We start from the raw sequence: 115343 nt of genomic DNA, 5'->3' as shown, positions 1-115343 counted from the left end.
TTATTCGGTAACTTTTAATCGTGCTTTGGCGGTAACCGAAATATCAGAAAAATCGTTGTTTAAATATTTTAAATAACCGGCAATGGCAATCATGGCAGCATTATCGGTAGTGTATTCAAATTTTGGAATGTAGGTTGTCCATCCCCAATGTTTTTCGGCAAGCTCTAAACGTTTTCTGATTTCTGAATTAGCAGAAACTCCACCAGCAATAGCAATGTGTTTAATATCGGTTTGTTTAACGGTGTTTTTTAATTTATCCATTAATATTTCAACAATTGTATGTTGAATTGACGCACAGATATCGTGTAAGTTTTCTGCAATAAAATTAGGATTCTCTTTTACATTTTTCTGAATAAAACGTAAAATCCCTGTTTTTAATCCGCTAAAACTAAATTGTAAATCGCCCACTTTAGGCTTTGTAAATTGATATACTTTCGGATTTCCTAATTGCGCATATTTGTCAATTAAAGGACCACCAGGATAAGGTAAGCCTAGTATTTTTGCTGATTTATCAAAAGCTTCCCCCACAGCATCATCAATAGTTTCACCTAAAATTTCCATCTCAAAATGATTGGTGATTTTTACAATCTGGGTATGTCCGCCACTTATGGTTAAGCACACAAAAGGAAAAGGCGGTATTTTACTACCCTCATCTTTAATAAAATGAGCCAAAATATGCGCCTGCATATGGTTTATATCTATTAGCGGAATATTTAAACCTAAGGCAAAGGATTTAGCAAATGAAGTACCTACCAATAACGATCCCATTAAGCCAGGACCACGTGTAAAAGCAATAGCATTTAAATCGTGTTTGGTAATATTAGCTTGTTCGATAGCTTGTTGTACTACCGGAACAATATTTTGCTGATGCGCTCTTGATGCAAGTTCGGGAACAACACCGCCATATTTAGCATGTATTTCCTGATTGGCAACCACATTACTTATTACTTTTCCGTTATAAATTACTGAAGCACTTGTGTCGTCACAAGAGCTTTCAATACCTAAGATATAGCTGTTTTTTGTACTCAATGTATGTTGTATTAAAATGCAAAAATATCGATATTGCGTTAGAATTTCGTTAAAATTAATATTTCTTTAAAATAAGGCAACATTTTTGCAGTTAGCTGAGTACATTTGTTAGTCATTTATAAATAACATTCTCATTAAAAAAGTAGGCGAAATATTGTGGAGATTTTTAAAGTACTTTGTGCTTTTATTAGTCTTGCTTATTATTTTATTATCACTACCAATTGTTCAAAGCGAACTAGCGAAACAAGCAACGAACTGGCTTAACAAAGAGTACAATACTAATATTGTTGTTAAGAAGGTAGATTTATCATGGTTGGGGAGTGTTCAGCTAAAAGGAATTGAAATTAGAGACCATCATAAAGACACCCTAATTTTTGTTGAAAATTTAAGCACTTCTCTACAAAATGTTAAACGAATAGTAGAGAATAATGTTGATTTAGGCGAAGCTTCTTTAAGTGGTGCTTATTTTAATATGAAAAAATACAAAGGAGAAGACGACGATAACATGTCTATCTTTATCGACAGTTTTGATGATGGTAAACCTAAAGATAGCTTATCTAATCCTTTTGTATTAAAAAGTAATAAAATTACTTTAGAGAACTTAACGTTTAAACTACTAGATGAAAACGAAAGAAATCCACTTAAATTTGCCGCTTATAACGCTTACGGAAACATATTAGATTTTTCTATTATTGGGCCTGACATTTCTTTGAATATGAGGGGAATGAGTTTTACAGAAAATAGAGGCATTAAGGTATCTAACTTAACAACTGATTTTATATACACAAGATCGTATATGAATTTAGATAAAACAGTATTAAAAACTAGCCATAATTCAAAAATACAAGGAGACATAAAATTTACCTACGACCGTAAAGATTTTGTTAACTTTAATGATAAAGTAAAAATTAAAGCAAATTTTGTTAAAAGTGCTCTTGCTGTTAAAGATTTAAATAAATTATATGACGAGTTAAACGGTAATGATATTTTATATTTTCAAGGAAATATTAATGGTGTATTAAATAACTTTAGTGCGAACAATATTAGACTTTATTCTAAAAACGGAATGAAAGTTATTGGAGACATGGGTTTTGTTAATGCAGTTAAAACAAGTAGAGGATTTGTTTTTGATGCAGATTTAGACAATGTTACAGCAAATTATTCTCAATTAAAAAATGTATTGCCTAACTTATTAGGTAAATCCTTACCGCCAGAATTTGAAAGATTAGGCGACTTTAAATTAAAGGGGCTTATTAGAATTACGCCCGAACAAATGGATGCGACACTTTCTGTAAATTCAGAAATAGGATCGATAACTTCTGACCTTCAGTTAACCAATATAGATAAAATTGAAGACGCTACTTATATTGGTGAAGTAGAATTTAAAAATTTAGATTTAGGAGTTTTTGCAAATGATGCTGTATTAGGAAAAGTATCATTAAAGGCAGATGTTAATGGAAGTGGTTTTAATGTAAATAATATAAATACTATTATTATAGGTAAAGTTAGTAGCCTAGAATTTAATGATTATAATTACAAAAACTTAAACGTTAACGGACAATTTCAGAACAAGAAATTTGATGGTTTGCTAAGTTCTAAAGATGATAATTTTAATTTGAGATTTGAAGGATTAGCGGATTTTTCATCAGAAATAAATAAGTTTGATTTTATTGCGAATATTGATAAGATAGATCTAAAAAGAACAAATTTATTTACTCGAGATAGTATTTCTGAGTTAAAGGGTATTATCAATTTAAATATATCAGGAAATACTTTTGATGATATTGTAGGAAAAGCAACTTTCGAAAACTTAATTTATACAAATCAAAAACAACAATATCCTTTTAAAATATTCGAAATAAACTCATCGGTAAAAGACAGTATCAAAACAATAGAGGTAAACTCTGAAGATATTGTAAGAGGAGCATTAAAAGGGAAATTTACGTTTGAAGAACTAATTCCGATAACTCAAAATGCTTTGGGAAGTGTTTATACAAATTACCAACCTAATAAAGTAGCACCAAATCAGTTTTTAGATTTCGATTTTACTATTTATAATCAAATTATAGATATCTTTTTACCAAACATATCTATAGGTAAAAACACAAGGTTAAAAGGAAAAATAAATTCAGATAAGAATGCATTAAAACTAATTTTTACTTCACCCGAAGTTGATGTTTATAAGAATGTTATAGAAAATATAGTGTTAAGAATGGATAATAAAAATCCATTATATAATACGCAGTTAACGGCAAGTAAAATTAACACAAAACATTATAATATAGAAAAACTGAATCTTTTAAACAGAACAGAAAATGATACTTTGTATTTTAAATCTGTTTTTAAAGGTGGCAAGGAGTATTCTGAAAGTTTCAATTTAGATTTTTATTATACCATTAATGAATTGCAAAAATCGGTTGTGGGAATTCAAAAATCTACTCTTAATTACAAAGGATTTGATTGGGTTATAAATGAAAAAGAAGATAGAAATCATAAAGTAGCGTTCGATTTAAAGAAGAATAACTTTAAGATTAGTCCATTTATATTTCAATCCGCAGCACAAAAAATTGAATTTAAGGGAGTTGTTAGAGACAGTACATATAAAGATTTAGAAGCTACTTTTGATAAGGTTAAATTAGGGAGTTTTTTGCCCTTGGTTGATAGTTTGCGTTTAGATGGTGATTTAAGCGGAGTTATAGATTTTAAGCAAGAAGGAGATAAAATAGCACCAAAAGGAAATTTAACCATAGATAATTTTAAAATAAATGAGTTTTCGCAAGGTGATTTAGCGCTAGATGTTACTGGAAACAATTCTTACGAAAAATACAACGTAAATCTTTCTTTAGTTAGTGAAAATGCTAAGAATATTTCGGCAAAAGGGGAGATTGATTTATCAAAAAAGAGATCAACAATTGATTTGGATGTGTCTTTAAAAGAATACGAATTAGCTGCTTTTAGTCCTTTAGGAAAAGAAGTTTTAAGTAAGTTACGAGGAAAAGTTACTGGAGATTTTACAGCCAAAGGGTTTTTAAATAACCCTGATTTTCAGGGAGTATTAAAATTTAAAGATGCTGGTTTAACTTTTCCGTATTTAAATATCGATTTCGACTTTAAAGGTAAAACAAGCATTACTTTAGATAAGCAGCAGTTTACACTAAATAATTTCTTATTAGAAGATACAAAACACAAGACGAAAGGAACTTTATCAGGATATATTGCGCATCAAAATTTTAAAGATTGGTATTTAAAACTAGATATAAAAACTCGAAATTTATTAATATTAGATACCTCAGAAACTGAGGAGTCTTCTTATTACGGTACAGGATTTTTAGATGGAAGTGCAGAAATTAGAGGACTTACTAGTAATTTAGATATTATTGTAGAAGGTAAAACAAACAAAGGAACTGTGTTTGTAATTCCTTTAAACAACGTAAAAACAATAGATAATTATAGGTTAATCCGTTTTAAAACAGGTAAGCCCGAAGATGAAAATATAAATAAGACAATAAAGGATATAAAAGGACTCGATTTAAAAATAAATCTAGCAGTAACCAAAGATGCTATTGCTCAGGTAGTGATAGATAAAGTTTCTGGAAGTGAGTTAAAAGGGAGTGGAGAAGGAAATTTAAGAATTGATATTAATACGCTTGGTAAATTTAAAATGTATGGAGACTTTGAAATAGATAAAGGATTATATAATTTTAAATATGCCGGAATAACAAAACCTTTTACGGTTCAAAAGGGAGGAACGATTGCTTGGAACGGAAGTCCGTATGATGCAGAGTTAGATTTAACTGCAATTTATAAGACCAAAGCAAATCCGTCACAATTGTTAGATAATATTAACTCGAATCGAAAAATACCTATTGATTTATATACTAAAATAACAGGAGGTTTATTTAGTTCAAAGCAAGAGTTTGATATTAAAATTCCGAACGCAAATTCAACAGTAGCATCAGAGTTAGAATTTATTTTAAACGGAAATGATTTAAATACAAAAATGCAACACTTTACATTTTTGTTAGCCTTTGGTACTTTTTATAATGAAGAAACGATAGGTAATAGCGCAGCATCAGGATTAACAGGTACGGCATCAGAAATAGCCTCAAGTATTTTAACAGATATGTTAAATAGTAAAGGAAATAAGTTTCAATTAGGATTAGGTTATACCCAAGGAGATAGAGGTGATGTTAATAGTTTGCGATCAGATGATCAGGTAGATGTATCTATCTCAACGCAATTAAGCGATCGTGTTCTTGTTAATGGTAAAGTAGGGGTTCCGGTGGGAGCAAATACACAAACAAGTGTTGTAGGTGAGGTAAAGGTGGAAGTTTTATTAAATGAAGAAGGTAATTTAAGAGGAACTGTTTTTAACCGACAAAACGAAGTGCAATATTCTACAGAAGAAGAAGGCTATACACAAGGTATTGGTCTTTCATATCAAGTAAACTTTAATAATTTATCAGATTTAGGTAAAAAATTAGGTTTAAAGAAAAAAACCGTAAAAAAAGACAGTTTACAACCCCAAAAGAAAAAATTAATACGCTTTAAGGCAAAAGAAGAGAAAGAATAACCATATTTATATGAACAGAACCAAAAAAGATTACTTGGTAATCATGTTAAAAGGAATTGCCATGGGAGCAGCAGATGTTGTTCCTGGAGTTTCAGGAGGAACCATTGCTTTTATTTCAGGAATTTACGAGGAATTGTTAAGATCGATAAGTAATATTAATTTAGGCCTATTTAAGACATTAAAAAATGATGGTTTAAAAGCTGCTTGGAAACAATTAAATGGTAATTTTTTAGCATCGCTATTTGTTGGGATGTTTATTAGCGTTATTTCTTTAGCAAAAGTAATTTCTTGGTTATTAACAAGCCATCCAATTTTATTGTGGTCTTTTTTCTTCGGATTGGTTTTAGCAAGTGTAATTTATATTGCAAAACAAATTACAAAGTGGAATATTATAGCCTTTTTTTTGGTTGCTGTAGGTGCCGTTGTAGCATATTATATAACAACTTTAAATCCGATGATATCCGAAAATTCATCAACTCTTTTTATGTTTTTTGCAGGTGCAATAGCTATTTGTGCTATGATTTTGCCAGGTATTTCAGGTTCGTTTATATTAGTGCTTTTAGGAGCTTATAAACCTGTGCTAGCCGCAGTAAATAATCGTGATTTTACAACGATAGCAGCTATTGGAGCAGGAGCAATTATAGGATTGTTATCTTTTTCTAGAGTTTTAAAATACTTATTTGCAAATTATAAAAATTATACACTAGCTGTTTTAACAGGGTTTATAATAGGTTCGTTAAATAAAATTTGGCCTTGGAAAAAAGCATTAACATTTAGAACAAATTCTCACGGAGAGCAAGTGCCTTTTAATGAGTTATCAGTTTCACCTTTTGCATATGATGGAAATCCGCAATTAATGTATGCATCAATATTAATCATCATCGGTTTTGCATTAATCTTACTACTAGAAAAACTTGCTGTAAAAGAGCAATAGAAAATAAGTATCTTAGAGCTCTAATAGCATAGAATGTATATACAACGTACACTATTACAAAAAATAAACCTTTTTTTTAAAGGGTTAATTATGGGAAGTGCCAATAAAGTACCGGGAGTTTCTGGTGGTATGGTAGCTTTTGTAATGGGGTTTTATAAAGAGCTTATTTTTTCTTTTCAAAGAATAAATGGCAAGGCCTTTATGTTGCTTTTTAAAGGGAGATTTAAAAGTTTTGCAGCGTATATCAATTTACAGTTTTTAGTTTCGGTAATGTTAGGTAGCATGTTTAGTTACTTTAGTATTTCCTTAGTTTTAGATTATTTTTTAAAAAATTACGAGTTATATGTCTGGGCGTGGTTTTTTGGAATGATTATAGGGTCTATTTATTATATTTCAAAAGATTTTAAAGATTGGCAGCCAAAAAATTTAGTAGCTTTAGTAGTAGGAGTGTCAATAGGCATATTTATTAGTTTTATGACACCTGCAAAAGAAAATGACAATCTTTTGTTTGTTTTTATATGCGGAATTATAGGTGTTTCTGGAATGACATTACCAGGTCTCTCGGGTTCATTTATTCTAATTTTATTAGGTAATTATGTATTACTATTGGTTGATAGTGTAAATGTTTTAGGAAGTGTTGTTACAAATATTTTGTCGGGAGATTTTGAAGTTTTAAAAGATCAAACAAAAATTAGATATTTAAAAATTATAAGTGTTTTTACAGCAGGTTCTGCATTTGGGTTAGTTTCTATGTCGCATATATTAGGCTATGTTTTAAAAAGGTGGAATCAAATAGTAACAGCAGTTATTATAGGTTTTATTACCGGATCTTTAGGTATTGTATGGCCATGGAAAAAAACAATATACAAAGTAAATAACGACGATTTTTTATTAGATCAACAAGGAAATAGAGTTGTTGAAAACTACGAGCGATTTATGCCAGATTTTTCGATAGTAGAAACGTGGATTTCAATAGGCTATATCATTTTTGGTATTGCCTTAATTTTAATTATAGATTTTTATGGAAGAAAAAGAAAATAGCAATGTTTATGCTTTAGTGGGTAAAAACATTTCATATTCATTTTCGAAAGGATATTTTACAAATAAATTTAAAGAGTTAGGGCTTGATAGTAATGAGTATGTAAATTTTGATATTCAAGAAATAAAAGAACTGCCTTTAAAAATAAAAGCACATAAAAAACAATTAAAAGGAATGAATGTAACGATTCCTTATAAGTTAGATGTTTTTAATTATTTAGATAAAATAGATAGAAAAGCACAAAAAGTAGGCGCAGTTAACACTATAAAAATATCTAAAAAAGGAAAGTTAAAAGGTTTTAATACGGATGTTTATGGATTTAAAAAGTCTTTAAAACCGTTATTAAAAAATCATCATAAAAAAGCTTTAATTTTAGGTACAGGTGGTGCGTCTATGGCGGTTGCTTATGTGCTTAAGAAATTAAATATTAAATATAAATTTGTTTCAAGAAATCCGCAAGGGAATAGGCAAATTGCATATCAAGATGTAACAAAGAAAATGATTAAATCTCATCACTTAATAATTAATTGTACACCTTTAGGAACACATCCTAATATTAGTGATTGCCCAGATATTCCTTATCAATTTATATCAAAAGAACATTTATTGTTTGATTTAATATATAATCCATCCGAAACAACTTTTTTAAGAAAAGGAAAAGAGAATGGTTCCGTAATAAAAAACGGATTGGAAATGTTAGAGCAGCAAGCAGAAAAAGCTTGGAAAATATGGAATGATAACTAACGATAACTACTTGAAAATAAAATTTGGTATTCTATTAGAATCCGTATATTTATAAAATTAATTATTAGGAACTTAAACATTGTAGATATGTTAGAAAATAACGAAGAAAAATTACAACAACCAATTACTGAAGAAAATACTGTAGTAAAAGCAGAAACTGAAAATGCAGTAAACGAAGTAGAGAATGAAGTGGCTAACGATGCTGAAAAAGCAGATGAAAAGCACGAAATACCAATGTTAGAATATACTTCTATGGAGTTAGATTCATTGGTTGAAGAATTAAAAAAGTTATTAGCTAACTATCAAGTACAGCAGTTAAAATCGAATATCGATTCGCTTAAAAATGCATTTAATGCTAAGTTTGGTGCATTATTAGCAGAGAAAAAAGAAGCTTTCTTGGCTGAGGGTGGAAATTCAATCGATTTTCAGTTCTCAAGTCCTGTAAAAGCAGAATACAATAAGTTACTAGGAGAGTATAAAACAAAACGAGATGCTTATTATTCTCAATTAGAAAATCAATTAAAAGAGAACCTTACTGAAAGGAATGTTTTAATAGATGAGTTAAAAACGTTGATTGTAACTGCCGATGCAAAAACGATGTACAACGATTTTCAAAAAATTCAAAAAAGCTGGAAAACGATTGGACCTGTACCCAAAACAAAATATAATGATACTTGGAAGGTTTACCATCATCATGTAGAGCGTTTTTATGATTTATTAAACTTAAATAAAGACTTTAGAGAGCTTGACTTTAAACATAATTTAGAAGAGAAATTAAAGTTAATTACGCGAGCAGAAGAATTAAACGAGGTAGCAGATGTAAATGTTGCATTTAAAGATTTACAAGACTTACACCGTTTGTGGAAAGAAGAAATAGGCCCTGTAGGAAAAGAACATAGAGAAGATGTTTGGGGTAAATTTAGTGAAGCTACCAAAAAAATACACGACAAACGACACTTATATTTTAAAGAATTAAAATCTAAGTATCAAGAAATGATTGATGCTAAATTAGTAGTTATAGCAGAGATAGATGCATTTGATACTTCTAAGAATAAATCACATAACGATTGGCAGAAAAGTATTGTGGAGTTAGAAAAATTAAGAAAAAAATATTTCGACATAGGTAAATTGCCTTATAATAAAAGTGAAGCTGTTTGGCAACAATTTAAAAACGCAACCAAAAAGTTTAACAGCTCTAAAAACGTTTTTTATAAAGCAGAGAAAAGTACTCAAAATGAGAATTTAAAAAGAAAAATAGCCTTAATAGAGCTTGCTGAAAGTATAAAAGATAGTGACGATTGGGAAGAAACGACCAATACAATGAAGCGTATTCAGTCTGATTGGAAAAAGGTTGGTCATGTGCCAAGAAAGTTTTCTGATGATATATGGAAACGTTTTAAAAATGCATGTAATTTCTACTTCGATAGATTACATGCTCAAAAAGACGAACAAAATAAAGAGCAGTTAGTTGTTGTAGAAACTAAAAAAGAATTTTTAGAGAACCTTAAAACATCCGAAGATTTAACGCTAGAAGCTATAAAAGAAAGCATTGTTAATTGGAGAAATTTAGGTTCTTTGCCAAGAAACGCTCGTCATTTAGATGAGAAATTTAACAAGGCTATAGACGCTCATTTAGGAAACCTAAATATGAGTAAAGCTGATATCGAAATGATGAAGTTTAAAAATGTTGTAGATACTTACTTGTTGCAAGAAGATTATAAGAAATTAGATAACGAGCAGTACTTTATTCGTAAAAAAATAGATGAATCTGTTCGCGATATGCAGCAGTTAGAGAATAACTTAAGTTTTATATCGAATGCTAAAGATGACAACCCTTTGGTTTTAAATGTTCGCAAAGGAATTCAGGAATTTAAAGACCAATTAGCTATTTGGAAATCTAAATTATCATATGTAAAAAAGTTAGATTATTAATTTAACTTTTTTAATAATTACTATAAAACTCGAATCTTATGATTCGAGTTTTTTTATATAATATAGCGATAATTTTTTACCAATAATTTAATTTCTTATATTAAGAAAATATAAATACTCAATGAATATTAGAATTTTGTAAATGAATTATTAAACCCTTATTTATTTAGGTTTTTTATAATGATTTAGCTTTAAAATTTATTTTTATTTTTTTTACTATATAAAATATAAAATGCTCTATGTTTGTTGTCTGAAAATTAAATAATTTAATGAAAATGCAAAAATTAAGAATTGCAGTATTATCAAGGAATCCAGAGTTATATTCAACAAAAAGATTAGTCGCTGCAGGAGAAGCACGCGGACATGAAATGTTGGTGATAGATCATGGAAAATGTGATTTGTTAATTGAGAAAAAAAAGCCGCAAATATATTATAAAGGTAAACTTTTAGAAAACATAGATGCAGTAATTCCAAGAATTGGAGCATCAATTACTTTTTATGGTACTGCAGTTGTTCGCCAATTCGAGATGATGAATGTTTTTTCTACATTAAACTCTCAAGCTTTGGTGTGTTCTAGAGATAAGTTGCAAAGCATGCAAGTACTATCTAAGGCTGGTTTAAATATGCCTAAAACTACCTTTACAAATAACTCTAAAAATGTTAGTGCCGTAATAAATAAAGTAGGGGGAGCTCCTTGTATTATTAAATTACTTGAAGGTACGCAAGGTGTAGGTGTTGTTTTGGCAGAAACAAAAAGTGCGGCAGAATCGGTATTAGAAGCCTTTAATGGTTTGCAAGCACGTGTTATTGTTCAGGAATTTATAGCAGAGGCTAAAGGAGCAGATTTACGTGTTTTTGTAGTTGATGGAAATGTAGTTGGAGCAATGAAAAGACAAGGTAAAGAAGGTGAGTTTAGATCTAATTTACATAGAGGAGGAACTGCCGAATTATTTGAATTAACAGAAGAAGAAGAAAACGCTGCGTTAAAAGCTGCAAAGAAATTAGGTTTAAGTGTTTGTGGGGTAGATATGCTACAATCTAATTCAGGACCAATGATCATGGAAGTAAACTCTTCGCCTGGTTTAGAAGGTATAGAGCAAGCAACTAAATTAGATATTGCTAAAAACATTATTCGTTATATAGAAAGAAATGTCTAAAGAAATTACAATACTAGGAGAGAAAATTTTACCTGGTAAGTCGTATCAAATAAAAATGGATATTGCTCGATTACATACAAGAACAAAAATAGAAGTTGCTGTTATTGTAAGTAGAGCCAAAAAAGATGGACCTTGCGTATTAGTAAGTGCAGGTATTCATGGTAATGAGGTGAATGGAATTGAGATTGTTAGACAAATAGTTGCTAATAAATACAATGTGCCAGATGCAGGAATGATTATCTGCGTTCCTGTGGTAAACGTATTTGGGTTTATCATTAAGACAAGAGAATTTCCTGACGGTAAAGATTTAAATAGAAGTTTCCCTGGTACTAAAAAAGGTTCTTTAGCAAGTAATTTTGCGTATTCTTTTATGAATGAGGTAGTTGAGTATGCAGATTATTGTATTGATTTTCATACAGGTGGTGATGATAGATTTAATTATCCGCAGGTAAGAATTTCTGAAGATGATACGGATACTTTTAATTTAGCTAAGATTTTCGGAGCTAAGTTTGTTAAATACTCTTCTGAGCGTGATAAGTCTTTTAGAGCATCGGCTGTTGCAATAGGAAAAAAAGTATTATTGTATGAAGGAGGAAAGTCTTTAGATATAAATAATAAAGTAACGCATGTTGGGGTTACAGGGATTTTAAATGTTTTAGATCATTTAGGTGTTAAAAAATTTCCAGCCACATATAAGCCTTTTGATAAAGATGAGGAGCAAGTTGTTTTTAGCGATTCAAAATGGATAAGAGCTAGTGCTTCTGGTATGTATAGGTCATTATTACGTAATGGAGATCCTGTAGAAAAAGGAGCCGTTATTGGTTTGATAACCGATCCATATGGTTTTTTTGAAAGAAAAATAAAAGCATCTGTATCGGGTTATATTATTTGCTTAAACCATTCTCCAATCGTAAATCAGGGAGATGCGATTGCGCATATAGCAATTCACGATAGTTAAAAGATTAAACTGTTATTATTACGCATAAAAAAAAGCCCTCGTTTTCGAGAGCTTTTTTTTATATTTAAAAGTAAAATATTAAACAAATAAGTTGTCAATTTTTTCTTTTTCTTCTTGCGCTAAAGCAGCATCTACTAAGATACGACCACTATGCTCATCGATTGTAATTTTCTTACGATTAGCAATTTCTAACTGTACCTGAGGTGGTATTGTAAAGAAAGAACCTCCTGCAGCACCACGTTCAATGGCAACTACGGCTAAACCATTTCTTACTTTTGTACGAATTCTGTTATAGGCAGTTAATAAATGGTCATCTATAGATTTTGCATATTCTATAGATTTATCTTTTAATAATTGCTCTTCTTTCTCTGTTTCTTTTAAAATAGCATCTAATTCATTTTTCTTGTGAGTTAAATGATTTTCTTGCTTTTTTAATTTCTCTTTAGTTTTTTCAATAACTTCGTTCTTCTGAGCTATTTTAACCTTGTATTCTTTAATTCTCTTTTCAGACAATTCAATTTCTAATTCTTGAAATTCAACTTCTTTTGTTAAAGAATCAAACTCACGATTGTTACGAACATTTTTTTGTTGTTCTGCATACTTTTCGATTAAAGCTTTAGATTCTGTAATAGCTAATTTTTTATTGCTAACATCAGTATCTATACTTGTAGCTTCTTCTTTTAACTTAGAAAGTCTTGTGTTTAATCCGGCAACTTCATCTTCTAAATCTTCAACTTCTAAAGGTAATTCACCACGAACATTTCTGATTTCGTCAATTCTAGAATCGATTAACTGTAAATCATATAACGCTCTTAACTTTTCTTCTACCGTTACTTCTTTTTTTGCCATCTGTTATATATAGTGTATTGGATTTGTACTTTTTTCACTTAAAATAATCGCAAAAGTACTAAATTTTTTACGAAGATAATCACTCAAAAGGTTTTTTGTAAACTGTTCACTTTCATAATGTCCAACATCAGCAAGTAATATTCTTTTTTCAGCTTTAAAAAACTCATGATATTTAAAATCAGCACTAATATAAGCATCTGCTTTCAATCTCATGGCCTTTTTTATGGCAAAGCTTCCTGATCCGCCTAAAACAGCAACTTTTTTAATTGGTTTATCTAACAATTCAGAATGTCTAACGCAATCAGTTTTAAAAGTTTTCTTAACAAAAGTTAGAAATTCCTTTTCATTCATAGGGTTTGCTAATTCACCAAGCATTCCCATACCTATATGTTGGTTACTGTTTTCTAAAGTAATAATTTCGTAAGCTACTTCTTCATACAAATGAAAATCGAACAAAGCTTTTAATATTTTACCTTCTAAATAACTATCAAAAGTTACCGAAATACAGGTTTCTTCTTCAAACATGAATGTACCTTTTTCGCCAACGGTTGGGTTTGAGTTTTCTCCGCCTTTATAACTTCCTTTGCCTTCTACATTAAAAGAGCAATTTTCATAATTACCAATACTTCCTGCTCCGGCATTAAAAAGTTTGGTGCGTAATTTTTCAGCTTCAGCAATCGGAACATAGGTAGTAAGTTTCTTTATAATTCCTTTTTTAGGAATTAATGTTTTACAATTTTGTAAGCCTAAAACTTCACACATTTTAGCTGAAACTCCATTATTAACGTTATCTAAAGCAGTATGTGTAGCATAAATGGCAATGTTGTTTTGAATTGCTTTTAAAACAACACGCTCTACATAATTATTTCCATTTATTTTTTTCAATCCACTAAAAACAATCGGGTGAAAGCTTACAATTAAGTTGCAGTTGTTGGCAATAGCCTCATCAACGGTTTCTTCTAAAGTGTCAAGCGTAACTATAACTCCAGTTACTTTTGTGTTATAACTTCCAATTAGTAAACCTACATTGTCAAAATCTTCAGCATACGAAAGTGGTGCTAGTTTTTCAATATGGTCAGTAACGTCTTTTATTTGCATTTTCTTGATTTAATGGATACCGCTAAGTTACTAAAACTTGTCATTACGAGGAAGAATGACGAAGTAATCTAATTTACCTTGAAAGATTACTTCACTTTGTTCGTAATAACGAAATAATTTTTACTTTTGATGTAATGAAATTACTTCGATTTTTATTATTTCCGTTTGCTGTTTTATACGACGTTGTTACAACGATTCGTAATTGGTTTTTTGAGTTAGGTGTATTAAAATCTACCTCTTTTGATATTCCTGTTATTGTAGTCGGAAACTTAAGTGTTGGTGGAACAGGAAAATCGCCACAAATAGAATATTTAATTCGTTTACTAAAAGATACACATAAGGTTGCAGTTTTAAGTAGAGGTTACAAGCGTAAAACAACAGGTTTTCAGATTGTAAATTCCAAACATGCTGCAGCTGATGTTGGTGATGAGCCTTTACAGTTTTATAAAAAGTTTAAAAATGAAGTAACCATAGCTGTTGATGCTGATAGAACAAACGGAATTCAACAATTATTAAAAAGTGATGTTTCGCCGCAAGTTGTTTTATTAGATGATGCTTATCAGCATAGAAAAGTAAAGGGTAGTAGTTATATTTTGTTAACGAAATATGACGATTTGTATGTGGATGATTTTATTTTACCTACCGGAAATTTAAGAGAGAGTAGAAGAGGGGCAAATCGTGCAGCTATAATAATTGTTACGAAATGTCCTGAGAATTTATCAGAAGCAGCTAAAGAAAAAATCAGAATAAAAATTAATCCTAGTAAAAATCAACAGTTATTTTTTACCAGTATTTCTTACGATGAAAACTTAAAAGGAGCAGAATCTGAACTTACCATTGCTGATTTAAAGCATAAAGATGTTTTGTTAGTTACAGGAATTGCAAAGCCTAGTTCGTTATTAAGTTTTTTATCAAAAGAAAATATCAATTATAAGCATTTAGAATATGCAGATCATTATGATTTTAATGCGCAAGATATTTTAAAAATCGAAAAATTATTTAATGATTTAGCGTCTGAAAACAAGATAATCTTAACAACGGAAAAAGATTATATGCGTTTACAAGGTAAACTTAAAAACATGTGTTATATAACTATAAAAAGTGCTTTTTTATCAGAAGAAGAAAAGTTTAAGCAGTTTATAATTGATCATGTAAAAGCTGAAGAAAATACTAAATAACACGTTCATCGGCCTTGTAAGCACCACGGCGATGTAAAATCCATTGCGCTTCATCTAACGGATTTACACCTTTAAACTTCTTTGTTTTTCCTTCTCCTTCAGGACAAACAGCATATTCATGAAAAACGGTTCTTAAACGAAGTCTACCGCTGCAAATACTATTTAGTTTTATGCTAAGATCTAAAGACGTAGCAACAGGAATCGTACCCGATAATATTACCAAATCTTGCTCAAAAGTAGGAGTATTTATCGTTGCTCTTCTATGAGTAAGTTCAGAAATTAATTTACCTAATAACTCTTCATTGGTTTTTATTTCAAAGCGTAATAAAGGTTCTAGCAAATGAGTTCCGCCATTTTCTAAACCTTTCATGATTCCCATTGGAGTGGCTAAATTAAAATCTCCAGGTCTAGAGTGCACATTATGATCTTCTCCTTTAATTAAAGTGATTTTTACATCGGTAACATTCCAGCCTAAAAGACCTTGTTCTAAGGCTTTTGGAATTGTTTTTGCTATTTCATTTTGATATTTATTATGAACATCATTTTTAGAAACAATTGATTGATACGTAATGCCAGAGTTTAACGCTGCTGGTTCAATTAAAAAAGTCATAATTGCCCAACAAGGTTTCGGCATCCAATAACGAATATAACCTTCGGCAGCTTTAGTTATTGTTTCTTTATAAACTATTTGTGGATCTGTAAAATTTACAGCAATATTAAAGCGTTCTTGTAATAAGTGGGTGAGTACTTCTATTTGCATGTCTCCCATTAATAAAAGAATCAATTCTTTTTCGGGTTTATGCCATTTAAATTGTAAACTCGGATCTTCTTTATCGATAAGCTGTAATGCTTGAGCAAGGGCATTATAATCTTTATCGTTAATGGCAATTACTTGTACGCTTAAAACGGGAATGTTTAATTCAGGTAAGGTTGGAATCTCTGAAGGATTTCCTAAAATATCACCTGCTTTTGTACCTAAAACTCCAGTAATTATACCGATGTCTCCTGCTGTAATATTAGTATCTAAATGTTTTGTATGATGAAATACTTTAGTCTGATTAATTTTAGTTTCTAATCCTTGTGTATGATTATTAATAACCGATTTGGTAGATAATTCACCCGAAAAAACTTTTACATGTGCCATTGCGCCATGAACTTTATTATGCTCTAATTTATATACGTAAGCGGCAACTTCTTCAGAAATATTTCTCTTTTTAGGTTTGATAAAATCTACCAATCCGTTTAATAAAATTTCAACACCAATGTTGTTTTTCGCAATTCCAGTAAAAACAGGAACTATCATATTGTTTGAAGTACTTTTTGCAATTGTGTTTAAATAGACTTCATCAGAAAAATGAATTCCGTTTAAATATTGAGTAAGCAGCTTTTCATCAGTTTCTATGAGTTCTTCAGTAATAGCTTCTTTTTGCTCCTTACTAATTTTATTATTGTTAAAAACCTCGGTTATATACGCAGAAGTTAAACCTTCATCATAACTCGTAGAAATAGCTACCGTTTTATATTGGAGCTCTTTTTTTATTTGTCGTAAAACGGCTTCTGTGTTTGCGCCTGGTCTGTCTATTTTATTGATGAAAATTAATGTAGGTATTTTTAAATTATGCAAAGCATCGACTATTGTTAAGGTATGTTCTTGCACGCCCTCAACAGCAGAAATTACTAAAATAACAGCATCAACAACACAAAGAGTTCTTGCAACCTCACTAGAAAAATCTACGTGGCCAGGAGTGTCAATTAAGTTAATTTTCGTGTTTTTCCAATTAAAAGAAGTCGTAGCAGCTTTAATCGAAATTCCGCGTTCTTTTTCTAAAGTTAAATTATCGGTAACTGCAGATCCTTTATCTACACTTCCTATTTTTCTAATAGCACCAACATGATATAACAAATGTTCTGTTAATGTGGTTTTTCCGGCATCTACATGTGCTAAAATACCAATATTAAGAATGTTAGAATGCTTCATTAATTAGTGTGATACTTGGTTTAGAATTAAAATTTCTTAGTAGCGGCTGCGCTTATTTGCTTGATGTCTTGTTCGTCTTTTCGCGGACAAATTAAAAGTACTCCATCTTTTTCAACCACAATAAAATCACTTAAACCTTGAATAATAACCTTTTTACCGCTTTCGGTACGAATCATATTTCCGCTTGCATCTCTAAAAATGGTTTCAGCACCTACAACAGCATTTTTTTGATCGTCTTTTTCTAATTTATTATACAAAGATCCCCAAGTACCAAGATCATTCCAACCAAAATCTACCGGTAAAATATGTACATTATTCGAGCGTTCCATAATTCCGTAATCAATAGAAATATCTTCACATTTTTCGTAATTGTTTTTAATAAAGTCAGCTTCTAAATCAGTATTATAAATAGTATTTGTGCCTTCTAAAACCGTTAACATATTTGGTAAGTGCTTTTTAAAAGCGGCTAAAATGCTTTTGGTAGACCAAATGAAAATTCCTGCATTCCATAAATAATCACCACTAGCTATAAATTCTTTTGCAGTTGCTAAGTTCGGTTTTTCAGTAAATTTTTTTACCTTTTTTATATTCGAAGAACTTTCTTCAAACTGAATATATCCATAACCAGTATTTGGTGTATTTGGTTGGATACCTAGCGTCATTAAAGAGCTGTTTTTTGCGGATGTTTCAAACGAAGTTTTGATGTTATTTAAAAATTCAGTTTCATCTTCAATCCAATGATCAGAAGGTGCAACTAACATAACAGCATCTTTATTTTGGCTATGAATTTTTAAAGCCGCATATAAAATACAAGGAGCTGTGTTGCGCATTGCCGGCTCTAATAAAAGTTGCTTTTTGGTAGTTTTTGGTAATTGCTCTAAAACCAAACTTTCATAACGTTCGTTTGTGGCAATTAAAATATTCTCAGCCGGAATTAAAGCATTAATTCGATTAAAAGTACGCTGAATTAACGATTCACCAGTTCCTAACATATCATGAAACTGTTTCGGGTATTCTTGCGTGCTTACTGGCCAAAAACGTGAACCAACACCGCCGGCCATAACTATTGCGTAATAATTTTTATTCATAATAATTAGTTATAATTCCTTAAAGATAGACGTTTTATTTATATGTTTGAATCTACTAACTTTACTTCTGCATTTTGATTAAAAAGATATACTCTTTTGTTCGTTAAATTTAAACATTCATAACGAGTTCTGCGTTTATTTCCTCTTTTGTATAAAGTATTTTTAAACTGAAAAACACTATTAACAGGAACTTGAAAGATAAAATTCTTTCCGTTTTCAGCTTCACCACCACGTAGCGCTAAAGATAAATTAACATCCGTATCGGTACTTGCTTTCGGGTTTTTAAGATAGTTAGCCAAATAAGGTAATATTTCCTTCGGATAAATATCTGGTTGTAAAAATGGCAACATTAAATGCTGAAAAACTGTTTTCCAATGTTTGCCATGAGGTTGTACTCGCCCAAACCTTTTATGCGTAACATGATGCGCAATTTCATGAATTAAAGTCAGTAAAAACTGAAATTCGTTCAGGTTATTATTAACAGTAATCTGTGTTTGTCCGTTCGGAAAAGTCCTAAAATCACCATGTTTGGATTGTCGCTGATTTACAATTTTAAGATTGATTTTATGCTCGTTAATTAAATACTCAACTAACGGAATTGCTTTTTCAGGGATATATTTTATAAGTGTTTTGTACAATGAAAGTTTTTTATGGCGTTGAACTAGATACTTCTAGTACTTTTCCGTTGTAAAACTTGTTTCCTGTTAAAGCGAAATCAAAAATATAACTTGCCATTTCTTTTGCTGATAATGGAGCAACATAACCAGGAAAAGCTTCTTCTAACATTTCGGTTTGTACAGCGCCTAAAGCCAATATATTAAAGGCTATTTGTTGTTTTTTGTATTCTTCAGCTAATAGTTCAGATAAAGTAATTACGGCTCCTTTAGCAGAGCTATAAGCAGCTAAACCTGGAAATTTCATGCTTCCTTGTACTCCGCCCATAGAACTAACGGTAACTACATGACTTCCTTTTTTGAAAAATGGAATCAATAGCTTTGTTAATTCGGCAACAGCAAATACATTTACTTTATAAACTTCCTGGAAATCAGCCGTAGTTAAATCTGTAAAAGGCTTATTTACTAGTTTTCCTGCGTTGTTAATTAAAACATCAACAGTTTTCCATTCTTTTTTAATGAATAAGGTTGCTTTGTTTAAATCGTCATTATTAGATAAATCGACAGCTATCGTAGTAATGTTTTTATGATTTATTTTTTCTAACGGACTTGTGTTTCTTGATAAAGCAAGTACTTTATGTCCTTCGTTTGCAAACTGTTGTGCTAGTTCAAAACCAATACCTCTACTGGTTCCTGTAATTACAATATTTTTCATTTAATAGGATAAGTTAAACAAGCAAGCTACTTAAAATTTTCATACATTTATAGTTCAAACTAAATTTTTATCATGAAAAAAAATAGCTTTTTACTTTTGTTTTTATTGATTGTAACTTATTCTTTTAGTCAGAACACTTATGTTTTATGCGGAAAGTTAATTGATACAGCTTCTGGAGAAATTCAAACAGAAAAAACAATTGTTGTTAATGACAATAAAATCACACATGTTAAAAATGGCTACATTATGCCAAGAGATAAAACATCTAAAATAATAGATTTAAGAGATAAAGTTGTAATGGCTGGCTTGATAGATATGCATGTACATATTGAAATGGAATTTGATGCTAAAACGCGCTTAAACAAATATACTTTAAACGAAGCAGATGTAGCTTATAATTCTGTTGGTTTTGCAAAATCAACCTTGTTAAACGGATTTACAACGATAAGAGATTTGGGTGGAACTGGAGTAAATATATCAATAAAAAAAGCAATCGAAGCTGGGAAAATACCTGGGCCAAGAGTTTTTACAGCAGGTAAATCATTGGCAACAACGGGTGGTCATGCAGACCCTACAAACGGAAGTAGTAGAGTTTTAACTGGTAATCCGGGGCCAAAAGAAGGTGTTGTAAATTCGGTTGAAGACGCTAAAAAAGCGGTACGTCAGCGTTATAAAAATGGAGCAGATTGTATTAAAATTACAGCAACAGGTGGCGTTTTAAGTGTGGCTAAATCTGGCGATAATCCACAATTTACAATTGAGGAGGTAAAAGCAATATGTGATATGGCTAAAGATTATGGAATGCATGTAGCTGCTCATGCTCACGGTGATGAGGGAATGCAGCGTGCAATAATTGGTGGTGTAAAAACTATTGAACACGGAACTTATATGAGTGATGAAACGATGGAATTGATGAAAAAGCACAACGCTTTTTTAGTTCCAACAATTACTGCAGGAAAAGAGGTAGAAGAGAAAGCTAAAATAAAAGGATTTTATCCAGATATTGTAGTTCCAAAGGCATTAGCTGTTGGTCCAAAAATTCAAGGAACATTTGCAAAAGCATATAAGAAAGGTGTAGGAATTGCATTTGGTACCGATGCAGGAGTTTTTAAACACGGTAACAATGGTAAAGAATTTGGTTATATGGTAGCAGCAGGTATGCCAGCGATAGAAACGATTCAGGCAGCAACTATTACCAATGCTAAAATATTAAAGATGGAGAATGAAATAGGGCAAATTAAAAAAGGTTTCTTCGCAGATATTATAGCTGTAGACGAAGATCCAACTAAAAATATTAAAACAATGGAAAACGTTATTTTTGTAATGAAAAACGGAATCGTTTATAAGAAATAAATAAAAAGAGCGGTTTTAAAACCGCTCTTTTTATTAAAATGTTATGTGTTGGTATGCACCAATATCAGGATTTGTTGTTCTATCAATTCCTAAAATATCTTCAGAAATAGCGGATGCTTTTGCTTTGTTAATAGCTTCAGAATTTTCACCAATTATAAAATGATTTAAAGAGGTGTTTTTAAAGTTAGGTTCTCCATTTAAAATAATATTTTTATAATGAGTAGCATCATCAAAATTCAACTCTGTATTACTAGCAAACGAATCATTAAAATCATTAAACTGAATCATAGAGTTTTCAATATTATAATTAAAATCGCTACCGTCATTTTTATCTAAAACAAATTCAATATTGTTGTTACCTTCAATAATACAGTTGGTGAAGGTAGCAGCAATTAAATCTCTTGTAGCTGTTACTTCATCATTATTACTATTAAGAAAATTAGTGTAATTATTTACTAAAACTGTAGGTAGCTGACGGAAACTATTGCTCCAATAATTAGCAAAAGTAGCATGAGTAAAATTATAAGTTCCCCCAAAAGTACAAGCTAAAGAAGATTGTCCGGCGTTACCAATAACGATGTTTTCTCCTTTAATATTAGTATCCCTTCCTAAGATTCCATAATTAGAATTGTTATAAATTTCTGTGTTTTTTATAGACAATGTAGGTGAAGCAACAGTGCTAATACTATCAACAAGTACACCGATGGTTCCGTTTTTAATTAAGGCATGGTTAATTTCATTTTCAGTACTACCTGCACGTAACCAAATAGTTCCCCATTGGCCCGGTATATTGTTAAATCGTTGTTCTAGTCGGTCGCTTTCAAAAATAACTTTACTGTCAAGAGTTCCGTTTACTTTTAAACTTCCTTTTTTATCTACTATTAAACCTGAGTTATTGTGAAAGTAAATTTTTGCACCAGCATTAATTGTTAATGTTTTTTCTGACGGTACAGCCGCATAACCGTAAATAACATATGGTTTTTCATCAGTAAAAGTTAATTCAGCATCTGTTAAAAAACGACCTTGAATTTCAGAGTCTGTACCATTTATAGTTAAGGTTTCAATTCCCATACTATTTTTTGATGGGAATATAAAAGTGGCATCTTGCACTAAAGTAATTAAATCAACATCTTGTTGATTATTTCCGTTATCAAATAATAATTTATCTGTGTATAAAGGATCTGTTGTTGTGCTAAAATCAATAGTAGTTTCTACAAAAACATAGATACTGTCATTTGCTAATATATCAATATCGTTAAAATTCTTACCAGATATTCCATCAACATTTAAACGATAATTAGAACTGTTTCCGTTCTCTAATTTAATTTCCGGAATTGTAATCGATTTATTACTCCTGTTGTATACTTTTAAATTGTATGTAGCTGATCCTATATTCGAAAAAACGGTGTCTAAAAATATGGTGTCTTTAGAGAATTCTAATTTACCAAAATTAGGAACAGTTTTAAAATCTTTTCTACACGAGCTTACAGCAATTAAAATAAAGAAAGCTAAAATTTGAAGGGAGTATCTCATATATAAAAGAAGGCAGGTTAATAACGGTTAAAAGGTAAAGATATTATTTTTTAATCAACTCAATTTCAAATAATTTCCCCCAATGCTTTCCTGTAACAAATAAACGGTTGTTTTCTTTGTCGTATGCAATTCCGTTTAAAACATCATCATTTGGGTCTAATTGTTGATTTTTAGCAACGATATCTCTTAGTCCGTTTAAATTAGCAACACCTTCAACAACACCCGTCTCTGGATTGATAATTACAATTGAGTTTTGCTGCCATTTATTGGCGTAAATTTTGCCATTAATTAATTCTATTTCATTTAAGTTATCTACAGAATATTTATTAGTATATACTTGAATACTTCTTTTTTCTGTTTGATTTTCGGTATTTAAAAACCATATTTTATTTGTTCCGTCAGATTTTATTAACTCAGTTTCGTTGTGTGTTAACCCCCAACCTTGGTTACTCTTGTTATAGTCAAACTCACCAATTTGCTTAAAAGTATCTAGGTTATAAATAAAACCTTTACGAGCTTGCCATGTTAACCAGTACACTTTATTATTATAAATAGTCATTCCTTCACCAAAGTACTCTTTATCTAAATCAATTTTTTGAAGAACATCACCTGTTTTTAAATCAACCTTTCTTAAAGTTGATTCGCCTTTACGACCTGTAGTTTCGTATAAAAACCCATCTTTATACTCCAATCCTTGCGTGTAAGCATCTTTGTCATGAGGAAAAGTGTTTATAATAGTATAAGAATAAACAGCAGGAGCGTTTTTAGCTAAAATTTCAATAGAATTATTAACTTTTTTAGATTTATTAGGATAAAAAGCCAATGCAGTAACCGCATGTTTACCAACACCAAAATCGGCTGTATTAATTGTTAAACTTGTTTCGTTTTTATTTACACGCTTATTATTAACGAATAAGTGAACAGAATCGATCTTTTCACCTTTAAGTTGTTCGAATTTAATAGCAGCCTTTTGCCCTAAAGTGGTTTTTTTAGAAGTATTTAACTTAAATTTGTATCCAGAATTACTACAAGAAGTAATAAATAATGTTGATAAAGCTAAAGTGAAGTATGTATAAATACGCATATTTTATAGTTTGATTTCTAATTTATTCGTTTACACTACAAATTAAAACAATTTATTTGTTTGAAAATTAAAAAATATGGTTAAATTTGCATCCTCAAACAGCTAAAACAATTTTAGTGTAAAACTTTACCATTTTTACAACGTTTGATAAAAAAACAAAACAATATTTAAAAGTCATTTAAGATGCGTAAAGGAATACATCCAGAAAATTATAGAATGGTAGCTTTTAAAGATATGTCTAACGGAGATGTATTTTTAACACGTTCAACTGCTAACACTAAAGAAACTTTAGAAGTAGAAGGAGCTGAATACCCATTAATCAAATTAGAAATTTCAAGAACTTCTCACCCTTTTTACACAGGTAAGTCTAAATTAATTGATACTGCAGGACGTATTGATAAGTTCAAAAATAAATACTCGAAATTTAAAAAATAATTTCAAGTATCTAAGATATTTAAAAGCTCTAACTACAGTTAGGGCTTTTTTTATGCTGAAAATCTTGTATTTTAGCCTAGAAAATTTTCAAAAATGAGAGATACTATTTTAGCAATTGTTATTGTAATTAATGTTTTATGCGGTGTGCTGGTTTATTTTGTACCAGATGTAGGTAATTTTATTTTGCTAACAATTGCCTCTGCATTAAGTATAGTTGCTTTGTATGATGCATTTTTTCAGAAAAAACACTCTTTATTACGTGCTTTTCCTGTTGTAGCTCGTTTACGTTGGTTTTTTGAAGATGAAAGAGAGAAAATCCAACAATATTTTATTGAAGATGACTTAAGTGGTGTGCCAATTAACCGTGAAAAAAGAAGTATTGTTTACCAACGTTCGAAAAAAGAGATAGAAACAGTGCCTTTTGGTACGCTGCATAACGTATATAAAAAAGGGTATGAATTTGTAAAGCATTCCTTGTTTCCAAAAAATCATCATCATATTAAAGGAGAAAGAGTATTAATTGGTTCTGATAAATGTATTCAAAAATACGATGCTTCTATTGTTAATATATCAGCAATGTCTTTTGGTTCGTTAAGTAAAAATGCCATTAAAGCTTTAAATCAAGGAGCAAAGATGGCTGGTTTTGCTCATAATACAGGAGAAGGCGGAATATCACCCTATCATTTACAAGGGGGAGATTTAATTTTTCAGGTAGGAACAGGTTATTTTGGAGCGGGGAAAAGCGTAGATGGCAAGCGTGTTTTTGATGCTGCCATTTTTAAGGAAAATGCAATTCGCCCGGAAGTTAAAATGATTGAAATTAAATTTTCACAAGGAGCAAAACCAGGTCATGGAGGTATTTTACCAGCTAAAAAAAACACTGAAGAAATTGCAAAAATACGTTCGGTAATACCTTTTACAGATGTGAATTCGCCTCCAGGTCATTCAGCTTTTTCTAATTATGGAGAAATGATTGTTTTTATTCAGGAAGTAAGAGATTTATCCGAAGGAAAACCTGTTGGGATAAAATTTTGTGTGGGTGATAATGAAGAGATAGAAGAAATGATAAAAGCATTTTCGTTGGCTAATAATTATCCAGATTTTATATCAGTCGATGGAGGAGAAGGAGGTACAGGGGCAGCACCATTAGAATTTTCTAATTATATAGGTACTCCGTTGTTAGAAGGTTTGGTTTTTGTAAATAAAACATTGCAAAAGTACCAGTTAAAAGAGCAGATAAAAATAATAGCAAGTGGTAAAGCAATTGATGCTTTTGATATTATTAAATACAAAGCTTTAGGTGCTGATGTTATTGGTATGGCACGTAGTTTTATGCTTAGTTTAGGTTGTATTCAGGCGCGTGAGTGTAATTTAGATACTTGTCCTGTTGGTGTAGCAACGCAAGATGAGGATTTAGTTGAAGCTTTGGTTGTTGAAGACAAAAATGTTCGTGTTAAAAATTATCATATCAAAACAATAACAGCAGTAAAAGAGGTGGTTGCGGCGATGGGTAAAGAATCAATTTCTGATATAAAAGCAAAACATATTTTTAGAAGAAATAAGGAAGAAGAAATTACACCTCTAAACGTTATTTACGATTTACAGGAGTAGAGAAGTAATTAGAAATATCAGGTCATAAATTGAGCTAATAAAATTAAAAGTATTGAAGATAACATTGGAGTTTAATTTGAAAGAATATCAATTAGAGCGTTACCCGGTAACAACAGATAAAGCCTTGCGTTCATGGAGTAATGCGGAGTTATTAATGCTTGATTATATTAAGGATGAAAAAACAGTAAACATTCATTTATATAATGATAGGTTTGGTGTTTTTAACACGCTATTAAATGATGTAAGGCTAACAACCGTTTGGACATACGCGAGTCAGCAAAAAGCAATTGCTAACAATTTAAAGCTAAACAAATTTTCGTTAGATGTAAATTACAAAGAACCTTTAGATGATTTAGATAAGGTGGAATTGGCGCTTTTAAAAGTTCCGAAATCTCTTGAATTGTTTGAGTTGTTTTTAAAGCAGATACATAAAGCTTCTGATAATAAAACAATAGTTGTTTGCGGATTTATGACTAAATATTTTTCTGTTTCTTTTCTTAAAATTGCAGAGTTGTATTTTGAAGAAGTTGAACAGAGTAAAGCATGGAAAAAAGCAAGGTTGTTGATTTTAAAAAATCCTAAGAAATTAACAGAAGAGAAAGAATTAATAAATAAAATTAATTGGAACGAAGAAATACTTCAGCAATATTACGGAGTATTTTCTGGAGGTAAGGTTGATGTTGGTACTCGTTTTTTATTAGATAATTTAAAAGTGCATCCTAGCGAATTAAAAGTGTTAGATGTGGCTTCTGGTAACGGAATTATAGCTTTTGAAATAGCGAATCAAAATACAGAATCTGAAATTACTTTAGTAGATGATTTTAATTTAGCGATTGCCTCTTCACAGCTTAATTTAAAGGGTAAAGAAGCTAGGTTTGTATGCGCGGATGATTTAAGTGATTTAGAAAAGGAAAGTTTTGATTTAATAGTATCTAATCCTCCTTTTCATTTTGAACATGAGAATAATATAGAAGTAACTTTATCGCTCTTTAAAGATGTAAAGAGTTGTTTAAAACCCGACGGACGTTTTGTTTTGGTGGCAAACAAGCATTTGAATTATAAAACACATTTAGAGAAACTTTTTAATACGGTTGAAATAATGGCAGATAATAAGAAGTTTGTAGTTTATGAATGTATGATGTAGAAAAAATAAAAGTATTTAAAAAGGGAGGTATAATGTATTAGCATTTTACCTCCCTTTTTAAATTTAAGTAAAATTAGTTAGGTTTATTAATTATTATAATCACAAGGTAAAAGTTATTAACAATTTATTTAAATAGTTATTAACACTTGTTGATAAAATTCATATCTTTGTATGTTATTAACAATGTATTGTGTATTACGATAATCCCCAAAATCCCCAATTAATATGTTTTTAGAAAAAACAGCACTTGCAGATAAAAAGAAAAATAAAATTTTGGAGTTTCCAAAGATTAACATTCTTGAACATCAAATAGAGCAAGTAAACGAGTTTATAAGGCAACGAAAAGTTTTCTTTTCAAGAAACTTAAACAGAGAGAAAATTGAAGTGTTTTTTACCGATGATACTGGTTTAAAGAAAGTTGAGACTTCAATTTGGACTGTTTGTGAAAAATCAATTATTCTTAAGAATACAAAAGAAGTTTCGTACAGTGATATTATTGCTGTAGCTTAAAAATAAAAACCCCACTCTTTTAAGGAGTGGGATTTTTTAGTTTTAGTATGGGGTATTAATTAATCCATATAATCTTCAATAGGATTACAAGAACAAATTAAATTTCTATCTCCAAAAGCATCATCAACTCTACGTACAGTAGGCCAAAATTTATTATCAGCAATATAATCTAAAGGAAAAGCAGCTTGCTTACGAGTATACGGTAAAATCCACTCATCAGTAGTTAACATATATTGTGTATGTGGTGCATTTTTTAGAGGATTGTTAGCGTTATCTTTAGTTGCGCTAGAAATTTCTTTTCTAATAGAAATCATTGCATCACAAAAACGATCTAATTCTGCAACGCTTTCAGATTCTGTAGGTTCAATCATCATAGTTCCTCCTACGGGAAAAGAAACAGTCGGTGCATGAAAACCGTAATCCATTAAGCGTTTCGCAATATCTACAACTTCAATTCCGTTTTGTTTAAAATCTCTACAATCAATAATCATTTCATGTGCAGCTCTGTTCATTTCTCCAGAGTACAATGTTTCGTAATGTCCGTGTAAACGTTCTTTAATGTAGTTTGCGTTTAAAATAGCTAATTTAGTAGAGTCCGTTAATCCATTAGCGCCAAGCATTGTTATGTATCCGTAAGAAATTAAACAAGCTAAAGCAGATCCCCAAGGGGCAGCAGAAATAGCTGTAATTGCTTTTTCGCCTCCTGTTGCAACTAAAGGATTTGTTGGTAAAAATGGCACTAATTGAGGAGCAACACAAATTGGACCAACTCCTGGTCCACCACCACCATGTGGAATAGCGAAGGTTTTGTGTAGGTTTAAGTGACAAACATCTGCACCAATAGTTGCAGGATTTGTTAATCCTACCTGAGCGTTCATATTCGCACCATCCATATAAACTTGTCCGCCGTTATCGTGAATAATTTTGGTAATTTCTTTAATAGCTTTTTCGTAAACCCCATGTGTTGATGGGTATGTAACCATTAAAGCGGCTAAATTATCTTTATGTTTTTCTGCTTTTTCGCGTAAATCTTCTACGTCGATATTACCTCTTTCATCAGTTTTGGTAACAACTACTTTCATGCCGGCCATTACTGCTGACGCAGGATTAGTACCGTGAGCAGAAGCAGGAATTAAACAAATGTTTCTATTAGAATCGTTATTAGACTCGTGATAAGCACGAATAACCATTAATCCAGCAAATTCTCCTTGTGCACCAGAGTTTGGTTGTAAAGAAGTACCTGCAAAACCTGTAATTACATTTAATTGATGTTCAAGGTTTTTTAAAACTGTTTGATATCCTTCTGCTTGATTTAATGGTACAAAAGGGTGAATATTTCCCCATTGAGGGTTGCTTAAAGGTAGCATTTCAGAAGCTGCATTTAGCTTCATTGTACATGATCCTAAAGAAATCATAGAATGATTTAAAGCTAAATCTTTACGTTCTAGTTTTTTAATATAACGCATCATTTCAGTTTCTGATTGATACGTATTAAATATTTCGTTGTCTAAAAATGAAGTATTTCTTTTTACATTTTCTGTGATTATATCCGAAGAAATAAATTCAGTTACTGTAATATCTTGAATATTGAAGGCTTGTTCAAAACAATCAACAATGGCATTGATTTCTTTTAAGCTAACAGTTTCGTTAACGGAAATTGAAATATGATTGTTGTCAATATAGTTAAAGTTAATTCCGTTTGCCTCGGCAACAGGGCGTAATTTATTAGCTTCAACTTCAATTAAAATAGTGTCGAAATATGATTTGTTTTTTTGTTTAAAGCCTAAACTTTCTAGGGCTGCAGTTAAAGTATTTGCTGTAGCGTGTACTTTATCAGCAATATATTGTATTCCTTCTTTCCCATGATATACAGCATACATACCAGCCATAACAGCTAGTAAAACTTGGGCGGTGCAAATGTTTGAAGTTGCTTTTTCGCGCTTTATATGTTGCTCACGAGTTTGTAGAGCCATACGTAAAGCACGACCACCGTCAACATCTTTGGTAATACCAATTACACGACCAGGAAGACTACGTTTGTAAGCTTCTTTCGTAGCAAAATAGCCAGCATGAGGTCCGCCGTAACCTAAAGGAATTCCGAAACGCTGTGTGGTTCCAACCACAACTGCAGCGCCAAATTCACCTGGAGCTTTTAATTTAGCTAAAGATAAAATGTCCGCAGCAACAGCTACTTTTATGTTTTTTTCGTTACAGTTGGCAACAAATGCAGTATAATCAAATACTTCACCATGTTTTCCTGGGTATTGAATAATAGCTCCGAAAAACGCTGAAGAAAAATCAAACTCTTCATGATTTCCAATTACTAACTCAATTCCGATAGGAATTGCACGTGTTTGTAGAACAGATAATGTTTGTGGTAAAATCTCTTCAGAAATAAAGAATTTGTTAACGCCAGCTTTTTTCTGTGCACGTTCACGTACATCAAATAATAAAGCCATTGCTTCGGCAGCAGCAGTTCCTTCGTCTAATAAAGAAGCATTTGCTAATTCCATTCCTGTTAAATCACAAACCATTGTTTGGTAATTTAATAAGGCTTCTAAACGTCCTTGAGCAATTTCTGCTTGGTATGGCGTGTAAGCTGTATACCAACCCGGGTTTTCTAATATATTACGTTGAATAACACTCGGTACAATTGCTTCGTGGTATCCTAAACCGATGTAGCTTTTAAAAACTTTATTTTTAGCACCAAGCTCATTAATATGATTTAAATACTCATATTCGCTCATTGCAGGCGCTAAATCTAATCCGCTTTCAAGACGAATATCATCAGGAATAGTTTCATAAATTAATTGATCTAAGCTATCTGCTTTGATTGTTTTTAACATTTGCTCTTGATCCGCTACACGTGGACCAATATGTCTTAGTTGAAATGAATTTGTGTTCATTCTGTGTTGTTTGTGTTTAGTGGTTCAAAAATAATGAAATTGTATAATTTTTATAGTATGTTTTTATTTTTAAACTGATATTTTATTAACTAAATTGAAGGGTTATAAACATAAAAACTATTTTTGTGTAATGAGGGTTTTAAAACAAGTGCTTGATTTTTATATAAACGCTAGTATTCATGTGGCTTTAGCCGTGTGCGCTTTTGTTAAGGTTACTGAATTATATTTTGGGTTAACTTATAATGAATCGTTAGATTTTTTTCTTTTCTTCGGAACAATTACTGGCTATAACTTTGTTAAATATGTAGGAGTTGCCAAATTGCACCACAGAAGTTTAACGACACATTTAAAAATAATTCAAATATTTTCTTTGATTTGTTTTTTGTTGATGTGTTTTTATGCCATTAAACTAAATGTAAAAACATTGCTTGTTTTTGTGCCTTTCGGACTTTTAACATTTTTGTATGCAGTTCCTTTTTTTAGTGGATTTCAAAAAAATTTAAGAAGTATTGGGTATTTAAAAATTATAATAGTTGCTTTTGTGTGGGCGGGAGCAACGGTGTTTTTACCAGTTTATGATGCAAATGTTGATTTATCAAATCAATTTTATATAACTATTATACAGCGTTTTTTATTAGTGATGGTTTTAATTTTACCTTTTGATATTAGAGATGTAAAATATGATGCTGTTTCACTGCAAACAATACCCAAAAAAATAGGAATAGAAAAAACAAAAAAACTCGGATATATATTATTAGTTTTTTGCCTGCTATTAGAGTTTATGATAGCACCAAACGCTAGTTTTAGAACAGTTTTTTTATTGATTTTTATGACCATTTTAATACTGTTGATGAGGTCATCAGAAAAAAAATCTAAATATTATAGTGCCTTTATAGTGGAATCAATTCCCATAGTTTGGTGGTTGCTTTTATCAATCGTTTAAATTAATGTTGATAAAAAATAAAAATCTTCTTTCATAATCAGCTTCTTTTTTAATATCATTTGTATTTTTGGTTACTTACTAGTAATTCAACATAATGGCACCAAAAAGAAGTTTTGTTTTCGATTTCGATAGTACACTTACGCGAGTAGAGGCGTTAGATGTTTTAGCTGAAATCACTTTAGTAGGTAATCCTAAAAAAACGGATATTATTAATGAAATAATAGAAATTACAAACCAAGGTATTGATGGAGAAATCTCCTTTCCTGAATCTTTAGAAAAACGTATTAAATTACTGAACGCTAAAAAAACAGATTTACCTATTTTAATAAAAGAATTAAAACAAAAGGTTTCGCGTTCTATTGAAAGTAATAAAGAGTTTTTTGAGAAATTTTCTGATGATATATATGTTATTTCTGCCGGATTTAAAGACTTTATAGATCCGATAGTTGCAGCATATAATATTCCTTCTGAAAGAGTTTTTGCAAATACTTTTAAATTTGATAAAAACGATTTGATTATTGGGTTTGATGCAGAGAATCCGCTTTCCAAACACGATGGAAAAATTGAGTGCCTACAAAACTTAAATTTACCAGGAGAAATACAAGTAATTGGCGATGGTTATAGTGATGCCGTAACAAAAAAAGCAGGTGTGGCTGATACTTTTTTTGCATACACCGAAAATGTATCTAGAGAAAAAACAGTTGCCAATGCCGATCATATTACACCTAATTTAGACGAATTTTTATACCTAAACGATTTGCCAAGAAATATATCATATCCAAAGAACAGAATTAAAATTTTATTATTAGAAAACGTACATCCAGATGCATTTACGAAGTTATCTGGAGATGGTTTTTCTGTAGAAACAGTTTCTAAAAGCTTATCAGAAGATGAGTTAATTGCAAAACTTAAAGACGTGCATGTTTTAGGAATTCGTTCTAAAACACAGGTCACAAAAAGAGTAATTGAAGCTGCCGAAAAATTAATGGTTGTTTCAGCTTTTTGTATCGGCACAAAACAAATCGATTTAGAAGTTTGCAAAGAAAACGGAGTCGTAGTTTTTAATGCACCTTATAGCAATACACGCTCTGTGGTTGAGTTAGCAATCGGAGAAATCATTATGCTAATGCGTAGTGTTTTTCAAAGAAGTACCGAGTTGCATAACGGACAATGGAACAAAACAGCGCAAGGTTCGCGTGAAGTTCGTGGTAAAAAATTAGGAATTGTTGGTTACGGAAACATCGGTAAACAATTATCTGTTTTAGCAGAAGCTCTGGGAATGTACGTTTATTATTACGACGTAGAAGATAAGCTGGCTTTAGGTAATGCAACTAAAGTAGCAACTTTAAAAGAGTTGCTAAATATTTCAGATGTAGTTACTTTACATGTTGATGATAATGCTGCTAATAAAAATTATATAGGTAAAGAAGAAATTTCTCAGATGAAAGACGGAGTTCACTTTGTAAATCTTTCTAGAGGTTTTGTAGTAGATATTGAAGCCTTGGTTGCTGGATTAAAATCAGGTAAAATAGCAGGTTGTGCAGTAGATGTATATCCGGAAGAACCAGCTAAAAATGGTGATTTTTTAACGGAATTAAAAGGATTAAACAATGTTATTCTAACGCCACATGTTGGAGGAAGTACAGAAGAAGCGCAAAGAGATATTGCAGATTTTGTGCCGAGTAAAATTATGGCATATATTAACTCTGGTGATACTGTAGATGCTGTTAATTTTCCGAATATTAGATTACCGCGCCAAACCAATGCACATCGTTTTTTACATATTCATAAAAATGTACCGGGTGTAATGGCAAAAATTAATAGACAGTTAGCAAAGTACGAGCTAAATATTACAGGACAATATCTGTCAACTGATTCTAAAGTTGGTTATGTAATTACTGATGTTGATAAAGAATATAATGAAGAAGTAATCGCAAAGCTTCGCGAGATAGAAGGGACCATAAAATTTAGAGTTTTATATTAATCTCTACAGTAAATATTATTATCTAAAAAATGATTGTTTTATATTTGAAAAACAATCATTTTTTTAGTTTTAATAATGACATATATAAATACCTTAGAATACGCACAGCAACAAGATAAAGAAGATAAGTTAGCGCATTTGCGTAGTCAATTTCATATACCGAAAGATAAAGAAGGAAAAGATTGGTTGTATTTTACAGGGAATTCATTAGGATTACAACCTAAGAGTACACAAAAATATATTCAACAAGAATTAGATGATTGGGCTAATTATGGTGTAGAAGGCCATTTTGAAGCCAAGAATCCTTGGTTGTCATATCACGAACTTTTAACAGCGAATATGGCAGAAATAGTGGGTGCAAAACCACTAGAAGTTGTTGTGATGAATACTTTAACAACAAATTTACATCTCTTAATGGTGTCTTTTTATCAGCCTACAAAAAAGAAATATAAAATTGTAATAGAGTCTGATGCTTTTCCTTCGGATAGATATGCAGTGCAATCGCAATTAAAATTTCACGGATTTGATGTAGAAGAGGGATTGATAGAGTGGAAACCTAGAGCAGGAGAGGAATTATTAAATATTGAAGATTTAGAAACGATTGTAGCCGAACAAGGGGATGAAATTGCGTTGTTATTAATCGGTGGCGTAAATTATTACACCGGTCAATATTTAGATTTAAAAAGAATAGCTGAAATAGGGCATTCAAAAGAGTGTTTTGTAGGGATTGATTTAGCACACGGAGCAGGGAATATTTCTCCAGAATTACATGATTCGGGAGTAGATTTTGCAGCTTGGTGTACTTATAAATATTTAAATTCTGGTCCAGGAAGTTTAGGGGGATTATTTGTACATGAAAAACATGCAGAGAATAAAGAGTTACCACGTTTTTCAGGATGGTGGAATCATAATAAAGATACACGATTTAACATGCGTCAACCTTTTGATGTAATGCCGGGTGCCGAAGGATGGCAATTATCTAACCCGCCAATATTATCAATGACGGCAATTAAAGCTTCGCTTGATATGTTTGCTGAGGTTGGTATGGAAGCATTGCGTGAGAAATCAGAAAAATTAACAGGATATTTTGAGTTTTTAATCAATCAAATAGCTTCTGATAGTATTAAGATTATTACACCTTCAAATCCAAAAGAAAGAGGTTGTCAGTTGTCTGTTCAGGTAAAAAATGCGGATAAAAATTTACATAAAAAACTAACAGAAAACAATATTATTACCGATTGGCGAGAGCCTGATGTTATACGTTGTGCACCTGTGCCAATGTATAATTCTTTTGAAGATGTCTATAAAATGGTTTCAATATTAAAAGGGTTGCTGTAAAACTAAAAAGATCTCCTCGATCGAAATCGAGAGGTGTTTATTAATTGTAAGCAGCGTTTTAGTGAGAAAAAAATGATGATTATTGAAGTCTCAGCGTTAATATTTTTTCAGGAAAAGTATTGCTATATAAAATGGTTAAATAATATTTTACAATATACATATAATGTCTCCTCGAGCGCAGTCGAGAGGTTTTAACTAGTTCTCGACTGCGCTCGAACTGACACGAATATAAAATGAATAAAAAAGATAACATATTAATTATAGGAGCTGGTTTATGCGGAAGTTTATTGGCTTTACGTTTAGCTCAAAGAGGTTTTAAAGTTACGGTTTATGAAAGTAGACCAGATTTAAGAACTACAGATATTTCTGCAGGAAGATCTATAAATTTAGCACTATCTGATCGCGGATTTAAAGCATTGCGCTTAGCGGGTGTTGAAGAAAAAGCTAAAGAAATTTGTATTCCCATGTATGGTCGATTAATGCATGATATTAAAGGAAATACTTTTGCATCTAATTACTCAGGAAGAGAAGGAGAGTATATCAATTCAATTTCACGAGGCGATTTAAATGGTATTTTGTTAACAGAAGCAGAAAAGCATGAAAATGTAACGATTCATTTTAATAAAAAATGTGCATCGGTTGATATTGAAAATACAATTGCACATTTTAAAGACTATATTACAAAAGAAGAGTTTTCTGTGAACTCGGATGTGATTTTTGGTGCCGACGGAGCTGGTTCTATTTTGAGAAAAAACTATTATTTAGAGCGTAAATTTTTATTTAGCTATTCTCAAAATTATTTATCCCACGGATATAAAGAATTGGAAATTCCTGCTGATAAAGTAGGTAAACATCAAATAAGTAAAGATCATTTACATATTTGGCCTCGTGGTGAGTATATGTTAATAGCCTTACCAAATATGGATGGAAGTTTTACAGTAACCTTGTTTTTAAGTTATGATGAAGGCGAATATAATTTTAACAATTTAACATCCGAAGAAAAAATAACAACCTTTTTTGAAGAGCAATTTCCAGATGCTTTAGCCTTAATACCAAGTATAAAAGACGAGTTTTTAAACAATCCAACAGGAGCGTTAGGAACCGTAAAATGTTCGCCGTGGTATTATAAAAATAAAACAATTTTAATAGGAGATGCTGCGCATGCAATTGTTCCGTTTTACGGACAAGGAATGAATGCTTCTTTTGAAGATGTTACTGTTTTTGATGAGATATTAAATAGTTTCGAAGATGATGAAGAAATAAGTGATTGGGAAACAGTTTTTAAAAGGTACGAAAAAGCAAGAAAACAAGATACAGATGCAATTGCCGATTTAGCAATTGATAATTTTCATGAAATGAAAGATCATGTGGCGAATCCGTTATTTAAAGAAAAACAAAAAATAGAAAAGGATTTAGAGAAAAATTTCCCGGATCAATATTTTTCTAAATATTCATTGGTAACTTTTAACGAAGAAATTAGTTATAATGAAGCTATGAAACGAGGAAGAGCGCAAGACAAAGCTTTATTAAATTTAATTGTAGATGATGAAGTTCACACACATTTAAAAATGACAAAAGAAGAGTTAAAGGTTATTTTAGAAAAAGTAAAAGAAGAAACAAACGATATTTTAGAAGAGGATAAAATAGCAGGATTGTAAATAAATTAAAATGTCTCCTCGGGCGCAATCGAGAGGAAGAAAAATGTAAAATCAAATAAAATGTGTCTCCTCGAGCGCAGTCGAGAGGTTAATTATGAAAACGTATTATGTTTATATTATTAAATGTGCGGATGGTTTATTATATACCGGAATGACTAATGATATAAATAGAAGATATGAAGAGCATCAAAAAGGTTTAAATAAAACTTGTTTTACTTTTAAAAGAAGACCTTTAGAATTGATATTTAAACAGGTTTTTAATGACGTTGAACAAGCCATTTATTTCGAGAAAAAGATAAAACAGTGGAGCAGTAAAAAGAAGTTAGCATTAGCAAATAAAGATTTTGACATGTTAGGGATTTTATCAGAATGTAGAAATGCAACTCATCATAAATACAATCCAGGTAATAAATAGTTCTCGACTGCGCTCGAATTGACATTGCGGAAAAGGATAAAAATGTCGCCTTAAGTGTAGTCGAGAGGTTAATAAAATAAATAGTTATTGACTGAGTTCGAACTGATATTACGAAAGAGGATAAAATTGTCTCCTCGAGCGCAGTTGAGAGGAAGAAAAAAGTAAAATCAAATAAAATGTGTCTCCTCGAGCGCAGTCGAGAGCTTAACAAAAATAAAAATGAAAAAGTACATTGTTTTACTACGCGGAATAAATGTGTCGGGAAAAAATAAACTCCCGATGGTAGATTTACGTGAGTTATTAAACGATTTACAGTTTCAAAATATACAAACGTATATTCAGAGTGGGAATATTATTTTAGAATCAGATGAAAATAAAAGAACAATCTGTAAAAAGATAAAAGACGGAATTTTTGATGAATTCGGTTACCATGTTCCTGTGATTATTAGAACAGTTTCTGAATGGAAAAAAGCGATTAATAACTATCCTTTTTCACTTGAAAATGAAAAAATAGTAGCCTTTACATTCTTAGATAGAAAAACAGAAATATCTGAAATTGTAGTTAAGAATATAGAAGAAGATAAGTGCAAAATAGATAATGATGTTGTGTACTTATATTGTCCGACAGGTTTTGGAAAAACAAAGTTGACAAATAATCTTATAGAGAAAAAGCTTAATGCAATTGCAACAACGCGGAATTTAAGAACAACACTTAAGTTGTTGGAGTTAGCAGAAAAATAACTAAAATTTCACCTCGAGCGCAGTCGAGAGGTTTTTAAAATAAAGAATATAAAAAGGTCTCGACTGCGCTCGACCAGACAAAAAGTAAGTATGGAAAAAAAAGTAACACCAAGAGGCGCATATCCACATGTAAAAGTTGTGGGAGATTTTATTTTTGTTTCAGGAACAAGTTCAAGGCGTTCGGACAATACGATAGCAGGTGTGGAGTTGATTGACGAAATGAATACTAAAAAGTTAGATGCAGAAATACAAACACGCGAAGTTTTAAAGAATATCGATAAGACATTACAAACCGTTGGGGCAAGTATTAAAGACGTGGTTGATGTGACCTCATTCTTGGTAAACATGAATGATTTTGCAGGTTATAATAAAGCCTACGGAGAGTTTTTTGAGAAAGAAACAGGCCCAACACGTACAACAGTTGCTGTACATCAATTACCACATCCAGATTTAGTAGTGGAGATTAAAGTAATGGCGTATAAAAAACAATAGATGGTTATATTAAAAAGAAGTATCCATATAAAAAAGATAGTTTTTTGTTTTTTAATTATTGGTTTATCATCATGTAAGCCTAAAACTACGCTTCCAGATCCTTTAGAAGCTGGTTGGAAAGGAGAAAAGGTTTGTGAAGTACTAAAGGATAATGCTGAATTAAGAGTGTTAAAATGTACTTTTCCACCGGGAGTTGGCCATGAGAAACATTATCATAACAAACATTTTGGTTATACGCTGGCTGGAAGTAGATTTAAAATTAAAGATGCTAAAGGGACTAGAGAAGTTAATGTGCCAACAGGTTCTAGTTTTTCAAAAGATGAGAGATCATCACACGAAGTTTTAAATATAGGTGATGAAACTGCCGTTTTTTTAATTATTGAATATAAATAGATTAATAAAAAAAATAAAGTGAATATACAAAACTACATAAACGGTAAACTCATTTCTCCTGTTGCTGACAGATGGATTGATAATTACAATCCATCAAATGGAGAAGTATATTCTCAAATTCCGAATTCAACAAAAGAAGATGTTGAGTTAGCTTATAAAGCAGCAGCAGATGCTTTTCCTAGTTGGTCAAATACATCTTTAGATGAGAGAAGTAACATCTTATCAAAGATTGCAACATTGATAAAAGAAAAGTTATCTTTTTTAGCAGCCGAAGAATCTAAAGATAACGGAAAACCAGTAAGCTTAGCTACTCAGATAGATATTCCGAGAGCGTCAAGTAATTTTCAGTTTTTTGCAAATGCAATTACGCAGTTTTCATCCGAAGCGCATGAAAGTGTTGGTTTAAATGCGATGAATTTTACAATGCGTCAGCCAATCGGAGTAGTAGGTTGTATTTCTCCGTGGAATTTACCGTTGTATTTATTTACTTGGAAAATAGCTCCGGCAATTGCTGCAGGAAATTGCGTTGTTGCAAAACCAAGCGAAGTAACGCCAATGACTGCTTATTTATTGGGTGAGATTTGTACGGAGGCAGGTCTCCCGAAAGGTGTTTTAAATATTGTTCACGGATTGGGAACCACCACAGGGCAAGCAATTGTAGAGCACCCGAATATTAAAGCAATTTCTTTTACAGGCGGCACGGCTACAGGGGCACACATTGCACGAGTGGCGGCACCAATGTTTAAGAAACTATCATTAGAATTAGGAGGTAAGAATCCGAATTTAATTTTTGCTGATTGCGATTACGAAAAGATGTTAAATACTACGGTTCGCTCTTCATTTGCCAATCAAGGTCAGATTTGTTTATGCGGAAGTAGAATTTTTGTAGAGGAGAAAATCTATGAGAAATTTAAAAAAGGTTTTATTCAAAAAGTATCCGAATTAAAGGTTGGTAATCCATCCGAAGTAGATACAAATATAGGCGCATTAGTTTCTAAACAACATTTAGAAAAAGTAAAATCATATATTGATATCGCCGAGCAAGAAGGCGGAAAAATCCTTTTTGGAGGGAAAACTGTTACTGTCATAGACAGTGAAAATGGATATTATTTACAACCAACAATTATTGAGGTTTCCGATAATAAATGCAGGCTGAATCAAGAAGAGATTTTCGGGCCTGTGGTTACCATAATGCCGTTTAAAACAGATGCAGAAGCTTTGCGTTTGGCAAATGATGTAAAATACGGATTGTCAGCTACACTTTGGACGAATAACTTAAACAGAACCATGCAAATATCAAAACAAGTTCATGCAGGAATTGTATGGGTAAATACATGGTTGTTACGAGATTTAAGAACGCCTTTTGGCGGCCAAAAAGAAAGCGGAGTAGGGCGTGAAGGTGGTTTTGAAGCCTTGCGTTTTTTTACAGAACCTAAAAATATTTGTATTAGTTATGAATAAAGAAATACAACAAAAAATTATTGATGTTTGTGATGAGAAGATTACAAAAAAAGGAACCAATGTAGGGGTATCTTTTTATGCGTTTTTTAAAAATAAAAATGACAATCCGAAATTATTGATGGAAGTCGCAAAATGGTGGATTGAAACTCATGAGTTAGATCACTTTGAAAAAGCGGTTAAAATTAAAACAATGATCCAGAATAACAATTAGAAAATAAAAAAATTGGCAATAGATTTGTCACCTCGAGCGCAGTCGAGAGGTTATTAAAAATCAACTATAAATGGTTCTCGACTGCGCTCGATCTGACAACTATAATATAATAGAAAAAAATGAATTTAAACATACAAAATAAAAACGCCTTGGTTTGCGGAAGCACACAAGGAATAGGAAAAGCATCGGCAATAGGGTTGGCATCAGAAGGTGTAAACGTAACGTTAATTGCTCGTAACGAAGAAAAGTTGAAAGCCGTTTTGGCAGAATTGCCAAATAACAACCAAAATCACAATTATATTGTTGCTGACTTTTCGAATCCATCAGAATTAAAAGAAAAGATTGAAGCAAGTGATTTAAATTTTCACATTTTGGTAAACAATACAGGTGGCCCAGCAGGAGGACCGGTATTTAATGCGCAATTAGATGAGTTTGAACTTGCATTTACTCAACATTTAAAATGCAATCATGTATTAGTGCAAGCGGTGGTTCCGTTTATGAAAGAAGCAGGTTTTGGTAGGGTAATTAATGTGATTTCTACTTCAGTAAAACAACCTTTAGACGGCTTGGGAGTGTCGAATACTATTCGTGGAGCCGTTGCGAGTTGGTCTAAAACATTGGCAAACGAACTGGGACAGTTTAATATTACTGTAAATAACGTGTTGCCAGGTGCAACAGGAACTGAGCGTTTAAAAGAAATTATAAATAATAAAGCAGCTAAAACAGGAATGTCTGTTGAGGTGGTTTCAGAAAACATGATGAATGCTTCACCAGCAAAACGTTTTGCAAAGCCAGAAGAAATTGCCAATGCAATTGTGTTTTTAGCAAGTGAAAAAGCAAGTTTTATTAACGGAATTAACGTTCCGGTTGATGGAGGTAGAACAAAGAGTTTGTAATTTTTTTAGAAGCTATTTCCTGCTTTCGTTACTCGCTTTTTTTGCTGCTGTTCTCGATACAAATTTGTTCATACTTTACAAATTTACTCGAACTAACAGCAAAAAACAGCTCAAACAAACCACTCAATCAGGGCTAAACTTGTTTGCTGAGGTTTGTTATATAAGCGAATTGAAGGATTATTTATAAAGAGATAACAAGTTTGTAATTTAGAAACCAAATTTAGCGTTAGGGATTGCAGCGGCATCCTTTTTATAAGTTAATAAAACGGCGTCATTACGAGTGAAACGAAGTAATCTCTTTGAAGATTAGATGATATCATAGAAAGATAAAAATTTTCTTTGCAATGACATAAAAAGATACAGCGAAAAGCCCGACCTTTAGGGAACGCCAAAAAAATAGAGATATGAGTTTAGTACAGCCTTTAAATTTTAAAAAGTGGATTGATGAAAACCGTCATTTATTAAAGCCGCCAGTTGGTAACAAACAGGTTTGGGATAACGGTGAATATATTGTTATGGTTGTTGGTGGCCCAAATAATAGAAAAGATTACCATTATAATGAAACACCTGAATTTTTCTATCAGGTTGAAGGGGATATGATTTTAAAAATCATAGATGATAAAGGTACATTGATAGATGTTGAAATTAATGAAGGTGATATTTATTTATTGCCAGGAAAAGTGCCACATTCACCGCAACGTAAAGAAAATACAGTTGGTTTGGTAATTGAATATCCGCGTTCGGAAGGAATGTTAGATGCGTTAGAATGGTATTGTGAAAACTGTGGAAATCAGTTATACAGGGAAGAATTTGCACTAGATAATATCGAAACAGATATGCCTATTATTTTCGATACATATTATTCTGATAAACAGAAATGTACTTGTTCTAATTGTGGAACAACAATGGAAGCTCCAAAGAAGATTAAATAAAATATTATCGTCATTACGAGGAACGAAGTAATCTTTTTATTGATAATTAGATTGCTACAGCAAGTGAAAAGCTTTCTTCGCAATGACATCATAACACTGAAATTAATTCAGAAAGATGACTAAAAGAAAACTACGCATAAACGGACATTCACATTTATTACCATACCCAGAGCAAATACCCGCTTTTATGAGGGAAAAAGAAATTTTTTGGGTAGATGATGAGCGCAAACACATGTTACAAAAAGGTTGGAAACGACCGGTAACAGATTCTAGTTTTTTCTTGGATGAGAAACTACGTTGGATGGAAAAAAACAAGTTAGATCATGCAGTAGTTTTAAATTTGTCTCAACTCTATGGAAATGGTTTGCGTTTGGAGGAAATGAAAAAAGCTTTGCGTTTTCAGAATGATTTTAATGCAAAAGTACAGCACGATCATCCGGGGAAATTTACTTGTGGTTTTGTGGTACATCCTGGTTTTATTCAGGGTGCTTTGTGGGAAATGAAGCGTTGCGTAGAAGAGTTAGGGTTAAGAGTATTGTGTTTGCCAACGCATTTTATGGATTCTATTGGGCAATGGCGTTGTGTTTTTGATAAAGAAAATGATGCTATTTTCGAATTGGCAGATAAATATAAATTGGCAATTGAAATTCATCCGTATGACGGGGATAAAATGATAAAATTAGAAAATACCAATTGGCGTTTTCATTTAATTTGGATGTTGGCACAATGTGGTGACGCGTATCATTTTTATACTTTAAACGGTATGCAAGAGCGTTTTCCTAATATCAGAACTTGTTTTGCGCACGGAGGTCAATTGGCACAAATGAATTTAGGACGTCGTATTCAAGGATTTGATGGTAGACCTGATTTATTTGAAGGAAAAACACATCCTAGAAAAGCAGTTGGACATCCAAATATTTTCTTTGATACTTTGGTTCATGACACTGATTCATTGAAGTTAATGATAGATCGTCAGGGATCAAATCAGGTAATTATGGGCTTAGATGATCCGTATCCGTTAGGAGAAATGGAAAGCGATGCACAATCTTCGTATCCAGGAAAATTGTTAGATTTAGCGATAGAGAGAGATATTATCAATGAAAAACAATACCATGAAATTTGGGAAGATAATACGTTACGTTGGTTGTTTGGTGATGATGAAAAAGCGAAACAAGATTTGATTTCGAAAATTTTGAAGTAAGATGTCTGAAGTTACTCAATTTCATAATGTATCACACATTTTTATTTCCTTTATTGGTGCAATATTACTGTTAGCAATTTATTATAATATTAGAAATAGATTTAAACAAGTATTAGAAGAAGGAAACACAATAAAGCGTGTAGATAAAGGCTTGTTGTATTTAAGTTTTGGAATGTTAGTTTGGGTAGTTTCTGGTATTTGGGCTTATGTTGCGGGCTATTTTAGTTATACAGAAACAACCAGCTATCAAATAGGAGTAAATATTTTATCTACCATTAATAATTTATTTTGGTTATTGGCTTTGTATTATGTGCACGATGCACCAAAATTTATTTATCAGAATGAAAAGAATGTAAAAATTATAGGCATTATAATCGTGGCGGTAGCTTCACTAACAATGTTATTATCCTTTTTTGTAGGTAATGAGGTTTATTACGGTGTAAAAATAGCTGCAATTCCGGATGTTTTGCTAACTACTTTTTTGTGTTATTTAATGGGAGTTTCTTTTTTTAGAACTTTTATGCATCGAGATTTAAAGTTGGTAGCGATTATTTCAGTGGTTGTAATTTCGCTATTATTCTTGTCACAATTATATGATGTTTTTGTTGGTTTAGATAATGATTTTGTAAATCTTATGATTCGTATTATCGCCAAAACCTCTTTGGTTTCTGTCTTTTTAGTATTGGCAACAAGTTGGGTAATTCAATTAGCACATACACCAAAGCCTAATGAGATTCGAATTAAATTTTTAGATTGGTCTTTAATTCAATTAAGTGTGCCATCTAAAGGTATTTATGAAGAAAAAATCGATTTTGGTTCTAAAACAACACAGTACAAAAACTTATTAAATTTTGCCTATCGCCGAAAGTTTTCGGAAGCTACAAACCAATCGATTGTGGTAAATTCGGGAGGAGAGATTAAGAGTCAAACCTATTTAACGAGAATCGTTGATAATATAAACTCGATACTTCAGTTAGAAGAAAATGATCGATTAGAGCGCAAAGATTTAATCACATTTATAGGTGAAAGTAAATATCGTTTGCGAGTTTTACCTGAACATATTTTTATTGACGAAGCTTTGTTAAAGGAATATAAAGAATAATTATAACGTATTTAGCTGCCCTAGTAACTGAATAAGAGCACTTTTTGTTTTGGCGTATTCATAGTTGTTTTTTGCTTCTTTTAAATTGCTTTCGATTAATTTTACTTCGCGGTAATTAATTAGAAAAAGCGAACTTTCTCCTAATGAAAATTTTCTTTCTTCGCTTTTTACAATTTTTTGATAACCGTTAACTAAGTCCTCTAATATATTCTTTTGCTTTTCGTACGAAACTATTTGTTGCCTTGTAGCATTAATTTTATTCTGTAAACTTGTTTTTGTAGATGATATTTCAAAATTTAAATCTTGTAATTTAAGTTTCGCTAATTTTAATTCTCCTCGAGATTTTCTTAAAAATAAAGGAACACTCACTTGCAGTGAGTTTTTATAGTTAGACACATTAAAAGCATCTAAATTATCCACTTTAGAGCTTAGTAAATTGTATTGAAAATCAATTTTAGGAAGTAAGTTATTTGCCTTTAATTGTTTGTTGATTTCAAGGTTTCTTCTCTTTAATTCTAATAATTTTACTTTAGGATGATCATTTAAATTATTCTGAACAATGGCATTTGCTGTCGATTTTAAAAGTACATCCATCTTGCTAAAAGTTGTAACATCAGGTATCATCTCATCTTTTAACTCCATCGGAATATTAGTATCAATCCATAAATAATTAGAAAACTCTAATTTCGATTTTATGTATTTGATATTGGCTTTTTCTAAATCTAACTTTCTGCTTTTTAAATTAATACTAGCTTCTAAAGTATCTACAGCAGCTTTATCACCAGCTTTAAAACTGGTAATTACGTTTTTTAACCGCACCTGTGCGTTGGTATAATAATCCTTATAAATAGTATGTTGTTGGTAATACAAAGTCCAGTTTAAATAAGAATCAATAGCATTAAATAAAATGGTATTTATAAGAAGTTGTTGTTCTAGTTTACCTTGTTTGGTATACAGTTTAGCTTGTTTTAAAGTAGCCATTCTTTTATTAATAAATAAGTTTTTGGCTAATGGAATGGCGACACCAACATTGTATAACCCATTTTTAGGGGTTTTAGATTGTGGGTTTAAAAATTGACCTGAATTGTTTTCATAACTAGCTTTTAATTCAATTCCGTACCAAGTTGGTATTTTAAATGTTGAGGTTAAATTTTTGTAGTAATCGGTATCCTTAAATTCTTTTCTATCATAGTCAATTGCTATTTTAGGATCAAAAGCACCACGCGCTTTCATTAATTTAGCTTCGTTTGTATTTGTAATAAGTTTAGCCTGTTTTAAAACAGGATGGTGTTTTTTTACATAACCCAAACTTTCCTCTAAAGAAAGTGTGTTGATCGGTTTATTTTGAGAAAAAGAAATAAAGCTTATAAATAGATATAAAAAGGGTAATTTTTTCATTATTTCTTTTTGTTTGAACTGTTTTTAGTATTTTCTGGTTGATAAAAATTAGGAGGAAAGCTGTTAACTTGTCTCCATAATTCATACCAAATCGGTACATTTTCTAATAAAGCTATTGTTTTTGCACCCGAACCAATTCTAATCGCTTTTGGCCAAGGTTCTAGTTCGTTGTTTGGAGCAATTAAAACTCGGTATTTACCATTATTACTAATAAAATTTTCGATAGCAATTATTTTTGCTTCATACGTTCCGGTAGACATGTTTGGCCAGCCACTAAAAACTAAAGCAGGCCAACCATCGAACTGAACACGAACTTTTTCGTTAATATGTATCAGTGGTAAATCGATTGGTTTTATGTACATTTCTACAGCCAAGTCGTATACGGCAGGCATAATATTTACCAATTGCTCGCCTTCTTTAAAGGTTTCTCCTATACCAGATTTTATAGCTTTGTTTATGTAGCCATCTTGTGGTGCCGTAACGTATAACAAAGAGTTTCTTTTGTTGTAATTCGCTAAACTTGTCTCTAATTTAGAAACTTGTATTGCTGTTTCATAAGCTCCTGATTCGGCTGAATATAAACTACTTTCAGCCTTAGAAAGCTTATCCATATAAGAAGCTCCAATGCTTGAAATGGTAAGTTTTACGTTAATAATATTATTTTTAGATGTTAAAAATTTGTTTTTTTGAGAGATAACTTTTGCGGTATATTCTTGAAGTTTAGCTCTCTTTTCTTCTACCTCTTTAACAGCTTTTAAGCCCTCTTCTTGTAAAGTAAGTGTTCTGTCGTATTGAATTTTAGCAATGCCTTGTTTTATAACAATAGTTTCTAAATCGATGCTATCACTTTTAACCTTTAAATAAGCTTGTTGTAGTTTGTTTTTGGCTTGTTGTAATTTTAATCCTCGTTCATCTTTTAAAGCATTAATTTGTCTTTTTAATGCTGCTATTTTATTAGTATAAGATTCACCTGAAAGATTTTTAGAGTTTAATTGACTTCCTGTTCTTTCTGCAAGTTTAAGATCGAAATAGTCACTTTTTATTTCCGATATTCTTAATATTGTATCGCCTTTTTTAACAAAGTCACCTTCTTGAATAAACCATTCTTCTATACGACCTGGTATTTGAGACTGCAATGTTTGTGGTCTTTGGTTAGGTTTTAAAGTAGTTACGTTACCAGAACTAGTTACGTTTTGTGTCCACGGTAAAAACATCGTAACAAGTAGTATAAGTAAAAATAAAAGAAGGAGTTTTCGAAATAATTTATGATGTTCTTTTCTAAATACTTTTTTACCTGATTTAAAATTAGATAAATTTAGTTGGTTAGAAACCGAATTATTAGATATATTTAACATTGTATCTTATTTAATTATTAACAATAATACCTTTTTTAAGGGTAATTAGCTTGTTGCATTTTTCTTTCCAATTATCATTACTACTAACAATAATTAAGCTCCATGTTTGTGATGGTTTTGTTATAAAATCGATAATTTTTTTGGCTTCTTGTTTTTCTAGTTGATCTAAAGGATCTTCTAATATTAAAAGTTGAGGTTTTTTAATAATAGCTCTTGCTAAAATTATTTTTTTAGAAATAGTATAGCCAATAAGTTTTCCTTCTGGTTTTAAATGGGTGTCTAAACCATTAGGCTGATGTTTTAAAAAATCTGTTAAACCAACGATATTAAATATCGAGTAAATTTCATCATCCGTAATTGAAAGATCACCGAAAGTTACATTTTCTCTTACCGTTCCTTTAAAAGGTGTTTCTTCAGACAATGATAAACCTAAATTAGCTCTATAGTCGTTAATTTTAATGCTCTCTAATGATAAGTCATTCACAAATATATTTCCCGATGTAGGTTTTATAAGTCCGCAAATTAAGTGAATTAAACTCGATTTTCCAGAGCCACTTTCACCTTGAATTAATATTCGGTCTTTTGGATTAACATTAAAAGATATACCATTTAAAATAGCGAAATCTTTTTTATCAACATTATATGAAAGGTTCTGAATCTCAAGCTTAAAAGGTGTTGCTTTACTAATCTTACTTCCTGTTTGATTTTCAATAGGTTTATCTATTACTTGGCCTAATTTTTCAATAGCCGTAAGAACATCGTAAAAGGATTCTAAACCAATAATAAGTTTTTCTACAGAAGCAATTACTAATAATATTATTATTTCTGCAGCAACAAACTGACCAATGTTCATTTGTTGATTTAATACTAAAAAACCACCCATAAGTAATAAACCAGCTGTAATAATAACTTTAAAACTAATCATTTGAATATATTGGATAATTAATATTTTAAAATGACTTTCTCTCGAGTTTAAATAATCATTAACCAATACATCACTTCTTTCTAAGGCATGTTTTGTTTTTCCAGATAACTTAAAACTAATAATTGTTCTTGCTATTTCTTGTAACCAATGTGCTACTTTATACTTGTCTTTAGATTCATTTAAACTTGTTTCTAAACCTATTTTTGCGGTATATTTAAAGACAATATAGATTAATAACAATAATAGAAAACCAAATAATATAAAAAAAGCGTGATAAAAAGATAGCAAAAGTAGGGCAAAAACAATCTGTAAAAATGCTGAAGGAACATCAATTAAGATCTTTGAAATTCCTTTTTGAATTGTAAGTGTATCAAAAAAACGATTAGCCAATTCAGGTGGATAATAATTTCTTAACTCGCTCATTTTAATTTTAGGAAATCGATAACTAAGCTCTATAGATGCTCTGGTGAAAATACGTTGCTGTATGGTTTCTATAATTCTTATTTGCATTAGTTTTAAAACGCCACTGAAAGCAACTCCTATTGTAACCAATATTACCAAAACAATCCATGAAGCAGAAACCTGAGCACCTTGTAATAAATTTATAATGGCTTGTATTCCTAATGGAAGTGACAAAGCAACGATACCTTCAAAAACGGCATAGTATGATATTTGTAAAACATCTTTTCTCTCTAGTTTTAAAAGGCCTAAAAAACGTTGCCAAGGAGTTAATGGGTTATTATCTGTCATTTGAAAGAGTATTTAATGTTAGATTAAGAAAAAATGAAGTAATAGAAATAGTATCATTACAATTAGTTAATGACTTAAAATGTTGCTTAATAAATTGCTGATGTAGAGCGCCTTCAATAACAGTGCTAGCCAATGTTAAAGGATGTTGATAAGAGTTCTTATAATTGGTAACAATATCGGCGAAACGCTTTACTACTTCTTTATATAGTTTAAAGAAACCTTCTTTATTTTCTGAGTCTACTTCTTTTGTAGAATATGATTTAGAGTTTTCATTAATTACAATTAAATTTAGTAAAATTTCATTTATATGTGAAAAGTTACTGTCTTGTTCTGTTGTTTTAGTAACTATACTTATGGCTTTAACTAATTTTTCTTTCGGATCATTTATGCTATAAGTTTCTATTACTAATTGATATTGTACCCAACCCCAATACCATGAAGTTAAGTAAACTAAAAGCTTATGTTTACTTTCAAAATACCTGTATATAGAGCTTTCATTAGAACCAATTAATTTTCCCAACTTTTTAAAAGTAAAGTTTTCAAAACCAACCTCTTCTATTAACTTAATACTGTTTTCTACAATTCTTTTCCCTAAATCAGATGTTTCAGGGTCTTTGATATAAATTCCACAAGGAATTTCAATTTTAATATTAGCTAATAAACTTTTCATAAAATAATATTTACACATGCAAATATAATAGTAATACTATTATAAAAGAAAGTATATATGTTATTTTATTTTAAAATTGATATTATTGTCAATAACAAAAACTCACAAACACTTATTTTTTAGTACAATTAACTACAAAGCTTTTTAAACGGTTGGTGTAAAAATACATTTGTAAAAACATATTTATTTTATGAAAACACACACATCTACATCCGATTTTATAGGACATCCTAAGGGATTGTTATATTTATTTTTTGCTGAACTATGGGAACGATTTTCGTTTTACGGAATGCGAGCACTACTTGTTCTTTATATGACAAAGCATTTATTGTATTCTGATGAAATGTCATTCGGAGTATACGCGGCATACATGTCACTCGTATATGTAACACCAATGATTGGTGGTATTCTTGCTGATAAAATACTAGGTTTTAGAAAAGCTATTTTATTAGGAGGTGTATTAATGGCATTAGGTCATTTCCTACTAACCTTCGAGCAACCATTTTTTTTCTATGGATCATTGGCTTTAATTATTGTAGGAAACGGATTCTTTAAGCCAAACATTTCTTCGTTTGTAGGTAATTTATACGAACAAGGAGATGTGCGTAGAGATGCGGGATTTACAATTTTTTATATGGGAATAAATATTGGTGGCGCAATTGCTCCTTTAGCTTGTGCATGGTTTGCCGAGACTTATGGTTGGCATTATGGTTTTGTATTAGCCGGAATTGGTATGTTGTTAGGGTTGCTTGTGTTTCAAAGAGGTCTTAAAAATAATACTTTTGAAGATAAAGGTTTGGTTACAAATAAGGAGTTGTATAATGAACCAATTTTCGGATTAAAAAAAGGAACTGCCATTATTATTGCCGCATTTTTATCGTTGCCAATTTTTGCTTTGATTATACGATTTCATCAGTTTGAGCATTATTTAGTTTGGGTAGTTTCAGTATTTTTAATTTTCTACATCGCTTATATTTTAAAACAAGTAAGTAAAACAGAAAAACAGCGTTTATTGGTTGCTGTGTATTTTACAGTTTTATATACATTATTCGCAGCCATTTTTGAGCAAGCAGGTAGTTCGTTAACGCTTTTTGCAGATAGAAATGTAAATTTAGTAGGTATGAGCGCAGCAGGAACCAATAGTATTAACTCGTGTTTTATAATTTTGTTAGCAATTCCGTTTTCTATTTTATGGACATTTTTGAGTAAAATAAATAAGAATCCTAATTCGGTAATTAAATTCGGACTTGGGTTATTATTTCTTGGACTTGGTTTTATTATTTTTGGTATGTCGGCAAATCAAGTAGATGAATTTGCAAAAACACCAATGCTTTATTTGGTTGTTGGTTATTTAGTGCTAACAATAGGTGAGTTATTTTTATCACCAATAGGTTTATCTAAAATGACAGAATTATCGCCGATTAAATATGTTTCTTTTATTATGGGGGTATGGTTTTCGGCAAATTTTTATGGCCACTTCTTCGCAGGGAAAATTGCAAAACTAACAACTGTTTCAGAAGGTGATTTAGGGCTGTTTTCGACCGGTATGTTTGGTGAAATTACTCAGTTTATAACAGGTTTATCAAATTGTGTAGTTTTAGAAAAAGGTGTTATTTTTCAGCAATTATACTCTTATGTTTCGGTGTATGCAAGTTTCGGAGTAATGGCATCTTTTGTAGGGGTTTTAGTCATCATGTTTTCATCACCAATAAAAAGAAGAATGCATAATATTCATTAAAATAATTAATACATGAAAAAGAGAATAGTACTAATCGTTTGTTTACTGTTATTAATAAGCTGTAAAAAAGAGGTTGCCAATGTGGCGTTTAAAAACATAAAAACCGATGAATTCGAATTACTTGTTTCCAAGCAACAAAAGGGATTATTAATCTTATTTCCCGGAGGAGGAGGTAGTGCAGGAAAAATTAAAAAAGAGTTTGATATTGTACAGAAAGCAAACGAAAAAGGAGTTTCATTACTGCTAATAAACTTTGCGAGAAAATTATGGATAGAGAAAGAAGACAGCGCAAAATTAACTGCCTTAATTCTTGAAACCATCAAAAAGAATAACTTAAAAACTGACAATATTTATATTGGAGGGATGTCTATAGGTGGTAATTTGGCATTAACATTGTCTGATTATTTACTAAAAAATAAAATAGTAGCTGTTAAAGGAACTTTTATAGTAGATTCTCCTATCGACTTATTTGGGTTGTATGAAAGTTCTGTAAAAGATATTCAGCGAAAGGATTTTTCTGAAGAACGTTTGGCGGAACCAAAATGGATTGTCAGTTTTTTTGAAGAACGATTTACTAAAGATTCGTTGCTAAGTAATATTCAGCAGGTTTCTCCTTTTACTTATAAAACAGAAAACTTTAATAATATTTATAGTTTGAAAAAAGCGAAACTCCGTTTATATACAGAACCAGATGAACGTTGGTGGAAAGAAGTTCGTAAAACCGATTATGAATCGACCAATGCATACCGAATCAGAAAATTAAATGATTTATTAGTCGCCAATAGTTGGAAAAAAGTAACATTAATAGAAACAAATAATAAAGGGTATAGAGCGAACGGAAAGCGGAACCCTCATAGTTGGTCTATTGTAAATGTTGATGATTTATTAGAATGGATATTAACCTAAAAAAAGAAAGCCTTAGATAAAATCTAAGGCTTTCTTTTATAAGTATAAAAATAATTTTTATTTAAAAGTAGATGTAATGTTAATAGCAACATCGTCCCAAGTTTTAGAAACACCGTCAGCTCCTTTATGTAAATCTTTACAAACTTCGTTTAAAGAGTTTAAAGCTTTATCAGCATTCCAGTGTGTAATTTTAAGATTACCTTTTAAAGTAAAAACCTTACCATCAATACTGTATTTAAAATCCATTTTTTTGGTAACACCGTTCATTGTTAAATCAGAATAACCAATAGAATCGTTTTCTAAAACTAATTTCCCAGAAAGTAACTCTGTTTTGTCCATAATTCCAAAAAAGAACTTTTTTATTTTAAAGTCTCTACTAGAATCTTTAGTAAAAAGACTGCTTACCGGAATAGAAAATTCAGCATTATTAATTGCTTCTTTAGCTGTTGTTCCATCACCATTAGCGGTTATTGTTACTTTTTTAAAAGAACCACCTACAGGTATTTTTTCACTTGTTTTATAGGCTGTAAAGTTTATTTCATTGTTTGCTTCTTGCAAAGAGAAAGGTGCGTTGTTTTCTAGTTTAATTTCTTCTTTTTCAGATGTTTCTTTTTTTGCTTCTGATTTACAAGAAGTAAAGTTTGCTAAAGCAGCAAATACGAATAAAGAATAAATGATTTTTTTCATGATATTTATTTTATAATTGAATTAACTAAGTTGATGTATTCTTGTTTAGCTTCATCTTCTGTCATGCCTTGTAATTGAATCCATGCATTAAATTTAAACGCATTTCGTAAGTCATGATTGCTATTAAAAGTAAATTTATCTCCTTTTACAGCTTGTTTGTAATATGCATAGAATTTAAGCATAATATCAGGTGGCAGCTTTTTTTTATAACTAGAAGCTTTTTTATAAGCTTTATTAAACTGTATATCTAAATCACTCATCATATAAAGAAGAATCAGGTAAGAAAGTAATTATATTATATAGTGTATATACAAATATACGAAAGGAGCAAGGAAAAACAAACTATCAAGCCTGTCTAATAAACCGCCATGCCCAGGCATAATTGTACCACTGTCTTTTACGTTTGATTGTCTCTTAAACTTAGATTCTACCAAGTCGCCTAAAGAACCAAGAACGGCAACAATAATCGCAATAATAATCCAATTTAATATTGAAAATATACCAGAGTAATAACCAATTAAAAATCCGGCTAAAACAGCAAATAATAATCCGCCAATAAAACCTTCAATCGTTTTTTTGGGAGATACCGATTCAAATAATTTATGTTTACCAAAGTTTTTACCAACGATAAAAGCAAAACTATCATTCGTCCAAATCATTAAAATAATATAGATAATTACATTTGGATGGTAATTGTTATCTATAAGAGGTAGTTTTATTAAGAAGTAAAAAGGCAGTATTAAGTATATTACTTGTAAAAATATTTTTTGCGCTAAACTATCTGTCTTTATAGGTTTTGTGCTTATTAATAAATAGATCAGTATTAATAAACCTGAGAAAGAAAATCCTGTTAAATAATTTGTGTAATTATTAGGGATTTCAATCGTAGATAAATATATAAACCCTGCTAAAAGAACATAGGGTATAATATTTTTCGATTTTAGCATTCTCGAAAACTCAAAAACACATATTACTGAAAATATCGCCATTAATCCTATATATGATTCTTTAGAGAAAAGGATAGCGGAAATAAAAAGTACAGCATAAACAAGTCCAGAAATACTTCTTGTTATAAGGTTGCGCATAGTTTATAAATCTTCAAATAGCAGCAAATATAAGTTTTTTGAGTTACTATTACCATAACTTAAAAAACTATCATCGTCAACATCTATTTTGTAGTTGGTGGTTGAACTAATATTGGTAGGTATATTACCACTAAAGTGCGTTTTTATACCCGTTAAACCTTCACCCATATTATTTACTAATTGGCTAGTAGTAGCATACACGATAAAGTGTTCTGAATGGGATGTTAGTTTATTGCTTCCGAGTTGGTGAGAAGAAAACAATATGTTTCCGTTATTAGCTATTAGGTGTTCACAAGAAGTGAAAAAAGGAACAGATTCAGAAGGGTATTTCTGAATATTAACATCTATATTTTTAGTTATTTTTAATAAGTCAAAATCAGAACATGTAATTGTATCCCAATTATTTTCTTGTAAAATATGTTTTAAATTATTTGACACTTCATCAATAGAGGTAGAGTATAAAAATTTACCTCCTTTATTAATAAAATTGTGAACAAAAGAATCATCTAAAGATAAGTTAACTTCCTGTTCGTTAATTAACTTCTCTTCAGATGATTTTTTATATGATTTGTATATTTTTTTAAAAAAATTCATTCAAATAAAAACTATTCTTCTATTACTGGATTAGTTTTATTTTCTTTCTTTTCAAAAGGTCTTTCACCAAATATCTTTTCTAAATCAGCTTTAAACATAACTTCTTTTTCTAACAATAAATCAGCAAGTAAGTTAAGTTTATCTTTGTGTTCACTTAAAAGATCAATAGCTCTTTGATATTGAAATTCAATCATTTTAGAAATTTCTTCGTCAATGGTCTTAGCAGTATCATCACTATATGGCTTTACAAAAGAATCATTTCCTGATGAGTCGTAATAGGTAATATTACCTACTTTTTCGTTTAATCCATATACAGTAACCATAGCGCGAGCTTGTTTGGTAACTTTTTCTAAATCACTTAATGCACCAGTAGAAATTTTATTGAACATTAACTTTTCAGCAGCTCTACCACCCATTGTAGCACACATTTCGTCAAGCATTTGCTCTGTTTGAATAATCTTTCTTTCTTCAGGAAGATACCAGGCAGCACCTAATGACTGGCCACGAGGAACAATAGTTACTTTTACTAACGGAGCTGCGTGTTCTAACATCCAACTTACGGTAGCATGACCAGCTTCATGAAAAGCAATAACTTTCTTTTCTTTTGGCGTGATTACCTTGTTTTTCTTTTCTAAACCACCAACTATTCTATCAACAGCATCTAAGAAATCTTGATGCTCAATAGCCTCCTTATTGTTTCTTGCAGCGATTAAAGCAGCTTCGTTACATAAGTTAGCAATGTCTGCACCAGAAAACCCTGGAGTTTGCTGTGCTAGCAATTCTAAATCAGCATTTTCGGCTAATTTTAATGGTTTAATATGTACTTCAAAGATTTCTCTACGTTCATGTAAATCAGGTAAGTCAACATATATCTGACGGTCAAAACGTCCCGCTCGCATTAAAGCCTTATCTAATACATCAGCACGGTTAGTAGCTGCTAATACAATAACATTTGTATCAGTACCAAAACCATCCATTTCTGTTAAAAGTTGATTTAATGTGTTTTCGCGTTCATCATTACCACCTGTCATGCTGTTTTTACCTCTTGCACGACCAATAGCATCAATCTCATCAATAAAAATTATAGAAGGAGATTTTTGTTGCGCTTGTTTAAATAAATCTCTTACACGAGACGCACCAACGCCTACAAACATTTCTACGAAATCAGATCCTGATAAAGAGAAAAAAGGAACTCCAGCTTCACCTGCAACAGCTTTTGCTAAGAGGGTTTTACCTGTTCCAGGAGGTCCTACTAATAAGGCTCCTTTAGGTATCTTACCACCAAGTTTTGTGTATTTTTCAGGTGTTTTTAAGAAATCTACAATTTCTTGAATTTCTTCTTTTGCTCCTTCTAAACCAGCAACATTTTTAAAGGTTGTTTTTACCTTGGTGTTTTCATCAAATAATTTAGCTTTTGATTTACCAATATTAAATATTTGACCACCGCCACCGGCTCCAGATCCACCACCAGACATTCTTTTCATAAAGAAAAGCCAGATACCGATTAATAAAATAAAAGGAAGAAAGTCGAACAATGTTTTTACCAAACTTGTAGGCTCTACATTAGTTCTATCAAAATCAAGATTGTTTTCGGCTTTCTCTTTTTTAATTTCATTTTCGAAATTTTGTAAATCTCCAAAATTATAAGTGTACAAAGGAGATCCTTTTCTGTAAAAAGGAGAATCTGTTATTTTTTTGTGCTGTTCTTTCTTCTCAGCTTCGCTTTTTAAGAATATCTGAGCAACATTATTATTTTCAATAACGATTTTTTGAATATCGTTTTCTTGTAAAATTTCATGAAACTCGTTCTTAGAAATGCTTCTAGAACCTAAGTCGTTTGAGTTAAAGAAACTCAATCCTAACAGGACAACTAATATCGGAATGTATATCCAAAATGAATTAAAACTAAATTTTGGAGGATTTTTTTTCTTATCACTCATAAATAATATGTGTAAATTATTAGCAATTAAGCTGGGTTAATTTCAGTGATTTTAGCATCACCCCAAAGACTTTCAATATCGTAATAGTCACGTACTTGTTTTTGAAAAATATGAACAACAACATTCACATAATCCATTAAAACCCATTCAGAGTTTCCTTGCCCTTCAATATGCCAAGGTTTATCTTTAAGTTCTTTGCTTACCATTTTTTGTACAGAACCTGAAATGGCGTTTACTTGAGTGTTTGAATTTCCTGAACAGATTATAAAATAATCACATACAGTATTTTCTATTCCTCTTAAATCTAGTAATTGGATGTTTTCTCCTTTTACCTCATCAATACCTTTTATAATCACAGCGATTAAATCGTCTGTGCTTGCTTGTTTTTTAGTCATCAAAAAAAATTAAGTTTTTAGCAAAGTTATTATTTTTTTGTGAGTTATTTGCTTAATATTGATACTTGTTTTACTCACAAAACTTCTATGAAAATAATCAAACTTAATGCCATTGATTCAACTAATTCTTTTTTAAAGGATATGGCAGCAAAAGTAAAGGTCGGTGATTTTACTGTAGTAATTGCAAAAACTCAAACAGCTGGCAGAGGACAAATGAATGCTAACTGGATTGTAGATGCAGGTAAGAGCTTGACTTTTAGTGTTTTTTGTGAGTTATCTAACCTTAGTATTGCTGATTTTAAGTATTTGAATTATTGTGTTTCTTTGAGTGTTTATGAAGCAGTTAAAGATTTGAAACTACCTCGATTAGCTATAAAATGGCCCAACGACATTATGTCAGAAAACAAAAAAATAGCAGGTATTTTAATTGAAAACACTTTTAATTTATCCGAAATTAGTTCATCTGTCATAGGGATTGGTATTAATGTAAATCAAAATAGTTTTTCAATTGATTTGCCAAATGCTTCTTCCATAAAAATGATTATTGGTAGAGAAGTAGATTTAGAATTGTTATTTGACAAAGCTTTACAGTGCTTAAAACAAAAAATAGCATTGCTGAATAAAAAGGAGTATACTTTTTTAGAAGAGGAATATTTAAAGGTATTGTATAAAAAAAATGTTCCGAGCATGTTTAAAACAGCTCAAAACATTTTGTTTATGGGTAAAATTGTTGGAGTTTCCGATACTGGTAATCTCCAAATCGAATTAGAAAACGAAACGATTAAAGAATTTGGAATTAAAGAAGTTTCGTTTGCCTAATTTATATTTTTGCTATATTCTCAGTTAAAGTTTCAATAAACTTAGTTAATGGTTTTTTTACCATCATTGCCATCATCGCATTAAATTCACCGTCAAACTTTAAAGTAACCTCACTTTTATTGTCAGAAATTTCACTAATATCTGCTGATAAAGTGAAAGGTAATTTACTACTAGCAGCACCTAATGTAATATTAGAATACTCTGTTTTATCTTTCATTACCAATCTTATTTCAGGCATTCCTTTTAAACCAAAAATAAAACTATCGCCATCTACTTCAAATTTCTGAGTGTTTTCTGGCATTAATTGTTCGAAGTTCTCTAATTTGATTAAAAAATCAAATACTTCTTTAGGTGATTTCTTTACAATTACTTTGTTTCCTTCAATATTCATTATATCTTATTTTTCGTTTTGTTTCCATTTACTAGGTGCTACTCTCCAATCTTCTAACAATCTTAATTCTTCACTAGTAATATATTTACTATCTAAAGCCTGCTCAAGTAGGTATTCGTAATTGCTTAAGGTAGTTAGTTCTACACGATCGTTTTTAAAGTTTTCGGTAGCAATGTCAAATCCGTATGAAAAAATTGCAATCATACCTTTAACTGTTGCGTTTGCTTCTTTTAAAGCTTTAACCGCATTTAAGCTACTTTTACCTGTGCTAATAAGATCTTCAATAACAACCACATTCTGACCGCTATCTAAATGTCCTTCTATTTGGTTTTTACGGCCATGTTTTTTAGGTTCTGGTCGTACGTATATAAAAGGAACTCCTAGTTCTTGAGCAACTAACATACCAATTGCAATTGCACCGGTAGCAACACCAGCAATTACATCGGGTTTACCATGTTTCTCTTCAACCAATTTAGCAATCTTTTCTTTTAAGAAATTTCTAACTGGTGGGTAAGATAGGGTTACTCTATTGTCGCAGTAAATTGGTGATTTCCAACCAGAAGCCCATGTAAAAGGCTCTTGAGGGCTTAATTTAATAGCTTTTATTTGCAGAAGAAGTTCGGCAGTTTTTTTTGCTGTATCTTTGTTAAAATCCATAACGCAAATGTATAAAGTTTTTGTTAATGATAAACCAATAATCTTTACAACTTCAGTAAAAAATGAAGAAGATTATGTTGTTTATATTTACAAAAATACAATTATAGAAGAACTTATTTATAAGTTAAAACTAGGCAAATTAAAAGGTGTTTATCTTTGTACTAGTAATTTGGAAGAAGATTGGGAGATCTTTAAAATGAAATTTAAGGTTCTTGTTGCCGCAGGCGGACTCGTTTTAAACGATAAAAAAGAAATTTTATTTATTTACAGAGGTAGTAAATGGGATTTGCCAAAGGGAAGACAAGAAAAAGGAGAGAATATAAAGGAAACAGCAATAAGAGAAGTTGAAGAAGAATGCGGTATTACAAACCTTAAAATAGATAAAAAACTAATTAAAACATATCACTTTTTTATTCAGAAAGGAAAACATCGATTAAAAGAAACACATTGGTACTTAATGTCTTCATCTTACAAAGGTATACTAACTCCGCAGTTAGAAGAAGGTATAACCAAAGTAATGTTTAAGGATGCTGAGGCTACAAATAAAGCGTTAAAAAGTACATTTTCTAACATTGTTATGGTTTATAAATTTTATGTAAAATCATTAAAAAAATGACACTCTGTCATTGTTGCTAAATAACTTCATTAGTTTTTCTGCCAAAACAAAAGTAAAAACTAGTTGGCACACAGTTTGACTATTACTAATCGTAAAATTGAATTAAAAATTTAAGATAAATAGTTATTAGTTATGAGTAAAATTATAGGAATTGATTTAGGAACCACAAATTCATGTGTTTCTGTAATGGAAGGGAATGAACCAGTTGTTATTCCTAACGCAGAAGGAAAAAGAACTACACCATCTATCGTAGCATTCGTAGAAGGAGGAGAACGTAAAGTTGGTGATCCAGCAAAGCGTCAAGCAGTTACTAACCCAACAAAAACAGTTTATTCTATTAAACGTTTTATGGGTAATAAATTTTCTGATTCTTCAAAAGAAGCAGGAAGAGTACCTTATAAAGTAGTAAAAGGAGATAACGATACGCCTCGTGTAGATATCGATGGTCGTTTATATACGCCACAAGAAATTTCTGCAATGGTATTACAGAAAATGAAGAAAACAGCTGAAGACTATTTAGGTCAAGATGTTTCTGAAGCTGTAATTACTGTACCTGCATATTTTAACGATGCACAACGTCAGGCTACAAAAGAAGCTGGTGAAATTGCAGGTTTAAAAGTTAGAAGAATTATTAACGAACCAACTGCAGCTGCTTTAGCTTATGGTTTAGATAAATCTCACGATGATAAAAAAATCGTTGTTTTTGATTTTGGTGGTGGAACACATGATGTTTCTATCTTAGAATTAGGAGACGGTGTATTTGAAGTATTAGCTACTGATGGTGATACACATTTAGGTGGAGATGACGTTGATGAAAGAATTATTAACTGGTTAGCAGAAGAATTTATTGCTGACGAAGCAATGGATTTACGTAAAGATCCAATGTCTTTACAACGTTTAAAAGAAGCTGCTGAAAAAGCGAAGATTGAATTATCTAGCACAACTTCATCAGAAATTAACTTACCATATATTACTGCTACTGCTTCAGGACCAAAGCACTTAGTTAGAACATTAACAAGATCTAAGTTTGAAGCTTTAATCGATGATTTAATTAAAAGAACTATTGAACCTTGTGCAACTGCTTTAAAAAATGCGGATTTAACAATCGATGAAATCGATGAAATCGTATTAGTAGGTGGATCAACTCGTATTCCTGCAATTCAGGAAGCTGTTGAAAAATTCTTTAAAAAATCACCAAGTAAAGGAGTAAATCCTGACGAAGTAGTATCTTTAGGAGCTGCAATTCAAGGTGGAGTTTTATCTGGAGATGTAAAAGACGTATTATTATTAGATGTTACGCCTTTATCATTAGGAATTGAAACAATGGGTAACGTATTCACAAAGTTAATCGATGCGAATACTACGATTCCAACAAAAAAATCTCAAGTATTCTCTACAGCTGTAGATAATCAACCATCTGTAGATATTCACGTTTTACAAGGTGAAAGAGCAATGGCAGCAGATAACAATACAATTGGTCGTTTCCAATTAACAGATATTCCACCAGCACAAAGAGGAGTTCCTCAAATTGAAGTAACTTTCGATATCGATGCAAACGGAATCATCAAAGTATCTGCATCTGATAAAGCTACAGGGAAAACTCAAGATATTAAGATTGAGGCTTCTTCAGGATTATCAGAAGAAGAAATCGAAAAAATGAAAGCTGATGCAGAAGCAAATGCTGATGCAGATGCAAAAGCAAAAGAAACTGCTGAAAAAATCAATGAAGCAGATTCTATGATTTTTCAAACAGAAAAGCAATTAAAAGAATTTGGTGAAAAATTATCTGACGATAAGAAAGCGCCAATTGAAGCTGCTTTAGTAGAATTAAAAGCTGCTCATGAATCTGGAGATACTTCTAGAATTGATAGTGCTTTAACTACTATTAATGATGCATGGAAAGCTGCTTCTGAAGAGATGTATGCTGATAAAGGTGCCGCAGGAGCTCAACAAGCGCAACCAGAAGCAAATACTGCTCAGGAAGACAATGTTGAGGATGTAGATTTCGAAGAAGTAAAGTAATTTACTGAATAGAAGTTAAAACATAACGTTTTATAAATATAAAATCCATTACAAGAAATTGTAATGGATTTTTTTATTTTCATTATTTTAATAATAACTACATTTGAAAATGTATGTTTAAAAATATATTGTAAAAAAAATAAGTATATACCTGTTTTTAACCTTTTTTTTGCTTGCTAATAAAATTATAGCACAGCATCCGGTTTATACTCATTTAACCGAAAAAGACGGCTTACCAGATATCGAATTTTATGATATAATTGAGGATAATGAAGGGGGAATTTGGCTAGCAGCAGATAAAGGTCTTTTTAGTTATGATGGTAAAAAGTTTAAGAACTTTTCACACCCGCAAAAAAGAGGTTTATCTGTTTTTGGTTTAAAATTAGATGCCAAAGGTAGAGTTTGGTGTAACAATATTTCAGGACAAATCTTTTATTTAGATAATGGTAAATTACTGTTGTTTTATGATTTTCAGGATAAAGTAAATGGACAACTGGCTGTTTTTACATTTGTAGACAATAATGTTGTTGTGAGTACAGAAACAGGTGTTTATGAAGTAGACTCTAAAGGTTTGTTTGAGTATAAAACTCTCGATGAAAATATTCGATTGTTATCATCTTTACCAAAAAAAGATTCCTTATTGAGTTTTGACGAGGATAAAATACTCGTAAGAGCAAAAAATAAAAAGTTAAAAGTAAAGTATGATTTAAAAAAGTACGGAGAATTTAATTTTAATATTTGGGATGTAACTACAATAAGTAATATCGATTTAATATTTGCTTATAACACTAAAAACTTATCGGCTACACCAAAATTATACTATGGAGTTGATAAAAAGTTAAAGGAGGTATTGTTGCCAAAAGAACTAGTACTTAATAATGGCGTAATAAAGTTTTATAGTTTAGATGATAAACTATGGGTTTGCACAAAGAAAGGGGTTTTTATTTATCAGTTTTTAGATAATAAATTACATTATGAAAAAACTTATTTTAAAGGTGTGCCGATAAGTAGGTTTTTAAAAGATAGAAACAATAATTATTGGTTTACAACATTAACAGACGGCGTTTTCATTATACCTAATTTGTATATAGAGAAATATAGTATTGAAAAAGATAAGGAAAATTTAATGGCAATAAGTGCTTTAGGAACTGATGCTTTAATGATGGGGTCTATTAAAGGAGATTTAATGATTCTTGATAAGAATACAAATGAAATATCACATTTAATAAAAAAAATAAATAATAAACTATACGCTATTGTTGAAGGTAAAAACAATATGTATTTAAGTTTTGCAAACGGATCTTTAATTTATAATAAGGATAGTAAACAGCTAACTAGAGATAATTTTTTATACAATGCGAAAGATGTAACCTTTTTAGATGAAAATAATTTACTGTATGCAACGCACTCTACAGCAAGTGCTGTTAATATAAGATCAAGGAAGAAAACAGAACTTAGGGCTACTAGAACAAAAGTTGTTTATTATAGCAGCAAAAAAGAAAAATATATAGGCTATACAGATGGTACAGAAATGTACAATCAAAAAAATGAAGCGATACAACTTAAATTTAATGAACAACCAGTATTTGCAAATAATATAACAGAAACAACTAATAATGTTGTTTGGGTATCAACTTTAAAAGATGGAATTATTGGATTTAAAAGAGGTGAAGTAGTAAAACATTTTTCAGAAAAAAACGGGTTATTATCTAATCAGGTAGGTGAAATTAAAGGAGAAAAAGAATTTTTATGGATATCTACAAATAAAGGTTTACAGTTATTAAATACAAATAATAACAAAATTAAAAGCTTAACTAGAAAAGATGGGGTAGCTTCATTTAATATATCAGGCTTTATGCCTGATGAAAAAGTATTATTCTTTACTTCAAACAAAGGGTTGTTTAAAATTGATAAAGAAAAAGCTTTTAAAAATAATAAAATTTTAGATTTTTATTTCACTTCCATAGAGGTTGATGGAGAGAAAATAGTTAAAAAAGAAACTTATTCTTTTGAATCAAATGTAAAAAAAATAAAATTTAATTTTCATGCTAATGGGTTTCTATCACATGAAGACGTAGTTTATAAGTATGTTTTAAAAGAGTATTCTAATCCAGATAATTGGAATGTATTAGATAAAGGAATAAATCAAATTACTTTTAATAACCTGGCACCCGGGAATTATATTTTTAAGCTAAAGGAGGTAAGTCTATCTGGAGAGCAAGAAACTAAAGCGAAGGTTATTAAGATAACAATAAATAAACCTTTTTATAAACAGCAATGGTTTTACGTAATTACAACTGTTTTTATTATCTTTTTATATTGGTTAATTTTTTACTTGAGGTTAAAACGAGTAAAAAAGAAACAAGAAGAAGCTATAGCGAATGAACGCATGCAGAAAGAGTTAATAGCATCAAAATTAAAAACATTACAAAGTCAAATGAATCCGCATTTTACATTTAATGCGCTGAATTCTATTCAAAATTTAGTGTTAAAAGGTGATAAAAATAATGCCTATAATTTTTTGACTAAATTTTCTTCATTATTAAGAGAAAGTCTTGCTTTAAGTAATAAAAGTTTTGTTTTCTTTGAAGAAGAGATTTCTGTTTTAAAAAAATACTTAGAACTAGAAAAATTAAGGTTTAGAGATAATTTTACATATGAAATAATAGGAGAAGAACTTATAGAGAACATTAAAATACCAACTATGATAATTCAACCATTTATAGAAAACGCTATAAAGCATGGGTTGTTTCATAAAGTAGATGGTGTAGGTAAAATAAAGATTGAGTTCTTTCAGGAGAATTTTATTAAATGCATCATAACCGATAACGGAGTTGGACTTGACGAATCTCATAAAATAAATAAAAAGATAAAAGAAGAAAGGGAGTCTTTTTCAACCAAAATGATAAAAGATAAATTAAAAATTTTAAAAAAACATTACGGAACCGATATTGGTTTTGAATATCAAGCGATAAGTATGGGAACAAAAGTGGTTATTAAAATACCTTTTACTTTTTAAATACTGTTTGTTAAAAAGTATTTATGAAAATCAGAAATTTTTATTAATTGCTTTAAAATGAAAGTTAATACTTACATATCTAAAAGGTTTTTTTTATGATGAAATTTAGATGTTTTTAAGAAGAATAATAGTGTGAAACAAGAGTAGGTTTTAATTAATAATTGTAATAATATAAATAATTCACATTTTAATTGATGAATAAAATTAGCTCAATAATAGTCGATGATGAAGTTAATGCGCGAGAAAATTTAAGGTTTTTATTAAGCGAATTTTGTAATGATGTTGATGTTTTAGCAGAAGCAAAAAATGTAGATGAAGCTATAGAGGCTATAAAAAAATACAAACCACAAATAGTTTTCTTAGATGTTGAAATGCCTCAGAAAAATGACTTTCAATTATTGAAAGAATTTGATGAAATTAACTTTCACATAATCTTTGTAACTGCATATGATAATTATGCCGTAAAAGCCTTTCAAGTCGCGGCAATAGACTATTTATTAAAACCAATAGACGTGTCATATTTAGAGTCGGCAATAAAAAAAGCTAAAGAACAAATAGCAAATAAAACAGCATCTTTAAGAGTTAATCTATTAGAGGATAACAGAAAGATAATTACTAAAATAGCAATACCATATAAAAAAGATTATGCAATTGTAAGTACAAAAGATATAGTTAGTATAGAGGCCGATCGGATGTATTCTATCTTACATATAGAAAAAGATAAAAAATATATGGTAGCTAAAAAATTAAGTTATTATGAAAGTTTACTATGTGATAATACTCAGTTTATAAGAGTACATAGGTCTTGGATAATTAATGTAAATAAAATAGCAACATATTCTAAAAAAGAAAAAGAAATAACCTTGAAATCTGAATTTAAAGTTCCAGTAAGTAAGAGTTATAAAGAAAATTTTGAAATTCTTTTTTATGCTTAATACATAAAATTAATTATAAGTACCCCTTATTTAGTTAGGAAAGATAAAATGCGTTTTCGGAAAGTAAATAACCTGTTTTTATGAATTTTTATTAATATTTGAATTATAATAAGAATAGAATGAGAGACTTGAGAATATTGTTGAGATTAAACCTTGCGTTAATAAAAGTAAAAATATTGATAAGATGGCATAAATTATTACGATCAATATAGTTTTGATAGACTTATCAAAATTAATTAAAGTAAGATATATTGGTTGTTTTCTTCATTCGGAAATAAAAACACTTCATTAGGAAGGCTTTGTGTTCTTTACAAGAAAATAAAATGTTATTTGTATGTAGATTTTAAAAAAAATAAGATGATATTCTATTTGAAAAGAATATCGTTTTCCACTAAAACACCTGTAAATAGAATGTTATAGTTAGTTATAATTATTGGTGTCAAATTTTAGAGAATTATTTTAAAGTATAAGTTTTTAATTTTAAAGAAGGTTCTGGGGGGAACCATTAATTTTAAGAATGTTTTTTTAAAAAAAACTTCTTTGATTTTTATTAATCTTAACCGGATTACTGTAAAGTAATTCGGTTTTTTGATTAGAATAATTTATAAAACTTGCTTCTCTTTAATTACTTTTGGAAAATGAAGTTTCATAAATATAATTTTTTTAGATATACCTATTGCGAGTTCGAATCGCGATCTATAGATTTTTTTAAAGATAAATCAGCACATTATCAAAGCAAATCTGGGAGCTTATATTTCTATGCAGATGAAGGTGTTTACCGTTACTCAAATCATTGGGGGCGTGTAGCTAATTGTCGATGGAAAATAAAAGAAATAGAAGAATATAAAAGTCAAAATTATTATGTTGGTTTTGCAAATTGGTCAGATTTTTATCTGTTAAATAATACTGATAAAGTATTTTATTTAGAGGTGAATTTTAAAACAAAACAAGTTAAAATTAAACGATTAAAAGAAGAAGAAAATAAAATTGTTTTTTTAATGACATCAGAATTTGCACACCAACGTTTAAAACAAATTCAAACCTTGTTTAAAGAGTATAAATGGGCTGCCTATTATGAGGATGATATAGATCATTTAAGAGAAATATTAATAAATGATTTAATATCAACCACTAAAACGATTCAGCAGTTAAAAAGAGAGCTTTAGGTTTAAATATTTGTGTATATTTTATTAATACCTAAACTAAAACCAAAACGGATTTCATTTTCGCTTCCAAGCCTATGAATGGCAACTTTACCTAAAGCAATTTTACTGAATTCGTTATTTGTAATCTCTTCGTCATTTAACAGAAGTTTACCCTTAAATTGTTTTTTACTATTATACTCACTTCTATCTTGCTTACTTTGGTATACATTAATAGATAAAATTTCATTTTTATCTGTGTAGCCACAAAATATACCAAACTGGTCCCAAATCATATAATGATTAGTTTTGGTAAGTTCCCTTTCTGGCTTGCCTAAAACAGCTATTAATGTATCGTAATTGGTAGGGAAAATAATAGGTTTTTCATTAATAAGAACGGTATCAGTATCACATTTAATAACTAATTCTTTTACTTTTTTCTTTTTTAAAAATTTAAACATGGTATTGTGTTTTTAGTAAGGGAATAGTTATATGAGATAATATACAAATTTAAAGAATAAAATTCAACTTTTAAGTAAATTTGCTATTCTGAAATAAAATCATTTGAAAATGAATATCCCTCAAACAAGTTTTCCTAGAGTCATAATTATTGGAGGAGGTTTTGCTGGCTTAGCTGCAGCAAGAGGATTAGAAGAACAAGAACTTCAAGTTGTTTTAATCGACAAACATAACTATCACACTTTTCAACCATTACTTTATCAAGTTGCAACTGGCGGCTTAGAGCCAGATAGTATTGCTTTTCCGTTGCGAAAACGATTTAACGATGTAGAAAATTTCTTTTTTCGTTTAACAGAAGTTTTAAATATCAATACTGATAAAAATACAATAGAAACAACTATTGGTAATTTAGAGTATGATGAGTTGATTATAGCCACAGGATCTAAAACTAATTTCTTCGGAAATACGAATATCGAAAAATATGCGATGGAAATGAAGTCTGTTCCACAAGCATTAAATATACGTAGCTTGGTCTTAGAAAATTTTGAAGAAGCACTCTTAGAAACTAATTTAGAGAAACGAAGAGCTTTAATGAATTTCGTAATTGTTGGTGGTGGACCAACAGGTGTTGAGTTAGCCGGTGCTTTAGCTGAAATGAAAAAAGGAATCTTACCTAAAGATTATCCTGATTTAGATATCCGTCAAATGAAAATTAATTTAATTCAGAGTTCAGGCGAGTTGTTAAAAGGAATGAGTAATAAGGCTTCAGAAAAAGCCGAAGATTTCTTAATAAAATTAGGCGTTGATGTTTGGAAAGATCTTCGGGTTTTAAATTATGACGGTACTACGGTAACAACCAACAGCGATGACCATTTTAAGGCAGAAACTGTGATTTGGGCTGCCGGAGTAAAAGGCGAATCTATTAACGGTTTACAACAAGAGTGTTTGGTAGAAAGAGCTAACCGATTTAAGGTTGATGAATACAATAAAGTTGTAGGTTATAGCAATGTATATGCTATTGGAGATGTTGCGTACATGCAAACCGAAAAATATAAATATGGGCACCCGATGATGGCGCAACCTGCTATTCAGCAAGGAACATTATTGGCTAAAAATATCTTAACCAAGTTTAAAGGGAAAAAATTAAAGCCTTTTAAATATAATGATAAAGGAGCCATGGCAACTATTGGGCGAAATAAAGCAGTGGTAGATTTACCAAAATTAAAATTTCAAGGAGTTTTTGCTTGGTTTGTTTGGATGTTTGTGCATTTATTCTCTTTAATAGGTTTTAGAAATAAAGTAATTGTATTTATGAATTGGATGTATAACTATATTCGATTTGATAGGGAAACAAGACTTATAATAAGACCTTATAAGAATAAAAATAAATACAGTTTTAAAGAATAAGAAAATGAGTATTACAAGAAATATAAAATGCCCTAAATGCGGATTGTTTAATGCAAACAAAGAGTATTGTGAAAATTGTAATACTTTAATTTCTCATGAAAAAAAAAGAGCTTTAAAAGAAGAGGCATATAAGCAAGTAGAAATAGAAAAGGTGAAGCATAAAATTGCCAACCCTAATTTAGCAGAGCGTTTAAAAAAACACCCTTTCTTCTTGTATAAAGTTGTAGGATGGATTCTGTACTCCGCTTTTTTGTTGGTAAGTTTAATAGGAGGTGCTTTAGCTTGGTTTATAGCAATGGTAGCTGCAGGATAAAATGAAAAGAGCAATATATATTTACTTTGTATTTTCGCTATTTATAGGAACAGGTGTTTATTTTATGCAAAAAAACGATTATAAATTACCAGAATTAGTACAGTTTTATGTAAATGATTTTTTAATCATTCCGATAGTGTTATCAGTTTGCTTATTTATTTTAAGGTGGAGTAAAAGCAATAAAAACTATCAAATTTCTATTTGGATTGTTTTATACATTTGTAGTTTTTACGCATTATTATATGAGTATTTTTTACCTAAGTACAATCCGAGATACACGGCAGATATAATAGATGTGTTTTTATATTTCATCAGCGGATTTATCTTTTTTATCCTCCAGAAAAAAACCTAAAAGAAATAATGAATCCAGAAAAAACAACTTCAAAAACAATTATAAGAATAACTAAAGCAATTACTTATATTGAAGATAATTTAAATGAGAAGTTAATTTTAGAAGAGGTTGCAAGCAAAGCTTCTTCTTCTAGATTTCATTTTCATCGACTTTTTTTAACAGTAACAGGAGAAACATTAAATAATTTTATAACTAGAAAACGAATAGAAAAAGCAGCATCATTTTTATTGCATAAAAAAGAAACACCAATAACCTTAGTTGCCGAAAAAGTAGGGTTTACAAGTTTATCTTCATTTTCAAGAGCATTTAAAAAATTCTAAGGGATGAGTCCTGCAGAGTTCAAAAAAGAAAGTCAAAATAATTTTAGCAAGATTTGTAAAACAGAAAGCAAGAATGGGCAAGTGGTAACGTTATTTGAAAAGTATATTTGTAATATACATAATTCTTTAAATTGGTTAAAAATGAATGCAACTACTGAAGTTAAAATTGTACCTGAATTGCAGCTAGCATATATAAGTCATCAAGGAAAGATGGATTTAATCGAAGGTGTTTATAAGAGGTTAATGAAATGGGCTTTTCCGAAAGGTTTAATGCAACAAAAAGATTTGCGAATGGTAACAATTTATCATGATAGCCCAAAAATTACTGACGAAGATAAAATACGTATTAGTGCTTGTATGACATTAAATAGGTTAGTGAAAACGGATGGTGAAATAAATTTAAGAACGTTGCCTAAAACGAAGTGTATTGTTTCTCATTTAGAGATTCATCCTTCAGAGTTTCAAAAAGCATGGGAAAATAACTTTGTATGGATGAGTGAACATGGTTTTAAAAAAGCGGATCAAGATCCGTTTGGAATTTACTATAACAACCCAGAAGAGCATCCCGAAGGAAAATGTATTGTAGATATTTGTATTCCGATTCAATAAATAAAAAAAGGTTGTCTGTTTTACCAGCAACCTTTTTCTTTAGAACAAACCTCTAAAAGTATCAATATTTTTTAAAGCATTTGAATCAATTTCAGAACCATCTTTGGTAAACCAAGTATGCGTATCGCCAAGGTAATTCATGCCTAAATAATTGGCACTCTCTATAAAAGGCATTGTAAATCCGTTCTTTAAATCATTTTCTCCTGAGTTGCTAATCATAGCCATTTTTTTGCCTCTCATTTGTCTTCCTAGTTCTTTTTTGTAGTGTAAAAGGTCGGATAATCTATCGAGAAATATTTTTAAAGTTCCGCTCATGCTATACCAATAAACGGGTGTAGCAAATATAATGGTGTCGTATTTTTGTATAATAGTTTCCATTAAAGGAATAAAATCGTCATTCGCATTGCTAAAATCATATTCGAAAGAACCAATACTTTTAGTCTTTAAATCGATAACATCAAAATCATTATTTTTATTTAAATAACGAACAATCCTATTTGTGTTTCCGTTGCTTTTAGAGCTTGCTTGTATAATTACCTTTGTATTCATGTGTATTCTTATTTAGAAGTTAAATTTCTGAAATTTAATTAGAACAGCATTTAAACTTCAATTGTAAAAATTGATAATTCTCAAGGAAAAATCAATACTAAAAGAGTATATTTTTTGTATTTTTATGCTATCAATTCACCTTTGTAAATGAATACAGACACCTACAAGTTTTCGAAAGAAGTAACATTAAGCCATTTTGCTACCAAAGAAGTAGATGAAAAGGCAAAAAAGAAACTTAAAAAAGTAAGAAAGGAAATAAGTGAGCTGCAAGATACCATGTATGCCGAAGGTAAATACAGTATGTTAATTTGCCTACAAGGAATGGATACTTCTGGTAAGGATAGTTTAATTCGTGAGGTGTTTAAAGATGTGAATGCACGTGGAGTAGTGGTGCATAGTTTTAAAGTACCTACCGAATTAGAGTTGAAACACGATTTCTTATGGAGGCATTATATTGCTTTACCAGCAAAAGGAAAAATAGGTGTTTTTAATAGAACACATTATGAAAATGTGTTGGTAACAAGAGTGCATCCTGAGTATGTTTTTGGAGAGAACATTCCTACAGTTAAAAGTTTAGAAGATTTAAATGATGCTTTTTATCATGATAGAATGGAAAGAATCAATCAGTTTGAAAAACATATTTCAGCTAACGGAACCATTATTTTAAAATTCTTTTTAAATGTATCTAAAGAAGAACAAAAAAACAGATTGCTACGTCGTTTAGATATTCCTGAGAAAAACTGGAAGTTCTCTTCTGGCGATTTAAAAGAGCGCAAGTTGTGGAGTAAATATCAAGAATGTTATGAGGATTTATTAAACAAAACGAATACAGATTATGCGCCTTGGTATGTAGTGCCTGCAGATGATAAACCAACGGCAAGATATATTGTAGGTAAAACAATTAGTGAAGAGCTTAAAAAATATGGTTTTAAAGAACCTGCATTAGCTCAAAAAGATTTAGATAAATTAGACGAGTTTAAAGCTCAGTTAAATAACGAATAATTGCCAAAAAAAAGATGGAATTAAACTTAACAAAACCAATTATATTTTTCGATTTAGAAACAACAGGAATCAATATTGCGAAAGATAGAGTGGTAGAAATATCAATATTAAAAGTGTTTCCGAACGGAAATAAAGAAAGTAAAACATGGTTGGTAAATCCAGAGGTAGCAATACCAAAAGAATCATCAGAAATTCACGGAATTACAGACGAAAAAGTTGCCAACGAGCCAACTTTTAAAGATTTAGCTGTTAGTATAAACGAAATGATTGCTGGTTGCGATTTGGCTGGTTTTAATTCAAACAGATTCGATATTCCTGTTTTAGCAGAAGAGTTAATGCGCGCAGGAATCGATTTTGATATGAAAGAACGTAAAGCGGTAGATGTTCAAGTAATTTTTCATAAAAAAGAACAGCGTACTTTAAGTGCAGGGTATCAATTTTACTGTGGCAAAGAATTAATTGGCGCGCATGGTGCAGAAGCCGATACCAATGCTACTTACGAAATTTTATTAGCGCAGTTAGATAAATATGAAGATATTGAGAACACTGTTGATGCTTTAAGCGAATATTCAACACATGGTAAAAGAGCAGATTTTGCTGGTTTTATTTTGATGAATGATAAAGACGAAGAAATTTTCTCTTTCGGGAAATATAAAGGAAGAACAGTAGAAGAAGTGTTTAAAGAAAACCCAGGATACAATTCATGGATTCAGAATGCAGATTTTCCGTTGTACACCAAAAAAGTATTACGCGAAATTAAAGAGCGAATGGCAGTACCTAAAAAGAAAATGACCGACGGAGAAAAGTTAGAAGCTTTACAGCAAAAGTTTAATTTAAGGTAATCTTTAACATAGGTTTAAGCGAAGTAATCATATTAATTTTTACTTTAGAGATTATAAAAAAAAGAATAAAAAATGTTTACAGAATATAACAATTTACCAAAAAACTCAAGAGTTTGGGTGTATCAAGCAGATAGAGAATTTAGCATAGAAGAAGTAGAATATATTTGTGCAAAAGCAATACTTTTTATTGATAGTTGGACGCGTCATGGAGACGACTTAAAAGGCTCTTTTACTATAAAGTACAATCAGTTTTTAGTATTGGGTGTAGATGAAGGTTTTAACAATGTATCTGGCTGCTCTATAGATTCTTCAGTTCACTTTATTCAAGAGTTGGAAAAGGAATTGAGAATCGATTTAATGAACAAAATGAACGTTTCATTTAAAGACGGTGATAATATTAATGTTGTTAAATTAGCTGATTTTCAGCAATTAGCAAAAAATAAAAAGATAACCTCAAAAACAATTGTATTTAACAATATGATAGATACAAAAGCAGACTTTGAAACTAATTGGGAAGTTACTGCCGATAAAAGTTGGCACAAACGATTTTTGGTATAGCAATTGATTTCCATTAAAGTATAGATGATTAAGATATTATGAAAAAGATACTAGTTTTTTTAGGGTTTGTTTTTATTCAATTTGTAAATGCGCAGCAACAAGATCCGCTTTTAGCGAAAGATGTAGATGCACAAAATGTTTGGGTAGATAGTATTATGAATTCAATGTCGATTGATGAAAAAATCGGACAATTGTTTATGGTACAAGCCTATTCGAATAAAGATAAAAAGCATGAACAATCAATAACCGAAATGATTACCAAATATCATGTAGGTAACTTAATATTTATGCAAGGAACGCCAGAAAAACAAGTTATTTTAAATAACAAGTATCAAGGAGAATCTAAAGTGCCGTTGCTAATTGGTTTTGATGGCGAATGGGGATTAGATATGCGTCTTAAAAATACCTATCGCTTTCCTTGGAATATGACTTTAGGCGCAATTGAAGATGAAGCGCTTTTAAGAGAAACAGGTAAAAGAATAGGCGAGCATTGTAAAAGAGTGGGAATTCACATAAATTTTGCACCTGTAGTAGATGTAAATACAAATCCGAACAATCCAATTATAGGAAATCGTTCTTTCGGAGAAAGTAAAGAGAATGTTACTAAAAAAGCAATCGCTTTTAGCCAAGGAATGCAAAGTGTTAATGTTTTAGCAAACGCAAAGCATTTTCCAGGTCATGGAGATACTGCAACAGATTCTCACCACACATTGCCAACTATTAATTTTAGTGAGCAGCGAATAGACTCTGTTGAGTTGTATCCGTTTAAAAAAATATTTAAAGCAGGTGTTGCAAGTGTTATGACAGCACATTTAAGTATTCCAGCTTTAGAAAAAAATGAAAAACTACCAACTTCATTATCAAAAAGTGTTGTTACCGATTTGTTGCAAGAAAAGCTAGGTTTTAAAGGTTTGGTGATTACTGACGGATTAAATATGAAGGGGGCAGCCAATTATTCTTCACCAGCAGCAATAGATTTAGCAGCAATTCTTGCAGGAAACGATATGTTGTTAATTCCGCAAGATGTTCCTGGTTCTGTAAAGCTTCTAAAAGAAGCTATTGAAAAAGGACCCTTAACAGAAGCGCGATTAAATTACTCTGTAAAAAAAATACTAAAAGCAAAATATTTAGTTGGTTTAAATAAGTATAATTCGTTGCTTTTAGATAATCTTCAAGAAGATTTAAATAACCCTTATGATGAGGTTTTACACAGAAAATTGATTAAAAACTCCATAACTGTAGTAAAAAATGAAGCAACTATTTTGCCTATTAAAAACTTAAAAGATAAGAAAGTAGCTTATGTTTCTTTGGGAGACTCTAAAGGAGATGATTTTTTAGGAATGCTAAAGAATTATACAAAGATAGAAGCTGTTTCTGATAAACACTTGAGTGTTTTAATGCAAAAGTTAACAAAATACGATGTGGTTATTGTTGGTTTTCATAAGTCGAATGATCATCCATGGAAGAGTTATAAGTTTTCAAATAAAGAATTGGTTTGGTTACAAGAAATAGCGAGAACGAAAAAAGTTATTTTAGATGTATTTGCAAGTCCTTATAGTTTATTAAAACTAAAATCATTTACAAATATAGAAGCGCTCGTTGTTTCTTATCAAAATAGCAAATTAGCACAAGAACTTTCTGCACAAGCGTTGTTTGGAGCTTTTGATGTAAAAGGAAAATTACCTGTGTCAATTAATAGCGAATTTAATGCAGGAGACGGTGTTTTATTAAAAAATAATAATGTTTTAGAGTATACGATTCCGGAAGAAGCAGGAATGTCTTCGGAGAAATTATCGATTATAAATAAAAGAATCGATACTATTTTAAATGAAAAAATGACACCAGGAGGGCAAATTTTAGTAGCTCGAAACGGAAAAGTTTTTATCAATAAAAGTTTCGGGTATCATACCGCATTAAAAAATCAACCTGTTAAGAATTCCGACATATATGATTTAGCTTCCTTAACCAAAATCTTAGCCTCTTTACCTATGATTATGAAGGCAGAAGAAACTCAAAGAATAAGCTTGTTTTCTAGCTTAGGTGATGTTTTACCAAGGTTCAGAAAATCTAATAAAGACACTTTATTATTAAAAGAAATATTATCTCACTATGGCCGTCTTCCTTCTTGGATTCCTTTTTACAAGAACACAATAGATGAAGCTACTGGAAGAAATTCATTTAAATATTATCGAAAAAAAAGAACAAGAAAGTATAACATAAAAGTAGCTCCAAAATTATATTTAAGTAAGTCTTATAGAGATACTATATATAAACATATTGTGGATGCCGATCAAAGAGATAGAGAGGGATATAAGTATAGTGACTTGGGGTATTATATTTTTAAGGAAATTTTAGAAAAAAAATATCAAAAACCTTTAAATGAGTTAGTGGATGAAGAGTTTTATAAGTCATTAGGAGCTGATAGAATGACGTATTTACCGCTTCAGAAATATTATAAAACAGAAATTGTTCCTACAGAGAAAGATGATTACTATAGAAATCAATTAGTACATGGTTATGTACATGATATGGGTGCTGCTATGTTAGGAGGTGTTGGTGGTCATGCAGGCTTGTTTTCTAACGCCAATGATGTGGCTAAAATTATGCAGATGTATTTGCAAAAAGGAACTTACGGTGGTACGGAATATTTAAAAGCGGAGACGCTTGATAAATTTAATAAAAGATATTATGCTGATAAAAAAGTGCGTAGAGGTTTAGGTTTCGATAAGCCTCAGTTAAATCCTAAAGTTAAGGCAACTTGTGGTTGTGTTTCAGAAGAGAGTTTCGGGCATAGCGGTTTTACAGGAACCTATACTTGGGTAGATCCTAAGTCAGGTTTGTTATATGTTTTTTTATCAAACAGAGTATATCCTAATATGAATAATAGAGGGTTGGTTAGAAGTAACATGCGTACTAAAATTCAACAAGATATTCAAGATGCTATCCTGCATTAGTCGCAGTTGTTTTGGTATATAATAATACTAATAAAAGTGAACCAGCAAAATATGTTAGCGCTATTTCTGTGCTAAAAAACAAACTGATGACAAAGCTTTGTAAAGCGTAGAAAAAAGGAAACAATGTGATACCTAATGCGAAACGAAAAGTGTCGGTAAATTCAATTTCTGGAATCTTTTTACTTAATGATTTCCATATTAAATAAGGAATGAAACTATTTAGAATAACGAAGTAGTATAACAACTTATTTTCTTTTTCAATCTTCTTTTTGCTAGGGTAGGTATCTTTTTTTATAAGATAATTGCTGTTATTTACATCAGTATAATCTATAGTTGTTTTATTTAATGCCGTTATTATGGTGTTGTAGTTTTCATCATCGTTAATATGAACCGTTAAATTTTTTAATTGATCACTAATTTTATTTTTCAATTCTTTTATCAACGTATTTTTGTTATCAATAGCATAAAAATTATTAGCTAGAATAGGTTCGCCAAAAATAAGCGCAACTTTTGATGGGTATTTAGAAGAGTTTTGATAAGTTATTCCAACCGGAACAATATGAATTTTTAAGTCAGGATATTTTTCTATAGCGCCGTATAATATTCGGGTGAAACCTTTACTTAAAGGTCTAATTGTTCGTTTTCTATTGTGACTTCCTTCAGGGAAAATTAGTAAAGTTTTATTGTTTTTTAGTAGTTCTTGGCAATTATTAAAAATAGCATCATTTTTAGATAATTGCTTAATACCGTCTCTAATACGATAGACAGGCATTAAACCAATTATGTTTAGAATTTTTGCAATTGTTGGTTTTTTAAATACAGCTGCGCGTACTAAAAAATGAATTTTTCTTTTTGTATTTGTAGCGATTAATAAAGGATCTATTAAGGCATTCGGATGATTGGCAACAAACAAAATAGCTCCTTTTTTAGGGATATTTTTCCTACCCAATACTGTTGTCTTTTTAGCATAAAAGAATAAGCCTATTTTAATATAAATTTTTAAAAAATGGTATAATAAAAACTTCATTTGTTATTGTTTTTTTCTTCCCCAATAGGTGGCTAATAGCATTCCTGAAAAAACATCCCAAATACCCCAAAAAGCAGCTAGCAAAGCCATTCCTCCCAAGCCTTCGAAAAAGCCAAATATCAGCAATAACCCTAATCCGCCATTCTGAATTCCGGTTTCTATGGCTATTGTTTTAGAATCAGATTTGTTTAAGCCAAAAATTTTGGCAGTTGAGTATCCAAGTACATAAGCAAAGATATTATGAAAAACCACTAAGAATAATACATGATGAATATAATTCGTAAAAATGGATAAATTCTGAGAGAAAGCAATTACAATTAATAAGATAAATACGGTCATAGAGAGTGGCTTTAAAACCTTCTCTATCTTATTGGCCATCTCAGAATGATAATGCTTTATAAGCATTCCTAATAGTAATGGAATACCTAAAATTAAAGAAACAAGCTTAAACAACTCAAACGGATTCAACTCTACCGTCTTTAAAATAGCGTTTGTAGGTTCATATAAACTTCCCCAAAAATGTAAGTTAAGAGGAGTCATTACAATACATAAAAGTGTTGCAAAAGCAGTTAAACTGACAGATAAAGCAGCATTACCACCAGCCATCTTACTAAAAAAGTTAGATACATTTCCGCCAGGACAGGCTGCAATCATCATCATTCCTAGGGCAAAACTAGGGTGTGGTTGTATTAAAATAATAGCTAAAAAAGTAGCAGCAGGCAACAATATAAACTGAGAAAGTACACCTACAAAAACAATTTTTGGTTTTTTTAAAAGCCGTTTAAAATCTTCTAATTTTATACCTAACGCAACACCAAACATAATTATAGCAATGGCAATATTTAAAAGCCATAAACCTTCAGTGTCAAAATTTATTTTGATACTATCTATTTGTAAATCATTAATTTTTAAAAGCATATTCTATAATGTTTGATCCCATTTTAAAAGCTTTTATTCTAGTTTCTTCAGGATTGTTATGAATTGCAGCATCTTCCCAACCATCATTTAAATCGCTTTCATAATCATAAAAAACAACTAAACGACCTTTATGAAAAAGACCAAATCCTTGAGCCGGTTTTTTATCGTGTTCATGAATTTTTGGCAATCCTTTAGTAAAGTTAAATTTTTGATTATAGATTGGGTGGTTATTCGGAATTTCTTGAAATTCACTTTTTGGGAAAACTTTTTTTAATTCTCTTCGTATATAGGTATCCAATCCATAATTGTCTGATATATGCAAAAAACCACCGGAGATTAAATAGTTTTTAAGGTTGGTGGCTTCTTCATTCGTGAAAAATACGTTGCCATGACCGGTCATGAAAATAATAGGATAATTATTAATGGTATCATCCTCTAGAGTTACGGTATTAATATCAGTATCAATAAATGTATTTGTGTTAGTGTTACTGAATTTTATTAAATTAGGTAATGCCGTTGGATTTGCATACCAATCTCCACCTCCTTTGTATTTTAAAACAGCAATTTGTTGTGAGAAAATAACAGAACAATATAGAATAAGGATAAAAGCTATGATGTTTTTCATTTAAGAATTTAGCATTTAAACAGCAATATAATAAAAAACACCAATATTTCTATTGGTGCTTAATTTTTTCCTGATAAGGAATTATATATAGTTGAAAATTCCCCTTAAATACTTCAAGCTATTATATAATGTTATAGGTCAAATATATGTTTATTTTATATATAAGGTAGTTTATTCGTGTTAAATTTATGTTATATGTATTAAAGTAGTGGTGAAATTAAATATAATAAAAAAACACCAATAATGATATTGGTGTTTTTCCTTTTCCTTTTTCACTATTGAGAATCACCTCAATGCATTTTTAATACGATTATTGTGAAAATAAAACCCCTTCAAAAATTTTAAGTTCTATAAATCATATTTAACAGTTCAAATATAATTTTAAAATCATTGAATTGAGTTCGAAATCATCCAAATTGGATGATTTCGAACTTGTTTATTTTAAAAAAAAAGTTTAATTTAAACTAGTTTGAACCTCCTTGTACTGAACAGGAGTATAGCTTGTATGTTTTTTAAATACAGTGTAAAATGTTGATTTAGAATTGAATCCAGATTCTAGACCAATAGAAGTTATAGTATACTTGGCATAATCGGTATCTAATAAAAGTAATTTAGCCTGATTAATTCTCTTTTCATTTAGATAGTCAGTAAAAGATTTACCAGCAATGTTGTTGATAATTAAAGAAAGTGTGCTTGAGCTTAATTTGGTGTCTTTAGACAAGTTTTGTAAGGTATATTTTGATACCAAATATTTCTTTTTCTTGTCAATAAAAGTATCTATTTCTATAAATTGCTCCTTGTGTTTCTCTGAAGATACTTCTTCTGATTTTAATTTAAAATCTTCAGTAACATCATTATTTAAATTAATTAATAATGATTTTCTTATGTGTTTACGTTCTTTTAATATTCTTATTTGCTTAAATCCTTGGTAACCTAACCAGTAAATAAGTACTGTAGTGTAAGCTCTAAGCGGATAATATGAAAATATAAAACCGGTAAAATTCATATTTACTTTAATAATTAAAGCAAGTATCCATAACATATAACCTATGGCGGTTAGTTGAAAAAATGTATGTATCCATTTTAAATTATCAAAAGATAGTATTTTGGTAAAAAGTTTTTCTTTTTTATAAAGAATAAAAAAGGAGTATATAAAAATACCTAAAGAGGTAAATAAGCTAAACATTTCTTCGAAAGATGTATAGCGTTCATATATGTAGTTTAACTTTTCTTGAGAAGGAGAATTACTGTAGTTGAAAACAAAAGTAATTTGTGCCGCTATTATCACAAAAAATAAAGGAATCATTACCTTTAAGATATTGTATGATTTTTTAGATAAGCTTAAATAGTTTATTAAAAACATATATAAAAAAGGCATTGCTAAAAAATGCCAAGGTATCTGTAGGTAATCTAATGAGAATTTATGTTGAAATAATTTTAATTCTAAAGCCCAAGACTGAATGTTATTTAAGGATATGGTAAGTATCAATAAATTTAAGTAAAGCATACTTTTTTCTCTTCCGTTTTTTGAACAGAAAAGTATAATACTAAAAGCAAAACCATGCAAAGCACTAATAAGTAAAAAGAAATTAAATAGGGTGGAGGTATCCAAAAGCAATGTTTTAAATCAAATATACAAAAAAGAATTATTGATTTATAAAAGCAATGTTCTGAACCACATTTAAACCAGCAGTTTCTGTACGAAGACGGTTTTTTCCTAGTGAAATAGGAGTGAACTTAGCCGTTAAAGCTTGCGCTATTTCTTTTGTAGAAAAATCACCTTCCGGTCCAATTAAAATAGTGTATTCAGCATTTTTAGTAGCAGCATCTTTTAAGAAGTTCTCATCTTTTTTTTCTTCGCAATGTGCTATGAATAATTGTGTTGTAAAATCTTGTTTGATAAACGTTGATAATTTTACAGGGTCGTTAAGTTTTGGTAAGGTAAATTGTAAAGATTGTTTCATGGCAGATTGTACAATTTTAGATAATCGCTCAATCTTAATTACTTTTCTCTCCGAATTATCACAAATAATTGGGGTAATTTCATCAATACCAATTTCGGTAGCTTTTTCTAAAAACCATTCTAACCGGTCAATGTTCTTAGTTGGTGCAATAGCTACGTGTAAATAATAATCCCTGTTATTAGGTTTTTCTTCTTTTTTTATTACCGTTGCAAGGCATTTTTTATCACTTGCAATTGCTATTTCTACTGAAAACAAAAAACCATTACCGTTTGTAATGTGTAATATATCACCTTCTTTTTTTCTTAAAACACGCACAATATGCCTGCTCTCTTCTTTGTCAAACCTAATCTGTTTAGTGTCTGGAGTGATATTGGGATTAAAAAATAACTGCATTATAAATTTAATTTATAAGTTCTTCGTCGTTTGTGTGTAGTCGGATTAAAGTCTTTCCATATTTGATGGATAGCGGTATTGTCTTCTAATTCCGGAGTTCTAATACAATTTACGATTCCTTTTTTAGAAAAAGTATCACAATATTGTTTAAAAATAATAGCAAAAACACCTTTGTTTTGGTATTCAGGCGCTACACCTATTAAATAAAAGGTAACGTCTTTTGAGTTTTTTCTAGCGTTTAATAAATGAAAAAGTCCGAAAGGAAAAAGGCTACCGTTTGCTTTTTGTAAAGCTACAGAGAAAGAAGGCATTACAATAGCAAAAGCAACGAGTTTATGATCTTTATCTACCACAAACTTTATGTATTCAGGGTTGATAAAACTGATGTATTTTTCTTTAAAGTGTGTTACTTGAGCATCAGAAATAGGTACATAAGTGGATAATTTTGAGTAGGCTTTGCTAAACAATTCAAACATTTCATCAACATAAGGCATAATAGCCTTGGTCGATGTAAAATCTAACGGTTTTAAACCGTACCTTCTCTGAATGATGTTACTTGCTTTTCCGTACTTTACGCCATCTACATTTTTAAAAAGAAATTTATTTTCTAAATATTCTTTTTCTTTCTTTAGTCCTAGCTGCTCAAAATGTTTCGAATAATAAGGGTGGTTGTACCAAGTAATCATGGTGCCAATATGATCAAAACCTTCAACAAGTACTCCGGTTTTATCTAAGTTGTTAAAGCCAACAGGCCCTTCCATATATTCGAGGTTGTGCGCTCTTCCTATTTCTTTAACTTTATCGAGTAAAGCTTCTGTAACTTTTACATCATCAATAACATCAAACCAACCGAATCGTATTTTTTTAATGTGTTGTTTTTCTACTTCGTACGTGTTTATAATAGCAACAACTCTTCCTACAATTTTATCATCTCTTAAAGCTATTAAAAAATTAGCTTTTGCGTTTTCAAAAACAGGATTTTTGTTTGGGTTGAAATTGTCAATTTCATCACTTATAATAGGAGGAACCCAGTTTTTATTATTCTTATAAAGAGAAAAAGGAAATTTAACAAATTGTTTCATTTCCTTTTTTGATGTTATTTCTTTAATTTTAATCATACAGCAAATGTAAGATTTTTAATTGTCCTTATTCTGCTCTTTTTCTTCTTCCTTCTTTATGTCTTCTTCTAATTTTTTTATTTCCTTCTCAAGCTTTAAACGTTCTTCTTCTTTACGTTTGGCTTCTTTTATAGCATCTTTTTCGAGTTTAAGTCGCTCTTTTTCTTTGTTTTTAGCTTCTTTCTCTTCTAGTTTTTTTATTTCTTTCTCAAGCTTTAAGCGTTCTTTTTCTTTCTTTTTAACAGCTTTTTCAGCATCTTTTTTAGCTTTTTTAGCTGCTTTCTTTTCTGCTTTTGTTGTTTCTTTTTTCTGCTTAATATCATCTTTAACAATAACATCAACTAACGATTTAGAGCGTTCTCTTCTTGGTTTATCAATAGTTATTTTCTCTTCTTTTTCGCCTTCTTTTATAGTTATAGTCTGTTTGTCTTTCTTTTTAAACAATCCTTTTATGTTATCGAACAAGCGACCGAAGAAACCTTTATTTTGAGTGTATTTGGTAGTTTTTTGCTCCTCAATTTTATTACCAAACTCATCTACTTCAAGGAATTTGTCTTTGTGTCTGTTTAATCTGTACGAAACTCCAATATTTGTTGTAATACCTATTTCATCTTGATTAAAGTTACTTCTAACAGCTGCATTAAATTGCATGTTTTCACTAAAAAGATAGGCAGCACCAACACCAATATTATTTTTACGTTCGTAGGTTTCAAAAATATCTTGCCATTCCGCAAATCCAGACCAATAATCATTAAAATTATAAGTACCCGTAACAATATATGACAGTTCGCTAAAATCGGTTCCTATATTATCATAGTAAATATTTGTTACCACATTTAATTTACTAGAAAATTCATTTTGAAGTAATAATCCAACCTTCGGACTAATACCTCCTTCTTTATGTGGTTCATTTAAGAGACTTCCAAAATTTAATCCAGCATAAATACCGATATGCGGAATCCATCTTTTGTAATCAAAAGAATGTCTTGCTCTCCAACTTCTAATTTCTTTTTTCTTGTCGTTGTATTTTGGTGCGTATATTAAATATTTAGCACCTAATGTTAAGTTTCCTAATCCTACCTTGTTGTAAGAGGATTCGAATAGGTTTTTAAAAGCTATTTTATCTCTTTGAATACTCGTGTTTAAGTTGAATTCTAATTTTTCAGAAAAAAAACTAGTTCTAAATAATAAATTCAAACCAAAAGCTTCTGGATTGCTAAAAGTAGGTGTTGCGTTTATTTTTCTAAAAAACAAATTGGTTTCAAACTGATATACACCAGAACCTACACTGTACGGACTTTCAGAAAACCCCGGACGGTTAGAGTTTATAACCGTTGTGTATTGGGCATTTACAACCAAGGTTGACAAAAAAGCAATAAACAAAAGAAGTTTCTTAATCATGTTGTAAATTCAATTAATACAATTAGTACAAACATACATAAAATACAAATTACTATATAATATAAGTTTTGTAAAGTCTTAACGCTTCGTTTTGCTTCAAATTGTTATTTTTGATTAATTTTTTATTAAAAGTTAAGATGACACATATAAATGAAGCTGGACCTATGAATTTTTTAAGAACTATATTAATAATTATACTTGTTTATTACGTGCTAAAATTTTTGGTGAAGTTATTTGCTCCTTATTTATTAAAAAAAGCGGTAGATAAAGTTCAGAAAAAAGCAGCGCAACAATATAGTAATCAACAAGAAAGCACTGTTGATGAAGGAAAAACTGTTGTAGATAAAAAACCACAAGATTCAAAACAAAGCAATAATTCTGTAGGAGAATATGTTGATTTTGAAGAAATAGATTAAGCATGAATTTTAAAAAAATGATTCCGTATGCGATAACAATTGTTGTTTTTGCAATTATATCGCTGCTATATTTTAATCCGGTTTTAAGCGGAAAACAAATAAAACAGAGTGACATTACCCAATTTATAGGAATGTCGAAAGAGGTAAAAGACTATAGAATTGCCAATGGCGAAGAACCTTATTGGCTAGGAAATGCTTTTAGCGGTATGCCTGCATATCAGGTTAGTGCGTATTATCCGAATGATTTCGTGCGTTATATTGATAAAGCAATTCGTTTTTTACCACGTCCTGCAGATTATCTATTTTTATATTTCTTAGGATTTTTCTTGTTATTAACAGCTTTAAAAGTAGATTGGAAACTTGCCATTTTAGGGAGTTTGTCTTTCGGATTTTCAACATATTTAATAATTATTTTCGGGGCAGGACACAATGCAAAAGCACATGCGATTGGTTATATGCCAATGGTAATTGCCGGAGTTTTATATATTTTTAGAAAACGTTATTTAGTCGGTTTTGTAATTACTGCTTTGGCAATGGCTTTAGAAGTATACACAAACCACCCACAAATGACTTATTATTTAGGTTTTTGTTTGTTGATATTGGCAATTGTAGAATTTATAGAAGCTTTTAAAACCAAAACATTACCAGTATTCGCAAAACAAGCAGCGGTATTATTGGTGGCAATGTTTATCGGTTTGGGCGTAAATTCTACCCGATTATTATCCATGAAAGAATACGGTGATTTTAGTACGCGAGGAAAATCGGAATTAACAATTACTTCTGACGGATCACCAAAAGAAAAATCTACAGGATTAGATAAATCGTACATTACCGAATATAGTTACGGAATTGCTGAAACTTTTAATTTGATAATTCCTCGTTTTATGGGTGGAGGAACGGTTGAAAAATTAGGAGAAGATTCTAATTTTTATCAAGTTTTAGAACAAAACGCAGGTAAAAGTGTCGCCAAAGATTATTCAAGTCAGGTGTTAACCTATTGGGGAACACAACCTATTGTTGAAGCGCCCGCATATATTGGTGCTATTTTATTTTTCTTATTCTTTTTAGGAGTTTTCTTAGTAAAAGGACGTTTAAGGAATTGGTTAGTAGCCGCTACTATTTTTTCAATCATGTTAAGTTGGGGAAAGAATTTCTCAGTAATCACAAACTTTTTTATTGATTATGTGCCGTTATATAATAAGTTTAGAGCGGTTTCATCTATTCAGGTAATTGCTGAGTTATGTGTGCCGTTATTAGGAATGATTGCTTTAAGAGATTTCTTTTCATCAAAACCTACATCCGAAGAAAAAGAAGAAGCGCTAAAAAAGGCATTTTATGTTTTAGGCGGAATTACTTTAGGTTTTGCGGTATTCGGATCTAGTTTATTTGCTTTTGAAGGATTAAGAGATGGCCAATATCAAGAATTACCAACTTTAATAGATGCCTTAATTTCTGATAGAAAAACAATGCTATTTAACGATAGTGTTCGCTCATTTTTATTGATTTTAGCAGCAGCAGCTTTGTTGTGGTTTTATCTAAAAGGAAAACTAAAGCAGGTTTCGGTTTTAATTGTTTTAGGGAGTTTAATTCTTTTCGATTTAGTATCGGTGGATATTAAATACGTAAATAAAGAAGATTTTACATCAGCAAGAAAGGTGTTAAAACCATTTACACCAACCCAAGCTGATAAAGATATTTTAAAAGATAAAAGTTATTACCGTGTTGCTAATTTTAGTGGAAACCCAATGCAAGATGGTAGAACATCGTATTTTCATAATTCGATTGGTGGTTATCATGCTGCTAAAATGAAACGTTATCAAGAGTTGTTTGATTATCAAATAGCAAAAAATAACATCAACGTACTAAATATGCTAAATGCAAAATACGTTATTGTTGGTGAAGATAAGTTTCAAGAAAATACCGATGCAAACGGGAATGCTTGGTTCGTTAATTCTCTAAAAATAGTAAATTCAGCAAATGAAGAGATACTTGCTTTAGATAGTTTAAACACGAAATCAACAGCTGTAATTAATGGACGAGAATTAAAAAGAAGCCCACAAGGATATATGGATTATAATAATCTATTCAAAAAAGATTCAACAGCTACAATTACATTAATTAAAAATGATGTAACAACCTTAGTTTATAAAACAGCTACGCAAGAAAATCAGTTTGCCGTATTTTCAGAAATCTATTATAAAGATGGTTGGAAAGCTTATTTAGATGGCATTAAAACTGAACATTATCAAGTTAATTATGTACTTAGAGGTATGAATATACCAAAAGGAAAACACGAAATTGTATTTAAATACGAACCAACCGTAATACGAACCGGAAATATAATTACATTATGTTGTTATGCGTTATTATTGCTAATTCCGATTGGCTGGTTTGTAATTCGTAAGAAAAAGCAAAAATAAATTTAGAATTCAATTTTTTTAAATAAAAATTAATGAAAACATATTATCCTCAAAAGAGATATAACCACACGATAAAATTTTTAGAGAAGGTGTTACCTGCACCAGCAACTATTTTAGATTTAGGAACTAGAAATAGGTTTACAGAAATTATGGAAAATCATGGGTATACCGTGATTAATACCAAAGGAGAGGATTTAGATTTTATTACTGATATTGTAAAAGAGCACGAAGTAGATGCAGTAACATCGTTTGAAATTTTCGAACATATGTTAGCGCCCTTAAATATTTTAAAGGAAATAAAAGCTACAAAATTAATTACCACTGTTCCGTTGAAATTATGGTTCGCAAATGCCTACAGAAGTAAAACGGATGTTTGGGATAGACATTATCACGAGTTTGAAGATTGGCAATTTGATTGGTTATTAGACAAATCGGACTGGAATATTGTTGAGTCAGAAAAATGGACAAGCCCTGTTAATAAAATAGGTTTCAGACCTATATTAAGGAAATTTATTCCGAGATATTATGCGGTTTACGCAGAAAGAAAGAAAGTAGTTGTAGATGAGAATAGGAATGATATTGGATAAGGTTTTTCCGCCAGATCCTCGTGTAGAGAATGAAGCAATTGGGTTGATAAAAAACGGACATGAAGTGTTCTTGTTTTGTTTGACTTATGGAGGGGAAGCACGTGAAGAAACCATTAATCAAATTCAAGTAAAGCGATATCAATCTAACAAATTAGAGTATAAATTATCCGCTTTAGCGTACACCGTTCCTTTTTATTCATTATTGATGAAAAAGAAGATTGCTGATTTTTTATTTAAAAATAAGATTGAAGCGATACATATTCATGATATCCGAATCGCTGATTCAGTTTTTTTAACTAATAAAAAACAGCAATTACCTGTCATTTTAGATTTGCATGATAATATGCCTGAGGTGATGAAGTTTTATCCGCACTTGCAAAAGTTCCCTGGGAAATATATCATTTCTCCAAAAAAATGGCAGCAAAAAGAAGAAGCATTTATTAAAAAGGCTGATAAAGTAATTACCGTTTCTCAAGAGTTTGTTGATGAAGTAGTTGAGAGAACTGAAATTGCTAAAAATAAAGTGGTTTTAGTACCAAATACCATTCGTAAATCTTTTTACAATGCCTTTGAGCTGAATACCGTCATCATCAAAAAGTATAAAGAAAATTTTGTAATTCTTTATCTGGGAGATACGCATGTTCGTAGAGGTTTACTAACGGCAATAAAAGCTGTTGTAAAATTAAAAGAACAAATACCGACTGTTAAATTGGTAATTGTAGGTAAGAATACCACCGATTATATTTTAAAAGCAGAAGTTGAAAAGTTGAAAGTATCCGGTTTTGTTGATTTTGAAGGTTGGCAAAACGTATCGTTATTTCCGTCTTATATAAAAGCAAGCGATATTTGTATTTCACCTTTACGACGTAATATTCAGCACGATGTGGCCTATGCGAATAAGTTATTTCAATATATGAGTTTGGCAAAACCATTATTGGTAAGTAACGCCATTGCTCAGAAAAACTTAATTGAAAAAATAAACGGAGGTTTGGTGCATGAAGCACAAAATGTAGCAGATTTCGAGGATAAAGTTTTAACATTATATAACAATCCTACTTTAAGAGAAGAATTGGGTAAAAACGGAGAAAATTTTGTTAAAAATGAATTTACTTGGGATAAAACTTCAGAAGGTTTAATCGATTTATACAATAATTTATAATTTGAAAGTACTAATTATTACATATTATTGGATTCCGGCAGGTGGTTCTGGTGTGCAGCGTTGGTTAAAATTTGTAAAATATTTACGCGATTTTAATATAGAACCTGTAGTATATACGGTTGATGAAGCTAAGTATCCTATTATAGACGAATCTTTAGCAAATGACGTTCCTAAAGATATTGAAGTAATAAAAAAAGGTATTTGGGAACCAAATGATCTTTTATCAATCTTTAAAAAGAAAGAAACCAAAACAAGTGCTGGTTTTTTAAATCCGAATCCGACTTTTTTCGGAAAAATACTACAATATGTTCGAGCTAATTATTTTATTCCGGATGCACGAAAATATTGGGTAAAACCATCGGTAAAATACCTCGAAAAATACTTGACAGAAAATAAGATTGATGCAATTATTACCACAGGTCCGCCACATAGTTTGCATTTAATCGGATTGCATTTAAAGAAAAAAACAAATGCAAAGTGGATCTCAGATTTTCGGGATCCTTGGACGGATATTGATTATTTTCATCAATTGCCATTAACTAAAAAAGCGATAAAAAAACACCATCAACTAGAAAAAGAAGTCCTTAAAAATGCCGATGCAAGTTTGGTGGTTGGTAAAACAATGAAGGCTAATTATGAGGTATTTTCAGATAACATACACGTGGTAACAAATGGATATGATGTTGATGAAAACACCAATAATCAAACTGTTTTAGATTCGAAATTTTCCATTACACATATCGGGTTGATGAATGCAGATAGAAATCCGAAAACGTTATGGAAAGCATTGGCCGAATTATCCGAAGAAAATACCGACTTTAAAAACGATTTAGAAATAAAACTGATTGGAAAGTTATCTGATGATGTTGTAGCGGATTTAAAAAAATACGACTTTAAAAATGTAACACGCATAAATTATGTGCCTCATAAAGAAGTACAACAGTATCAGCGAGCTTCACAGGTTTTATTATTAGCGGTAAATAAAGTGCCAAGCGCTAAAGGAATTATAACAGGAAAGATTTTTGAATATTTACAAGCAAAACGTCCTATCTTAGCAATTGGTCCGGAAGATGGTGATTTAGCGGAAATTTTAGCAAAAACAAACGCAGGTAGTATAGTTGATTTTAATGAGAAAGAGCAATTAAAAAAGACAGTTAGTGATTTGTATAAAAAATACCAACAAAACTCGTTAGAAGTTTCATCTGTAAATATCGAGCAATACCATCGCAAAGAACTAACCAAACAATTGTCAGTAATACTTAAACAAGTAGTAAATTCTTGAAGAAAATAGTTACCATATTAGGCGCTCGTCCTCAGTTTGTAAAAGGAGCTGTGTTAAGCCGAGTGATACATAAACATAATGAGGTTGAAGAGATAATTGTACATACTGGTCAGCATTTTGATGCCAATATGAGTGCAGTTTTTTTTGATGAAATGAAAATACCAAAGCCAAAGTATAATTTAAATATTAACGGTTTAAGTCACGGTGCCATGACAGGGCAGATGCTAGAAAAAATTGAGAAAATTTTAATAGCAGAAAAACCGGATGTAGTTGTGGTGTATGGTGATACTAATTCTACACTTGCAGGAGCTTTAGCTGCTAAGAAATTACATGTAAAAGTGGTGCATATTGAGGCTGGTTTACGTTCTTTTAATATGCAAATGCCTGAAGAAGTGAATCGTATCGTAACAGATAGGATTGCTGATTTATTAAGTTGTCCAACACAAGTTGCGATTGATAATTTGCAAAAAGAAGGTTTTAATAATTTAGATATTAAGATAGAACAGCATGGGGACATTATGAAAGATGCTGTTGAATTTTACGGACAGTTTTCTGAAGAGAAATCGACTATTATAAGCGATTTAGGTCTATTAGAAAATGAATTTGTTTTGGCGACAATTCACCGTCAGGAAAATACCGATTTTAAAGAGAAATTAACTGAAGTTTTTTCTGCTTTAGAAACAATAAACACAACAAAAAAAGTAGTATTGCCATTACACCCTCGCACTAAAAAAATGTTAGCTGAGTATAATTTACAGCCTAATATTACTTTTATAGATCCTGTTGGTTATTTTGATATGTTAGAATTGTTAAAAAAATGTAGTTTGGTGGTTACCGATAGTGGAGGACTTCAAAAAGAAGCGTTTTTTAATAAAAAGCACTGCATTATAGCGAGAGAGGAAACCGAATGGACAGAACTGGTAACATATAAGTATGCTACAATTACAGGAACACATCCGAAGAAAATAACCAATGCTTTCAACGAGTTTTTAAATTCAGAAAAAACATTTAAAGAAGCGTTATATGGTAAGAATGTAGGGGAGAAAATATATAAAGCTATAGTAGCATTAATTCAAGAATAAATTGGGAATCGTATTAAGACAGTCGCTAAAAAACACCATTATAATTTACTTAGGTTTTCTAATAGGAGGTATTAACACCATATATCTATATGCTCGTTTTTTAAAAGATGAATATTATGGTTTAGCAATGTATGTATTTGCTGCTTCAAATTTATTAATGCCTGTAATTGCTTTAGGTATTCAGTTTACAATTATCAAATTCTTTGTAGCCTACAAAACTAAAAAAGAAAAAGATAGTTTTTTAAGCTCGGTTTTATTTTTACCCCTTTTAATAGCTTTACCTGTAGGTTTTTGTTGGGACTTTTTTCATGATTTAATTATGGGATATGTTGCAAAAAGTAATGTTGAAGGGAACTTAATTATTGAGAATTATACTGTTTATATTTATATTATTGCAGTAGCTTGTGCTTATTTTGAAGTTTTTTATTCTTGGGCAAAAGTGCAAATGCAGTCGGTTTTTGGTAATGTTTTAAAAGAACTTTACAATAGAGCTGCGATTATGATATTGCTATTTGCAGTAAGTTTTGAGCTGATTACCAAGCAAGAGTTTTTGTATTATATGACAGTTGCCTACGTGGCGAGAACTATATTTATGATGTTGTATGCACTTAAACTATATACACCTAAGTTAACACTATCGTTACCGTTTAATTTTAAAGAGGTTCTTAGGTATACTTTTTATATTGTTTTAGCGGGTAGTGCAGGTGCGTTTGTATTGGATATAGACAAAGTAATGATTCCTGGTAAAGACGGCTTGGCAACAGCTGCTTATTATGGTGTTGCATTATTTATTGGTACTTTTATTGAAGCACCGAGTAGGGCAATGGGGCAAATATTACAACCGCTTACTTCTAAATCTATTAATGAAAACAATGATAAAGAAACAAAGAGTTTGTATGAAAAAAGCTCTATAAATTTATTATTAGTTGGTGGGCTGTTCTTTATATTGGTAAACTGCAATGTAGATGAATTGTTTAAAATAATGCCAAATAAAAATTATGCAGGTGGCGGATTGGTGGTTTTACTAATATCTACGGCTAAATTATTTTTAATGTCTTTAGGTAATAACGGAGCGATAATTCAAAACTCAAAATTTTATAAAATTACCATGCCTGTAGGAGTAGGAATGGCATTTATGGTGTATTATTTAAATATTTTCTTTTATAACGATATAGGTATGGGTACCGAAGGTTTGGCTTTAGCTACATTGTTAACTGTATTATTTTTTAATACGTTTAAGCTTTGGTTTGTTAATCGCAAATTAAAAATGTTTCCGTACACAAAGAAAACTCTTAAAATGCTATTAATAATAGCCGTATTGTTTTTCGGATTTTATTATTGGAATTTCTCGATACCTCAATTCTCTATTAAAAACACACCGATTGATCCGATAATAAATATTATCTTAAAAAGTATTTTAATAGTAGTAGTCTATGTGTTTGTGGTAATTAAACTAGCAGTCTCAGAGCAAATGAATAATTTAGCTAATCGGTTTATTAAATAATTAGGTTTTCTGTAAATAATATTTTTTAAGAAGAGATAACAGCGATGTGGACGTTATTTAAGTAAACTTTTTTTAATTCGACTTAACTGTACAGGCGATACATTAAGATAAGAGGCAATATAGCGTTGTGCGATTAAATTATCGATGGTAGGTATTCTTTCCTTTAAAATTAAATATCTTTCAGTAGCAGAATGCGTAGAGATATCTATAATTACGTTCTCAGCTTTTAAATAAGACTTTTCCATTGCCTTTATATAAAACAGGCTAAAATCATGATTTTTTAAGGTAAGTTCTTTTAATTTCAGAAAACAACCTTTATAACCAGTAACTTTAGTTAAAGCTTGGTAGTTTAAATCATAAGGAATGTTTTTTATTAAAGAGGCTAAGCTTCCTGTAAAATTAGGAGGTGTAAAAAAGAACTTTGTTACCTGTTTTCCGTCTTCAGTTTCTAAAAAAGATCTAATTAAGCCAGATTTTAAGATGAAAAAACTAGTAGTGTGTTCGTTTGTTTTAGCAAAGTATTCAAAAGGTTCGAGCTCACAATACGTAAGTCCTTCCGAAAAATCTGAAATAACATTTTTAGGTAGGTCGATGTACTGAGAAAGAGTTTTTTCAATATCGTTATTCATAAAAAGCGTAATTAACAAGTTGTATCTCAAATAGAGATACTTAAATTTAAGGAAAAATAACGACAAAAAAAAATAAACGCATAAAATCAAACTTACACAAGGGGGAGTAAGTTTGATTATTTTTTAAAGTTCATATTGGGGGGAACTTTTATTAATGTAACTTGTTAATTACATTACAAATGTATAATGTTTTCTCTTTGTGTGCATTAACATATGTTTATAATGTTATAAATGATGGTTTTTTCTTATTCTACTTAACTGTACTGGTGTAATATTTAAAAAAGAAGCAATATGATATTGGTTAATTAAGTTGTCAATGCCAGGGTGGCTTTTTCTTAACTTTTCATAGCGTTCTGTAGCACTTAGCATCGATAATTCTAATACTTTAGCTTCTTCTCTTAGATAAACACTTTCTAAAACCTTATAATGAAATATAGCTACATCATGATGTTTTTTTGATAAATCATAAAAAGATTCATAATGGCACTCTATAACTTCACAATCTGTAAGACATTCGTAAATTAAACCTGAAGGCTTTTTCTGTATCAATGCACCTAAATTCCCCGAAGTTACAATAGGTGTAAAAATTGTCTTTGTATGTTCCTTGCCTTTTTCATCGACTATGTAAGACCTCATGATGCCTTTTTTTAGAATATAAAAATTAACAGGCACCTGACCAAGTTTTACTATCTTATGGTTTTTTAAGAGTGTTTTGTTTTCAATTATGTTATAAAACTCTAAAAAAGAGCTTTCAGAAACATTATGGACGCTGTAAACAAAATTTCTTAAAAATTCCATGATAAAAGTACTGTATTTGGGTTCTATCCAAAGCTACATTTTTTATCAAAGCAAAAGAAATTTATTTTTAATTTCTTTATGAGGTACAAGTAATAAAGTTAGGTTATAAAGCAATATCGACTTAGTATTCTATACTCGTTTTTTCTAAAAGGCTAATAGCATTAGGGCCTTCCATAAAAAGTAAGTCTAATATAGATAAGTTGGGAATAAAACCATGTTTATCATCAAACATCTGAATGTAAGACTCCATCTTTACTTCAATCCCTTTTTTAGCAACTGCTAAAGCTCTATAATCTGTAATAGTAGGACTTACCTCGTAGTTTTCGGATGTAGCAAAAGAAGAGTCTATTTGCAAAGCATCCGCAATAAACAAATGGGTATCTATATTCACATCGTGCAGGTATTTGTAATCTCTAGTAAATATTTTAACAATATCATCTTCATAAAACTCAAAGAAAGGTGAAGAACGATAAGCCGATTGCAGCGATTTTAAATGCTGCTGTTGCCATGGTGAATCGTTTTCGACTAAAGTGTCTTTTGTTTTTTTTCGGCTTGTTTTAAGCAGGTGTTTTACTGGAACGTTTAAGCTTAGCTTGCCGTTAGCACCAAAAATATAGCACCTGTTTCGGTAGGTTTGTTTTTGATAATTATCATCAAGCTCAAAAACAACCGAATCAGATGTACTGATTGCTGCGTATTGTGAAATAGGCGCAAAATATGTGGGAATAAAAAGTGACATTATGCTTTCTTTTTACCTTTTCTGTAACTATAAAAGCTATAACCTGCAATTAAAACAAGTACGAGCCATAAATAAGAAGTAGGTTTTCCGCTACCGCCAACAGTGGTAAACATTCTGTCCCAACGAATAGATTTTACTTTTGCTCCAAAATCTAAGATTGAAATACTTGGGTCCCAACTTAACCAAATCATAACAGGTCTTCCAACCACATGGTCAAACGGTACATATCCCCAGTTTCTAGCATCTAAAGAACGCTGACGGTTGTCACCCATCATCCAGTAATAATCTTGCTTAAACGTATAGTTTTTAGCTTTTTTACCGTTGATGTATATGTCGTTACCAAAAATAGTTAAATCGTTATTTTCATATCTTCGGATGATTTGCTGGTAAAACGGAATCGTACTTTCATTTAAAGCAACTGTAGCTCCCTTTTTAGGAATATAAAGCGGTCCGAAATTGTCTGAAGACCAAGCGTATTTTGGATTGTGAGGAAAAACAGTAGGATCGTATGTGCCTTTCGGACTTAAATTTTTCTCGATACTTTTTACCAGTGGGTTTTTCTTTAAAGAGGCAGCTTCATCATCAGTAAGGTTTAAATAGTAAACGCCATCGTTAGACATTTTACCTTCTCTGTTCTTGTTGTATTCTCTTATAACAGTTTGTGATAATTCTTTTCCGTCTGTATCAATTTTAAAGTACCATTGTGGTTTTGCTCTGTCTGGTAATACCGTTTTCTTTCCGTTTATAAATACATAGCCATCACGAACCTCTAAGGTGTCACCAGCAATACCAGTGGCTCTTTTTACGTAATTGGTTCTTTTATCAATAGGCTTGTAAGTTGCTTTTCCTGATCTATCTCCCCACATTAGAGCTAATGTATCTGCCGGCCAGCTAAAAACAACTATATCGTTGCGTTTGATGTTCTGAAAACCTGGCAAACGCATGTAGGGTAGAGACAATTTGTTTAAAATTCCTTCTTTGTTTTTATCATCAGAAATAAAAGATTTACTTCCTAAAATAGGCAATGTATCGTGTGCCATAGGTGCAGCTATAGTTGTGCTAGGTATGCGGGCACCATAATGGAACTTACTCACAAATAAATAATCACCTACTAATAAGGTTTTTTCTAAAGATGAAGTAGGAATTGTATAGGGTTGCATAACGTAGGTGTGCACTAAAGTAGCTGCTATAATAGCAAAAGCAATAGAACTAACCCATTCACCTAAAGCAGAGCGTGGTTGTAAACTTCTATTCGCTATATAAGGTGTTTCGGTAGCGTAGTTGATATAAAAAATATAAAAACCTAAAGTGAAAATAGATAAAAGAGTGTCTTTTTTTTCATTAAAACCAAAACTTCTACACGTTTCTACCCAAATAATAGGAAACATTAATAGGTTTACGATGGGAATAAATAATAATAGTACCCACCATTTTGGGCGATTTATAATTTGCATTAAAACCACAGCATTGTAAACAGGTATTGCAGCTTCCCAAGCTTTTCTTCCTGCTTTAACGTATAATTTCCAAGTTCCTAAAAAATGGATAACCTGAATTATTAAGAAGCATAAAAACCATTCGGTAAATGTCATAATATGTATATTTTGTGTTCCTAAAAGGAATGAAATTTAATGTTATTAGTGAGCTTTTTTTATTTTTTGTTACGCAATTAACCTAAGTTTAACACATCTCGCATGGTGTAAACACCTGTTTTATGAACAAGCCATTCGGCAGCTATAACCGCACCTAAAGCAAACCCGTGTCTGTTATGCGCAGTATGTTTAATAGCAATAGTGTCAATGTCTGATTGGTAGCTTACGGTATGCGTTCCTGGTACATCTGGAGTTCTAACAGCGGTAATAGGGATGTTTTTTTCGGATGTTTTAGTAGCTAATTCCCAGTTTTCTTTAGATGAGTTTGCTACGATTCCGTCAGCCAAGGTAATAGCGGTTCCGCTAGGTGCATCTAATTTTTTTGTATGATGAATTTCTTCAATAGATACATTGTAGGTATTTAAAGTATCCATCATTTTAGCCAATTGTTTGTTTAGTTCAAAAAAAATAGTAACCCCTAAACTAAAATTAGATGCATAAATAAAAGCACCTTTTTTCTCGTTACATAAAGCGGTAATCGATTCGTATTTATCAAGCCAACCTGTGGTTCCTGAAATTACGGGGATATTATTTTCTATACAATTACTGATATTATTGTAAGCCGAATCAGGTACGCTAAAATCAATAGCGATATCAGCTTTTGTAATATCATACGTGTCTTTTCCTGAGCTTTTAATAACTATTTCATGGCCTCTTTGTAAAGCAATTTTTTCAATTTCTTTACCCATTCTACCATAACCAAGTAAGGCTATTTTCATTTAAAAAGAGTATTTTAATGTTAATCCTACTTTAGGAGCTTCTATAAAAAGCGGATCTGGATATACCATCGGTTTTAAAGATAAACTGTCGTCAGTGTCAAACTGTAATAAATGTGCATTTACACTAGCCTCTACAATTTGCAAAACATATATTAATACACCTGTTAAAAGTGATAAATCTCTATTTTTTCTAAGTACTTTCTGAGCATTTTCAAGTCCGTCATTAGAAATTATAGTGTTTCCGTTCTCGTCGGTAAATTCATCTTTTACCCCTTGTTTTCGAAGTTTAAAAGCAGTTCTATAGCGATCGTATTCGTTACTATTATCTAAATAATAATAAGCACTTGTTCCTATTGCCGCCCAAACGATTGGTGCTTTCCAATATTTTTTATTATAAATTTGTCCTGCTCCAGGAAAAATAGCTGAATAAAAAGCTGCTTTAGAAGGAGATAGTGGATTGTATTTATCACTACCTAATTGTAGTTGTTTAGCGCGTATAGCGGTAGAATCTTTTTGAGCAAATAAGAGTTGACTCAAAAAAAAACTAAAAAGAACAAATATGAGTGTGCGAATATTCAAGTTACTTTAATAGTTTTTTAATACGATTAAAGTCTTCTTCTGAGGTAAAAGGAATCGAAATTTTCCCTTTTCCCTTATTATTTACACTAACAGCTACCTTGTTGCCAAAATAATTACTCATGTCTTTTACACTTTCAGTAATAAAAGTAGGTACTGTTTTCTTTTTTGCGATTTTAGCTACAATACCCGATTTTAAACTTTTTACCAATTCTTCGGTTTGACGAACAGAAAGTTTATCTCTAACGATTTTTTCATAAACCGTTAATTGATTTTCGGTATTAAAAATACTAATCAATGCACGGCCATGTCCCATAGATATAAAACCGTCTCGCATACCTGTTTGAATAATTGGGTCTAGTTTTAATAAGCGTAAGTAATTGGTAACGGTAGATCTTTTTTTACCTACCCGAACACTTAATTCTTCTTGGGTTAACTGAATTTCATCAATTAAACGCTGGTAAGAAAGTGCTACTTCAATAGGATCTAAGTTTTTACGCTGAATATTTTCAACCAATGCCATTTCTAGCATTTCTTGATCGTTCGCTAAACGAATATAAGCGGGTACTGTTTTATTACCTATTAATTTAGAGGCTCTAAAACGACGTTCACCAGAAACTAATTGAAACTTGTTATTGGCTAACTTTCGTACGGTAATAGGTTGTATAACACCTAATTGTTCTATAGAATTCGCCAACTCACGTAAAGCTTCTTCATCAAAATAGGTTCTAGGCTGAAAAGGATTCATTTCTATTGAATCTAATCCAATTTCAATGATATTTCCTACTAATTTATCCGCGTTTTTATCCTCAGCAGAATTTACTTCAGCAGTTTCAGTTAATAAAGCTGATAAACCTCTTCCTAAAGCTCTTTTTTTAGTTGCTTTTGCCATGCTACAGTACTTATGCGTTTTTAGTTAAAATTTCGTTCGCCAAATTTAAGTAATTTACAGCACCTTTACTGGTTGCATCGTATGAAATTATACTTTCACCATAACTAGGCGCTTCACTTAAACGAATATTTCGGTGAACAATTGTATCAAAAACCATTGAGCTAAAGTGTTTTTTAACTTCTTCTACAACTTGGTTAGAAAGTCGTAAACGAGAATCAAACATGGTTAATAATAATCCTTCAATATCTAAATCTGGATTGTGAATTTTTTGAACACTTTTAATCGTATTTAATAATTTACCCAAGCCTTCTAAGGCAAAATATTCACATTGAATAGGTATGATAACAGCGTCGGCAGCTACTAAAGAGTTTAATGTAATTAACCCTAAAGAAGGAGCGCAGTCTATTAAAATATAATCATAATCATCTTTTATATCTGCGAGTGCCTTTTTAAGCATGTATTCTCTTGCTTGCTTGTCTACCAATTCTATTTCAATAGCAACAAGATCTATATGGGCAGGAATTAAATCAACATTAGGAGAACTCGTTTTTACAATAGTTTCTTTAGCTGATATGGTGTGTTCTAAAACTTGGTAGGTTCCAAACTCAATACTTTCAACATCTAAACCTAAGCCAGAAGTGGCGTTAGCTTGTGGGTCGGCATCTATTAATAATACCTTTTTTTCTAAAACACCTAATGATGAGGCTAAATTGATAGAGGTAGTAGTTTTACCTACACCACCTTTTTGATTTGCAATTGCGATTATTTTACCCATTGTGATTTATAAAAAGTTTGAAAGAGGTAAATTTACAATTATTTATCATTTTTAAAAGCGAAAGATGTTAACAAAAAGAAATACCAAACTTTAGGAGTATAAAAAAGCCACATAATTGAATATGTGGCTTTTATGATTTTATGTTAACTGTTTTATGCGTTTAACATCACAGGCATTACTAACATCGTAACTTGTTCACCTTCGTCAGTTCCGTCGATTGGCGTTAAAATTCCAGCACGATTTGGTAAAGACATTTCTATTAATACATCGTTTGCATTTAAGTTGTTTAACATCTCGCTTAAAAAACGTGAGTTAAAACCTATTTGCATGTCATCTCCTTGATAATCACAGTGTAATCGTTCATCTGCTTTGTTTGAGTAGTCTAAATCTTCGGCAGAGATATTTAATTCCGTTCCAGCCATTTTTAAACGAATCTGATGTGTTGTTTTGCTAGAGAAAATAGAAACACGACGAACAGAGTTTAAGAAAGAAGCTCTATCTACTGTTAATTTATTCGGATTCTCTTTAGGGATTACTGCTTCGTAATTAGGGTATTTCCCGTCGATTAAACGACAAACTAACACCACATTGTCAAAAGTGAATTTAGCGTTTGTATCGTTGTATTCTATTGTAACATTATTATCCGACCCGCTTAAAATCCCTTTTAATAAATTTAAAGGTTTTTTAGGCATAATGAATTCTGCAGATTTATCAGCAGTAACATCGGTACGCGTATATTTAACTAGTTTGTGAGCATCGGTAGCAACGAAAGTTAATTCTTTCGAGTTGAACTGAAAAAATACACCACTCATTACTGGTCGTAAATCATCATTTCCTGCAGCAAATATTGTTTTTGAAATTGCCGTAGCTAAAATGTTAGACGGAATATCAGTACTGCTAGGAGAAGGTAATTCAACAGCTTTAGGAAATTCTTCACCGCTAAAATAAGCCATGTCGTATTTACCTTGCTCAGAAATAATTTCGATAGTGCTATCACTTTCTGCTTTAAAAGTAAGTGGTTGCTCTGGGAAGGTTTTTAAAGTGTCTAATAATAAACGTGCATTAATAGCTATAGATCCGGTATCAGTACTTTCTACTTCAATAACCGATGTCATTGTTGTTTCAAGATCTGATGCTGAGATTTGAAGTTCGTTGTTAGCTAGTTCGAACAAAAAATTGTCTAAAATAGGTAATGTGTTATTGCTGTTTATAACCCCTCCTAAAACTTGTAATTGTTTTAATAACTGCGAGCTAGATACGATAAATTTCATTTAGTATAGTTTCTGTATATTAGATGTACAAATATATCTTAATTTGATGGTTTTAAAAATTATTTTTTTAACCATCAAAAAAGTTAATTAAACTGGTAGTTAAAAAGTAGGGTTCCGTAAAAATTACCCTTTGGTACGCGTACGCTTTTTAGCTTTTTTGTATGGTAATTTATAGCATAGCCAAAATTAAAACGATTGGCAGTAAAACGAATCCCTATTTCAGCTGTAAACTTAAAAGGTTCAATATCGTAGGTAATCGGACTGCTGTCATTTAAAAAACTACCTTCAATTGTTGCGTCATAGGCAACATAGCTAAACATAGGTTTTATATATAAAAAAGACTCAATTTCGTTGTTGAAATTGGTGTTTTCATTGTTTAGGTTTGCATTGAAAGCAATGGAGTTTATAATTTTCTGAAGTGGTTTTAGTCCGATACGTCCATAAAATCCTGTTGAGAAATCAGTATAAACGGTTCCGATTCTGATATTGTTAACCCAGTTAACATCAAGGTAGTTGTCGTTTGCTAGTTTTTTTATGTAGGTTATTTTTAAGTTCACTGCGAGAGCATCAGAAATCTGATCTTCCCACCCAATCGCCTTTTTAAAACCATATATTTCGTGAATAAAATCTTGCATCGGTTTGCTAAGCGCAGACGGACCAAGTGAACCAAGCTGTAATGTTGTTTTTATAATAGTTTCATTTTTATAAAAACGATGTATACCAAAACTACCAAATAAATAACCTGCAAATGGGCGATCGTGATCACTGCTTTGCTCAACAATAGCTTTAAATGGCGTATACATATGATGGCCAATTTGAATCTCGAAAATCTTTTTTTCAAGTTTTTCAGTTGTATTGTTGCTTAAATAGCGATACGAAAAAAACATACCATTGGTATAATACCTATCTTGATTAGGGGAGATATATAAATCATTATCGTTTAAAAAACTGAATTCTTTGGCGTATTTTCGTTGTGAGAAAAGGCTGATAGATGACAAGAGAATAAAAAAAAAGATTTTTTGTTTCATAGCAGCTAATATCGTCTTATTTTAGCAATGTTAGGGTTAAATTAGTAGCAATTCAACGTATTTTTTACATGGGAAAGAAAGCAAAACTTACAATTGATGATTTTGAAAGTGTTTCAACAAACGATCAATTGTTGTCTTTAATTAAAGAGAAAGGAGTTTCTGTTGATAAGGTTAAAGAGAAAATAGCATACGAGAAGGAGTTGAAAAAACTTCAGATAGAATTAGTGAAATTACAGCAGTGGATAGCTAAAAATAACAAACGAGTTGCGGTGATTTTCGAAGGGAGGGATGCTGCTGGAAAAGGCGGAAATATACGTCGTTTTATGGAGCATTTAAATCCGCGTTCTATGCGTTTGGTAGCTTTGAATAAACCAACGGTTGTCGAAAAAGGGCAGTGGTATTTTCAGCGATATATTAAAGAATTACCAGATCCAGGTGAGATTGTTTTTTTTGATCGTAGCTGGTATAATCGTGCTGTGGTAGAGCCTGTAATGGGGTTTTGTACAAAGGTAGAGTACGATAAGTTTTTAGTACAGGTGCCTGAGTTTGAACATATGTTGTATGAAGATGGTGTGGTAATTATTAAGTTTTGGTTGTCGATATCTAAAGACGAGCAAATGCGCAGATTTGATGCGCGTAATGATGATCCTTTAAAAAGATGGAAATTTAGTCCTGTTGATAAAAAAGGACAAGAATTGTGGAGCGATTATAGTTTCTATAAAGAAGAGATGTTTAGTAAAACACATACTTCTTACAGTCCTTGGATAGTGGTGAAAACAAATGATAAAAAGAAAGCGAGAATTGAGTGTATGCGTCATGTGTTGTCACAGTTTGATTATCAAGAAAGAGAAGATGTTAAAATGTCAACAAATCCAGATCCTAATATCGTAATGCGTTATTATCGCTCAGTAAATCACTTAGATTAATATGGAAAAGTTAACACAAAAAGATGTAAATAAACTAAATACTACCAAAGGGCTTAAAGCACTTTTGTCGAAGCCTTTTAATATAGAAAGGGCGGTTAGATATGTAGATTATGAGCGTAAATTAAAAAAATTACAGGTAGAGTTAATTCGTTTGCAAAAATGGGGGATTAATAATAATGAACGTATTATTGTTATTTTTGAAGGTAGAGATGCTGCGGGTAAAGGTGGTGCAATACGTAGAATTACAGAAAGAATAAATCCGCGTCATATGCGTATTGTGGCATTACCAAAGCCCAATGAAGATGAAAAAACGCAATGGTATTTTCAACGGTATGTACGAAAATTTCCAAAGGCAGGTGAAATTGTTTTATTTGATCGTAGTTGGTATAATCGAGCAGTGGTAGAGCCTGTAAACGGATTTTGTACGCAAGAAGAATATCAGGTTTTTATGAATCAGGTAAATGATTTTGAAAGAATGATTTTAGAATCTGGAATCCGATTGGTGAAAATATATATGTCTATCAATAAAAAAGAACAGGCAAAACGTTTTAAGGATATTATTAATAACCCATTAAAGCAATGGAAAATAACACCGGTAGATAAAAGAGCGCAGGAGCTTTGGGATGATTATACTGAGTATAAACGAGCAATGTTTTCCAAAACAAATACGTCAATATCTCCTTGGAAAGTGATTAGAGCAAACAGAAAAACGTTAGCGCGTATTGATGTTATAAACCATATTTTAAAAAGTATTCCTTACGATAAAAATACAGTAGTGTAAATTACTGTATTTTAAAATTTGCAATCTTTGGATGTTGTTATGTTTCACGTCATGCTGAAGCTATTTCGGCATTGCATCAATTTAGGAAGGCACGAATACTATTTTTATAAATAGGTTTCCGAAACTACATCGGAGTTTATGTGTATGGTATCATTCTACGTCATGCTGAATTTATTTCAGCATCGCATCAAGTAAGAAAAGAGTTAATACTGTTTTTATAAGTAGTTTTCCGAAACTACATGGCAGTTTATATAGATGTTATCATTCTACGTCATGCTGAATTTATTTGAGCCTCGCATCAAGTAAGAAAAGAGTTAATACTGTTTTTATAAATAGTTTTCCGAAACTACATGGCAGTTTATATAGATGTTATCATTCTACGTCATGCTGAATTTATTTGAGCCTCGCATCAAGTAAGAAAAGAGTTAATACTGTTTTTATAAATAGTTTTCCGAAACTACATCTTAGTTTATATAGATGTTATCATTCTATGTTATGCTGAATTTATTTCAGCATCGCATCAAGTAAGAAAAGAGTTAATACTGTTTTTATAAGTAATTTTCCGAAACTACATGGCAGTTTATATAGATGTTATCATTCTACGTCATGCTGAATTTATTTGAGCCTCGCATCAAGTAAGAAAAGAGTTAATACTGTTTTTATAAATAGTTTTCCGAAACTACATCTGAGTTTATATAGATGTTATCATTCTACGTTATACTGAATTTATTTCAGCATCGCATCAATCTTAGAGAGAGTGGTTGGTTTTTTGCAAATAGATTTATACGGTGTCGATGTTGTTTTTAACGCTTTCAAAAATATAAAAAACCTCTCCAGCTATTTGTTTACTCGTATTTAAATAGGTTTCTGAAGCTAAATCAGTAGTGTCTGCTTTTTTAGGATCTGAATAAGGTAAGTGAAACCTCGCAATGGCATCTGCAATAAACGGACAGTTTTCATCGGCACTATCGCAAGTTGTAATTGCGATGTACGGATAGCTATTGTGAGAATGATCAAAGGTTTTAGAGAAACCTATGATTGATTTTTTAGTTCCATCAAAAGAGATTAAATATCTTGGGTTTTGATGAGAAAAATCAAGGATGTTAAAGTTAAAACCAGTTTTTTGTAAGCTTTTTACCGTATTTCTATGAAAAGCAGTGGTTTCTGTTCCGCCAGAATACGTGTAAATATTTTTTAAATTAAAATATTCAATAGCAAAAAAACTCCAAACTTGTGCAAACTGACTCCTTCTAGAGTTGTGTGTGCAGATAAAATTTAAATTTATCTTTTCTCTTTCCTGATATTCATTACTAATTAATAGCGCAATATTGGTAAGTAGCTCTTTACGCTCATTACTAATTGTTATATCTTTGTTAGCTTCTTCAAAGAATGTTTTTGTGCTAATATTTTTAGTGTTTATCATTTTTTTACAGTTCTTTTGTAGGGTATTATACTGCAAAAATACGCTGTAAAAGACTATTGTTGAATTAAGTAAAGGTTAAGAATGTGTTTAGAAATAGGTAATAAAGTGGCGGTTTTAGATGCCGATATTAGAGGATTCATAACAAAAAAAGAAAATAACATTTTTTTTGTTAAGGATGTCGATGGTATGGAGTATTCCTTTTTTGAGAATGAGTTGGTTAAAATTCATACAGATCAAAATGAGTTAAGCAGGCACGTTAACATAAATAATAGTTTTTTAAAAGAGAAGATTCAGCAGGCGCCTAAAAAGAAAAAATCAATATTCGTAAAAGATAAAAACGAAGTGGTGATGGAAGTCGATTTGCATGCAAGTAAATTAGTAAAATCTACACGTGGTATGGATAATTACGATGTGCTTTCTTTACAATTGCAAACAGCTAAACATAAATTAGAATATTGCATGGCTAAAAGCATCTCTAAATTAGTGTTAATTCATGGAGTGGGAGAAGGGGTGTTAAAAAGCGAATTGTATTATTTACTAAATAATTATGAAGTAAAATATTACGATGCCTCTTACCAAAAATACGGACAAGGAGCTACTGAGGTTTATATTTATCAAAATTCAAATTAAGAATATTTTATGGAATCTGTTTATTTAGATAATGCAGCAACAACACCAATGTTACCCGAAGTTATTGAGGTAATGCAACAAGCAATGTTGCAAAATTTTGGAAATCCTTCGTCTACACATCAGTTTGGTAGAAAGGCAAAAGCAGCAGTAGAAACAGCAAGAAAAAATATAGCAAAGCACTTTAATGTAGCTGCAAGAGAAATTGTTTTTACGGCAGGTGGTACCGAAGCAGATAATTTAATTTTGCAAAATGCAGTCGTAAATTTAGGGGTAACAAGAATTATTACCTCTAAAATAGAGCATCATGCAGTTTTACGCACGGTTGCCTATTTGCAAAAACAGTATGGGGTGAAAGTGGACTTCGTGGAGTTAGATGAAAACGGAGCGGTTGTAATAGATAGCTTAGAAAAGCTTTTAAAGCAAGGTGATGAAAAAACATTGGTAAGTTTAATGTATATAAATAATGAAATCGGAAATATATTACCAATTGATGAGGTTGTGGCTTTATGTAAAACCTATCAAGCTTATTTTCATTCAGATACCGTACAGGCGATAGGGCATTATCAAATAGATTTGCAAAAAATACCGATCGATTTTATAGTAGCAAGTGCGCATAAATTCCATGGCCCAAAAGGGGTGGGTTTTGTGTATATTAAAAAAGGAATTGCTGTACAGCCAATGCTGTATGGTGGAGAGCAAGAAAAAGGAGTGCGATCTAGTACCGAAAACGTACATGCTATTTTAGGAATGGAAAAGGCGTTGGAAGTAGCATATATAAATCTAGAAAAGGATAAAGAGTATATTCTAAATCTAAAAAAATACTTAATTGGTGAATTAATTAATAAGAATACTAATATCTCTTTTAATGGTTTGTCCGCTGATGTAAATAATAGTAGTTATTTAATAACGAGCTTGCGATTGCCTATTCGTAAAAATATGTTATTATTTGATTTAGATTTAAAGGGAATTGCAGTTTCTGGAGGAAGTGCTTGTCAAAGCGGAAGTAATAAAGGTTCGCATGTGTTGCAAGTTTTTTTAAGTGATGATGATGTTGAAAAAACATCACTCCGAGTTTCTTTAAGTAAATTAAATACCAAAAAAGAAGTAGATTCCTTGGTAAATATTCTTTTAAAAATTACAAAATAATTATTTCTTCAAATTAGTTGATTTAAGAGGTTTTTTTTATTTCGATTAGAGAATGGTTTGTTTTTTTAAAAAAGCGCTTTTAAGGTGTTTTTAAACGGTGTTTAATCATAGTTTAATCTTATTTAATACTGAGGAGATATAAGTAAAAAGTATTATAAATAATTTTTGAATGAATGTAAAAACTTTTTTTTTACTATTTTTGTGACCTCGTAATAAAATCTGTGTCTAGTATATATCTACATGGTTTTATGTTAGTTGTTTATTTTATTCCCTCTTTAAATAAATAATTTTAAAAGTATGTTAGTCATTGTATTGTGGCTTTAAAAGAGGGTGGCTTTCAGTAAAAACACCTTTTTTATAATACAAGCAATTTGAAATTAACAAATAAAAGAAAGCTTTTGTAAAACCAATTGCTACCTTTTGGCGTACGTATAATATATGGCTATTAAGTGGCTAAGTAAATGCAGTAGTAATTAAAGTGTTTTTTATGAATAAAATTACCCCTTTACCCCTTCAAAAATTAAGTTCCCTGTTGCTTTTTTTCTTGTTTTTTGTTTTTTCATTGCAATTTTCTTACTCTCAGAGCTACACTGTAACAAAAACATATTCAGGAGCTACTATTTCTCTTGATGGTAGTTCAGCTAATTTACCTGGAGTTAATTTTACAGCAACAGATTTTCCTAATGGTTGTGTTATAGAAAGTTTAACAGTAACGATTAATTGGACAAAAACAGATAGGCAATGTGCGAATCCAAGAAATGGAAACGCATATCATAATGAGACTTTCTTTTCTTTAGTTGGTCCAACAAATACAGAGGTTATTGCTCCAGTAAATACTTGGTCAGGAGGAGTTGATATAGGTAATGTTACAACAATTTTTTTAGATGGTGCTGCAACACCTTCAGGCACACCTGTTAGTGGTAGTTTTTCACCATCAGGTAGTTTTGCGTCATACATAGGTACCAACCCTTTAGGGACATGGAGTTTATTTGCTGGTGACTCGGTAGGTCAAGACCCTCTTTGTGTTAACAGCTATTCTGTAAGTATTACTGTAAAAGATATTAATGCAAGTGCTGGAGCTAATTTTAGAGTGTGTTCAGGCGAAGATACAAATTTATCTGCAACTGCAAATGGAACAGGTTTAACATATGAATGGACTAATTCTAGCACAGGATTTGGTGTAGGTAGTGGGCAAAATATTTCTTTTCCTTACGTAATGTCGGGTGATGCTAATGAAAATGTTTTTTATACTGTAACTGTTACAGATAATAATGGTTGTTCTGATACTGATGAGGTTGAAGTAACTTATACAAAAATTCCTGATGTTACTGTTACAAAAATGGATAGTGAGTGTGGTGAAGATGATGGAATAATTACGTTTACATTTTCCGATAATCCAAGTAGATCACATATAGAGTTTAGTATAGAAGGGGATCTAGATTCAGGGTATAATAAAAAATATGTTCAGGATAATACTGGAAGTACATCATACAATGGGTTAGCCCCAGGTGATTATGATGTTTGGGTTCGTTGGGGGAATAATCAATGTCCTATAGATTTAGGAATTATAACAATAGGAGAAGTTGACACTACAGCGCCAGTAATTACTTTAGTAGGTGCTAACCCACAGGTATTAGAGGCATGTGGAAGTTATACAGAACTAGACGCAACTGTAACAGATTGTGAGACAGGCTTAACAGCAACAATCGATGCAAGTGGAGTTGATATGAGTACTCCAGGAAATTATACAGTAACGTATAATGTAACGGATACTGCAGGAAATGCAGCGACTCAAGTAACTCGTACAGTAACAGTTCAAGACACTACAGCGCCAGTAATTACTTTAGTAGGTGCTAACCCACAGGTATTAGAGGCATGTGGAAGTTATACAGAATTAGACGCAACTGTAACAGATTGTGAGACAGGCTTAACAGCAACAATCGATGCAAGTGGAGTTGATATGAGTACTCCAGGAAATTATACAGTAACGTATAATGTAACGGATACTGCAGGAAATGCAGCGACTCAAGTAACTCGTACAGTAACAGTTCAAGACACTACAGCACCAGTAATTACTTTAGTAGGTGCTAACCCACAGGTATTAGAGGCATGTGGAAGTTATACAGAATTAGACGCAACTGTAACAGATTGTGAGACAGGCTTAACAGCAACAATCGATGCAAGTGGAGTTGATATGAGTACTCCAGGAAATTATACAGTAACGTATAATGTAACGGATACTGCAGGAAATGCAGCGACTCAAGTAACTCGTACAGTAACAGTTCAAGACACTACAGCACCAGTAATTACTTTAGTAGGTGCTAACCCACAGGTATTAGAGGCATGTGGAAGTTATACAGAATTAGACGCAACTGTAACAGATTGTGAGACAGGCTTAACAGCAACAATCGATGCAAGTGGAGTTGATATGAGTACTCCAGGAAATTATACAGTAACGTATAATGTAACGGATACTGCAGGAAATGCAGCGACTCAAGTAACTCGTACAGTAACAGTTCAAGACACTACAGCGCCAGTAATTACTTTAGTAGGTGCTAACCCACAGGTATTAGAGGCATGTGGAAGTTATACAGAACTAGACGCAACTGTAACAGATTGTGAGACAGGCTTAACAGCAACAATCGATGCAAGTGGAGTTGATATGAGTACTCCAGGAAATTATACAGTAACGTATAATGTAACGGATACTGCAGGAAATGCAGCGACTCAAGTAACTCGTACAGTAACAGTTCAAGACACTACAGCGCCAGTAATTACTTTAGTAGGTGCTAACCCACAGGTATTAGAGGCATGTGGAAGTTATACAGAATTAGACGCAACTGTAACAGATTGTGAGACAGGCTTAACAGCAACAATCGATGCAAGTGGAGTTGATATGAGTACTCCAGGAAATTATACAGTAACGTATAATGTAACGGATACTGCAGGAAATGCAGCGACTCAAGTAACTCGTACAGTAACAGTTCAAGACACTACAGCGCCAGTAATTACTTTAGTAGGTGCTAACCCACAGGTATTAGAGGCATGTGGAAGTTATACAGAATTAGACGCAACTGTAACAGATTGTGAGACAGGCTTAACAGCAACAATCGATGCAAGTGGAGTTGATATGAGTACTCCAGGAAATTATACAGTAACGTATAATGTAACGGATACTGCAGGAAATGCAGCGACTCAAGTAACTCGTACAGTAACAGTTCAAGACACTACAGCGCCAGTAATTACTTTAGTAGGTGCTAACCCACAGGTATTAGAGGCATGTGGAAGTTATACAGAACTAGACGCAACTGTAACAGATTGTGAGACAGGCTTAACAGCAACAATCGATGCAAGTGGAGTTGATATGAGTACTCCAGGAAATTATACAGTAACGTATAATGTAACGGATACTGCAGGAAATGCAGCGACTCAAGTAACTCGTACAGTAACAGTTCAAGACACTACAGCGCCAGTAATTACTTTAGTAGGTGCTAACCCACAGGTATTAGAGGCATGTGGAAGTTATACAGAATTAGACGCAACTGTAACAGATTGTGAGACAGGCTTAACAGCAACAATCGATGCAAGTGGAGTTGATATGAGTACTCCAGGAAATTATACAGTAACGTATAATGTAACGGATACTGCAGGAAATGCAGCGACTCAAGTAACTCGTACAGTAACAGTTCAAGACACTACAGCGCCAGTAATTACTTTAGTAGGTGCTAACCCACAGGTATTAGAGGCATGTGGAAGTTATACAGAACTAGACGCAACTGTAACAGATTGTGAGACAGGCTTAACAGCAACAATCGATGCAAGTGGAGTTGATATGAGTACTCCAGGAAATTATACAGTAACGTATAATGTAACGGATACTGCAGGAAATGCAGCGACTCAAGTAACTCGTACAGTAACAGTTCAAGACACTACAGCGCCAGTAATTACTTTAGTAGGTGCTAACCCACAGGTATTAGAGGCATGTGGAAGTTATACAGAATTAGACGCAACTGTAACAGATTGTGAGACAGGCTTAACAGCAACAATCGATGCAAGTGGAGTTGATATGAGTACTCCAGGAAATTATACAGTAACGTATAATGTAACGGATACTGCAGGAAATGCAGCGACTCAAGTAACTCGTACAGTAACAGTTCAAGACACTACAGCACCAGTAATTACTTTAGTAGGTGCTAACCCACAGGTATTAGAGGCATGTGGAAGTTATACAGAATTAGACGCAACTGTAACAGATTGTGAGACAGGCTTAACAGCAACAATCGATGCAAGTGGAGTTGATATGAGTACTCCAGGAAATTATACAGTAACGTATAATGTAACGGATACTGCAGGAAATGCAGCGACTCAAGTAACTCGTACAGTAACAGTTCAAGACACTACAGCGCCAGTAATTACTTTAGTAGGTGCTAACCCACAGGTATTAGAGGCATGTGGAAGTTATATAGAATTAGACGCAACTGTAACAGATTGTGAGACAGGCTTAACAGCAACAATCGATGCAAGTGGAGTTGATATGAGTACTCCAGGAAATTATACAGTAACGTATAATGTAACGGATACTGCAGGAAATGCAGCGACTCAAGTAACTCGTACAGTAACAGTTCAAGACACTACAGCGCCAGTAATTACTTTAGTAGGTGCTAACCCACAGGTATTAGAGGCATGTGGAAGTTATACAGAATTAGACGCAACTGTAACAGATTGTGAGACAGGCTTAACAGCAACAATCGATGCAAGTGGAGTTGATATGAGTACTCCAGGAAATTATACAGTAACGTATAATGTAACGGATACTGCAGGAAATGCAGCGACTCAAGTAACTCGTACAGTAACAGTTCAAGACACTACAGCGCCAGTAATTACTTTAGTAGGTGCTAACCCACAGGTATTAGAGGCATGTGGAAGTTATACAGAATTAGACGCAACTGTAACAGATTGTGAGACAGGCTTAACAGCAACAATCGATGCAAGTGGAGTTGATATGAGTACTCCAGGAAATTATACAGTAACGTATAATGTAACGGATACTGCAGGAAATGCAGCGACTCAAGTAACTCGTACAGTAACAGTTCAAGACACTACAGCGCCAGTAATTACTTTAGTAGGTGCTAACCCACAGGTATTAGAGGCATGTGGAAGTTATACAGAATTAGACGCAACTGTAACAGATTGTGAGACAGGCTTAACAGCAACAATCGATGCAAGTGGAGTTGATATGAGTACTCCAGGAAATTATACAGTAACGTATAATGTAACGGATACTGCAGGAAATGCAGCGACTCAAGTAACTCGTACAGTAACAGTTCAAGACACTACAGCGCCAGTAATTACTTTAGTAGGTGCTAACCCACAGGTATTAGAGGCATGTGGAAGTTATACAGAATTAGACGCAACTGTAACAGATTGTGAGACAGGCTTAACAGCAACAATCGATGCAAGTGGAGTTGATATGAGTACTCCAGGAAATTATACAGTAACGTATAATGTAACGGATACTGCAGGAAATGCAGCGACTCAAGTAACTCGTACAGTAACAGTTCAAGACACTACAGCGCCAGTAATTACTTTAGTAGGTGCTAACCCACAGGTATTAGAGGCATGTGGAAGTTATATAGAATTAGACGCAACTGTAACAGATTGTGAGACAGGCTTAACAGCAACAATCGATGCAAGTGGAGTTGATATGAGTACTCCAGGAAATTATACAGTAACGTATAATGTAACGGATACTGCAGGAAATGCAGCGACTCAAGTAACTCGTACAGTAACAGTTCAAGACACTACAGCGCCAGTAATTACTTTAGTAGGTGCTAACCCACAGGTATTAGAGGCATGTGGAAGTTATACAGAATTAGACGCAACTGTAACAGATTGTGAGACAGGCTTAACAGCAACAATCGATGCAAGTGGAGTTGATATGAGTACTCCAGGAAATTATACAGTAACGTATAATGTAACGGATACTGCAGGAAATGCAGCGACTCAAGTAACTCGTACAGTAACAGTTCAAGACACTACAGCGCCAGTAATTACTTTAGTAGGTGCTAACCCACAGGTATTAGAGGCATGTGGAAGTTATACAGAATTAGACGCAACTGTAACAGATTGTGAGACAGGCTTAACAGCAACAATCGATGCAAGTGGAGTTGATATGAGTACTCCAGGAAATTATACAGTAACGTATAATGTAACGGATACTGCAGGAAATGCAGCGACTCAAGTAACTCGTACAGTAACAGTTCAAGACACTACAGCGCCAGTAATTACTTTAGTAGGTGCTAACCCACAGGTATTAGAGGCATGTGGAAGTTATACAGAATTAGACGCAACTGTAACAGATTGTGAGACAGGCTTAACAGCAACAATCGATGCAAGTGGAGTTGATATGAGTACTCCAGGAAATTATACAGTAACGTATAATGTAACGGATACTGCAGGAAATGCAGCGACTCAAGTAACTCGTACAGTAACAGTTCAAGACACTACAGCGCCAGTAATTACTTTAGTAGGTGCTAACCCACAGGTATTAGAGGCATGTGGAAGTTATACAGAATTAGACGCAACTGTAACAGATTGTGAGACAGGCTTAACAGCAACAATCGATGCAAGTGGAGTTGATATGAGTACTCCAGGAAATTATACAGTAACGTATAATGTAACGGATACTGCAGGAAATGCAGCGACTCAAGTAACTCGTACAGTAACAGTTCAAGACACTACAGCGCCAGTAATTACTTTAGTAGGTGCTAACCCACAGGTATTAGAGGCATGTGGAAGTTATACAGAATTAGACGCAACTGTAACAGATTGTGAGACAGGCTTAACAGCAACAATCGATGCAAGTGGAGTTGATATGAGTACTCCAGGAAATTATACAGTAACGTATAATGTAACGGATACTGCAGGAAATGCAGCGACTCAAGTAACTCGTACAGTAACAGTTCAAGACACTACAGCGCCAGTAATTACTTTAGTAGGTGCTAACCCACAGGTATTAGAGGCATGTGGAAGTTATATAGAATTAGACGCAACTGTAACAGATTGTGAGACAGGCTTAACAGCAACAATCGATGCAAGTGGAGTTGATATGAGTACTCCAGGAAATTATACAGTAACGTATAATGTAACGGATACTGCAGGAAATGCAGCGACTCAAGTAACTCGTACAGTAACAGTTCAAGACACTACAGCACCAGTAATTACTTTAGTAGGTGCTAACCCACAGGTATTAGAGGCATGTGGAAGTTATACAGAATTAGACGCAACTGTAACAGATTGTGAGACAGGCTTAACAGCAACAATCGATGCAAGTGGAGTTGATATGAGTACTCCAGGAAATTATACAGTAACGTATAATGTAACGGATACTGCAGGAAATGCAGCGACTCAAGTAACTCGTACAGTAACAGTTCAAGACACTACAGCGCCAGTAATTACTTTAGTAGGTGCTAACCCACAGGTATTAGAGGCATGTGGAAGTTATATAGAATTAGACGCAACTGTAACAGATTGTGAGACAGGCTTAACAGCAACAATCGATGCAAGTGGAGTTGATATGAGTACTCCAGGAAATTATACAGTAACGTATAATGTAACGGATACTGCAGGAAATGCAGCGACTCAAGTAACTCGTACAGTAACAGTTCAAGACACTACAGCGCCAGTAATTACTTTAGTAGGTGCTAACCCACAGGTATTAGAGGCATGTGGAAGTTATACAGAATTAGACGCAACTGTAACAGATTGTGAGACAGGCTTAACAGCAACAATCGATGCAAGTGGAGTTGATATGAGTACTCCAGGAAATTATACAGTAACGTATAATGTAACGGATACTGCAGGAAATGCAGCGACTCAAGTAACTCGTACAGTAACAGTTCAAGACACTACAGCGCCAGTAATTACTTTAGTAGGTGCTAACCCACAGGTATTAGAGGCATGTGGAAGTTATACAGAATTAGACGCAACTGTAACAGATTGTGAGACAGGCTTAACAGCAACAATCGATGCAAGTGGAGTTGATATGAGTACTCCAGGAAATTATACAGTAACGTATAATGTAACGGATACTGCAGGAAATGCAGCGACTCAAGTAACTCGTACAGTAACAGTTCAAGACACTACAGCGCCAGTAATTACTTTAGTAGGTGCTAACCCACAGGTATTAGAGGCATGTGGAAGTTATACAGAACTAGACGCAACTGTAACAGATTGTGAGACAGGCTTAACAGCAACAATCGATGCAAGTGGAGTTGATATGAGTACTCCAGGAAATTATACAGTAACGTATAATGTAACGGATACTGCAGGAAATGCAGCGACTCAAGTAACTCGTACAGTAACAGTTCAAGACACTACAGCGCCAGTAATTACTTTAGTAGGTGCTAACCCACAGGTATTAGAGGCATGTGGAAGTTATACAGAATTAGACGCAACTGTAACAGATTGTGAGACAGGCTTAACAGCAACAATCGATGCAAGTGGAGTTGATATGAGTACTCCAGGAAATTATACAGTAACGTATAATGTAACGGATACTGCAGGAAATGCAGCGACTCAAGTAACTCGTACAGTAACAGTTCAAGACACTACAGCGCCAGTAATTACTTTAGTAGGTGCTAACCCACAGGTATTAGAGGCATGTGGAAGTTATACAGAATTAGACGCAACTGTAACAGATTGTGAGACAGGCTTAACAGCAACAATCGATGCAAGTGGAGTTGATATGAGTACTCCAGGAAATTATACAGTAACGTATAATGTAACGGATACTGCAGGAAATGCAGCGACTCAAGTAACTCGTACAGTAACAGTTCAAGACACTACAGCGCCAGTAATTACTTTAGTAGGTGCTAACCCACAGGTATTAGAGGCATGTGGAAGTTATACAGAACTAGACGCAACTGTAACAGATTGTGAGACAGGCTTAACAGCAACAATCGATGCAAGTGGAGTTGATATGAGTACTCCAGGAAATTATACAGTAACGTATAATGTAACGGATACTGCAGGAAATGCAGCGACTCAAGTAACTCGTACAGTAACAGTTCAAGACACTACAGCGCCAGTAATTACTTTAGTAGGTGCTAACCCACAGGTATTAGAGGCATGTGGAAGTTATACAGAATTAGACGCAACTGTAACAGATTGTGAGACAGGCTTAACAGCAACAATCGATGCAAGTGGAGTTGATATGAGTACTCCAGGAAATTATACAGTAACGTATAATGTAACGGATACTGCAGGAAATGCAGCGACTCAAGTAACTCGTACAGTAACAGTTCAAGACACTACAGCGCCAGTAATTACTTTAGTAGGTGCTAACCCACAGGTATTAGAGGCATGTGGAAGTTATACAGAACTAGACGCAACTGTAACAGATTGTGAGACAGGCTTAACAGCAACAATCGATGCAAGTGGAGTTGATATGAGTACTCCAGGAAATTATACAGTAACGTATAATGTAACGGATACTGCAGGAAATGCAGCGACTCAAGTAACTCGTACAGTAACAGTTCAAGACACTACAGCGCCAGTAATTACTTTAGTAGGTGCTAACCCACAGGTATTAGAGGCATGTGGAAGTTATACAGAATTAGACGCAACTGTAACAGATTGTGAGACAGGCTTAACAGCAACAATCGATGCAAGTGGAGTTGATATGAGTACTCCAGGAAATTATACAGTAACGTATAATGTAACGGATACTGCAGGAAATGCAGCGACTCAAGTAACTCGTACAGTAACAGTTCAAGACACTACAGCGCCAGTAATTACTTTAGTAGGTGCTAACCCACAGGTATTAG

At 31.6% G+C, this 115343-nt stretch carries 98 protein-coding genes (1 of these 98 only partly in view); 56 read left to right on the top strand and 42 right to left on the bottom strand.

The window, feature by feature from the left end; all coding sequences use genetic code 11:
• Complete coding sequence (tsaD, locus tag H0I30_RS03880) at positions 1–1029, bottom strand: tRNA (adenosine(37)-N6)-threonylcarbamoyltransferase complex transferase subunit TsaD (protein WP_218773003.1); 1029 nt, start codon at positions 1027–1029, stop codon at positions 1–3.
• A gap of 178 nt (positions 1030–1207) precedes the next feature.
• Here tsaD and H0I30_RS03875 point away from each other — a divergent pair, with 178 nt between their 5' ends.
• From H0I30_RS03875 to H0I30_RS03845, 7 genes are all read left to right on the top strand, one after another.
• Positions 1208–5602 (top strand): translocation/assembly module TamB domain-containing protein, encoded by a 4395-nt coding sequence (locus H0I30_RS03875; protein WP_255554309.1) that lies wholly within the window; start codon positions 1208–1210, stop codon positions 5600–5602.
• 10 nt (positions 5603–5612) lie between these two features.
• Positions 5613–6536 carry a DUF368 domain-containing protein gene (locus H0I30_RS03870; protein ID WP_218773002.1) on the top strand — a complete coding sequence of 308 codons (924 nt, stop codon included), beginning with the start codon at positions 5613–5615 and terminating at the stop codon, positions 6534–6536.
• A 33-nt stretch (positions 6537–6569) separates the two neighbouring features.
• Positions 6570–7577, top strand: a complete 1008-nt coding sequence (locus H0I30_RS03865) for a DUF368 domain-containing protein (protein WP_218773001.1) — start codon at positions 6570–6572, stop codon at positions 7575–7577.
• Positions 7558–8319, top strand: a complete 762-nt coding sequence (locus H0I30_RS03860; protein WP_218773000.1) for a shikimate dehydrogenase — start codon at positions 7558–7560, stop codon at positions 8317–8319. Before H0I30_RS03865 ends, H0I30_RS03860 begins: the two co-directional genes overlap by 20 nt.
• An 87-nt stretch (positions 8320–8406) precedes the next feature.
• A complete protein-coding gene (locus H0I30_RS03855; RefSeq protein WP_218772999.1) occupies positions 8407–10251 on the top strand; it encodes a DUF349 domain-containing protein in 1845 nt (614 codons plus the stop codon).
• A 269-nt stretch (positions 10252–10520) separates the two neighbouring features.
• Positions 10521–11408 carry a 30S ribosomal protein S6--L-glutamate ligase gene (gene rimK, locus H0I30_RS03850; RefSeq protein WP_255554310.1) on the top strand — a complete coding sequence of 296 codons (888 nt, stop codon included), beginning with the start codon at positions 10521–10523 and terminating at the stop codon, positions 11406–11408.
• Positions 11401–12366, top strand: coding sequence for a succinylglutamate desuccinylase/aspartoacylase family protein (locus tag H0I30_RS03845; RefSeq protein WP_218772998.1), 966 nt, complete (start codon positions 11401–11403; stop codon positions 12364–12366). The genes rimK and H0I30_RS03845 overlap by 8 nt, the downstream gene beginning before the upstream one ends.
• A gap of 78 nt (positions 12367–12444) precedes the next feature.
• Here H0I30_RS03845 and H0I30_RS03840 read toward each other — a convergent pair whose 3' ends face one another.
• Both H0I30_RS03840 and H0I30_RS03835 read right to left on the bottom strand, forming a co-directional pair.
• Entirely contained in the window at positions 12445–13215 is a 771-nt protein-coding gene (locus tag H0I30_RS03840; RefSeq protein ID WP_218772997.1) for a zinc ribbon domain-containing protein, read from the bottom strand.
• A gap of 3 nt (positions 13216–13218) precedes the next feature.
• Positions 13219–14313 carry a Nif3-like dinuclear metal center hexameric protein gene (locus H0I30_RS03835; RefSeq protein ID WP_218772996.1) on the bottom strand — a complete coding sequence of 365 codons (1095 nt, stop codon included), beginning with the start codon at positions 14311–14313 and terminating at the stop codon, positions 13219–13221.
• Positions 14314–14447: 134 nt separating this feature from the next.
• Between H0I30_RS03835 and lpxK the strand changes: the two genes are divergently transcribed.
• Positions 14448–15491, top strand: a complete 1044-nt coding sequence (lpxK, locus tag H0I30_RS03830; protein ID WP_218772995.1) for a tetraacyldisaccharide 4'-kinase — start codon at positions 14448–14450, stop codon at positions 15489–15491.
• Here the strand turns inward: lpxK and H0I30_RS03825 are convergent.
• Genes H0I30_RS03825 through H0I30_RS03810 form a run of 4 tightly spaced genes read right to left on the bottom strand, consistent with a single transcriptional unit; the run spans position 15484 to position 19886 of the window.
• Positions 15484–17469, bottom strand: a complete 1986-nt coding sequence (locus tag H0I30_RS03825; protein WP_218772994.1) for a translation factor GTPase family protein — start codon at positions 17467–17469, stop codon at positions 15484–15486. The two genes, lpxK and H0I30_RS03825, sit on opposite strands and share 8 nt — an antisense overlap.
• A gap of 26 nt (positions 17470–17495) precedes the next feature.
• Entirely contained in the window at positions 17496–18557 is a 1062-nt protein-coding gene (locus tag H0I30_RS03820; protein WP_218772993.1) for a mannose-1-phosphate guanylyltransferase, read from the bottom strand.
• Positions 18558–18595: 38 nt separating this feature from the next.
• Positions 18596–19195 (bottom strand): SprT-like domain-containing protein, encoded by a 600-nt coding sequence (locus H0I30_RS03815; protein ID WP_218772992.1) that lies wholly within the window; start codon positions 19193–19195, stop codon positions 18596–18598.
• 10 nt (positions 19196–19205) lie between these two features.
• Complete coding sequence (locus H0I30_RS03810) at positions 19206–19886, bottom strand: SDR family oxidoreductase (RefSeq protein ID WP_218772991.1); 681 nt, start codon at positions 19884–19886, stop codon at positions 19206–19208.
• 72 nt (positions 19887–19958) lie between these two features.
• Here H0I30_RS03810 and H0I30_RS03805 point away from each other — a divergent pair, with 72 nt between their 5' ends.
• Complete coding sequence (locus H0I30_RS03805) at positions 19959–21239, top strand: amidohydrolase family protein (protein ID WP_218772990.1); 1281 nt, start codon at positions 19959–19961, stop codon at positions 21237–21239.
• 33 nt (positions 21240–21272) lie between these two features.
• On the opposite strand, the gene H0I30_RS03800 is transcribed toward H0I30_RS03805, so the two are convergent.
• Entirely contained in the window at positions 21273–22772 is a 1500-nt protein-coding gene (locus H0I30_RS03800; RefSeq protein ID WP_218772989.1) for a hypothetical protein, read from the bottom strand.
• Positions 22773–22815: 43 nt separating this feature from the next.
• Positions 22816–23856 (bottom strand): glutaminyl-peptide cyclotransferase, encoded by a 1041-nt coding sequence (locus tag H0I30_RS03795; RefSeq protein WP_218772988.1) that lies wholly within the window; start codon positions 23854–23856, stop codon positions 22816–22818.
• Positions 23857–24039: 183 nt separating this feature from the next.
• Between H0I30_RS03795 and H0I30_RS03790 the strand changes: the two genes are divergently transcribed.
• The 4 genes from H0I30_RS03790 (at position 24040) to H0I30_RS03775 (ending at position 27556) form a co-directional block, all read left to right on the top strand.
• Positions 24040–24291, top strand: coding sequence for a type B 50S ribosomal protein L31 (locus tag H0I30_RS03790; protein WP_218772987.1), 252 nt, complete (start codon positions 24040–24042; stop codon positions 24289–24291).
• A gap of 93 nt (positions 24292–24384) precedes the next feature.
• A complete protein-coding gene (locus H0I30_RS03785; protein WP_218772986.1) occupies positions 24385–25902 on the top strand; it encodes an FMN-binding glutamate synthase family protein in 1518 nt (505 codons plus the stop codon).
• A 52-nt stretch (positions 25903–25954) separates the two neighbouring features.
• Entirely contained in the window at positions 25955–27046 is a 1092-nt protein-coding gene (locus H0I30_RS03780; RefSeq protein WP_218772985.1) for a methyltransferase, read from the top strand.
• Between the two features lie 225 nt (positions 27047–27271).
• Positions 27272–27556, top strand: coding sequence for a hypothetical protein (locus H0I30_RS03775; RefSeq protein WP_218772984.1), 285 nt, complete (start codon positions 27272–27274; stop codon positions 27554–27556).
• 59 nt (positions 27557–27615) lie between these two features.
• Here the strand turns inward: H0I30_RS03775 and gcvP are convergent, their stop codons facing one another.
• A complete protein-coding gene (gene gcvP / locus H0I30_RS03770; protein WP_218772983.1) occupies positions 27616–30462 on the bottom strand; it encodes an aminomethyl-transferring glycine dehydrogenase in 2847 nt (948 codons plus the stop codon).
• A gap of 130 nt (positions 30463–30592) precedes the next feature.
• Between gcvP and H0I30_RS03765 the strand changes: the two genes are divergently transcribed.
• From H0I30_RS03765 to H0I30_RS03700, 14 genes are all read left to right on the top strand, one after another.
• Positions 30593–31405 carry a hypothetical protein gene (locus H0I30_RS03765; protein ID WP_218772982.1) on the top strand — a complete coding sequence of 271 codons (813 nt, stop codon included), beginning with the start codon at positions 30593–30595 and terminating at the stop codon, positions 31403–31405.
• A 94-nt stretch (positions 31406–31499) separates the two neighbouring features.
• On the top strand, positions 31500–33389 hold the full coding sequence (serA, locus tag H0I30_RS03760; RefSeq protein ID WP_255554311.1) for a phosphoglycerate dehydrogenase: 1890 nt from the start codon (positions 31500–31502) through the stop codon (positions 33387–33389).
• A gap of 75 nt (positions 33390–33464) precedes the next feature.
• Positions 33465–34727: a kynureninase gene (gene kynU, locus H0I30_RS03755; protein ID WP_218772981.1), complete on the top strand. Its 1263-nt coding sequence runs from the start codon at positions 33465–33467 to the stop codon at positions 34725–34727.
• Positions 34728–34960: 233 nt separating this feature from the next.
• Complete coding sequence (locus H0I30_RS03750) at positions 34961–36385, top strand: NAD(P)/FAD-dependent oxidoreductase (RefSeq protein ID WP_218772980.1); 1425 nt, start codon at positions 34961–34963, stop codon at positions 36383–36385.
• A gap of 94 nt (positions 36386–36479) precedes the next feature.
• Positions 36480–36800 carry a GIY-YIG nuclease family protein gene (locus H0I30_RS03745; protein WP_218772979.1) on the top strand — a complete coding sequence of 107 codons (321 nt, stop codon included), beginning with the start codon at positions 36480–36482 and terminating at the stop codon, positions 36798–36800.
• A 219-nt stretch (positions 36801–37019) separates the two neighbouring features.
• Positions 37020–37541, top strand: coding sequence for a DUF1697 domain-containing protein (locus tag H0I30_RS03740; protein ID WP_218772978.1), 522 nt, complete (start codon positions 37020–37022; stop codon positions 37539–37541).
• A 90-nt stretch (positions 37542–37631) separates the two neighbouring features.
• The gene (locus H0I30_RS03735; RefSeq protein WP_218772977.1) at positions 37632–38033 is read left to right on the top strand and encodes a RidA family protein; all 402 of its coding nucleotides are present in this window, start codon (positions 37632–37634) and stop codon (positions 38031–38033) included.
• Positions 38034–38426 carry a cupin domain-containing protein gene (locus H0I30_RS03730; RefSeq protein WP_218772976.1) on the top strand — a complete coding sequence of 131 codons (393 nt, stop codon included), beginning with the start codon at positions 38034–38036 and terminating at the stop codon, positions 38424–38426.
• 18 nt (positions 38427–38444) lie between these two features.
• Complete coding sequence (locus H0I30_RS03725; protein ID WP_218772975.1) at positions 38445–39887, top strand: aldehyde dehydrogenase; 1443 nt, start codon at positions 38445–38447, stop codon at positions 39885–39887.
• Positions 39880–40098: a DUF6500 family protein gene (locus H0I30_RS03720; protein WP_218772974.1), complete on the top strand. Its 219-nt coding sequence runs from the start codon at positions 39880–39882 to the stop codon at positions 40096–40098. Before H0I30_RS03725 ends, H0I30_RS03720 begins: the two co-directional genes overlap by 8 nt.
• A gap of 119 nt (positions 40099–40217) precedes the next feature.
• Complete coding sequence (locus H0I30_RS03715) at positions 40218–40994, top strand: SDR family oxidoreductase (protein WP_218772973.1); 777 nt, start codon at positions 40218–40220, stop codon at positions 40992–40994.
• A gap of 404 nt (positions 40995–41398) precedes the next feature.
• Positions 41399–41926: a 3-hydroxyanthranilate 3,4-dioxygenase gene (locus H0I30_RS03710; RefSeq protein WP_218772972.1), complete on the top strand. Its 528-nt coding sequence runs from the start codon at positions 41399–41401 to the stop codon at positions 41924–41926.
• 115 nt (positions 41927–42041) lie between these two features.
• Positions 42042–43127, top strand: coding sequence for an amidohydrolase family protein (locus H0I30_RS03705; protein ID WP_218772971.1), 1086 nt, complete (start codon positions 42042–42044; stop codon positions 43125–43127).
• 1 nt (position 43128) lies between these two features.
• A complete protein-coding gene (locus H0I30_RS03700) occupies positions 43129–44229 on the top strand; it encodes a hypothetical protein (protein ID WP_218772970.1) in 1101 nt (366 codons plus the stop codon).
• Here the strand turns inward: H0I30_RS03700 and H0I30_RS03695 are convergent, their stop codons facing one another.
• The 4 genes from H0I30_RS03695 to H0I30_RS03680 are packed head-to-tail and all read right to left on the bottom strand — an operon-like array spanning position 44230 to position 49327.
• A complete protein-coding gene (locus tag H0I30_RS03695) occupies positions 44230–45627 on the bottom strand; it encodes a TolC family protein (RefSeq protein ID WP_218772969.1) in 1398 nt (465 codons plus the stop codon).
• A complete protein-coding gene (locus H0I30_RS03690; protein WP_218772968.1) occupies positions 45627–46982 on the bottom strand; it encodes an HlyD family secretion protein in 1356 nt (451 codons plus the stop codon). The genes H0I30_RS03695 and H0I30_RS03690 overlap by 1 nt, the downstream gene beginning before the upstream one ends.
• A 10-nt stretch (positions 46983–46992) precedes the next feature.
• A complete protein-coding gene (locus H0I30_RS03685; RefSeq protein ID WP_218772967.1) occupies positions 46993–48657 on the bottom strand; it encodes a peptidase domain-containing ABC transporter in 1665 nt (554 codons plus the stop codon).
• Positions 48647–49327 carry a TetR/AcrR family transcriptional regulator gene (locus H0I30_RS03680; protein ID WP_218772966.1) on the bottom strand — a complete coding sequence of 227 codons (681 nt, stop codon included), beginning with the start codon at positions 49325–49327 and terminating at the stop codon, positions 48647–48649. The genes H0I30_RS03685 and H0I30_RS03680 overlap by 11 nt, the downstream gene beginning before the upstream one ends.
• 190 nt (positions 49328–49517) lie before the next feature.
• Here H0I30_RS03680 and H0I30_RS03675 point away from each other — a divergent pair, with 190 nt between their 5' ends.
• Both H0I30_RS03675 and H0I30_RS03670 read left to right on the top strand, forming a co-directional pair.
• The gene (locus H0I30_RS03675; protein WP_218772965.1) at positions 49518–51065 is read left to right on the top strand and encodes a peptide MFS transporter; all 1548 of its coding nucleotides are present in this window, start codon (positions 49518–49520) and stop codon (positions 51063–51065) included.
• 12 nt (positions 51066–51077) lie between these two features.
• A complete protein-coding gene (locus tag H0I30_RS03670) occupies positions 51078–51971 on the top strand; it encodes a hypothetical protein (RefSeq protein ID WP_218772964.1) in 894 nt (297 codons plus the stop codon).
• 57 nt (positions 51972–52028) lie between these two features.
• Here H0I30_RS03670 and H0I30_RS03665 read toward each other — a convergent pair whose 3' ends face one another.
• From H0I30_RS03665 to rsfS, 6 genes are read right to left on the bottom strand one after another with little or no spacing between them, the layout of a single operon-like run.
• Positions 52029–52658, bottom strand: coding sequence for a YceI family protein (locus H0I30_RS03665; protein WP_218772963.1), 630 nt, complete (start codon positions 52656–52658; stop codon positions 52029–52031).
• 5 nt (positions 52659–52663) lie between these two features.
• Positions 52664–52918 carry an acyl-CoA-binding protein gene (locus H0I30_RS03660; protein WP_218772962.1) on the bottom strand — a complete coding sequence of 85 codons (255 nt, stop codon included), beginning with the start codon at positions 52916–52918 and terminating at the stop codon, positions 52664–52666.
• Positions 52919–52948: 30 nt separating this feature from the next.
• The gene (locus tag H0I30_RS03655; RefSeq protein ID WP_218772961.1) at positions 52949–53743 is read right to left on the bottom strand and encodes a phosphatidate cytidylyltransferase; all 795 of its coding nucleotides are present in this window, start codon (positions 53741–53743) and stop codon (positions 52949–52951) included.
• A gap of 3 nt (positions 53744–53746) precedes the next feature.
• The gene (locus H0I30_RS03650; protein ID WP_218772960.1) at positions 53747–54337 is read right to left on the bottom strand and encodes a hypothetical protein; all 591 of its coding nucleotides are present in this window, start codon (positions 54335–54337) and stop codon (positions 53747–53749) included.
• Positions 54338–54348: 11 nt separating this feature from the next.
• Positions 54349–56277 carry an ATP-dependent zinc metalloprotease FtsH gene (ftsH, locus tag H0I30_RS03645; RefSeq protein ID WP_218772959.1) on the bottom strand — a complete coding sequence of 643 codons (1929 nt, stop codon included), beginning with the start codon at positions 56275–56277 and terminating at the stop codon, positions 54349–54351.
• Positions 56278–56303: 26 nt separating this feature from the next.
• On the bottom strand, positions 56304–56672 hold the full coding sequence (gene rsfS, locus H0I30_RS03640) for a ribosome silencing factor (protein WP_218772958.1): 369 nt from the start codon (positions 56670–56672) through the stop codon (positions 56304–56306).
• Positions 56673–56759: 87 nt separating this feature from the next.
• Here rsfS and H0I30_RS03635 point away from each other — a divergent pair, with 87 nt between their 5' ends.
• Positions 56760–57491: a biotin--[acetyl-CoA-carboxylase] ligase gene (locus H0I30_RS03635; protein WP_218772957.1), complete on the top strand. Its 732-nt coding sequence runs from the start codon at positions 56760–56762 to the stop codon at positions 57489–57491.
• A 1-nt stretch (position 57492) separates the two neighbouring features.
• Here the strand turns inward: H0I30_RS03635 and H0I30_RS03630 are convergent, their stop codons facing one another.
• The gene (locus tag H0I30_RS03630; protein WP_218772956.1) at positions 57493–57882 is read right to left on the bottom strand and encodes an SRPBCC family protein; all 390 of its coding nucleotides are present in this window, start codon (positions 57880–57882) and stop codon (positions 57493–57495) included.
• A 6-nt stretch (positions 57883–57888) separates the two neighbouring features.
• On the bottom strand, positions 57889–58539 hold the full coding sequence (gene pyrE, locus H0I30_RS03625) for an orotate phosphoribosyltransferase (protein WP_218772955.1): 651 nt from the start codon (positions 58537–58539) through the stop codon (positions 57889–57891).
• Between the two features lie 7 nt (positions 58540–58546).
• Here pyrE and H0I30_RS03620 point away from each other — a divergent pair, with 7 nt between their 5' ends.
• From H0I30_RS03620 to H0I30_RS03600, 5 genes are all read left to right on the top strand, one after another.
• A complete protein-coding gene (locus H0I30_RS03620; RefSeq protein ID WP_218772954.1) occupies positions 58547–59155 on the top strand; it encodes an NUDIX hydrolase in 609 nt (202 codons plus the stop codon).
• 132 nt (positions 59156–59287) lie between these two features.
• Positions 59288–61177: a molecular chaperone DnaK gene (dnaK, locus tag H0I30_RS03615; protein ID WP_218772953.1), complete on the top strand. Its 1890-nt coding sequence runs from the start codon at positions 59288–59290 to the stop codon at positions 61175–61177.
• A gap of 169 nt (positions 61178–61346) precedes the next feature.
• Entirely contained in the window at positions 61347–64196 is a 2850-nt protein-coding gene (locus H0I30_RS03610; protein WP_218772952.1) for a histidine kinase, read from the top strand.
• A gap of 194 nt (positions 64197–64390) precedes the next feature.
• Positions 64391–65131, top strand: coding sequence for a LytTR family DNA-binding domain-containing protein (locus H0I30_RS03605; RefSeq protein ID WP_218772951.1), 741 nt, complete (start codon positions 64391–64393; stop codon positions 65129–65131).
• Between the two features lie 638 nt (positions 65132–65769).
• Positions 65770–66297 (top strand): hypothetical protein, encoded by a 528-nt coding sequence (locus tag H0I30_RS03600; RefSeq protein ID WP_218772950.1) that lies wholly within the window; start codon positions 65770–65772, stop codon positions 66295–66297.
• A gap of 2 nt (positions 66298–66299) precedes the next feature.
• Here H0I30_RS03600 and H0I30_RS03595 read toward each other — a convergent pair whose 3' ends face one another.
• Complete coding sequence (locus tag H0I30_RS03595) at positions 66300–66734, bottom strand: hypothetical protein (RefSeq protein ID WP_218772949.1); 435 nt, start codon at positions 66732–66734, stop codon at positions 66300–66302.
• A 109-nt stretch (positions 66735–66843) separates the two neighbouring features.
• Between H0I30_RS03595 and H0I30_RS03590 the strand changes: the two genes are divergently transcribed.
• From H0I30_RS03590 to H0I30_RS03570, 5 genes are read left to right on the top strand one after another with little or no spacing between them, the layout of a single operon-like run.
• A complete protein-coding gene (locus tag H0I30_RS03590; RefSeq protein WP_218772948.1) occupies positions 66844–68139 on the top strand; it encodes an NAD(P)/FAD-dependent oxidoreductase in 1296 nt (431 codons plus the stop codon).
• Positions 68140–68143: 4 nt separating this feature from the next.
• Positions 68144–68452 carry a hypothetical protein gene (locus H0I30_RS03585; protein WP_218772947.1) on the top strand — a complete coding sequence of 103 codons (309 nt, stop codon included), beginning with the start codon at positions 68144–68146 and terminating at the stop codon, positions 68450–68452.
• Position 68453: 1 nt separating this feature from the next.
• Positions 68454–68804 (top strand): hypothetical protein, encoded by a 351-nt coding sequence (locus H0I30_RS03580; RefSeq protein ID WP_218772946.1) that lies wholly within the window; start codon positions 68454–68456, stop codon positions 68802–68804.
• Between the two features lie 8 nt (positions 68805–68812).
• Positions 68813–69124 (top strand): helix-turn-helix domain-containing protein, encoded by a 312-nt coding sequence (locus tag H0I30_RS03575; protein ID WP_218772945.1) that lies wholly within the window; start codon positions 68813–68815, stop codon positions 69122–69124.
• Positions 69125–69127: 3 nt separating this feature from the next.
• On the top strand, positions 69128–69733 hold the full coding sequence (locus H0I30_RS03570; RefSeq protein WP_218772944.1) for a GyrI-like domain-containing protein: 606 nt from the start codon (positions 69128–69130) through the stop codon (positions 69731–69733).
• A 39-nt stretch (positions 69734–69772) separates the two neighbouring features.
• Here H0I30_RS03570 and H0I30_RS03565 read toward each other — a convergent pair whose 3' ends face one another.
• Positions 69773–70282 carry a flavodoxin family protein gene (locus H0I30_RS03565; RefSeq protein WP_218772943.1) on the bottom strand — a complete coding sequence of 170 codons (510 nt, stop codon included), beginning with the start codon at positions 70280–70282 and terminating at the stop codon, positions 69773–69775.
• Positions 70283–70429: 147 nt separating this feature from the next.
• Between H0I30_RS03565 and H0I30_RS03560 the strand changes: the two genes are divergently transcribed.
• The 4 genes from H0I30_RS03560 (at position 70430) to H0I30_RS03545 (ending at position 75638) form a co-directional block, all read left to right on the top strand.
• Positions 70430–71284, top strand: a complete 855-nt coding sequence (locus tag H0I30_RS03560; protein ID WP_218772942.1) for a PPK2 family polyphosphate kinase — start codon at positions 70430–70432, stop codon at positions 71282–71284.
• Positions 71285–71298: 14 nt separating this feature from the next.
• On the top strand, positions 71299–72126 hold the full coding sequence (locus H0I30_RS03555) for a 3'-5' exonuclease (RefSeq protein ID WP_218772941.1): 828 nt from the start codon (positions 71299–71301) through the stop codon (positions 72124–72126).
• A 72-nt stretch (positions 72127–72198) separates the two neighbouring features.
• Positions 72199–72684, top strand: a complete 486-nt coding sequence (locus H0I30_RS03550) for an ABC transporter ATPase (RefSeq protein WP_218772940.1) — start codon at positions 72199–72201, stop codon at positions 72682–72684.
• Positions 72685–72722: 38 nt separating this feature from the next.
• Entirely contained in the window at positions 72723–75638 is a 2916-nt protein-coding gene (locus tag H0I30_RS03545; RefSeq protein WP_218772939.1) for a glycoside hydrolase family 3 N-terminal domain-containing protein, read from the top strand.
• On the opposite strand, the gene H0I30_RS03540 is transcribed toward H0I30_RS03545, so the two are convergent.
• The 7 genes from H0I30_RS03540 to H0I30_RS03510 all read right to left on the bottom strand — a co-directional run bounded on the left by H0I30_RS03540 (position 75625) and on the right by H0I30_RS03510 (position 83084).
• The gene (locus H0I30_RS03540; protein ID WP_218772938.1) at positions 75625–76665 is read right to left on the bottom strand and encodes a lysophospholipid acyltransferase family protein; all 1041 of its coding nucleotides are present in this window, start codon (positions 76663–76665) and stop codon (positions 75625–75627) included. The two genes, H0I30_RS03545 and H0I30_RS03540, sit on opposite strands and share 14 nt — an antisense overlap.
• 3 nt (positions 76666–76668) lie before the next feature.
• Complete coding sequence (locus H0I30_RS03535) at positions 76669–77583, bottom strand: bile acid:sodium symporter family protein (RefSeq protein ID WP_218772937.1); 915 nt, start codon at positions 77581–77583, stop codon at positions 76669–76671.
• Entirely contained in the window at positions 77567–78208 is a 642-nt protein-coding gene (locus H0I30_RS03530; protein WP_218772936.1) for a DUF4159 domain-containing protein, read from the bottom strand. The genes H0I30_RS03535 and H0I30_RS03530 overlap by 17 nt, the downstream gene beginning before the upstream one ends.
• 454 nt (positions 78209–78662) lie before the next feature.
• Entirely contained in the window at positions 78663–79820 is a 1158-nt protein-coding gene (locus H0I30_RS03525) for an AraC family transcriptional regulator (RefSeq protein ID WP_218772935.1), read from the bottom strand.
• A gap of 34 nt (positions 79821–79854) precedes the next feature.
• A complete protein-coding gene (locus H0I30_RS03520) occupies positions 79855–80565 on the bottom strand; it encodes a 16S rRNA (uracil(1498)-N(3))-methyltransferase (protein ID WP_218772934.1) in 711 nt (236 codons plus the stop codon).
• The gene (locus tag H0I30_RS03515) at positions 80565–81683 is read right to left on the bottom strand and encodes a GTP cyclohydrolase (protein WP_218772933.1); all 1119 of its coding nucleotides are present in this window, start codon (positions 81681–81683) and stop codon (positions 80565–80567) included. The genes H0I30_RS03520 and H0I30_RS03515 overlap by 1 nt, the downstream gene beginning before the upstream one ends.
• Before the next feature lie 18 nt (positions 81684–81701).
• Entirely contained in the window at positions 81702–83084 is a 1383-nt protein-coding gene (locus H0I30_RS03510) for a transporter (RefSeq protein ID WP_218772932.1), read from the bottom strand.
• A gap of 137 nt (positions 83085–83221) precedes the next feature.
• Between H0I30_RS03510 and H0I30_RS03505 the strand changes: the two genes are divergently transcribed.
• The 7 genes from H0I30_RS03505 to H0I30_RS03475 are packed head-to-tail and all read left to right on the top strand — an operon-like array spanning position 83222 to position 91534.
• The gene (locus H0I30_RS03505) at positions 83222–83500 is read left to right on the top strand and encodes a DUF4834 family protein (protein ID WP_255554312.1); all 279 of its coding nucleotides are present in this window, start codon (positions 83222–83224) and stop codon (positions 83498–83500) included.
• A 2-nt stretch (positions 83501–83502) separates the two neighbouring features.
• Positions 83503–85920 (top strand): YfhO family protein, encoded by a 2418-nt coding sequence (locus tag H0I30_RS03500; RefSeq protein ID WP_218772931.1) that lies wholly within the window; start codon positions 83503–83505, stop codon positions 85918–85920.
• A 32-nt stretch (positions 85921–85952) separates the two neighbouring features.
• Positions 85953–86507 (top strand): methyltransferase, encoded by a 555-nt coding sequence (locus H0I30_RS03495; RefSeq protein ID WP_218772930.1) that lies wholly within the window; start codon positions 85953–85955, stop codon positions 86505–86507.
• On the top strand, positions 86482–87666 hold the full coding sequence (locus H0I30_RS03490) for a glycosyltransferase family 4 protein (protein WP_218772929.1): 1185 nt from the start codon (positions 86482–86484) through the stop codon (positions 87664–87666). The genes H0I30_RS03495 and H0I30_RS03490 overlap by 26 nt, the downstream gene beginning before the upstream one ends.
• 1 nt (position 87667) lies before the next feature.
• Positions 87668–88948 carry a glycosyltransferase family 4 protein gene (locus tag H0I30_RS03485; protein ID WP_218772928.1) on the top strand — a complete coding sequence of 427 codons (1281 nt, stop codon included), beginning with the start codon at positions 87668–87670 and terminating at the stop codon, positions 88946–88948.
• Positions 88945–90030 (top strand): non-hydrolyzing UDP-N-acetylglucosamine 2-epimerase, encoded by a 1086-nt coding sequence (wecB, locus tag H0I30_RS03480; protein ID WP_218772927.1) that lies wholly within the window; start codon positions 88945–88947, stop codon positions 90028–90030. The genes H0I30_RS03485 and wecB overlap by 4 nt, the downstream gene beginning before the upstream one ends.
• A 1-nt stretch (position 90031) precedes the next feature.
• On the top strand, positions 90032–91534 hold the full coding sequence (locus H0I30_RS03475; protein ID WP_218772926.1) for a lipopolysaccharide biosynthesis protein: 1503 nt from the start codon (positions 90032–90034) through the stop codon (positions 91532–91534).
• Between the two features lie 53 nt (positions 91535–91587).
• Here H0I30_RS03475 and H0I30_RS03470 read toward each other — a convergent pair whose 3' ends face one another.
• From H0I30_RS03470 to H0I30_RS03425, 10 genes are all read right to left on the bottom strand, one after another.
• Complete coding sequence (locus tag H0I30_RS03470) at positions 91588–92163, bottom strand: Crp/Fnr family transcriptional regulator (protein WP_218772925.1); 576 nt, start codon at positions 92161–92163, stop codon at positions 91588–91590.
• Between the two features lie 225 nt (positions 92164–92388).
• Positions 92389–92961 carry a Crp/Fnr family transcriptional regulator gene (locus tag H0I30_RS03465; RefSeq protein ID WP_218772924.1) on the bottom strand — a complete coding sequence of 191 codons (573 nt, stop codon included), beginning with the start codon at positions 92959–92961 and terminating at the stop codon, positions 92389–92391.
• A gap of 121 nt (positions 92962–93082) precedes the next feature.
• Positions 93083–93700 carry a WbqC family protein gene (locus tag H0I30_RS03460; protein WP_218772923.1) on the bottom strand — a complete coding sequence of 206 codons (618 nt, stop codon included), beginning with the start codon at positions 93698–93700 and terminating at the stop codon, positions 93083–93085.
• Complete coding sequence (lepB, locus tag H0I30_RS03455; protein WP_218772922.1) at positions 93700–95289, bottom strand: signal peptidase I; 1590 nt, start codon at positions 95287–95289, stop codon at positions 93700–93702. The genes H0I30_RS03460 and lepB overlap by 1 nt, the downstream gene beginning before the upstream one ends.
• A gap of 77 nt (positions 95290–95366) precedes the next feature.
• Positions 95367–96068, bottom strand: coding sequence for a 4-hydroxy-tetrahydrodipicolinate reductase (dapB, locus tag H0I30_RS03450; RefSeq protein ID WP_218772921.1), 702 nt, complete (start codon positions 96066–96068; stop codon positions 95367–95369).
• A complete protein-coding gene (locus H0I30_RS03445) occupies positions 96069–96605 on the bottom strand; it encodes a DUF5683 domain-containing protein (protein WP_255554313.1) in 537 nt (178 codons plus the stop codon).
• A gap of 43 nt (positions 96606–96648) precedes the next feature.
• Positions 96649–97536 carry a ParB/RepB/Spo0J family partition protein gene (locus H0I30_RS03440; protein ID WP_218772919.1) on the bottom strand — a complete coding sequence of 296 codons (888 nt, stop codon included), beginning with the start codon at positions 97534–97536 and terminating at the stop codon, positions 96649–96651.
• Between the two features lie 10 nt (positions 97537–97546).
• On the bottom strand, positions 97547–98311 hold the full coding sequence (locus H0I30_RS03435) for a ParA family protein (protein ID WP_218772918.1): 765 nt from the start codon (positions 98309–98311) through the stop codon (positions 97547–97549).
• Between the two features lie 152 nt (positions 98312–98463).
• Positions 98464–99582: a DNA polymerase III subunit beta gene (gene dnaN, locus H0I30_RS03430; protein ID WP_218772917.1), complete on the bottom strand. Its 1119-nt coding sequence runs from the start codon at positions 99580–99582 to the stop codon at positions 98464–98466.
• An 83-nt stretch (positions 99583–99665) separates the two neighbouring features.
• Entirely contained in the window at positions 99666–100610 is a 945-nt protein-coding gene (locus H0I30_RS03425; protein WP_218772916.1) for a lipid A deacylase LpxR family protein, read from the bottom strand.
• 68 nt (positions 100611–100678) lie between these two features.
• Between H0I30_RS03425 and ppk2 (H0I30_RS03420) the strand changes: the two genes are divergently transcribed.
• Together ppk2 (H0I30_RS03420) and ppk2 (H0I30_RS03415) are read left to right on the top strand one after the other, a co-directional pair.
• Complete coding sequence (ppk2, locus tag H0I30_RS03420; protein ID WP_218772915.1) at positions 100679–101536, top strand: polyphosphate kinase 2; 858 nt, start codon at positions 100679–100681, stop codon at positions 101534–101536.
• Between the two features lies 1 nt (position 101537).
• Positions 101538–102317 (top strand): polyphosphate kinase 2, encoded by a 780-nt coding sequence (ppk2, locus tag H0I30_RS03415; RefSeq protein ID WP_218772914.1) that lies wholly within the window; start codon positions 101538–101540, stop codon positions 102315–102317.
• Between the two features lie 781 nt (positions 102318–103098).
• On the opposite strand, the gene H0I30_RS03410 is transcribed toward ppk2 (H0I30_RS03415), so the two are convergent.
• Positions 103099–103740, bottom strand: a complete 642-nt coding sequence (locus H0I30_RS03410; RefSeq protein ID WP_218772913.1) for a hypothetical protein — start codon at positions 103738–103740, stop codon at positions 103099–103101.
• 81 nt (positions 103741–103821) lie between these two features.
• On the opposite strand from H0I30_RS03410, the gene H0I30_RS03405 reads away from it, so the two are divergent.
• From H0I30_RS03405 to H0I30_RS03395, 3 genes are all read left to right on the top strand, one after another.
• Positions 103822–104370 carry a Smr/MutS family protein gene (locus tag H0I30_RS03405; RefSeq protein ID WP_218772912.1) on the top strand — a complete coding sequence of 183 codons (549 nt, stop codon included), beginning with the start codon at positions 103822–103824 and terminating at the stop codon, positions 104368–104370.
• A gap of 9 nt (positions 104371–104379) precedes the next feature.
• Positions 104380–105516 (top strand): cysteine desulfurase family protein, encoded by a 1137-nt coding sequence (locus H0I30_RS03400; RefSeq protein ID WP_218772911.1) that lies wholly within the window; start codon positions 104380–104382, stop codon positions 105514–105516.
• 487 nt (positions 105517–106003) lie between these two features.
• On the top strand, positions 106004–115343 hold the 5' portion of the coding sequence (locus H0I30_RS03395; protein ID WP_218772910.1) for an immunoglobulin-like domain-containing protein. The gene runs 3692 nt beyond the window's last position; only the first 9340 of its 13032 coding nucleotides appear in the window; its start codon is at positions 106004–106006; the stop codon falls past the right edge of the window.

The sequence above is a fragment of the Tenacibaculum sp. AHE14PA genome, from assembly GCF_019278465.1.
Taxonomy (GTDB): Bacteria; Bacteroidota; Bacteroidia; order Flavobacteriales; family Flavobacteriaceae; genus Polaribacter; species Polaribacter bernardetii.
This window is presented reverse-complemented; position numbering and strand designations above follow the sequence as displayed.

Bases quoted from the DNA above. Each gene is read 5' to 3' on its own strand.
- H0I30_RS03605 (WP_218772951.1), top strand. From the start codon at position 64,391: ATGAATAAAATTAGCTCAATAATAGTCGATGATGAAGTTAATGCGCGA.
- H0I30_RS03845 (WP_218772998.1), top strand. From the start codon at position 11,401: ATGTCTAAAGAAATTACAATACTAGGAGAGAAAATTTTACCTGGTAAG.
- H0I30_RS03575 (WP_218772945.1), top strand. From the start codon at position 68,813: ATGAATCCAGAAAAAACAACTTCAAAAACAATTATAAGAATAACTAAA.
- H0I30_RS03435 (WP_218772918.1), bottom strand. From the start codon at position 98,311: ATGGGTAAAATAATCGCAATTGCAAATCAAAAAGGTGGTGTAGGTAAA.
- H0I30_RS03840 (WP_218772997.1), bottom strand. From the start codon at position 13,215: ATGGCAAAAAAAGAAGTAACGGTAGAAGAAAAGTTAAGAGCGTTATAT.
- H0I30_RS03550 (WP_218772940.1), top strand. From the start codon at position 72,199: ATGTTTACAGAATATAACAATTTACCAAAAAACTCAAGAGTTTGGGTG.
- H0I30_RS03715 (WP_218772973.1), top strand. From the start codon at position 40,218: ATGAATTTAAACATACAAAATAAAAACGCCTTGGTTTGCGGAAGCACA.
- dapB (WP_218772921.1), bottom strand. From the start codon at position 96,068: ATGAAAATAGCCTTACTTGGTTATGGTAGAATGGGTAAAGAAATTGAA.
- ppk2 (WP_218772914.1), top strand. From the start codon at position 101,538: ATGGAAAAGTTAACACAAAAAGATGTAAATAAACTAAATACTACCAAA.
- H0I30_RS03735 (WP_218772977.1), top strand. From the start codon at position 37,632: ATGGAAAAAAAAGTAACACCAAGAGGCGCATATCCACATGTAAAAGTT.
- H0I30_RS03720 (WP_218772974.1), top strand. From the start codon at position 39,880: ATGAATAAAGAAATACAACAAAAAATTATTGATGTTTGTGATGAGAAG.
- H0I30_RS03510 (WP_218772932.1), bottom strand. From the start codon at position 83,084: ATGATTAAGAAACTTCTTTTGTTTATTGCTTTTTTGTCAACCTTGGTT.
- H0I30_RS03785 (WP_218772986.1), top strand. From the start codon at position 24,385: ATGAGAGATACTATTTTAGCAATTGTTATTGTAATTAATGTTTTATGC.
- H0I30_RS03410 (WP_218772913.1), bottom strand. From the start codon at position 103,740: ATGATAAACACTAAAAATATTAGCACAAAAACATTCTTTGAAGAAGCT.
- H0I30_RS03660 (WP_218772962.1), bottom strand. From the start codon at position 52,918: ATGAGTGATTTAGATATACAGTTTAATAAAGCTTATAAAAAAGCTTCT.
- H0I30_RS03535 (WP_218772937.1), bottom strand. From the start codon at position 77,583: ATGCTTTTAAAAATTAATGATTTACAAATAGATAGTATCAAAATAAAT.
- H0I30_RS03470 (WP_218772925.1), bottom strand. From the start codon at position 92,163: ATGAATAACGATATTGAAAAAACTCTTTCTCAGTACATCGACCTACCT.
- H0I30_RS03425 (WP_218772916.1), bottom strand. From the start codon at position 100,610: ATGAAACAAAAAATCTTTTTTTTTATTCTCTTGTCATCTATCAGCCTT.
- lepB (WP_218772922.1), bottom strand. From the start codon at position 95,289: ATGACATTTACCGAATGGTTTTTATGCTTCTTAATAATTCAGGTTATC.
- pyrE (WP_218772955.1), bottom strand. From the start codon at position 58,539: ATGGATTTTAACAAAGATACAGCAAAAAAAACTGCCGAACTTCTTCTG.
- H0I30_RS03460 (WP_218772923.1), bottom strand. From the start codon at position 93,700: ATGTCACTTTTTATTCCCACATATTTTGCGCCTATTTCACAATACGCA.
- H0I30_RS03555 (WP_218772941.1), top strand. From the start codon at position 71,299: ATGGAATTAAACTTAACAAAACCAATTATATTTTTCGATTTAGAAACA.
- H0I30_RS03520 (WP_218772934.1), bottom strand. From the start codon at position 80,565: ATGCAGTTATTTTTTAATCCCAATATCACTCCAGACACTAAACAGATT.
- gcvP (WP_218772983.1), bottom strand. From the start codon at position 30,462: ATGAACACAAATTCATTTCAACTAAGACATATTGGTCCACGTGTAGCG.
- H0I30_RS03570 (WP_218772944.1), top strand. From the start codon at position 69,128: ATGAGTCCTGCAGAGTTCAAAAAAGAAAGTCAAAATAATTTTAGCAAG.
- H0I30_RS03560 (WP_218772942.1), top strand. From the start codon at position 70,430: ATGAATACAGACACCTACAAGTTTTCGAAAGAAGTAACATTAAGCCAT.
- H0I30_RS03630 (WP_218772956.1), bottom strand. From the start codon at position 57,882: ATGAATATTGAAGGAAACAAAGTAATTGTAAAGAAATCACCTAAAGAA.
- ftsH (WP_218772959.1), bottom strand. From the start codon at position 56,277: ATGAGTGATAAGAAAAAAAATCCTCCAAAATTTAGTTTTAATTCATTT.
- H0I30_RS03810 (WP_218772991.1), bottom strand. From the start codon at position 19,886: ATGAAAAATATTGTAATTACAGGAACCAGTAGAGGTATTGGTTTTGAA.
- H0I30_RS03790 (WP_218772987.1), top strand. From the start codon at position 24,040: ATGCGTAAAGGAATACATCCAGAAAATTATAGAATGGTAGCTTTTAAA.
- H0I30_RS03865 (WP_218773001.1), top strand. From the start codon at position 6,570: ATGTATATACAACGTACACTATTACAAAAAATAAACCTTTTTTTTAAA.
- H0I30_RS03650 (WP_218772960.1), bottom strand. From the start codon at position 54,337: ATGAATTTTTTTAAAAAAATATACAAATCATATAAAAAATCATCTGAA.
- H0I30_RS03795 (WP_218772988.1), bottom strand. From the start codon at position 23,856: ATGCGTATTTATACATACTTCACTTTAGCTTTATCAACATTATTTATT.
- H0I30_RS03665 (WP_218772963.1), bottom strand. From the start codon at position 52,658: ATGAAAAAAATCATTTATTCTTTATTCGTATTTGCTGCTTTAGCAAAC.
- H0I30_RS03620 (WP_218772954.1), top strand. From the start codon at position 58,547: ATGTATAAAGTTTTTGTTAATGATAAACCAATAATCTTTACAACTTCA.
- H0I30_RS03405 (WP_218772912.1), top strand. From the start codon at position 103,822: ATGTGTTTAGAAATAGGTAATAAAGTGGCGGTTTTAGATGCCGATATT.
- H0I30_RS03835 (WP_218772996.1), bottom strand. From the start codon at position 14,313: ATGCAAATAAAAGACGTTACTGACCATATTGAAAAACTAGCACCACTT.
- H0I30_RS03670 (WP_218772964.1), top strand. From the start codon at position 51,078: ATGAAAAAGAGAATAGTACTAATCGTTTGTTTACTGTTATTAATAAGC.
- H0I30_RS03700 (WP_218772970.1), top strand. From the start codon at position 43,129: ATGTCTGAAGTTACTCAATTTCATAATGTATCACACATTTTTATTTCC.
- H0I30_RS03870 (WP_218773002.1), top strand. From the start codon at position 5,613: ATGAACAGAACCAAAAAAGATTACTTGGTAATCATGTTAAAAGGAATT.
- H0I30_RS03465 (WP_218772924.1), bottom strand. From the start codon at position 92,961: ATGGAATTTTTAAGAAATTTTGTTTACAGCGTCCATAATGTTTCTGAA.
- H0I30_RS03695 (WP_218772969.1), bottom strand. From the start codon at position 45,627: ATGAAAAAATTACCCTTTTTATATCTATTTATAAGCTTTATTTCTTTT.
- H0I30_RS03585 (WP_218772947.1), top strand. From the start codon at position 68,144: ATGAGTATTACAAGAAATATAAAATGCCCTAAATGCGGATTGTTTAAT.
- rsfS (WP_218772958.1), bottom strand. From the start codon at position 56,672: ATGACTAAAAAACAAGCAAGCACAGACGATTTAATCGCTGTGATTATA.
- H0I30_RS03590 (WP_218772948.1), top strand. From the start codon at position 66,844: ATGAATATCCCTCAAACAAGTTTTCCTAGAGTCATAATTATTGGAGGA.
- H0I30_RS03495 (WP_218772930.1), top strand. From the start codon at position 85,953: ATGAAAACATATTATCCTCAAAAGAGATATAACCACACGATAAAATTT.
- rimK (WP_255554310.1), top strand. From the start codon at position 10,521: ATGAAAATGCAAAAATTAAGAATTGCAGTATTATCAAGGAATCCAGAG.
- H0I30_RS03745 (WP_218772979.1), top strand. From the start codon at position 36,480: ATGAAAACGTATTATGTTTATATTATTAAATGTGCGGATGGTTTATTA.
- H0I30_RS03825 (WP_218772994.1), bottom strand. From the start codon at position 17,469: ATGAAGCATTCTAACATTCTTAATATTGGTATTTTAGCACATGTAGAT.
- H0I30_RS03600 (WP_218772950.1), top strand. From the start codon at position 65,770: ATGAAGTTTCATAAATATAATTTTTTTAGATATACCTATTGCGAGTTC.
- H0I30_RS03655 (WP_218772961.1), bottom strand. From the start codon at position 53,743: ATGCGCAACCTTATAACAAGAAGTATTTCTGGACTTGTTTATGCTGTA.
- H0I30_RS03805 (WP_218772990.1), top strand. From the start codon at position 19,959: ATGAAAAAAAATAGCTTTTTACTTTTGTTTTTATTGATTGTAACTTAT.
- H0I30_RS03565 (WP_218772943.1), bottom strand. From the start codon at position 70,282: ATGAATACAAAGGTAATTATACAAGCAAGCTCTAAAAGCAACGGAAAC.
- H0I30_RS03685 (WP_218772967.1), bottom strand. From the start codon at position 48,657: ATGACAGATAATAACCCATTAACTCCTTGGCAACGTTTTTTAGGCCTT.
- H0I30_RS03775 (WP_218772984.1), top strand. From the start codon at position 27,272: ATGTTTTTAGAAAAAACAGCACTTGCAGATAAAAAGAAAAATAAAATT.
- H0I30_RS03800 (WP_218772989.1), bottom strand. From the start codon at position 22,772: ATGAGATACTCCCTTCAAATTTTAGCTTTCTTTATTTTAATTGCTGTA.
- H0I30_RS03765 (WP_218772982.1), top strand. From the start codon at position 30,593: ATGAGGGTTTTAAAACAAGTGCTTGATTTTTATATAAACGCTAGTATT.
- H0I30_RS03705 (WP_218772971.1), top strand. From the start codon at position 42,042: ATGACTAAAAGAAAACTACGCATAAACGGACATTCACATTTATTACCA.
- ppk2 (WP_218772915.1), top strand. From the start codon at position 100,679: ATGGGAAAGAAAGCAAAACTTACAATTGATGATTTTGAAAGTGTTTCA.
- H0I30_RS03580 (WP_218772946.1), top strand. From the start codon at position 68,454: ATGAAAAGAGCAATATATATTTACTTTGTATTTTCGCTATTTATAGGA.
- H0I30_RS03855 (WP_218772999.1), top strand. From the start codon at position 8,407: ATGTTAGAAAATAACGAAGAAAAATTACAACAACCAATTACTGAAGAA.
- lpxK (WP_218772995.1), top strand. From the start codon at position 14,448: ATGAAATTACTTCGATTTTTATTATTTCCGTTTGCTGTTTTATACGAC.
- H0I30_RS03540 (WP_218772938.1), bottom strand. From the start codon at position 76,665: ATGAAGTTTTTATTATACCATTTTTTAAAAATTTATATTAAAATAGGC.
- kynU (WP_218772981.1), top strand. From the start codon at position 33,465: ATGACATATATAAATACCTTAGAATACGCACAGCAACAAGATAAAGAA.
- dnaN (WP_218772917.1), bottom strand. From the start codon at position 99,582: ATGAAATTTATCGTATCTAGCTCGCAGTTATTAAAACAATTACAAGTT.
- H0I30_RS03635 (WP_218772957.1), top strand. From the start codon at position 56,760: ATGAAAATAATCAAACTTAATGCCATTGATTCAACTAATTCTTTTTTA.
- H0I30_RS03595 (WP_218772949.1), bottom strand. From the start codon at position 66,734: ATGTTTAAATTTTTAAAAAAGAAAAAAGTAAAAGAATTAGTTATTAAA.
- H0I30_RS03505 (WP_255554312.1), top strand. From the start codon at position 83,222: ATGACACATATAAATGAAGCTGGACCTATGAATTTTTTAAGAACTATA.
- H0I30_RS03820 (WP_218772993.1), bottom strand. From the start codon at position 18,557: ATGAATAAAAATTATTACGCAATAGTTATGGCCGGCGGTGTTGGTTCA.
- H0I30_RS03690 (WP_218772968.1), bottom strand. From the start codon at position 46,982: ATGTTAAATATATCTAATAATTCGGTTTCTAACCAACTAAATTTATCT.
- H0I30_RS03530 (WP_218772936.1), bottom strand. From the start codon at position 78,208: ATGAAAAACATCATAGCTTTTATCCTTATTCTATATTGTTCTGTTATT.
- H0I30_RS03675 (WP_218772965.1), top strand. From the start codon at position 49,518: ATGAAAACACACACATCTACATCCGATTTTATAGGACATCCTAAGGGA.
- H0I30_RS03515 (WP_218772933.1), bottom strand. From the start codon at position 81,683: ATGATTAAAATTAAAGAAATAACATCAAAAAAGGAAATGAAACAATTT.
- H0I30_RS03860 (WP_218773000.1), top strand. From the start codon at position 7,558: ATGGAAGAAAAAGAAAATAGCAATGTTTATGCTTTAGTGGGTAAAAAC.
- H0I30_RS03710 (WP_218772972.1), top strand. From the start codon at position 41,399: ATGAGTTTAGTACAGCCTTTAAATTTTAAAAAGTGGATTGATGAAAAC.
- H0I30_RS03750 (WP_218772980.1), top strand. From the start codon at position 34,961: ATGAATAAAAAAGATAACATATTAATTATAGGAGCTGGTTTATGCGGA.
- H0I30_RS03730 (WP_218772976.1), top strand. From the start codon at position 38,034: ATGGTTATATTAAAAAGAAGTATCCATATAAAAAAGATAGTTTTTTGT.
- dnaK (WP_218772953.1), top strand. From the start codon at position 59,288: ATGAGTAAAATTATAGGAATTGATTTAGGAACCACAAATTCATGTGTT.
- H0I30_RS03545 (WP_218772939.1), top strand. From the start codon at position 72,723: ATGAAAAAGATACTAGTTTTTTTAGGGTTTGTTTTTATTCAATTTGTA.
- serA (WP_255554311.1), top strand. From the start codon at position 31,500: ATGGCACCAAAAAGAAGTTTTGTTTTCGATTTCGATAGTACACTTACG.
- H0I30_RS03490 (WP_218772929.1), top strand. From the start codon at position 86,482: ATGAGAATAGGAATGATATTGGATAAGGTTTTTCCGCCAGATCCTCGT.
- H0I30_RS03440 (WP_218772919.1), bottom strand. From the start codon at position 97,536: ATGGCAAAAGCAACTAAAAAAAGAGCTTTAGGAAGAGGTTTATCAGCT.
- H0I30_RS03680 (WP_218772966.1), bottom strand. From the start codon at position 49,327: ATGAAAAGTTTATTAGCTAATATTAAAATTGAAATTCCTTGTGGAATT.
- H0I30_RS03740 (WP_218772978.1), top strand. From the start codon at position 37,020: ATGAAAAAGTACATTGTTTTACTACGCGGAATAAATGTGTCGGGAAAA.
- H0I30_RS03500 (WP_218772931.1), top strand. From the start codon at position 83,503: ATGAATTTTAAAAAAATGATTCCGTATGCGATAACAATTGTTGTTTTT.
- H0I30_RS03400 (WP_218772911.1), top strand. From the start codon at position 104,380: ATGGAATCTGTTTATTTAGATAATGCAGCAACAACACCAATGTTACCC.